This is a genomic window from Cognataquiflexum aquatile (assembly GCF_003316845.1).
Classification (GTDB): Bacteria; Bacteroidota; Bacteroidia; order Cytophagales; family Cyclobacteriaceae; genus Cognataquiflexum; species Cognataquiflexum aquatile.
On sequence record NZ_QMIK01000001.1, the window covers coordinates 980,412 to 1,095,754 of the forward strand.

Below are 115,343 nucleotides of genomic sequence, written 5' to 3' on the forward strand. Positions count from 1 at the left end.
CAAAGACTTCACGGCACATCTAACTCCAGTGGGGGCTAAAGAACTTGTAAATTATTACTCAATCAACTTTGTATTGAGAATAAACTTCCATTCTCTTTTTAAGGATATCTTGAATTTCTTCTTTAGGTGTGGCAGAATCCATTAACTTAATTTCTTCCAATAAATATTCCTTGGTATGAGTTAAAGGACATAATGAAATATTCAAATTGTTATTTAATAAATTATAAATAAAAAAAATTTGACTATCCTCGTTCTTTACTTCAATTTCATTATTAGATAGCCATTTTAGTGAATTTGCTAGACTTTTATAATTTGATTCAAAAATTGACAAATTAAAAAGGTTAACATTTTTAGAATTTATTTTGTCTTTAATTATTATCGATATATGATTTTCTTTTTCGTTCATTTCAAGAAGCAATTTTGCCCTCATTTTTTTATTTGGAGAAGTCTTTTCTTTCGAAATTATTTTTGTTTTTTTAAATTTTGACGCAATAATTCTGGCTTTTGTTTCTATAAATTCTTCTATTGACCAATTAGAATATTTAGCTGCAAATAGAAGTGCCTCAGTTAATGAATTAAGTAAAAAAGTATATTTTTCCAATTTTGAGTTTTGAGATTGGTATTCCGATGAATTTATTTTCCAAGACAAATGAAAAACCTTAACAATTCGATTTGGAACAACATGAATTGAACTTGCAATATCATCAACCAATTCAATTGAAATCCGGTTTAAGTTTAGAATATTCAAACCCTCAAAATATTCGGTAAATAACCTTGATATGAATGCGGCTTCAAGGTTAGCATCTTCAATTAAATTGATTGGAATTTTAGATTTGGTTAGGTTAAATGATAGGGAAAAGTGTAGTTTTTTCATTTAGGATTTTTATTAAGTGGTAATGATTCGGGACCATATGCCATTCTATGAGATCTTACTAAACCTTTCTCTAAATCTAAGGCCTGTTGTCTATTCTCTGTTTTGTATAGAATCTTATATCCATAGATTTTTGTACCATTTCCAACTGAAAATTCAGTTGCATTTAAAACTACTACTTGGTATTCAGGTCTTGGATTTCCGCTTTTAGTGACAAAATCTTTCCTACTTGACACACCATATTTTTGAGTTTCAAATTCTCCTGAAATTACATCAAATGAATAGATTTCATAAACGATATTTGGCTTATCGCTTTCCTTATTGTTTGGATGAAGAAAAATTGCAGCCGCTCCTGTAATTATCCCAAGCTCAACCAAAGACTCTGCAACAATAGGAGCTAATCGAAGAAGACCTATTCCTATGTTTGCTTCGTATTTTAAATTTTCATTTGAGTTTTTAATATTGGAATCTGACTTTCCATTTTTTCCTCTATCGATTTGGGATTCACTTTTTTTCTTAGGATCAGTACCCTGAGTTGTACCTGAATAATTTCCATTTCCATCATCCCCAACATATCCACCGAATGTCACCTGTCCATCCAAGGGTATAGCCTCCATCCCATCAGGGTCTATGACATTTAGAGGACTATTTAGTGCGTAGTTGTAAGGAGAAAGGCCTACGAACTTCTCCGCCTTCGGATCCACCACAAACCACCTTCCTATACTCGCATCGTACATCCTTGCCCCATAGTCGGAGAGGTTGATACCGAGGTGGTCATTGAATTCCTTGCCGTTATACAGGTACTTATTGGCCTTGATCCCTGCCTGCTGATACCCCAAACCCTGCAGCTCTACTCCCCAAGGGTCATAGTGCGTCTCCTGAAGGATGACCGGAGTGGTAGTCAGGATACTGAACTGATCGAACCAGACGTTTTCTGATGTTTCGTTTACAAGGAAGGTCCTCATAAACCCGTCCTGTGGTACGAAGATACGGGTTTTCAGTTCTTCATGCTCGTTTCGGGCTTTTTTGCTGAGGATAATCTTTCCTTTCTCATAAAGATTGGAATCAGCATCGTATAAGGCATAGCCCATAAATGCCTCCGGCGCCCTTTTCTCCTCCAGGTCGGACAGCAGCAGGGCGATGACATTGGCCACCATCAGTTTACTGCCTGCCGCAGCCTTTGCCTGCTGACCGAGTTCGGCAAGCTGTTGTGCCACATTGTTGATATCTTTTGTAGGCAAGAGGGAAGCAGGCAGCAGCCTTACCTTATTGGCATCTACGTATTTACCAAATACTTGTATTTCCACACTGTCGCCTTTGGCTACTTCCTGTGTACTTGCAGGACCCAAGATCCTGCCCCGGTCCGCATTCAGCCAGGCGGTGGCATAGCCTCCCGGAGTAAGATTGTGCTCACCGGCACCCTGTCGTGATTCGTCAATATTTTCGAAATATTTCTTCTCCTCCTCGGCATTCTCCGGCTCCATGGTAGCAATCCTAAAAGCTCCCGTAGTGGACTGCGGACCTTGGAGTACCTGACGGATATTGCCTAGGTGGTCTTTGACAAAAAACTCGTACCGGTAATTTCCCGCTTCATGGGCTACCCTGCCTTCCTCATGGATCAGGTAGTCAAGGGTATTGTTGGCAAAGACAAACTCACCTATGTAATCTCTGGTTGTAACAGAACCGCCGTCATAAAGTGTCTCTCTGACTTTGGTACCTTCTGCATCGTAGCTGTATTCTATCCTCCTGTTGGTTCCCGATAGGGTAATGACAGCAGGAAGATTGAGGTGGTTATAGGTAATAGAGGTGATTTCTTTATCAGCATTGGTGATCAGGTTGCCGTTGACATCATAGGTATAATTGGTGATGCTACGTTCCTTGAAGTCTTTGGAGGTATTAGTTATTGACCCTATCCTATCACCTACTTGAAGGAGAGTGTTGGACCGGGTTTGATATGTATACCTGAGGCTATCTACTATTCCATAGGTTGTGGGTGTAATTTGATTTCTTCTATTCATCTCAGTGATATTACCATTAAGGTCATATTTAATACCCGTGAGATTGTAGCGCCCATTTTCTGCAGAAGCCGTGGGAACCGTATAGGCAGCAGCTGTTATCCTGTTGGCGAGATCATAGGAATATCGGTATTCCCGCTTTACCTCATCTTGACCTCTCCAGTCTGCCCTAGAAATATTTCCGTTCCAGTTGTTGATAGTTCCACCGGTTTCATAAAATAATTCCTGGGCAAAAAGCTTTGTACCGGCTACAGCGGCTGTCGGGTCATTTATTTTTTTGAGCCAGCCCCGGATATTATAATTGTATGTAAAAGTTGCGTTGGAAGCAGCCGAAAAAACCTTTGAATTGAGTTGGCCGAGATCGTTATAGGAATGGGTAGCAAGGGTGACCGCATTACCTGAACCAATTTTGTGGGAGGTACTGGTTAGCTGGCCGGCATTGTTATAAGCATAAGTCCTGGTTATAGTATGGTTACTTGGGGAGGAGTATTGGGTAAAAGTTTCAATAGGTTTGTTTTCGAAATCATACTTTGTCGAAACCCTTACTGTTCCGCCTAGATGGTGGTCAGATACAGTCTGGATAACCCTTCCCTGGCTGTCATAGTAGTTGGCAGTTTCGTACCTGGTCCCTGTCACAAGATTCCGAACGAGTTTTCCTGTTACCAAGCCATGGGTTTTGGTACTGCTGTCATGGTATCCTGTGGGTTTGACATAGGTGAGTGAAGCGCTGGCAAAGGCATAATTATCATAGTAAATGACGGTCAAAACTTCACCTTCTCCACCATGGGTAGCCGTCGGGAATCCCAAAGCATTGAGAGTTCCGGCTTTTCCACTAGTGGCATTAATGATAGCAACATTATTGCCTAAACTGTTGACAGTCGATTGTAAAGTTGACCTTGTACTTGAATTGGTTACCAATCCTGTCATTACTACCCTATTAAGAGCATCATATTTGGTATACTGCCACTTTCCTTGTGCTTTCAAATTTCCGTCTTGATAGGCAACTAGCCGATCATTGAGATCATATACCATTTCTTCCAATGCTTTTCCAGGCAATTGTTTAGCAATCATACGGCCCCGTGAATCGTAGGTGTACCTGAAATATTGGGCATTTGCTAAAGTAGAGGAGGTCGAAGCAGCCTGGACCCAAAACTGGGATTTAATGTAATCCACAGCCCTTGGTTGTATTACAACTCTTAGCCTACCAAAGTCATCGTAAACTTGGTAAGTACACAGCCAACCGTCATGGTGAGTGCTGGGACTTGATATTACCTGTACTTTTTTAAGGATTAGCCTGTTGAGTTTATCAAAATATTCTACCACTTTTTGGTTATTTTCATCCTCTGATTCTTTTCTCCAAAGAGCCCCACCTGGGTATTTTCCTGCTGAAATAGGCCGGCCACTGGAATTTACATTCCATACCTGAACAGAATCTTCAAGGTGGTTTGTTTTCTCATTGAAATCAAGTTCCCTTAGCGAACCCATTCTCCAGGCATTTCCGGGATTGGATTGTTTGATGACTCTGTTTAATGGAGACGGTTCATATTGGGTCTCAGAATAGCCATAGCTATCTCCAAATTGAGATGTATAGAAACTGCTGTGCCTGGTGGTTACATTTTGACGATACCGCCCTAAATATTCTCCTCCATCAGCAAATGGAAGAAATTCTTGAAACTGCCTTCCCAAAATATCATAAACAATCGGCGTTACATGATCGAGCCCACTATTAGTAGCGAGGTGTTGTACCATCTGTTCGGGTCTACCAAGACCATCATAATAAGTTGTTTCTTTAAATGCTACTTTTTGTGCGCCTCCCCTTACATTTTGCTCCAAAGTAACTGAGTCCCTGACAGCATATTTTCGGGTCCAGTTAAGGTTCTCAGGATAGACGTTAACCCTGATTGGAACTTTGGCAGTAAAACAGCCAGTTGCAGTGTGTCGGTAAGCCAAATAATAGGTTTTACTTGAAGAAAGTATAGGAGTAGTAAAACTTTGGTTACTTGAAATCCATGATGTCTGGTTCGAATCATACCATTCAAAGGTAAACCCTGTCGGGGCGGGATTTGCTGTTAAGGTAGCTGTCGCACTTGAATACAAAGTTACCTCTGGAGCTGAGGGGTTTACAGGAAAACATGCATTGACTGTACTGTTTACATTGATGTTCCTTGAAGCATTAAAAGTGCCCATGAAATCATTCAATACATAATTAATAGTATAAGTTCCAGGAGCAGGAAAAGTAACGGAAAGCTGGGAAATATCCGATGCTCCCGCATTACCTAGATGATCCCAATAGTATGTAGCACCGAAGGGCGGAGCAACTGAGCTTCCTTCGCTAAAAAATTGAATAGTGAATTGAGCTGACTGCCCTTGGTTGACCGAGCTTGGTCCCGACATCTGGATACTGGTGACTTGGGCACCGGCAAAGCTCGTACATACAAGCCATACGATTACAAAAAGCCATTTTTTCATTAGTCGATTTGGATTAGATAAATAGTTTCAACAACGCTTTCTGATGCCCAGGTTGGATGGAGAGCAAACCCCTTTTTTAAAAACTCCACCCTGTATTGTAAAGGCTTGACTGACTTAATATCCAATGTCAGGATTTCCTTACCATCAAACTCCCATAGCCCCTGTATTCTTGAAGGCCCCCCTTCAGATGCCCAGCTGGATTCGAAGCTACCATCTTTGTCAAAAAAATAGATTCTCGAGGCTAATGTCATCAAGAGACTTTCTTTTTGATTTTCTTCAAGTATTTGATATCTATTATTCGTATCTATCGAAAGACTTTCCTTTTGCTTTTCCATATCAATGCGCCAAAGTCCATTGATGAGTGCTTCTGAATCCCTTTCTTGACCATAAGCGGTATTGAAAAGTCCAAAAGCGATTATTAGTAAACCCATTAAATTTTTCATATATCCTCTTACTTTTTATAACTGTATTCATAATGCTCAACAACATGCCCGTTTTCATTCTTGATAGTCTCCAGCCTTCCGAAAGGATCATAGAAATAATAAGTACCATGATTTTTGGCATCCATTTGTGTCGCAATACCCAACATTGGAAAAAATGTTGTTGTGGTCATTTGTGAATTTATGGGATGAATCCTGAGTTCATCAATCAGGATATTACTCCCACTTAAAGAAACATTTGGGCTGGTAACTTCCCGCTCTACAAGCTTCCACGAAGTGGTTAGCGACTCAGGTAATCCGCCTACAGTCCAGGACTGTGACCCTATTTCAGTCTTTGCCCAAAAACTCAACTTGTATTTGTTTGTAGTAGAGGCATCAGTTGTCCTTGAGACGGCACCTGAAGTGAGATTATAGACAAATCTACCTGTCTTGGCAGCTCCAGCTGCAACTAAAAATCCTGTTCCTGAATATACCCATCCCCCTTTTTCTGTTGATTCAAAAGAAGTATAAGCAAGCTGAGATGGAGTGGCATTTTTTGCCTGAGCTACCGGGTAGACTCCTCCATATCCCCAAATGTAGGATTCAGGACTGTCGTTAGCTTTGGTTACCTGCAATAGATTGCCCCCTGCATCGTAGCTGTTAAAACTAAGTCTAAGTTTATACCTCGAATCCATAGTTGTGGCAGAAGTTCCACTCAAAGCGTATAAAGAATATAAAGTTGTCGCCAAAGGCGAGGAGGTTTCAAGAAAATAGGCTTCTGATGGCTTAATTTTAGATGTATTTCCGGGCAATGTGGAAAATTGGATTATTTGGCCGGAAAGAATTTTCTGATTTGATCCATCCACATTTTGAGTCAGGTTATATTGTTCGATAGGTTGAGAAACCTGGTTATTCACCAAAAGCTGCTTTAATATTTGAGGCTGATTTGTATAGGTAGTAGTAGTATTTACCAGATCAAAAGGATACCTATACCTTGTGACCACAGATTCAGGATTGGTACTGACCCGGTTTTCTTCCTGAGTCAATTGTAAAAAAGAAGGATTGTAGGTTTTTAGAGATGTGGTGACATGATTTGAGAGACCTGTACTGAATAATGTTTCGGTTCGACTGGATTCTTTGTATAAACCTGTTGTTTTTTGAAAATTCCAGGCATGCCATTTAAACCCATCGTAGAAGTCAGGCCCTATCGAACATGCCATCATTATAAATGCTGAACAATTATAACAATCTCCGACTATGTATTCGATAATCCCTTGGCTGACATGATCATTTTGAGATTTTAGGAGGGTGTATCCAATATCAGTTTGAGAAACAATTTGGTTTGAACTATTAAAAATACTTTTTTTGGTCAGTTTTCCCCTGGCCCAAGACATGGAGTTCCAAAATGTTTTATTGGAATATGGAACTGAAAAAGTTCCATCACCGATATGGAAATTGTTATCAAATTCATAGACTGTCTTTCCATTCGCAGCAGAACCATTTTGATATTCTGCAACAAGGGTATACACTACAGGGGAATCTTGAAAAAATTGGCCTATTGCTGAACTTGAAAAGAACATCCTAGATCTAAACTGCTTAAAAGCAAAATATTGGTTAAGGGGTGGTCCTACAATATTTTCCTGCCTAAAAATATTATCATTAACAAATGCGAATGATCTAATATCAAAATTTTTCCAACCATTTCCCGACTCATTTGTCCCATACTTGTATTCCTTAAAATTAGTTTGAGTACCTGTTACAGATTTTATTCTTTTCACCCTTAGACCACCACCATATTTAGTTGTTCCGCTTTCTTGATACTGGTGAGGTTCAAAATCAAATTCTGTGTATCCCCCAGTTGGAAAAGTAATTCTCCTCAAAACAGCTTCTTTCAAATAAGTGGTATCAGGTTCCCTTCCTGCCCCACCTACAGTTAAATACTCTATTGGTCCTGTTGGTACAGGTCTGTAAGGAATTGTTGTTCTGGGAATCAAATTTACATTATGAACTAGCTGATTTATGTCATTTGTGTATTTGCCGTTATTATAAAAACCAAACCAATCCCTTCTGTAACTTGAATTAGGGAGATCCCATGAAAAAGTGTTTGTGTGGTATGAGAATTGATACTTGTTTATAAAAGTACCCGATCCATCATAAACCTCCATGGCGTTTAACTTTAGCCGGGAACCTCCCCCTCCAAAATAATCGTTATTGACCATTTTGAATGTTTTTACCAGAACAAATGACACTCCTTCCTTTCTGTAAATTTCCACCCTATCTAATGAAAAAGTATTTGCCAAATCTGTCCTCAGGGGGCCTTTCACAAACTTAACTTTGCCAGTTTCAAATGTGATTTCATTGATTCCCATCTGTGTTGTAGAAGACGAAGTGTTTGCCTGTGTAATCATTAAATTCAACGTGGGGCATGGCTGATATTGAGGATCTTCAGTGAAACAATCATCAACCACGGTCAAATTATGTGCTATATCGGAAGTGACAGCCGTTCCGATTGGTTGATAGGAGATAGAAATTAAATCATCGGAGTCAGGGGAATGGATTTCCATTAGGTGCCATGCTGTGGTATGGTTAAATGATGAAGAGGTATAATCCAATGCGTCTTGGTTTTGGGTGTTTTTCCCAAATCTATACCTTACTCCATCCTCATCAGTAATATCAAAAAACTGAAGAGCGGTTTGATATGTTATTTTTATGGCCGCTTCAGGAAAAATGTAAGGACTTTGGCCTCCTTGCCTAAGGTAGAAGCTTCCGGATTTACCAGGAATAGAATAGCTAAATAAATCCGCCTCTCTATCGATATTACTTATATAAGAATCTTTTTTATACAAAACATCTGAACATTGCGGAGTAATCTGAATATTATAATTGTTAGTTTGAGACAAAAAATTACCATTTCCTTCATCAGGTTTGCCTTCCATAGTTCTTGAAATTTGGCCACCAGCAATCAAGGACCAACCCATTCCTACCCAACTAGCCTGATCCGTGTATTTAAAACCACCAGCATGGTATGACAATGTTATAGGGATTTTTAGATTTCCGCTTTGTACTTCAAAAATGGGAATAGAAATGGAAGGAAGTCCGTTGTAAAGGTTTACGTCATAATTTCCATATTTTTCTATTCCGGCTACATTAGGCGCCTTGTGAACAGGCTTTGGCATCATTTTATTGATCTGGTCAGCCACAGCTGTAGGATGCTGGCCAAAGCCCTTTACTGAAAAGGAAAAAAGCAAAAGAATAAACAGAATCTTCGTTTTCATTTTATTAAATTGTTTTTGATACATACCGTTAATGAAGCTCAATCCCAATCTTCAGCCCAAACATGTGGCTATGGAGACGGGCAGTTTTGTTTTTGTTATAAAGGGGATCAACATACCCAAGAAAAACTGTCTTAAGTGATTTTAAAACAGTAACCTGCCGTCCACCGGACAGAATCGGATACACCGTCCAGCCGTCAAACTCTTCGGTTCCTACAGCTCCCTTAAATCTGTTGTGAGAATTAGTTGCCTCCATTCCTACCTGACCAAACCAGTTTCCAGAATTGATCCTAACACCTCCCTGATAACCATACCCTTGTCGGGTATAGTCAGTATCGGGTTTCCATGGCTTCTTGAAAATCATGCCTGCATATGGCATAACATATTGGCTGACTCTCCATCCTATATGCCCTTGTATATGGGTTCCTTGCGAAAAACTCTGGAGTGCATCATAATACAGCCCATAATTCATTCTTGAAAAAAACGGTTGGCCTTTATAGGGATTGGGCTTTCCAAATAATTTCAATCCTTTACCCTTCTCTTTAATCTTGTTTAAAGAAGCTACTCCCCCATTGGGTATCTTTCCTTCCAATTCGTTTGTCAGTTTTTCTTTTCCTGATTCAATTATTTTCCATTGGACTTCTTCTTTGTTCAGGTCTTTTACGCCTGCTGCACCTGATTTGAATTTTGATAAATATTCATCGATCCCTAGATTATAAAAACTTTGTACATTTTTTACCTTTTCTTTGATATCCACAGAAGACAGATATTCCTCCAAAGGATCTGAGGACAATTTGACCAGGTGTTCGTCCACCAAAGCCTTCATGTTTTCTTCACTTTGATTCATAAAACCTTCAATCTGCTCCATGCTGACTTTTCCGGTGAGGGATTTCGTGGAAGTCTCAAGATTAGATTGCACATAGGAGATAGAATTTTTTAAACCTTCATCATCAACCATAGAGGACACTTCAGTAAGCATTTCTGATTGGGCACTTGATTTCTCCAATACCTTTGATTTCAATATCTGTACAAGGGAATCATATTGGATGGAATCGGCTTTGAACTCTTTGATTCGCTCTTTCTCCTTCTTCAATTCCTCCAAATCCTCTTTATAAGACTGGATTTTGGAAAAAACTTCCTTTACTTCTTTCACAGAAGACATGGCCCCTTCAGTTTGCTCCAAAGAAGGAATCATACCGACATTGGCCTTTGGTAATGAGGGCATTTGTTTGATTTGGGAATACAGATTATGAACCTGGAAAAAAAATGAAACAAAAAACAATAAAAACAACCTGTTCAAGGTTATTATTCTTCCCGGCCTTATGACAACAAATACCCTCATATTGTGGGTGAAGTTTGAGTGATAAAACAAGAAAAAAACATTTTCATAGAAAAACAGTTAAATAAATTAAAATCATATTGATATTGAAAATTTCACAATAACCAAATATCATTTTTCATAATGAGGTATTTGGCAAATATTTGAAAAATAGTGGAACTAAAAAATACCCAGTATTGGGTATTTTTAGTACAAAATGAGATGCTTATATTGATAGGTTATTGTCACCAGAAATGACCGGAGTCTTCATATTTTTTCGTATATCTGATTTTGTATTTCAAAACACCCTGGGATCATTTTGATTTTTCAGTACAAACCGATTCGCTGTACCTTAAAAAAATTGCCAAATTAAATTATGTGAACATCTCGAAAAAAAATTAATAATTCTGTGAAGTTTTTAGGAGGTAAAAATATTTTCAGATCAATTTGGAAAAAATGCACCTTGATCATAAACCTTCCCAAGAGAACCAAATCCTCTAACTCAGGAAATTTTCTCCAACTAGATGAAAAAACTGTCATTTTTTACCTTAAACAACATCACTTTATAGGAGGGAGATATGTCCACATCAATCAAACCTCAATCATGCTCCATTTTTCCTTTCCTTTATATCCTCCCTATCATTGATTGCATCAATCAGATCGTTAAGGACCACCAAGCCACTTCTGCTTTCTGGATCCTTCATTTTGACCCTAACAAAGTCCTCAAGTTCTTTTACAAAACAATTCACAAATCCAAGACTGCATTCACCAAGGAAACCGGGAATAAACATGGATGCAGACAATTTATAATTGTATAATTCATAAGTAGACTCATCTCCGTACTCAAAATAAAAATTCAAAAATACCTCCGATGCAGATTGGTAATTTTCTTTGTCCACCAAATTTATGCCCATCTCAAATAACTCGACCAAAAGTGAATTGATCATGATTGGTTCTTCTAATAATTCATTTTTGGCGCCAAATCTTGAATTGATATACCGACTCAGAATTTCATCAGGCATATGCCTAAATGCATCACTGTTACCCAATATGATGGAAGCCATCTCCAAGCCCTCCTCTGAAGCTTCAATTAGCCTCTCATAGAATTTAATCTTCAGCCGATCTTTGCTGTCCTCCTGCATACCAAACCAAAGACTTCTAAATCCAAATTCAATCGAATCGGTGAATATGGTGGGAGATTTTTCTTCTATATATTCCAAAAACAACTTTTCAGCTGTTTTCTCCTTCTCCTCCTCTGTTAATTTTTTTACAAAGGAATTCAGAAAAGAGGTAAGGTCATCTGGTTCTGAATTTCTTACCATAAAGAAATACCTTTCCGCTACATCCCATTTTTCTAGTCTCGGAGTAACCAGAAATATATGTACTCCGGTAATCAGACCTTTGATTCTTTTCATTTGTTTTTTGGTTGGCTTGATGTGGATTTTATCGTCCAGTCTTGCCACCTCATCAAGGACGTGATAAAGACATCTTTCCTGGGTTGGAGAGATTGCCCCCATATTCAAGGCTATGACGATCAGTTCCATATCGTCACCGAGATTTTCAAGCTCACTTTCCGAACGGAAGTTATGGCCGGCTCCATTTTCAGCATTGAACACGTCCAGTCCCAAGTGCAAGATCCTTGACCGCAGTTCCTTCATCATCATCTCCACTAAATGTTCAAGAAACCCCAAATAGTCCCCGCAGCTTAAACTTATCAAAAGAGCAACCTTACTTTCCTTATATTTTTCAATACAAGGAAACAGCATATTTAAATTATCAATTAAACCGATTTTGAAGCCCGTTTCATCCTGATGAGGCACCAGTTCTAAAATTTCGTCGATTTGCATATAGATTGGGTTATGTCTATTGCTATTTTATTAAACTTGATTAAGGTGTATACAATATACCTATTTTATTAAATCTATTAAATATTAAAGTGTAATTTTCTTGTTTTACAACCAGATAAAAAACCAGTTGGGTGGTGGGATCTAAAAAACACCAAATTCTTTTCTTTTAATCATTTCGATATTAGTAGGTCTTCAATTACTTTAATTTTTGTCCATCCTCCTCTATTCTAATTTCCTCTTTCGATAATACTCTCATCTCGGCATTTATGTTGTCGTTGAGCCCGCTTTCAATTCACAAAAAATAAAAGGGGAATTTCAAATCCACAGCTGATGCAGTTGAGTTTTTGGACAAATGAGACCATGCCGACAATTCCAAAGATTTGGGAGAGAATCAGGTGCGGAAAGCGATCAGCGAATGGATACATGAATTTTTTTAGCACTTTCAAGAAAAATATTTAATAGGTTGAATTTGGTCAGGCGCACAACCTCCTTCTGAACAGCAGCGTTACACCTCCTTGAAAACTAACTTTAAACAACACATGTCACCACAAAAATTTTTGTCGAAATGGAGAAACAAAATCGGTTCGCCTGTACGAAAGACCATCTTAGTACTTACCTTAAGTTTGGGCACTCTAGCTATGACAGAGGGGAATACGCTGCCTACATCTGACTCCATCGCCATTCCAGCTGAAGAAGTTCCCTTGGGGAAAGGCCTTGATTTTAAAGACCTACCCGAGTTGCCTTCTTTGACCTTAGTAGATAAAAATTTGAATACAATAGCAAAATTCTATGGCGATTCTAAGGATATAAAGATAAGATTTGAGACGACCTTTAAAGAGGCGGTGTTTTTGATGGAGTACAACGGTCGCAAAATTTATGTAATTCCGTCGAGTTAATGACCTTAGCTTACCAGTATTTGAAGCGCAAGATGATTTCTTGCGCTTTTTTTTTGTGGATACGACATTTGGGTGAAGTTTAGGACCTGATGCTGCGACTGGGTGGGATTTGCCTACCCTGCACCTTGCCTAAGGTTAATTCCGATATCGGAACCAAAGGGTTCATTTCCAAACGCCTTATCCTACCCTTTTATCCTTAACATCCACGATATATCGGGATGCTATTGGAAATAACTAGACAATTCGAACCTTTAAGATAATTCTCGGTGATTCGAATTACATCCCGACAGCTGTAAGGGAACAATATGATAATAAAGCGTAGTTACAAACGCTTAGCGGATACGACATTCTACTTCCAATGAGGAGGGAGATAATCGCGAATTGGTTCTGTTTTTTTGGGAGTGGGGCGGATTTCAAATCCCAAAATATAAAAGGGTGGAATTACAAATCCCACCCAGCGGGGGCAATCTATTTTGGTTCTAGAACTTTCAGGAATTCAAAGTATATTTAACTTTAAATTGGTAGAAAATGAAGAATATTTATCTTTTGTTAGGAACTATTTGTATTCTATTCTCAATTTATTTTTTTTATGAATCAAGGGATATTTTTAGTGATTTGGCAATTCGGGGATTTGCAAAAACAAACATGTCCGACCTTATAAAACCCATTTTGATTTTGCTGCTAGGGTTTTTTTTTCTATTTATATATCTAAACCCTTTCAAATCCAAAAACCATGAAAGCTAAATTATTGATTTTTATTCCGGTATTTATTTTCTTATTCCTGCCCAAAGTACAAGCAGAAAATGATGATTTCACTGAGAGTGTAACTAAGCTATTGTCTTGGTTTTCAGATATCGACAAGGTTTTAACCAATATCTCAGACAAAGAAAAAATGAAAAGGATATACAGACAAATTGGATATGTATCAGAAGACATCGACAACATTGCCTTAGAAAAGGGACAGTTTGTAAATACAATATCTCGTCTAGATTCTCCTGTTAGTGATAAATCAATCCTAGAGTTAAGAAAATTGTCTACTGATATTACATCAGATTTAAATGCACTTTCAGGAAGATTATCTTATATAAAGGCTGATCTTTCACAAACGGATCAGTCCCAAATTGATGAAGTCATACAACTAATCCGGAAAAATCTTTCAGATCAAAAGGCCCAAATAATGATTAATATCGATTCAATGATCAATTCTGGAAATTGGAATATTACAGAATTAAAAAATGAAGCTGAAAAAGCCACCAAACTTTCCGAAAGCATCTCCAAGGAGGTTTTAATGGTCAAGACCAAAATTAAAGCAAAACTTGATTCAATGTAGCTCATTTAAAACTTCCCTCAATCCTCCCTCACTCCCACCACCCTAAACTCACCAAAAATCCTCGGATAGGTACACCAACAGCCCCGAAGCGGGCTGAATACTATTAACCCCGTGCAAGGTGTTTCTCCAATTCTCATACTTATACTAATTTCCATGCACCGCCGCTCGGGGATAAAATGGTGGGATCCAAGATATTTCGGTCACGAATCCCCTAAGAATGATAATCCTCAACACCGAAATGGTTGGAAAGTCCTCTTATGTTCCACCCAATGATAAAGACCATTTTGGTGAAGAACGATTTGACTTGGATAAGGCAATATTTTTTTCTCAACCTCTATTTATTCAATGCCGCTAAAATCGTCCTAAAACTCTCCAATCCCGCCTCAAGATTTTCAATGATGTCATTTGCCAAAACATCAGGATCGGGAAGGTTGTCAAGGTCTGCCAATGATTTGTCTTTGAGCCAAGTGATATCCAAACTGGTTTTATCCCTTGCTATGATCTCTTCATAAGTAAATTTCCTCCATCGACCTTCAGGATTGGATGCTACATCAAATGTCTCTTTTCTCTTGTTTCTGTTTTCTGGCTTATAGCAATCAATAAAATCCCTTAAAACCTCAATGTTCAATGGATTTTTCTTTAAAGTATGGTGGATATTGGTCCTATAGTCATATACCCAGATTTCCCTTGTCCATGGATCTTTACTAGCAGGTTTGTTATCAAAAAACACCACATTTGCCTTAACGCCCTGTGCATAAAATATCCCTGTCGGTAACCTGAGAATGGTATGCAAATCAGTAGTCTCCAACAGTTTTTTACGGACTGTCTCTCCGGCACCACCTTCAAATAACACATTATCGGGAAGCACCACCGCGGCCATTCCGGTCGTTTTGAGCATGGACCGGATGTGCTGTACAAAATTCAGTTGCTTGTTACTTGTGGTGGCCCAAAAGTCCTGACGGTTATAGGTCAGATCGTCCTTCTCTTGTTCTCCCGCATCATTGGTGAAAGTCTGTGAACTCTTCTTGCCAAAAGGCGGATTAGCCAAGACATAATCATAAGTCATCGGTGATGCCGCAATCAATGCATCTGCGGGAGAAATAAAATTATCGCTTTCGATATCCCCGATATTATGTAAAAACAAATTCATCAAAGCCAACCTCCTCGTGCCGGCTACAATTTCATTCCCATAAAAGGTCTGCAACTTCAGAAACTTGTTTTGCTCTTTGTCAAGTTTGTTGTGTTCGACGATATAATCATAGGCTGCCAAGAAGAACCCACCTGTACCGCAACTTGGGTCAGCGATTGTCTTCATCGGCTTGGGCTGCACACATTCTACCATTGCCCGGATTAACGGCCTTGGGGTAAAATATTGCCCGGCGCCGCTTTTGACATCCTGCGCATTTTGTTCCAGGAGTTTTTCATAAATATCTCCCTTGACATCAGCACCCATGACAAGCCATTGTTCACTGTCAATCATATCGATGATTTTAGCCAACATGGCAGGGTCTTGGATTTTGTTTTGGCTTTTGGTAAATATCTGACCCAAAATCCCTTTGGCTGTGCTCAACTCCCGAAGCAGGGTGGCATAGTGGACTTCAAGTTCTGCCCCTTTTTTATTCGTTAGACTTTCCCAATTGTAGTCAGATGGGATAGGCAATACCCTATTATGCGGCGGCTTGGCATATTCATCAGCCATTTTCAAGAAAAGCAAATAAGTCAGCTGTTCTAGATAATCCCCATATCCAACGCCCACATCCCGTAGTGGATTACAGAAACTCCAAACTTTACTGACTATTGAAGATGTATTGTTGCTCATTTTGCTAGGCTGAATGCGTTTAAATATTTTGAAATGTATGTTTCTTTATTTTTCGATTTATACTGCATTATATATCTTGGATGTTCCAATCCTATTATTTTTTTAAAGAATCCGAATTGATTGTTTATATCTATTAAAAACTTTTCATTTTTTCCAGTTCCCAAGCAATAGCATATCTCTGTATTTATCCCAAATGCAATTTGATTTTTAATGCTCTCCAGAATAAAGGTGAAAACCGAATCGGTTAGTTCTTTACTGTCATAATAATTATAATTAACCTCCTTACCTTTTTTTCCAGATGTAAATCCTAAAGGGCAAACAGAGTTGATATAAAATTTTCTATAAAATTCTTCTTCACCACCGAACTCATTTATGACTTCATACACATAAACCGAAGAAGGTTCATGGGCTAAATTGCCAACATAATCAATTCCGCAATTGGATATTAATCTTTTGGGGTCGGTAAATGGAATTCCTGTTAACCCTGCACCAAATCTTCCGGGATTTATCCCTAGGATCATATGTCTTGTATAATTATCATTATAGTACTTCTTGTAAAATGCAGAAGAAGTTGACATAATTGATGGATTTTCCCTGAACGGGTTCATTATCCCAATATCTTTGGGTAAGTCACCATTGAATTCAAGTAAATAATTAAAAGATATAATCTTATCAGCAAATGTTTCCATTTCAAAAGATGAATTTAGGGGGGGGGGGTAGAAATGGGTGAGCTTCGAATTTAAAATTGAAACGCTGATAAATATTCTGTTATGTTGTCCATATTTTTAAAGCAATTTCGGTTAACTGCTGGCCTCTTTTGTCAATGTGGGTAAATTTAAAGTCACTTTGATTTCCCAATTCTGAGGTTATGAGAAGATTTGACTTTTTATAGCTTGCTTTCTTTTTTGCAAATGGGTTATTATAGGCCTGAATATTCAGAGCTTCGCCGAGAAGTGTCATATTTCCAATATAGTTAACGTATTTTTTATGTTTAATAACACTTTTATCTCCTAGATAGGTAACCCAATCACCAAACTCTTCCTTTGATTTTTTAGTATCGATTGTTTGGGGGATTATGTGTTCGAGGTGAACTTCATGAGCAGATGCAACAACAAGTTCTTCGGTATTTCCCCTTTTGAAATATTCGATTGTCTCCAAAACATATTTTGCACGATCAGTAAGCTTTCCTTTGAATTGATGCTTTGAAAAGCTTTCCTCAAATTCACTGTCACTGGGCATATATTCTTGTTCGATAATATGGCTTTTGACTTTATCCAAAATGTTTTCATCCCCGATCAAAGGAACTAATTTTGAAAAAATGTCATCGTTTTCACTTGTTCTCCTTTCACAAATATGCCTCCTGAGCATCAATGTTTCTAGGAATTTTAAAACTTCAAGCTTGGTCTTTTCTGTATAATCATCATTCTTTAAAAAATGCATCAGGAAAATATAGGTTGGTTTTGATAATATCTTATTAAGGTTTCCTATTCTTCTATTTAGTTTTACCCTAGGAAATTCCTCAAAAGTAATTTTCCTGTAAGAAAGGGCTAAGGTTCTAATTATTTGAAGGAGTTCGATTATAGAAATTCGGGTTCTTATATTAGAATCTTCTTCGGTGCTTTCCCTCTCATTTAATTCTACTTCATCTAAATCATCTTCAATTCCAGAATCGTCACTGAAGTAATCGAATTCTCCTAATAACTCAGCTTTTTCAATATTCTTTAAATAAAACTTTTTGAATTCCGGAACTAGCATTGTCATGGTTACTTTTCGATGAAGCAGGGAGCAAATTAATTGCCTCAAAAAATCGTCAGTATCAATTTCATCCAAATCCATGATAATGTTCGACCATAGTTCTTTAACTTTTTCAAGTGTTTGATCTTGGTTTATTTTTGCAGCATGACCAAGAAGGAAATTTTTGATGATGTCAGTAGGCGAAAGCTTTAACCCCCGATTATTAATAGTTTCAAAAAGCTTGTAGGCATCCTGAGCCATTCCAACATCTAACCTGATTACCACAGCCACATTTGTCAGCTTATAAAAAAATCTATTGAGTTGGTCTAATTCTAAGTCGCTTAACCACCTAAAATAACTTTCATAAGCGGCTATAATTTTCTTGTTTGAAGCAGTGTCAATTTGGTTGGCTAGAATGAGGTTGGAAATATCTTTATTGTCTAAATCTCCCAAAATAAGCTTTGGTCTTTCAACTTCATCCAAACCTCGGCAAATACACATTTTTTTTATTTCGTCTGCCTTTTGACTTTTTTCTTTTAACCGATAAACATTTTCAAAGGCTTTTAAAAGAATGACAAGAGTCGTCATTCGCTGCTGACCATCAACCAGTTCAGGTTTGTTGATTCCCCCTGTATGCAATAAAGTATGCAGAATAATTGTTCCAAAAAGATGACCATCACCATCTTTAAGCATATCAAGATCCTCGTATAAGGCTGTATACTGATTATATCCCCATGCATAGCGGCGTTGATAGGATGGTACTATAAACTGCTCATTAGGTGTAGCAAATAGCTGAGCAATGGTAAGTTTGTTGGGTGTTATGTTCATTTTTGTAACTTTTAAAAATATTGGCAATAATTATAAAGTACTATGCGGAATCATTTTAAGAGGTAAACTGTACTTACTTTTGTGGACGCTATTTTAACAATGTCCTGAATGAAAAACGTGAGATCAGATCGATGTTTCTTTTAAAAGTCTTCATTGTCATGGACTCAATATCAAAAGCTATTGATTCGATTATCGTTTTTATACCAGCATCAATATTACTTTCCGTGATAATAACTTTAAAGGATTTGGATTCATGGGCATTAGAAATCTTAGCAATAAACTCCTCAGCAAAAGTGGTATGACCTATAACTATACCTAAAATAAACATAATTGGCATAAATTCATCTTTAGAGAAACTGTTTTCTACCTTTAAGTTTCCATGAGCTTTTATGATCCTATAAATGTTGACATACCTATTGATAGTTCTTGGACTATGCCCAAATAGAGGTGAAATTTTCTGCATGTAAGCCAATTCCTCATCAGTAAAGACTAACCTTTCCTTTATCTTCTTTTCAATTATCTCTTTTTCTTTAATGGCATCTGCTTGTAAAATATCTTGTTTTTCTATTTCCTGTTTTGATTTTGGTAAAATTTCTCCTCCAGTCTTTTTTCTTACATTAGTTAAACTTAGATCTTTTGGGACTTTTGACACTTCATTTACCATTTCATCTTTAAGCAGGTATTTTATAAGCTTTTCTCTGCCGGGTTTATTAATAGGCTTAAGTGCAAATGGTATCTGGAAAATCTTCTCTAAATAATCATATGAAGTAGCTGCCTTACTAAAAAGCGAATCCGCTTCCATGGATACTGAAGAATAGTTGAATTCATTGTTTTCAACTTGCTTATTACCTCCAAATAATGTTTTATATTTTTCTGTCAGTGCATTATTCAACCAACGGGGATCTACCCCTACGACAACTACAAAAAGGGGAAAAGCAAGAAGTAGGTGAATAGCCTCTAGCACTTTTACTACCACATCCTCATTGCACCTGTCCAAGTCATCTATATACAATACAATTCGATCAATTTGAACCTGATTTACAATACCCGTTTCTTTCTGTCGAACTACTCTTTGCTTTTCAAACAACTCATTTAGGGTGGAAAAATCTTTACGAATCCATGAAATTATTCCGAGTTGTTTAATATAGGCATCATCTGCAGATTTACCTTCCAAAAAATTAGCAAGTAACTTCCCACTTCCTATTTCTTCAATTTCTTTTTTAAGCTTTTCCTTCTTCTTTCCTATTTCTGTCTGTTCAATTTCAATAGAACTTTTTTCAAGTTCTAACCTTGAAATATCTGCCTGCAATAGTTCTATTTCATCATGTTCCTTTAGTCTTACTATTTCCTTTTCTTTTTCAACAGTTTCCTTTAGGCTTTTGAGTCTTTTGTAAAACTGGTTGATTTTATTAAAATAGGGGGACAATTTTACCACCAAGGTAGTAACCCAAAGTAAAGTCGTAGACGAAATAAATAAAGAATAATTTCTAATCTGCTCTAAATACACTTTGAAAGGTTCAAGGTTAAGTGTAAGAAATAGCAAAGTGATGATTCCAAAAACTCCAAATAGTATCCAAATTATCCACCATTTTCCTTTTCTACTGGTTTTTAAAAGGGAATAAACTTTTACTATCTTGTCGAAGTACGAATCAACTTCAGCCAGTTTCTTTTCAATCTCAGATATGTTATTGATAAGATTTTCTTCCTGAAATTGAGCCTTAATATTTTCAAAGTCCTTTTGGATAAAAGGATCAGAGAAAACTAACTTAACAAAGTCTCTTCCTTTCCATAAATCAAGTTCTTCTTTTTTCTTGTCAATTAATTCTTCCTTATCTAGAACCTGTTGTCTTAAAGCTTTTTCCCTAACCGCATTTACAGCAAGTTTTTTCTCAGTTTCTTCTATTTGCTGAGCCGTAATATTCAAATCTTTGTAAATAGCATTAATGGCATCAGCACCAAATTCCTTTTTTCGGGCATAGTCATTTAAGCTTTCGAATATATGGGTGGTAAGGCTTGCCCAAAGGTTGGTGTCAGAATAATGCCAAGAATTGAATTTTACAGGAACTATATGTTCTAAATAGTTATCGTCTTTTGAAGCAGATAGCTCTTCAATTTTATTTTGAAGTTTCTCCATAAAGAAACTTTTTCCCGAACCCCAATTCCCAAACAAGCCAATAGCAAGGGGTGGATTTACACGCTTTAGGGCAATTACTGAGGCAAAGGAGTTGTAGTCATTTTCAAAATCAAGTTGATCACTTGTCTCAGTGTGATTTCCTTCAGTAAGAAAATAAGGTTGAAAATTATGTGTGAACTCTGCTTCTAATTCATATTTAAGGATTTCATAATATGTAGTTTCAGATAGGGAGAAAAACAATTCTGGAGGACGTCCACTTTCAAGTAGGCGGTCTCTAAATTCAGAAATTACACTTGTGAACGAACTAAAAGGAATTGATGGTTTAACTATCCTTTTTACATCCATTAAAAAACTTTCTCCTTGCTCGTTGTTAGGTCCAACAGGTTCAACAACTTCCATTTCGCAAACTATGCCTTGATAATCACCGGAAGCATATCCAAGCACGAAATCCCCTTTTTTTATTGATCTAAATATTTCATATTCAGGTCTTTTTTGACCTAAATAGTAAGTATTAAAAAAAGTTCTATCACCCACATTTAATTCTTCAATATTCCATGTTTGGGGATTTATTTTTAATATCCAGAAATTCCTATCAAGACTTTCAATAGGTTTTATGGTTTCTTTTTCACTTTCAACAATAATAACTTTTTCCTCCAAGTTTGATTTTCCCCTTGCTTTTCTTCTATTTCCAATGTTTTGTGATATGTCTGCTTCTGCTGAAAATGGCATTTCCATCATAGGACCTTTTTCGTTACTATATTTAGAATCGCGCTTATCCACAAAATTAAAAACCGCATTGACAAGAGATTCAATTGATTCATCAAAATTATTGCGTAGATAAATAGCTTGAATATCACTGATAATATTGGGTAATTTTGCATTATCATAAACTACAGGAATCAACAGCTTACTTCCATTGGAATTCATAACATTTGCTTTGGCCATCCCTATTTCACCCATATGGTACTCAGACGAAAATGAATTTGGAGTTATAAGAGCAAGGACACAGTCAGCATTTTCTAACCCAATAGTTAAAGCTCTTCTCCAATCTTCTCCGGCCTCGGTAAGAACGTCATCATATAATACATCAATACCAGCATCTGCCAATTTAGAAGCTAAACGATATGCTAATTCTTTATCCTTGTTGCTATAGGATATGTAAAGAGAGGGAGCTTTTTGCATGGCCAAATAATTTAAATAATGATTTTTATTAATTACTAAAGTCTACTAACCTCCCCTCAAAAGCCTTCTTCAATATACTCTGTCTCAACGTTTCTGCCTGAAGCAGACTTTGGCTGATCGTTTCTTCTATTTTATCGCAAATCGTGAGTTTGCTTTCTAATTCGGAGACGATAAGTTGTTGTTCTTCTAAAGAGGGAATAGGAATTTCAATTTTCAAAAATTTAGATTGAGTTAAATTCAAACCACTGTCACTTATTCCTGATTTCATTTTTTCAATTTCCCTTTGATAAAATGGAGTGTTTAGGATTAACTCAAAATACTCAGGCATAATGATTTTAGTATTTACTTTAATGCGATAAACTTTATCACAATTAATCAATCTATGTCTAGTCTTTCTCACCAAACAACAAACGCCAACCCTTATTCTTGGTCCTGCTCGCGTAATCAAAATATCACCTGCCTTTAATTCATGTTGTACTCTAGGTTTTAAATCTTTTGGTAGAATCTTATTTTCATAGGCGACAAAATGACCGTGTTGCACTGCACTTGTTTTAATTACTGCCCATTCGTTTTCGTCTTTAGAGTATTCATTCAAACATTTTGGACTCCATCCTTGGTCAAGTTTTTCAATAACAAAATCAATCGTTTTCAGATTCTTACCATTCGCAAGTAAGTTCAACAAACTTTGCCTATAGACTTTCAATTGCTGTTGGGCGGTGAGCAGCTGGTGTTTGCCATTGTCTAATTCGCTGAGCAGCTCTTCAATTTTGGCTACTATAGCTAGTTGTTCGGGGAATGGGGGAAGAATTATATCAATTTTTTGTAGGTCAGATTTTGCAAGACTTGGTATAGTGGTACTCTTGTCCAGTTTATGGAAATTGAAACTTTGGCAAAAGAAAAATAAAAATTTATTGTCGAGGAATTCTTTCTTTGGAGAAAATCCAAATGCTGTATCCACATTCCAAAACTTTGTATTTACATAAATAGGTCTATTAATTGTCCCCTTTCTTCCAATTACTGTGGTTCCTTCTTCGCAAAGGTATTCATCAGCAAAACCCATAATACCAGCACTTCCATATATTGGATATTTACCATTTGGGTTGGTCACCATTTTTTGGTTTTTGCCGTTTTTTATTTCACATACTTCCCCCAACTTTTTGATTTGCCAATTCTTTGGTATGTTATTATTCTCTGTCATTTATTTTGGTTCAGTAAATTAGCAGTCAAATAAGTAATCAATTGATACACATTCAATTTCAAGTGTTTTTTGAATTTCATTTTGTGCAATCAAATAAACCTGATAAGACAAATCGTGGATAAATTGTTAAATCAGTCAAATACCCATCAAACAAACAAATCATTGATATTCAATATAATATGTTTTTTGATTTGATTCTAGAGTTTTTCCTGTCAAACAAAATTCCTGAATTGGGCTCCAGAAAGTTTTGATAATATCCCACATGTTGAATTTGAACAAACCTCTAAAAAAGTATCATTCAAACTTTGCAAACTTTGTTTTGGCAGTGCACCGAAAAGCAAAAGGAGTTTTTTCTTTTCTTAAAATCACCTTTACATCTTCCCACTCATTCACTACTTTTTTTACCATTTCCCAATAAGAAAACCCACTTTTACTAGGTGGATTTATAAACAAAATTCCGACACCGTGCTGCCTGTATAGTTCTCGTTGATGTTTTTGAGTCTGAATTCTGTAATCTTGAGTGATAACGATGCCGCCCTCTTTTCCTACCTCAGGAATCCAATCTTCATCTTTTGCACCCTTTCCAAATTTCTCCGTGATGGAAACAACCTCAATGGTAAAATCATCTTTTTTATTTTGAGGTTCTTGAAGGATGTTAAGCCCTTTTGCAAGTTGTACAGGAAGGTTCTCATCAATGTAAATCCGAAATGACCTCATTATGCAGCGATTGGATTATGGAAATTGATTGCTTCCTGAACTTCTTCTTCAGTTAAATCATATAATCCCGCAATAAAATCTACAGGCTCATTGGACTTAAATAATCTATACAGAACTTCAGTTTGAATGTTTGTCCCTACAATAGTTGGTTGTCCGAATTTATGATGGGGATCACAAACTATAGGCTTTTCTTTTCCTACAGGCCAAAGCTTTGAGGCTAAAAGTTCGTCGTCGAATTCTAACTTTTTGAAAAATAATTTAATAAAATCCAGATTTAGCTGTTTGCTGCCGTCTAGAGTAATACTTTGACCATCATACTCAAAAAAAATTTTCTTGCCGTCAGTTTTAATATTTTCAATAATCTCCCTCTTAGCAAAGGGATAAATGGTATTGAAATTTTTGCCAAGCTCTATATGTGCTCTTAATACCGCATTTGGTTTTACACCAGCTTCCGCAAACTGTACCATTACATAAAATTCTACTAAAGTATGGAAACCAACGGCTCTGGTACTTTCTACTCTCCAAGAATATTGACCTTGAAATTCTTTTCCTAAACGGTCATCCCAATATTTGTTAAGCCACCGGTTTACTTTTGAATAAGGTAATCGCAGTATTTTAGCCATGTCAGGGACAGTATAAATACCATCACCTACTGTAAGTTTATTTTCAAAAATAGCCTCCATTTTTATATTGTTGTAAAGTTAAAAATTTAAGCAGCTAGCGCTTCGTTTAATTCATTAATTATTTCATCTGTATTGTCCCCAAACAGCTGCCACATCTTACCCAATCCGCCTTGGGCATTAAACGGATTTAAATCAAAATCATCCCTGTCGATATGGAAACTGCTGATGACATGCTCCTTGATCATCCGTAACCATTGCATTTGTTCCTCACTGAAGGCATTGTGCTGACCGGCATTTTTCTTAAAGATCCACTCCTGAAAGTTCCGATCCACAGTCTTGTCGTACGCGGTCAAAGTGGAATCCACTCCACTGACTTTTCGGATAAGGGAAACGATCGCTGTCAATTCATTTCTTGGAGAGCCATTGCACTGTCTCAGGGCCTCATAAGCCCTCCAGACCACCAACGGGGCTAGGGTAGGTTTATCGCTTTGAAGTTTTTCCAAAACGTCTTTGATCATGCTATAAGTGAGTTCTCGCCTGCGATAAGGTTGGTTGTAAAAAATCTGCAAAGCCATCAATTCATCTTTGTTTGCAAGCATCCATTCCGAAAAGTTGACAATGATTTCATTTGCTTTTTTGAGGTTGTCCTTGTTCCATCCCACACCTGTCACTTCATCAGGATTGGCCAAATCAATTTTTTGTTCATGGGCTTTACGGACATTTTCGATATACTCGTTCAGTTCCCCTGTAAAAACCTTTGCAGCTTCATTTTGAATTTTTTCCAATTCAGTTTTTATAGCCTCTTCAATTTCCATGGGTGGAGCCCCCAACTTTTCATTTTGAATTCTAGCTTCTACGCTTTCTATCACATCAGGGTTAAAAGCATTCAGCAGTTCCTTCACCACTTGTGAAACACTTTTGCCATCGGCTTTTTCGGCAAAAATCTTTTTCTCTTTTTCGGTAATCTGTTTGTCTAATCGGGTCAGGCGATTGGCTAAAGAAGTGAACAGTTCTTCATCTCTTGCACCAACCCCAACTGCTTGAAGCAAATCTTTGAGAGGAATCCCAGGCTTTTTTTCCAAGGGCCTGCTTTCTGTCTTCAGACCTTTAGTCACCCCGATGGCATCTACGATTACAAAATGGTCCTTTGCAAACTTTGCTGTAGGGGTTACCATTTTCAGTTTCTCGATATCAATGGTTCGTGTGCCACGGCCTTTCATCTGCTCAAAGTAGTTTTTACTTTTTACATCCCGCATAAAAAGAAGGCATTCCAAGGGTTTAATATCTGTGCCGGTGGCCACCATATCCACGGTCACAGCAATTCGGGGGTGGTAATCATTTCGGAACTGTGATAAAACCGTTTTCGGGTCTTCGCTTGCTTTGTAAGTGATCTTTTTGCAGAATTTATTTTCTTCGGCAAATTCGGCCCTGACAATGTCGATGATATCATTGGCATGGCTATCAGTCTTTGCAAAAATCAAGGTCTTGGGAACTTCAAAAGCCCCTTTGGCATCATAACGGTCTCTAAAGATATGGGGCAGGTTTTCTTTGAACGATCTGATGATGGTGCGGATTTGATTGGGATTGACCACATCTTTATCCAATTGCTGTTTGGAATAGACCTCGTCCTCATCCTGTAGTTCCATCCGCTTCTTTCGGCTTAAGCGCTCCCGGTGTTCTACGTATTCACCTTTCCATATGGTCCCGCCTTGCTGCGTTATCTTGGTGTCAATGATAAACACTTCATATCCCACATTCACCCCATCAGCCACGGCCATTTCATGGGAATATTCACTGACCAAGTTCTGATCAAAATAGCCAATGGTTCTTTTATCGGGAGTTGCTGTCAGGCCAATTTCGAAGGCATCATAATATTCTAAAACCTGTTTCCATAGGTTATAGATACTCCGATGGCATTCGTCAATGACAATAAAGTCAAAAAACTCAATCGGCATTTTGGGATCGTACTCGATAGGAGGAATCACTTTTGGAAGCCATTTGGATTCGTTGGGGTTTTGTTCTTCCTCAGTTTCGTCCAGTTCCGTGCCTTTCAATATCGAATATAACCGCTGAATGGTACTGATGCAGACTTGACTGTCTGAAGCGATATAACTTGATTTAAGACGTTGTACGCTATACAATTCAGTAAATTTCCTGTTATCATCGTTGGGTACAAAAGACATAAATTCCTGCTCGGCCTGCTCACCAAGGTTTTTGGTATCTACCAGAAACAGCACCCGCTTGGCTTTGACATATTTCAACAAACGGTAAATGGCAGTAATGGCAGTAAAGGTTTTGCCTGACCCGGTGGCCATCTGAATCAAAGAACGCGGACGGTTTTCTTTGAATGATGCTTCTAATTTGGTAATCGCATTGATTTGACAATCTCTCAGACCATTGGGCTGCAAACCCGGTAAATCGAAAAACCTCGACCTCAGTGATTTGGGACTTTTCAACCACTCCTTTAATGTTGCAGGTCTGTGGAAGCTGAATATCTCTCTGGCTCTAGGCTTTGGGTCCGAAAAATCAGTGAACCTGGTGATTTCACCTGTACTGATATAGACAAAAGGTAAAGGTTCATTGTTCAGGTGCTTTAATTTGGCTTTGGCATATCCTTCAGATTGTTCCTCGTGGACCTGCATCCTATGGGCTTCTTCCTCTCTTTTTGCTTCAATGATGCCGCAGGGTTTCCCTTCTACAAACAATACATAGTCAGCCGGCCCCACATCAGTCAAATACTCCTTTAAGGCAATACCGACACCAGCTCTCAGGTTCATTTCCTTCATACCCTGAACAATCCAACCGCAAGCTTTCAATTGCCTGTCGATATTGTCTCGGGAGATTTGCTCTGGATTTTGGTTGGTCATTTCAATAAAAGGGCTTCATAAAAAAGGATTCTGCTAATTTAGTTGATTAATCCCATTTATTACTATCCCGTGATCAGGGTATTTTTACTAAAATATATCCCTATAAGCTTTGGGAAATAGGGGAGCAGATCAGATTTCAAAATCAATTTTTTCTCTATCTCTCAATTTTTGCAGGACAATTTCCCTCAACTCGGTATTTGAAATTCTAAAGGGACGAAGAAGAAGGGCGGCTTTTCGGATGCATGCCTCAAATTCTTTCTTGGCCTTTGGGATTTTGGTAGCCACATTGTTAAACTGAAGTTCGTCCAGGGTGTACCCTTGGTATTCCAGCTTCCAATAATCAATGGACTCAGGATTGGCCGGGAGCGGAATGCTTCTTAGAATCCTGTCTGTTTCAAAAAAAGTGGTCTGCACCGGAACAGTCACCGTCCTCACCATGGCTTCTCCATCTGTGACCACGACTTTGAAGATTTTGTCTTGGGTCATATCTACCAAGTCAAACCAATAAAGTGCGCTGACCACCATCTTGCACGAACCGGTAGTCAAAGCATCCATTTCCTTGACAAATCCTTGCCCTACCAATTGGATTTTCCCATCCAGGACAGTGATTTCAATCGAAGAAGTCAATTTCCATGTTTTGGAGACACGCATCAGATTTTTTATTTCCAAAAAAACCTTCTTGGCCTGTTTGCTGTCGATTTCAAAAATTACCATATCCTCAATTTTTCATCAAATTAGGAAATTCCTATTTAAGAGATATATTTTCTGAGGGCCTCCGACATATATTGTCCCACAATCAGGATTTCAAAAAAAGATGCAAGATTCAAGACAAAAATAGACTCAAGATATTAGATACAAGATCCAAGACTTGATTCAAAAAAGACACAAGACTTGATTTCCCAACAACAATTAAAACCACTAGAACAATTACAACAACTAGAACAATTACAACAATTGCAACCTTCCCAACCCGACAACCTGACAACGCGCAGCAGACAACAAAAAAAGACACAAGATGCAAGACTTGATTCCCCATCAACATTGAGAACTCGACAACGCGAAGCAGACAACAATTACAACTTTTTCAACTCAATAAAACCCAGCATACTCAAAATATGGAAATTTTTCCTGCCTGTAGGCAGTTTTTTAGGTATACGTGTTAATTTTTCGTAAATAAACTTGCAGTTATCATAAAGATCTGATTAAATTAACTATCATAATAAGAGTACTAACTCCATGAAAATGGAAAATGGGACAGAAACAACCTTCAGATAACCCAATAGGCAGATTTCTGTAAAAATCTTGGACGTTTCATTCTTGCAACGGTCCAATGTAATCAGCGGTAAAGTAATTTTTTAACACAACTTTATGGAATCACAGAAAATGGGGAAAGGGACCATCATCTCGCAGGCACCCATTCCGATCGAAGAGTACATGGAGCTATTGCCTTATTTCAATGTCAAAAGCTACCGCAAAAATGAAATTTTAAAAGGATACCATGAGGTCGAAATCCATAGAAGATACCTCATCTCAGGTACCTTGGCCATGTTCGAGAAGCAACAGGAAACAAGGATTTGCAGGAGAATATACAGCAAATCTTGTTTGGTTTGCGATTTCGAATCTTATGCAAATGAGCGTCTGACAGACTTTTCCATAATGGCTTATACAGACTGTTTGGTCTGCGAAATCCCCAAAGAACTTGATGCAGCAATTTTGGAATCACCACCCACAATCATCAAATTGATTTTGAGATTAAGCCATCAGGTGGTAGTGCAGAATTTGGAATGGACAAGCATACTGTGGTTGTCCCCCAAAGCAAGGTACAGGAGATTACACCAAATCTGTCCCGACTTTGCATTGATCAAAATCAAAGATATCTGCGGCATCCTTAACCTACCCGAAAGAACCCTTCATCGCCTAAGAGGAAAAAGCTAACTCCCCCAACCTTCTTCATTAAAATCCAATTTCCCTTTCCATCTCCAAATGGCCCGATACCCCCATGCCTTTTTAAAAAATTCCCACTAACCAAATACTTGTACTGAGCGAAGTCGAAGTACCCGTTCTGAGCGCAGTCGAAGTACCCGTACTGAGCGCAGTCGAAGTACCCGTACTGAGCGAAGTCGAAGTAACCATTAACCCAATAACGAAATAACCATTACCCTTTTACCTCTAACCTTTTACCTCTAACCATTAACCCATTAACCAAATACTCGTACTGAGCGAAGTCGAAGTAACCAAAAACCACCATGTTAAAAAAACGATGTGTCATATACCCAAAAGATGTCCAACTCATCACCGGCAAAAGTGAACGTTATGGGCAGGAGCTTTTGACCAAAATCAGGGAACATTATAACAAACAGCCCCATCAGTTCATTACCATCGAGGAGTTCTGTGCCTTCTCCGGTATCCCTCTCCGGGATATCGAGAATTACCTTTGAATTTAAAAAGTCTTTATACCCAAGACCTGACTCCACGACAACTTTGAGAACTTGAAAACGCGTAGCAGACAACCAAAAAAGACTCAAGATGCAAGACAAAAGATCCAAGACTTGATTCGAAAAAGACACAAGATTCAAGACGCAAGACATAAAACTTGATTCCCAAACAACAATTACAACCAAACTTAACAACCTTCCCCCTCTATGTTTTCTATGTTTCTATATGGTAAAAAATCTGTGAAAATCTTGTTCATCTGTGGTTAAATTCTCCAACCCTGTTTTGGCGGAAACCTATCATCCCAATCACCCATTAAATTAGCCAAAACCAAACCAAACTCATTTCACATTTTTCTATAAACATGCCACCCCTTCGGGGTTATTCAACCCGACAACAATTACAACAAAAAAAGAGAGATCCTTCACCTCCGCAGGCTACGGTTCAGGATGACGGTCTCCAACCTGACAACCTGACAACGCGCAGCAGACAACCAGACAACCATTACAACCACTACAACAATTGCAACTTTCTCCTCCTCCCTCCTCCCTCCCATCCAAATTCTATAAAAAATTCAACACCCGCTACCTTAGAATAAATCTATTTTTTTAAAAATAATCATATTTATTTTCTAAAAAACCCCTATTTACCCCTACTTTCCCCTATACTTCCCCTAACCCTCTCCTGGGGACCCGTTATACCCTCCCCCACCATTCGTTAACTTTTGACCAATTTCCAAGAAACCATATAATTATTCCAATATTTTTTAGACTTGTACTTTTCCAAGAACAAAATATTGGCTCATGATGATTAAAAATCCCCAATCTTAATTGATTTAACACACATCACTATGACTGTCTTATGATCTCTGATCACTGAAAGTATAAACTTCTACAGTTTACTGCGCCTGTTTACTGAAAACTATTCACTGCCTGCTGAAAACTGCCCACTGTTTACTGCGACAGCCCACTGCTACTGCCTACTGCTAAAGACTAATTCAATACATACACGGAAACCGCTGTGGACTATCGACCATGGACTGTGGACTTTTTGACCAAAAACCAGGGACTGTGGACATATTTATACAAAACCCGCAGAATCCGCAGAATCCGCAGAATCCGCAGAAACGGTACTTTTCCGCAATATCCGCAATATCCGCAGGATCCGCAGATTGTTTTTTATTCCACCACCGGCCTCCCCACATTTGACCATGTTTCACTTAAACCGCATGAAAAATGGCAAAGCAGACAAGTATCATCACACTCAACGGTAACGTAGGCGGATTGTCCTTCTACAAAACCAAGGACGGCCACATGGCCAGAGAAAAAGGAGGCGTCTCCAAAGACAGGATCATGAACGATCCCAAATACGCACGGACCAGGGAAAACCTGAAGGAATTCACAGAGAATATCAGGACTGTCAAATTGGTCCAGGATACCATCAGACCGGCCATCATCAGGATTGCAGATCCCCAACTTTACCAAAGGTTGGTCAGGCAGATGATGAAAGTGCTCAGAACCGACCCGGTCAATGGAAGAGGTTTAAGGATTGTCGCAGAAGGGGATTGGAACCTGCTCAAAGGTTTTGAACTCAATGGGAATGCAATTTTGTCCGGCACCTTGAGGACTGAATTCACGGTAACAGATACACCCACCGATTGGACCTGTTCTGTTCCGTCCTTTCTTCCGGCTGACTACCTCGTGATCCCATAGGGTGCGACCCATTTCAGGCTGATGGCTGCCGGGGCATCTTTCGACCTGACCACAGGGACTAAGAACTTTATCCTTGAAGCCGGTACGGACAATCCGATCGAACAGGTAACCGCTCCAATTACATTCACAATCCCTAAAGCAGGATTGCCGGAGGCAAACAAGCTGTTCATCTTCGGGATTGAATTCCTTCAGATCGTCAATGGACAGCAATACGCCATGAACAACGGGGCACACAATGCCGCGGCATTCATCACAGTAGAAAAAGTTTAAGGTCATGAAGCTGCTTTTGAAAAGGGAGTATAGCAAGCACCTTACCAAAGGATCACTGTCCTTAGAAGGAAAGCTGCTTTGCAAAACCCTTGAACCGTCGACGATGTCAATGCCCAATCCATGTGCAGAAGGTCTGTACAGATTGGCTTACGATTACGACGATGACAGAGGTTGGTACCTATATCTTGAAGCGGATGGAAGACGCATTGAGATCAGGGCTAAATCGGTAACAGATACCACGGACATTATTATCCCGGTCACCTGTTTCAAAAAAGGCATACCCATGTTCACCCAACTTGCATGTAGAAAGCTGAAAGACAAGCTGCTGCAATGCATGCAAGAAGGGGACGAGGTATGGCTGGATATCTACAGTGAGTTCAAACCCTCAAACAAAAGACGATGGAAATTGAATCCGCAGAATACCTTGCAGGGGCAGGAGGCGTAATTTCATTGATGCTTTCGATCATCGCCTACCTGTTGAAGTTCCTCCTGCAGGACTTCAGGGCACTGCAGCAAAACCTCCATGAGGTGCAGACCAGGTACCAGTTGATGGAAGTGGCCATGCAGGCCATGTCCAAAGAACTGAGTGCCCTCAGGCTGCAGCTGCAGAAGAAAGCTCCTCCGGTCTAGGAAAGGCCTAAGTAACCCTTTGGCCAATCATCCCTGTCTTGTTGAGATGGGGATGATTTTTTCTCCCAATTCCATTTTTACACCAAAACGGCCTTCAACATTTAAAAGAAATTAGCTTTTCACCAAAGTGTGTGTTTTATTGAGGGCAGAGATCCTTAATACTCTCTTAGTTTGACCTACATTATCATCCAATCATAAGCCGATAATTTTTATTTTGAAATACCCATCATTTCTGTTTTTAAAATCAATTTAATGATTACTTTTGAGCCTTCGAACCAAAAGCAGGTTCGGAATCCAAAGTCATAAGTGATTAAGGGAATATTTTGAAAATACAAAGCTCTATGATTCAATGTGTTAGATTTTGAAAATCATTTCTTAATCAGACAATTGAAACAAAGGCAGAAATTAGATCGGGGTGTAGCGTAGCCCGGTATCGCGCCACATTTGGGATGTGGAGGTCGTAGGTTCGAATCCTGCCACCCCGACTTATTAGTATTGATGCGCACGTGGCGAAATTGGTAGACGCACTGCTTTCAGGTGGCAGCGCCCTTGGGTGTGGAAGTTCGAGTCTTCTCGTGCGCACAAAAGCAAAAAAGAGGCCCTCAAGCCTCTTTTTTGCTTTTTATCTTTCTTAAGAAAATCTTCCAAAAATTTTCATTTTTTTCATTCACCGGAAATTTATCCCCCAACAGATAGCCATATGGCGCCAAAGAAGGAATCCTGTCGAAAGTGATTTTTAAAACTCCCATCAAAGGAATAAACAAAATCATCCCGGAGACCCCCCATAAACTCCCCCCGATCAAAATGGCCAAAATCACTACCATGGTGTTGACATTGACTTTGGACCCCACTATCAAGGGCGTGATCAGATTGTTTTCAGTCAGCTGGATAATCCAAAGTATAAACATGGTGAAAAACGGATAAAAGAGGCTGTCTGTCGTCAACAACACATAAACCACGACCAAGAAAGAACTGATAATCACCCCGACATAAGGAATCAGGTTCATCACTGCGATCAATACAGCAAACAGCACATAGTATTTGATCCCGATAAAGTAAAAAAACACACCTGACATCACTGATACAATTCCGGTCACAATCGTCATCCCTACCAGATAGGACTGTATGACTTTTCCCGAATCATCAATCCAGACCAAAATGGAATTGTTGTCGTCCCCAGAGATTTTATTGAGAAACTCCCTAAAAAAATCAGTGTAATACAGCATCAAAAAAATGAATAAAGGAACAATTCCTGCCAAAGTCAGCGATTTTCCGGCTCCCAAAAGCGTGGCATTCAGGTTTTCGGGAGTAATAAAACTACTGATTTCCGGCATTGCGGTACCATCCAAACCAACCATTCCACCCAAGTCTATAAAATAGGCGGAGATTTTTTTATGGAAAGATTCGCTGATTTGAGGAATATCCAAAATCAGACTCAGCACCTGATTGATCAATGTGTAAAAAACAAAGAGCGCAATGGCTGATAACAGAATGAGGGTCAGGGCAATAGCAAGTCCACGGGGCAGTCTTTTCTTTTCAAACCAATTTGAGATAGGATAAAGGGAAAAAGCAAAGAAAATGCCCCATACGATCGGGACGATGATAAATGATCCTACTTTCATTATCCAAAACACAATCACAATGATGATCAGGATATAAGCTGTTTTCTGGATTCGGGCCAATGAAGCTGCCATTTTTGGGGATTTTGATTCAAGTTAAAAATTTTACAACTCAATAATATCAACTGCCATCAAATAATAAACAGACCTCCGTCTTCCAGGACTTCCTGGTATTTATCCTGATTAAACTTATATAGATAAGGTGATTTATGGGCCGTTCCTTTCTTCACCTCATTGAGTTTGATGACAATCCCCGAATGGAGGATTTTCTTCTGAAAATTTCGGGGATCAATTTTTCTTCCCAAAATGGCCTCATACATCCTCATCATGGCCGGCATGGTGAATTTCTCGGGGAGCAGGTTATAGCCCACAGGCTGGTAGCTGAGCTCCAACCTCAAAGAATGCAATGCCTTTTTCAAAATCTCATTGTGGTCAAACAACAATTCGGGAACAACTTCCAAATCCCACCATTTGCATTCTTCTGTAAACTCATCGGGATTGGGAAAAACCGCGGCATAATCCACCAAAGCATAATACCCAATGGAAATGGCCCTTTCATACCATGATTTTGGATCAATAACATGGGAAAGCCGGTCAGAAACCTTTTGGCTATCGTACCGTTCGGTTTTCCCAAAGGTGTAAAACTGCCTCAAAAAAATGTGGTCCAAACCCGTCCTTTCCTGCAAAATCCGAATGGCAGCATCATCGATATCCTCACTTTGCCGAATCAATCCCCCCGGAAGACTCCAATATTCGGTCCCTTTCCACTTCAATAAAAGCACCTTCAAAGTTCCATCATGAAATCCAAAAATGACACAATCCAAAGACAGTTGGGGAAAAACTTCCATGTTTTCAAAGTCCCGGTTGCTTGCTCTTAATTTTGCCATACCATTATTTTATTCATCATGTACAATTTACACATTGATTTGATTTATTTTTCTATATTTGAAAACCAAGTATTACATTTGAGATCAAATGAATTTCCGATCTGAATTTTAACTTGGACTACATCGAAAAATTCATTCCTTAGTATAAGACAAACGCCATTACGACTATAGATTTTAAGATAATTAAGCCAAATTGAACTTAAACCTAGTAAAATCCTCCCGATGATTCGTTGGGAGGATTTTTGTTTTTTTACCTTTTCCTGTTTCCGGCAGGTACTGCCATATTCCAAGCTCCCTACTTCCCAACCTCCATACCTCCCTACTTCCCTACTTCCCTACTTCCCAGCAATAAAACCAATTTTCAACCTTTCAACATTTATAAGCAATTTCAATTTGGGGTTTGGATATATTTGCGGACAGGTGATTTCCAAAAAATTAATTCTATGAAAAAACATTATTTACTGACATTTATTTTTGTTGGGCTGATGGCTTTGCAGCTTCAGTCCCAAACAATAGATGGGTTCTCAAAAAATTCAGGCTCGAAACAAATGGACTTTGAAAAACAATTCAAAGAAACCGTTGATTTCAGCCGGTTCAGGATCCATTTGGAAGCCATTACTTCCGAACCTCACGTGGCAGGTACCGCCGCCAATGAAAAAGTAAAAGACTACATGGCGGAATCCATGAAAAAATCAGGATGGGAAGTAAACGTCTACCCCTACGATCTGTACCTTTCCAAAGGCCCCGGAGAATCCCTTATAGAAATCGTCACCCCCATCAGGCAACCACTCAACCAACAGGAAAACATCCTGACCGAAGATCCTTATTCTTCCAATCCCAATCTTTGGAAAGGTTGGAATGCATTTTCAGGTAATGGCGATGTCACCGCCGAAGTCGTTTATGCCAACTACGGTACCAAAGCAGATTTCGAAAAATTAAAGGAATTGGGTGTTGATGTCAAAGGCAAAATTGTCTTGGCAAGATATGGAGGTAATTTCCGTGGCTACAAAGCGAAATTTGCAGAACAATATGGTGCAGCCGGCTTGATTATTTTCACCGATCCTGCAGATGCAGGGTATATGAAAGGTCCAGTCTATCCTGAAGGTACTTATTATGATGAAAGCTCTATCCAAAGAGGATCTTTGCTCACAGTCGATTGGACAGGAGATCCCTTGACTCCTTTTGAACCTGCACTTCCCCTTGATGGGAAAACCAAAATCAAAAGATTGGATCCTGCTGAGGTAGAAGGATTACATACCATACCGGTTACTCCAATTGGTTATGGTGCTGCCAAAGAGATCATCGGTAAAATGAAAGGAAAAGCCGTTCCTGCAGGTTGGCAGGGAGGCTTGCCTTTTACCTACAGATTGGAAGGCGGCAAAGAGTTGACCGTCAGGCTCAAAGTGCAGCAGGAAAAAGGCATGACCAGAGCAAACAATGTGGTCGGTACATTGAAAGGTGAATTGTATCCTGACGAATGGATCATTCTTGGCTGTCACTATGATGCATGGGGATTTGGCTCCACCGATCCAAATTCAGGAACTGCGATGTTGCTAAGCATGGCCGAGACTATGGGCAAATTGGTGAAAGAAGGCAAAAGACCGGCCCGATCAATTTTGATAGCGCATTGGGATGCAGAGGAACACGGCGTAATCGGTTCTACGGAGTGGGTTGAGCAGTTCCGTGATGAGTTGGGGGCAAAAGCCGTCGCCTATATCAATTTGGATGCTGCGGTTTCCGGAAAGTATTTTGGATCAGCTTCCTCTCCTACTCTGAAAAAAGTAATCATGGAGTCAGCCAAACAAGTGGCTTATCCCGATTCCGCCAAAACGGTTTACGACGTTTGGGCAGCGGGCAAACCGGAACCAAGCATCGGTAATCTCGGCGGTGGTTCTGACCATATCGCATTTTACATGCACGTAGGCGTCCCTTCTATCAGTGGCGGTTCGGGTGGTCCTTCCCTGTACCACACCAATTACGATGACCTTCATTTCTACAAAAAGTTTGCTGACCCAACTTTCAAAATGGGCGGAACTGTAGAGCAGGTGATCGGAATTATGGCATTGAGATTGGCAAATGCTGAGATCATTCCTTATGAGGCATCGAGGTATTCTAAAGACCTGGCTACCCATTTTGAGAATGCAGAGAAAAGCGTCAAAGCCTATGACAAAAATTTCAAAGGGTTTGAAAAATCAAAAGAGGCCGTCACAGCTATGAAATCAAGTGCTGAAGCTTTGGATAGCAAAATTGCCTCCGTTTTGGCAGGCAGTCAACTTGATTCCAAAAAGATCAAGGCCATCAACAAAGACCTGATCGCATTGGAAAAAAGCTTCATTGATCCTAAAGGAATGTATTTTGGGAATTGGTACAGGTCCCTATTTGCTTCATCGGATCCCTTCAGCGGTTATGCTTCTTGGATGCTTCCTGGAATCCAATATGAAACTGAAATGAAATCCTCCGCAAGGTTGACAGAATGGGATGACCGATACAGCAAAGCCATCCTAGACCTCAAATCAAAGATGGATTCACTTCTGAAAAGCCTATAAACAATCCAACAAAAAAACCGGCGGACGCCGGTTTTTTTGTTTTTATACATTTTTGCACCTCACCAGACATATCTATTTAAAATATGGCCTGATGCCGGGAAACACCCACTGTGGACCGTGGTCTGTGGACTGATAACTAATCAACCTTCTCCCTCGTTCCCCTATACAATTCAAATTTCAATAACCGGCAATCAATCGTCCCGTTATAGAATTCGATTTTGCGGGCAGCGCGAAGTCCTACTTTTTTACCCAAGGAAACATTGCCTGTAAAGATAAATCCTGTATAGCCCGGACATCTTTGCTTCATAAAGTCACCCATTCTTTTATAAGTGATAGCCAAATCCTCCTCTTCTCCCAACCTTTCTCCATATTCGGGATTGAAAAACACCACTCCCGAATCAGATTCTGGTACTGTCGTTTCTTCAAAATCACATACTTCAAATTCGACCAAGTCCTCAACACCTGCCATGCTTGCGTTTTCTCTGCTAAATAAAATCGCCTGCTCACTGATATCGCTTGCTATGATTCGCAGACCGGGTCGTTCAATTATTTCTGCCTTGAGTTTTTCCTTTTCTTCCTGGTAAAAATCCTCGTCATAACCTTTGATATGCATAAATGCATAATGGTCTCTCAAAAGCCCGGGGAATCGGTTGGTAGCCATCATCGCGGCTTCGATTGCCAAAGTCCCCGATCCGCACATGGGATTGACAAAAGGGCTCTGCCTATCCCAATCGGTGGCAATGATTGTCGCCGAAGCCAAGGCTTCCAACATGGGTGCCTTTCCGGGAATCTTTCGATATCCGTGTTTGGCCAAAGTATCTCCGGTAGTATTGATATACAGATTGGCCTGGGTTTCTTTCCAAAAAAGCTGAAAAACAGCTCCTTCTAATGCCGATCCTGAGTCAGGCCTGATCCCGGATTTTTCCCTGAACCTGTCTACGATAGCATCCTTGATCCTGACATTGACAAAAAGCGGATTGTCCACGCTCTCATTGTCCACATGCGAAATGACTGAAAAATAAGAAGATTCAGAAATATAATCTTCCCAAGGCAATGCTTTGATCCTTCTATAAATATCATCCGCATGGTGGAGATAAAAAGACCTGATCTCAAACAAGACATGGCTGGCAGTCCGCAGATGAAGGTTCAAAAAAATACAATCTGAAAGAGAAGCCTCCAATTCAATGGAAGTCCTTTCGGTTTTTACAGGCCTATAACCCAATTCTATAAGTTCTTTTTCAAGGTAAGATGAAAACCTGTCCTTGCAGGTGACGACTACCTTTCCTTTCAATCCAAAATCTACCATAGGCACAAAGGTAAAAATATTATCCTTAAAGAACCGAAAAGCAAAAAATCAGGGATTTTCTTCCGGGACCTGCACCGTCTCACTGAGTAATGGACTGGTCATAAAATAGCCTAAAACCATTCCCTGACCGCTTCTCAGCCTGATGTTGGATTGGGGATTTTGCGGTGGTGGCGAAAAAAGCCCCCCGTCATTGAACAGCAGACTGACAAGCTGATTCAAATAATCAAAAGCGCCCTGATTCAACCGGAACAGTTCCAGCCGGATTTTGTCATTTGCCTTGAAAGGAAAACCCGAAAGTTCAAATCCATTATCCAAAATGGAAGTCCCAAAGGAATCATCGAACAACAAATAATCGAACCTGCTGTTCTTCAAGGTATCATTTTCAATGATTCTGATCCTGTAATTGTTGTCTTCGGTAAATGGAATTTTTCCATAAACAGTCAGGTAATACCCTTCTTCTCTAAAAAGCCTCTCCTCTTGAAATTGCACCACCACACTATCCAATACCGGAGGTTCCAAGATTGTCCCTTGGGAAACAAATTCCTTATCTCCCATTTTAACATTCAACTCATATTGTTGGCCCACTTTACCGGTTATGCCATTTTGGGCAAGGTATTTTTTAGTAGCGGGGGAATAAAAGAAATTTACCTTGGCACCTGTACCCAAATTGATGATACTCACCTGGGCATCTACTACCACTTCATTGTCACCTTCTTGGTAATAATCTTTTGAAAGGGTGATTTTCACTTGGTTGATGGCATTGTTGTCGGTCCAGATAGCTTCGATGACCGGAATGGGTTCGAGTGTCCCCAAGTCCAACACCACTTCTTCCTGACAGGAAGCAAATAAAATCAGGAATAAAATATAGGTCAGGTTTCTCATCAGAATTTGAAATTATAAGTCAAGGCAGGCAAAAAAGTAAACAAATAAGTCATGATCACCCCCGGTCTTTGGGATACTACTTCTCCCCCATCCTCAGGATCAAAAGTGATGTCATCATTGTAAATGTCTGTAAACTGGAAGGTAAAAGGATTCTTTCTACCATAAAGGTTATATACACTGAAGTTCCAGCTTCCCCTCCATTTCCTCCCTTTGTCCTGATTTTTCCAGGTGATGGAGGCATCTACACGATGGTAATCAGGAAAGCGGTCAGCATTTCTTTGGTCACCATATACTGGTACGCGTTGGGTATCGACGACGTAAGTCCCGACAGGAAAGGTAACTGCCTGACCGGAAGTATACACAAATGTAAGCCCTGCACTCCACCTGTCCGAAAACTCATGGTTCAATACAAGACTTACATCATGCGGTCTGTCAAACCTGGGATTGTACCAAGTATCACTGCTGATGCCTTCAATTTTTCTCCATGTTCTGGAATAAGTATATCCAAGCCAACCTGTTGTTTTTCCAACATTTTTTCGGATCAAAAACTCTGTTCCGTAAGCATATCCCACTCCGGAAAGCAATTCGGTTTCCACATTGTCTGTAAAAAGCACACTTGCCCCCTGACGGAGGTCGATCACATTTCTAAAATCTTTGTAATAAGTCTCCACCGAAACTTCCCAAGTTCCTCCTGCAAAATTTTTAAATAATCCCACCGAAACCTGATCTCCTCTCAATGGCTCGATGTAAGTTCCGGAAGGCACCCAACGGTCTATTGGAAGCCCTGCCGAACTGTTGGAAGCCACCTGCACATATTGGTGGTTACGGTTAAAGGCTGCTTTGAAAGAAAGGTCTTCTGCAATCAGGTACCTGAGTGAAATCCTCGGCTCCAACCTTTGAAAAGCTTTCATTCTTTCCAGTCTTCCAAAAGTCAATGTATCTGTCACCTCAGCATCAGGACTGGGTATGCCTCCTTCATATTCGTAAAGAACACCTTTACCTACTTCCTGATAATGGCTCAACCTCAATCCTGCCTCTACAAGTAATTTACTTCCCAACTCGGTGGTACCCGAAACGTAGAGGTTGTTGAGCAATCCGTTTTTTTGGTTGGTATTGATGTCAGTCAGGTTGGACTCGGGAGCCAACTCCAGATTGATCGGAGCAAAATGGTACAATTGCCCATGATAGCCGGCTTTGATCACCGAGTTATTTCCAAGCAGCCAGGTCCACCCAAGATTTACTCCGGATTCTGAAAGGGAATTGGTCCAATTAAACCCATCCTGTGGATCGTCGAAAAGAACCTGATATTGATACCTGCTATGGTAGGCACTCAAGTCAAAGAATTTGGTGGAACTGATATTTCTGTTCCAATTGAATGAGGTAATGAAATTGTTCCAGCCTAATCCAAACTGTCCGGAAAGTCCCAGGAAGTCCGAACCATAGTAGGAGGAAAATGAAATTTTATCCTTTTCACCGAGCTTGAAAGTAAATTTTGCACTCAGGTCATAAAAATAGAGCTGATTATTTTTGATATTCTCATTGTTTGAAAGCCTCAGAAACAGGTCGGCATAAGTCCTCCTCCCTGATACAACAAAAGATGATTTGTCAGAAAACAGCGGTCCATCTAACGTCAGCCTTGAACTGATGGTACCAATTCCTCCTTCACCCCGGATTTTCTGAAAATTCCCTTCCCTCATCGAAACATCTATGACAGAGGATACCCTACCGCCCAATTCAGCAGGAATATTTCCTTTATAAAACTCAATGTCTGACAAAGCATCCGGGTTGAATACCGAGAAAAACCCAAAAAAGTGTGAAGGATTATAGACCGGTGCACCGTCAAGGTTGATCAGGTTTTGGTCAGCCGAACCTCCCCGCACAAACAGACCAGTAGTTCCTTCGCCTGCAGATTTAACCCCAGGCAAAAGCTGCAAACTCCTTAAAATATCCACTTCACCAAACAATGCCGGAATGTTTTTGATAGTCTCAATCGGTACCACCGATTTCCCCATTTCAATTCCTTTGACATTTTGTTCAGGGTTGGTTTCCCTGATGATGATTTCCTCCAGGGAAAGTTCTTCAGGTTTGAGGAAAAACTTCAGTGGTTTATCCAAATCCCTGACAGTCAATACCCTGATGGAGGGAGAATATCCTATAAAAGAAATGACCAGTTTGGCAGGGAGAGGAACAGAAGCCAAAGTGAATTCACCGTTGATATCCGAAACGACACCTTTCTGAGGTTCTGATTCCCAATAAATGTTGGCACCGGGCAAGGGAGTATTTCCTTCTACCTCAAGGACAGTTCCTGAGATGAATGTGGGCTGTTGAGAATAAAGTAGGGTTGATCCCAAAAATAGAAAAACAAAGACTGTTAAGGGCAAAAACTTCATGAAGAAAATTTGGTTTGAAAGGATAACGGAATTTGGCCTTTGGGTGTTGAAATTTATGTCAATAATTTCTTTTCCTTTTGTTTTCATCAATATTTTATAATTTCAGGGCATGATTTGGGCATACCCTGACGCGAGATTGATTTATATATTGGCCATTGTTTTTGGCTTTCTGTATTTGGTATACCTATACCGTTTTTATATCATCAACAAAAAACTTGTGGTTCAAAAACACAGGTTGTTTCTAAAACTTTTGCTCAGGCTTTCCTATTTCTTACTTTTTTTGGTTGCAATGGCAGGACCTTCCATCGGTACTTCGATGAAGGAAATCAAAGAAGAAGGCAAAGACATCTTCATTGCCATTGACCTTTCCCAATCCATGAATGCCACCGATATCGGGCCAAGCAGGATTCAAAGGATCAAATATGAACTCAAAAACCTTGTCAAAAATTTTACCGGAGACAGGATCGGCCTGATCATATTCAGTTCGGAGGCCTTTATCCAATGCCCTTTGACTTTTGACCAAAATGTCCTACAGCTGCACCTTGATGGTTTGAATACCGCATTGGTACCCAATCAGGGGACAGATATCAGTGCTCCGTTGAATATGGCGCTGAATAAATTTGACCTTGAAGAATCAGCCGAAGCCAATTCCAAATCCATCGTCCTGATTTCGGATGGGGAGGATTTTGGAGAAGATTTTCAGGACATCACCTCTCAATTGAGCGACAAAGGAATCAAGGTATTTTCACTCGGAGTGGGAACAAGTCAGGGAAGCAATATCCCCAAAGGAAGCGGGAAAATCATCGATCCGGACACCAACTTGCCGGTAATCAGCAGACTCGAATCAGGCAATCTCAAGCTGATAGCCTCCCAGACAAATGGGTCTTATTTTGAATTGAGTGATGAATTGCAGGAAATCCCTGACCTCATCGCTGCCTTGGAAAGACAGGAAGCCACCGTCACCGGATCAAGAATGGTCGAGGCTTCTGCCAACAAGTACTTTTATTTTCTGTTAATTGCATTGGGTTTGGCATTGTTGGACCTGATGCTGCCATTCAAAACCATCAAATTGTAATAACGTGTAACCACCATGGTGACTTCAGTAAGGGTTTTCTTTCTAACGATTTTGATGATTACTTCCTCATGGAACGAGGTAGGTAAAAGAAATGCTGCTATCAAAGCCGCCACAAAAAGCTATGAAGAAACTGACTATGAAGCTTCGATCACCAACCACATGCGGTTGGTCAGTGAATTCAATCTAAGTTCACCCAATGTCAGCTATGACCTCGCCCTAAGCCAACATTATGGAGGTCAATTAGAACAGGCGGGTCTCACTTATCAAAGTCTCTACCAATCTCCTGACAAAAACATTGCTTCTTTTGCATATAACCAAAACGGAATCCTCCTCGGTGAGCAAAAGAAATATGAGGAAGCGCTTGAAGCATTCAAAATGGCTTTGATCAATAATCCCCTCAATGAATCCGCCAGATACAATTATGAACTGCTGAGCAGGTGGATGAAACAAAATCCTGAACAGCAGGAACAACAAAAACAGGAGCAGCAGGACAAGGAAGAACAGGAAAAACAAGAGGAGCAGGAAAAGCAAGAACAGGACAAAAAATCTGAGGAAAAAAAGGACGGCGAAGGGGAAGAAAAATCTGAAGAAGATGAAGCCACCGAATCACAGAAAAAGGACGACAAAGAAGGTGAAAAATCTCAGGAAGAAAAAGATTCCGAAGAAGCCAGTGACATAGAAAGTGACCTAAGCGACAGAGAAAAAGCGCTCGAAAAAGTGAAGGAGAAACTCCAGGAAATGAACCTTTCTCCCGAACAAGCTGCCCAAATCCTCGAGGCCATGAATGCTGCCGAGCTCCGATATATCCAGCAGAACAAGAAAAAACCAACCAAAAAACAAAAGAGAGGTTTGCCTGAGTGGTAGTTGGAGGTTGGGAAGGTGGGAAGTTTGGAAGTGGGAAGTAACAAGTAAGAGGTAAGAAGTAAAAGGTAAGAAGTAAAAGGTGAAAATCGCGAAACTAATTCTAGAACCTTCCCCTTTCCATTCTGAATAGTAATCCTCGGTTTTCTGAACAAAGTTAAAGGTCTTGTGTCTTTTGTCTCACGTCTAAAGTCTCCAGTCTCACATCTCATATCTCACGTCTCATATCTAAAAATATAAACCCAAATGAAAGAAGTCTTTATCGTATCCGCAGTGAGAACTCCTTTGGGGAGTTTTGGAGGAAAGCTATCCAGTTTGACCGCTGTTGAACTCGGAAGCATAGCCATCAAAGGTGCGCTTCAAAAAGCAGGCGTTGACCCAAGTGAAGTTGAGGAAGTGATGATGGGAAATGTCATCTCCGCCAATCTCGGTCAGGCACCAGCCCGCCAGGCAGCCATCGGAGCAGGATTGGGGTACAATGTGCCTTGCACCACCATAAATAAAGTCTGTGCTTCCGGTATGAAAGCGGTGATGTTGGCAGCCCAATCCATCATGACAGGACAAAATGACCTGGTAGTAGCAGGCGGTACGGAAAGCATGTCCAATGTTCCCTACTATATTCCAAAAGGAAGGTTTGGCTACAAATATGGCAATGCCGAACTCGTTGACGGATTGGTAAAAGATGGCTTGTTTGAGGCTTATTATAAATTCCCGATGGGCAACTGTGCAGACAATACGGCCAGAGAAATGAAAATCACCCGGGAAGAACAGGACACTTATGCCATCCAATCATACACTCGCTCCGCTGAAGCATGGAAATCCGGTGCATTCAAAGACGAAATCATCCCTGTAGAAATCGCCGGTAGAAAAGGAGAAACCATCATCATAGAGGAAGATGAGGAATTCAAAAATGTCATGTTCGACAAAATCCCTTCACTCAGACCTGTTTTCGAAAAAGACGGAACAGTGACCGCCGCCAATGCCTCCACCATGAATGACGGTGCATCGGCTTTGGTTTTGGCAAGCAAAGAAAAAGTCGAAGAGTTGGGACTCAAACCCATCGCCAAGATCCGGGGCTTTGCAGATGCAGCACAAGATCCGCTTTGGTTTACCACCGCGCCAGCTATTGCCATTCCAAAAGCAATCAAAAACGCAGGGTTGAAAGCTGATGATATTGATTTCTATGAAATCAATGAAGCCTTTGCCGCAGTAGCCATCGCAAACCAACGTGAACTTCACCTAGACAACGATAAACTGAATGTCTTTGGCGGAGCGGTTTCCTTGGGACACCCACTAGGCGCATCCGGTGCCAGGATCATTACGACGCTTTGTTCAGTGTTGGACCAAAAGAAAGGCAAAGTCGGTGTGGCAGGAATCTGTAATGGCGGCGGCGGAGCTTCGGCAATCGTCATCGAAAAACTATAAATCATGATTGGGGATGAAGGATCAAAAACTTCATCCCTTATTCTATTTCAATTTTTTCATAAATCACCTAGCCTTAAATTTCTGATGAATTCACCCTTCCCTTTCTCAAAAAACGTTCAAAACCCTTCAACCTTGGTAAAAATTGCCATTTTCCTAACCTTCTTTCTGGGGATTTTCGGGTATGGGTTTTCACAGGAACAGGTAAAAGTCTACTATGATGAAGAAAAAAAGCTGCTGAAAGAGGAATACTTTACCGTCAACGGGGTACCACAAGGGGAATTCAAACTCTATCTCGCCAGCGGTGAACTGGCGCAGACGGGCCAACTTAAAGATGGGAAGAAAGAGGGATTGTTTATTGATTGGTATCCCGAAACCGGAGATACGCTGCGCAAAGTGAATTATATCAACAATCAAAAACAGGGGAAATCCATCAATTACTTTCCTTCAGGAAAAGTTTCGCAGGAATTGTCCTATGTTGACAATAAAATCGAGGGCGAAATCATTTCCTATTTTGAATCAGGCGGAGTAAAACAAAAATCTTTTTTCAAAAATGACAAGCCCAACGATTGGACTTTGGTGTACAGTGAAGAAATGGCCAATTCCATTATAGAAAAGATCTTTTTCAATGATGGGGTGATAGAGGTCCGGGAGAATTTTTTTGAAGATCAAATCACCAACAGGTCTGCTTATAAAGACGGGAAATTAAACGGTCCCCAATTCACCTATTATCCAGGAGAGAAAATTTCCTCCCAGATAAATTATAAAGATGGTGTTCAGGAAGGTGAGGCAACTTTTTACTTTGAAAACGGTCAGATTGCCAAACAAGGAAGCTACAAAAAAGGGATTCCTGTCGGTACATTCAAAAGTTTTTATGAAAGTGGAAAAACAGAAAAAACAGTCAGCTATAAAAACGGAAACATCAACGGAAAAGCCATCAGTTACTTTGAAAATGGGGAAACTTCCGAGATTACCAACTTCAATTCCTATGGACAAATTGTCCAAATTCTAGGATTCTATGAAAACGGCCAAAAGGAACGGATCATCAATTTCAGAAATGGACTGGAAGAAGGAGAAGTACTCATTTACCATTCCAATGGAAAGCTAAAAGAATCCATTTTCTACAGGTTAGGCAAACCACACGGGATACAAAAGGTATTTGATGAAAACGGAAATCTGATTTCAGAGCGGGTTTTCAAAGAAGGCAAGCCTGTGGAACCCACCGAAAAATAAAAAGGGGAAAAGATGATAATTAATCAGGGGCAAATCCCCATTAAACCCATCTTTTTCTAATTTTGCAGAATAGACAAAAAAAATGGAAGCAGGTATTAAAGAAACCCATTTCAATTTCCCCGAACAAGTGGGATTCTACAAGGGAAAAGTTAGAGATGTATATATTTTTGAAGACCAATTGGCGGTGGTGGCCACTGACAGGATTTCTGCTTTTGATGTCGTTTTGCCAAAACCCATCCCTTTCAAAGGGCAGGTTTTGAATCAGATTGCAGCCCGTTTTCTGAAAGCTACGGCAGATTTGGTTCCCAATTGGGTGACTTCCACGCCACATCCTTATGTGACGATCGGAAAAAAATGCGAGCCTTTCAAAGTGGAAATGGTCATAAGAGGATATCTCGCCGGACATGCAGCAAGGGAATATAAAGCCGGTAAAAGAAGTATCTGTGGCGTCTCCCTTCCTGAAGGTTTGAAAGAAAACGACAAACTTCCCTCTCCTATCATCACCCCTACCACCAAAGCATCAGAAGGTCATGATGAGGATATTTCCAAAGAAGCAATCCTTGCACAGGGGATTGTAAGCCGTGAAGATTACGAAGTGTTGGAAAAATACACCCATGCCCTCTATGCAAAAGGAAGTGAAATGGCTAAGGAAATGGGATTGATCTTGGTGGATACCAAGTATGAGTTTGGAAAATACGGAGACCAGATCCTTCTGATAGATGAAATCCATACTCCCGATTCTTCAAGGTATTTCTATGCGGACAAGTATGACGAATACCAAAAAGCAGGCTTGGCCCAAAAACAATTATCCAAGGAATTTGTAAGGCAGTGGCTGATAGCCAATGGTTTTCAGGGCAAAGAAGGTCAATCGGTACCGGAAATGAAGGATGAATTCATCTCGGAAATTTCAAATAGGTACATCGAACTCTATGAAAATATTATCGGCGAGCCATTTGTAAAATCTGCATATACAGATTTGGAAGGAAGTATAGAAAAAGCCATATTGGAAAATATTTAATATGATTATCCGCTACTGTTGCCATTAGCTAAAATTAATGTAAAAGTTGCGGATAATTCAGTCCACAGACCACGGTCGATAGTCCATAGCCAGTGCAATTGCCCTCCAATCTGATTTTCATATAGTTAGTGACAATAAAGAGTTAATACACAATAATTTATTTAAAAGACCGCCCTTTTTTGAGGGGCAATATTCAAAAACAATTGCTATGAAGTATTCAGTAGATAAAAAAGAACAGTATGTAATTTTCACCCCTTTGGAAGAGAAGCTTGATTCAGCCCTTTCTCCAAAACTCAAGTCAGAACTTCTGACCGTACAGGCGGAAGGCTATAACAATTTGGTTATTGATATGAGTAGTGTGAAATATGCTGATTCAAGCGGATTAAGTGCGCTTTTGGTAGGCAACAGGGAGTTTGGCCGCAACGGTGGGATTTTCATCATCGCTTCACCTCAAGACCATGTCATGAAATTGATTAAACTTTCCATGCTCGATAAGGTTTTTATCATTGTGGACACTATCGAAGAAGCTGCTGAAGCTATCTTTATCCATGAAATAGAAGGTAAAGAACAAGAAGAAGAGGAAGATTAATTTTGGAATTTGAAGTCACCATCCTAGGATCCAACTCCGCCATTCCTGCCCACGGAAGAAACCAGACATCCCAACTGGTATCCGTGGGCAATTCTTTTTTATTGATCGATTGTGGGGAAGGAACTCAGATTCAGCTCCGCAAATTCAAGCTAAAATTTGGAAGAATAGATTTTATCCTTATTTCCCACCTCCACGGAGACCATTTTTATGGCCTGATGGGATTGATCTCAAGCTTCCATTTGGTAAAAAGGGAGCGCCTTTTGACCATCTTTGGACCAAGTGGACTCGATGAAATCATCACCACGCAACTCAAATACACCAATACCAAACTGAGCTTTCCCTTACGTTTTGTGCCTACACAAGCGGAAGGAAAAAACCTGATTTTGGAAGAACCCATGTTCAGGGTATTTACTTTTCCTTTGCAACATAGAATTCCGTGTACCGGTTTTTTGATAGAAGAAAAGCCCGGCTTGCGAAACATGGTCAAAGAAAAATTGGTGAAAACAAAAATGCCTGTTGAGGCCATTGTCTCACTGCGTGAAGGAAAAGATGTGGTCGACCCCGATGGCAAAGTCCTATACCGCGTTGAAGAATATACTTATCCCCCAAAACAATCAAAAAAATACGGTTATTGTTCCGATACTGTCTTTGACCCGACTTTAGTCAACTTTATCAATGGGGTCGATTTGCTGTACCACGAGGCCACTTTCGGAGACGATGAAACTGAAAGGGCTGGTACTACTTTTCATAGTACTTCCAGACAGGCTGGAATTATCGCCATGAAAGCCAATGTGGGTAAATTACTCCTTGGACATTACTCCTCCCGGTACAAAGACCTCACCCCGATCTTAGACCAAGCCAAGGAAGTCTTTGAAAACACTTACCTCAGCGAAGAAGGGGTCACTTACTCGATTTAATCATTTCAGCTCCATAAATTCACCACAACACTATGGGAACCGCAATTGAACAGAAAACTTTTCAATCAAAAAAAACCAACCTGTTCATCATCCTGAGCGGTTTATTTCTTACCAATGCCATTTTAGCCGAAATCATAGGCGTCAAAATTTTCTCCGGAGAAATGACCTTGGGAATCGAGCCGGCGGGATGGAAAATCTTCGGAGACTATATCCTTGACTTCAACCTGACAGCAGGAGCGGTCATCTGGCCTGTGGTTTTCATCACGACCGATATCATCAATGAATATTTTGGCAAAAAAGGAGTCAGGAAAATCAGCTTCATTACCGCATTTTTTATAGCCTATATTTTCTTGGTGATATCCGTAGTCACGGTTCTTCCTCCTGCAGCATTTTGGCTGGAAGTCAACACTCCCGATGCGGAAGGCAATCCCTTCAATATCAACAATGCCTTCAATATGATCTTCAGACAAGGTTTGGGAATTATCATTGGATCCTTGACAGCTTTTCTATTGGGTCAGTTGATAGATGTGTACGTTTTCCAAAAGCTGCGAAAAATAACTGGCTCTAAAATGATTTGGCTGAGGGCGACAGGTTCTACCTTGGTATCGCAACTGATTGATTCCTTTGTGGTTTTGGGAATCGCTTTTTATGTTTTCGGTAACTGGAGCTGGGCACAGGTAGCCTCAGTGGCCATCATCAATTATGTTTATAAATTCAGCGTGGCCATCCTGCTTACTCCCCTACTCTATTTGGGCCATTATTTGATCGACCGGTATCTGGGAAAAGATGTTGCTGAAAAAATGACCCAAGAAGCTTCTTCAGATACTTCGTTTTTGTAATTCTTTCAAAATTTACCGAACCCATTCCCCTGTTTTTCCCCTTAGAAAAAGATTCTTTGGATAAATTTTCAGGTGATTTCAATGGCGTTGATTTATTTTTTGCATTTGATTGATTATATTCCGCAAAAGTATGTATACGTAGTACATTTTTATTTATTGCTGGATAAATGATTTCCTTTAAAAAGCTCTTCGCCCTCGTTTATCTAGCCTTGTTTTTTCTGGTCAGTGGCGTAAGTGCGATGCTGGTACTTTCGGGTGGATTGGATTTTATCTACCCAAAAAGCACGGCCTCCAAAAGTTCTTTTGCGGAGCCTGTGGCAGATTTTACTTTTGTTCAAAACGATCTCTGCGCTTCTTCCCCTGTTCAATTTACCAACCTTTCCACAGGTTCTTCATTGACTTACCTCTGGAAATTTGGTGATGGTCAAAGCTCTACATTGGAATCCCCCGAACATCTTTTTGAGAAAGCGGTGGGAAATGGAACCCAATCATTCGTGGTTGAACTCACAGTGACCGATTCTTTGGGTGTCACCGACACAAAAACCGAAACCATTACATTCAATCAGGTTCCCTCAACCAACGTTGTCAGCGACCGGTTTGATTCTGATTTTGACAGCTTGCCGTTTTTTATTGTTTGTGACAATGAACAATCCTCCTTTACTTTTTTCAACAATTCTTCGACCAAGGCAACAAATGTATCCTATACCATCGAATGGGGGGATGGAACAGCTCCATTTGAGGCAGAAGAATGGGACGAAGTGTCACATGATTATCCGATAGGCGTATTCTACCTAGACTACACAGTTGTGGGCAACAACGGATGCTCCGTCACCAAAAGAATCGGGGTTTTTATTGGATCCAACCCTGCCGTTGGTTTTGGAAATCCCGGCAATACCAACATCTGTTCGGGAGAGGCATTGACTTTCCCTATCACCGGCACGGAAAACAATCCGGAAGGTACTGTATATACAGTAACCTTTTCCGATGGATCTCCTTCACAGATCTTCAACCATCCTCCTCCTCCATCCGTCAGCCATATTTTTACGGAAACATCCTGTGGGAAATCAGGAGGTCAGGGTTTCCCGAATTCTTTTTCTGCTACCATTTTGGCAGAAAATCCCTGCTCAAAATCGTCCGCCCAAGTGGTCCCCATCTATGTGACAGAAAAACCCGAACCCATTATTGGTATCACGGATTCGGTGTTTTGTGAAAACACTTTCTTTAAAATTGAAAACCTGACCCTCTATGGAAATGAAGCGAGCAATAGCGGGCAATGTACCAACATCGGCAAATTTGTTTGGGAAATAAGCCCTTCTACCGGTTGGGAACTAAGCCCGGGAAATACCTTGGGCACCTTGACCAATCCCAATGTTCCAAATTCCTGGTTAAATGGATCGATGGTGTTGACGCCAAAGTTTACCGAACCGGGAATCTATACCATCAAGTTGATTTCCGGCAACCGCTGCGGGATAGAAGAAACCACAAGGACGATTTGTATCATTCCGGAACCCGTTCCTTCCTTTGAGTTAGATAAATTGGAAGGATGTGGTCCGATTCAGGTACAAACCACCAACACATCGAATATTCTTGGTTCATGTGTGGCACCTGAAAATTACTTGAATTGGTCTGTAGCCTTTCAGGGAGGTGAATGCAATAACGTCGGAGCATGGGGGTTTGCAGAGGGAAGTACAGCAAATTCCATCAATCCAGTATTCAATTTTTCAGGCCCAGGCAATTACCTGATCACCCAGACACTGACGACCAATTGCGGGGTATTTACCGCTTCAGAAGTGATTTCAGTCGCTGCCCCTCCTGTCGTATCTATCGCCAATGTCCCTGATGCCTGCGGTGAACTGATCCTTAACCCTATTGCAGATGTCAAATTTTGTGGCTCAGAAGCTACAGTTTTCAATTGGACATTTGAAGGAGGTATTCCTGCCACTGCCAATACTTTGGATCCGGGAACAATAACTTATGATACACCGGGAGTAAAAATCATCACCTTAGAAGTCACCAATTCCTGCGGAACGGTTCAGCAATCGATCCAATTTGACCTTAATCCTTTACCGACTGTGGATGCCGGAGAGGATAGGGAAATCTGTAAAGGGGAAAGCATACCATTGAATGTTGAGGCCGGTCCGGAGGGAACCTATTCGTATACATGGACGGCAGATCCTGTAGGACCTATCCAAAATGCAAATACAAAAAACCCCATCATCAAACCTGACCAAACTACAAATTATACGGTTACAGTCAGAAATACAGAAACAGGTTGTGTAGAATCGGATGAAATTCTCGTTACCGTCATCCCGGCACCGGTGATTGGATTTTCCATTCCCGACCAGGAAATCTGTTCAGGAGAAACCTCCCTTCCGGTAACGGTCTTTTCTGATCCTTTGGGCTTTGACGTCGAATGGACCGCTGGGTCCAATGGCGTCGGAGGTGTCATAGCAAGCGGGCTAAACGAGATTCCCTCCCAGACTCTAACCAATACCACAAACGCCCCGATTGAGGTGGTTTTCCTTTCAAAAATCGTCGCGGAAGACCTCGGCGCTTGTGAAGAAGTGATCCTTGCCTACAAAATCAAAGTCAATCCTGAGCCCGTTTACCAAGATGAATCTAAAGAAACGTGTAGTGGATCGGTTTTAAATTTTACCCCCAAAGGATTGATACCGGGGTCAACTTTTACCTGGACAGTAAATCAGGTTCCCGGAATAAACGGTGCAGCTGATTCATCTCAACCAAGTCCCTCCATCCTGAATACCCTTACCAACACCACCAACGGACCACTCGATCTGGTCTACCAAATCACACCTTTCCTCGGGGAATGCCCCGGAGATCCATTCTCATTGAAAGTTACAGTACTTCCCTCGGCAGGAATCTCTTTTTCAATTCCTGATCAGGTGCTCTGTACAGGAACATCGAGTGAAGAAATTTTGATTTCCAGTGATGTGGCAGCGGCGACTTTCTCGTGGACCGCAATTGCAAATGGCGTACAAGGAGTGACGCTTTCAGGCAGTGGAAACAAAATTCCGGTCCAAAATCTGACCAATCCGACAGCGAACCCGATAACTGTCGAGTACAGGGTTACCGCATTTACCGGTTCCCAGAATTCATGCTCCGGAATCCCTCAGATTTATAAGATCACCGTCAATCCTTCCATCAGCTTGATAGAGGAAGTATCGGATTTTTCTGGATTTGGGATCAGTTGTTTTGGAGCCAATGACGGAAGGATTTCTATCATTCCGAGAGGAGGAAACGGTAATTTCACTTTCACTTGGACAGGTCCCGGAGGTTTTACCGCAGATACGCAGACGATCGAAAATCTGATTCCAGGCACCTATGAATTATTGATCGAGGATGAATTTGGATGTAGTATTTTCAGTGAGTATACCCTCACAGAACCGGAAGTATTGCAGGTATCACTGGTAGAAAAAACAGATGTCTTCTGTACAGGAGACAATACCGGACGGATCGAAACGGCTTTCTCCGGAGGTGTAGAATCCGAAGCATATCAATTCAAATGGACCAAAGACGGGCAACCATTCCCTGCCAATCAACCAATTCTCGAGAACATTCTTGCCGGAACCTATGAACTCACTTTGGTAGACAACAACAATTGCGCGGTATCTACCGGTCCCATCATTATCTCTGAACCTGATGTCAGGCTTCAGTTACAAATCACTAAGGAAGACATCTCCTGCTATGAAGCAAACGATGGGTCTATCAACCTGAACGTAATTGGAGGCGTGGCCCCTTACAAGATAGATTGGGATTTTGGATCCAATAGCACTTCCTTCGAAAATGTCGGGCCGGGGATTTATATCGTCACTGTGGCGGATCAAGCGGGATGTATCCTAACCGAATCAGTCACCATAGAAGATGCCCCTGTTTTCAAAATCAATGCAGAAGTCAAACAAATCACTTGCTTCGCAAAAAATGATGGAGCCATCACTTTAAATATCGAAGGTGGAAATGAAGGCCTCAATATCAAATGGGACAACGGACAGGAATTGCCAAGCCTATTTAACCTGAGTCCGGGTACCTACGGGGTTACATTGACCAAATTTGGTATATGTCCCATCAGAAGGGAGTTTACGATTATCCAACCTGATCCTTTGGTATTGGAACCTACCGTGACGGATGCACTCCTCTGTGAGAACCCTCAGAGCGGAAGCATTCAGGTCAATGTCGCCGGCGGAACACCGCCATTTACTTTCAGATGGAGCAATGGAAGTACCCAACAGAATTTGACAAACCTTTCTTCGGGTCCCTATTCTTTGGAAGTCCGGGATGCAAATGGCTGTGTGACGCAAGGCAGTTATATTATCAAAAGGCCTGAGCCGATAGAAGTAGTGACTGTAAGAAATACCAGTACAGTCTGTGAACCAAGGGCAATCAAAGATGAATTCAATTTATCTGTTACCGGTGGTGTGCCTCCATATACAATCCAATGGTCCGGCGGTGAAGTATCCAACAATGGATTAAAAATGATTACCCAACAACCGGGACTTTACATCCTCACCATCAGAGACGGTGCCGGTTGCGAATACAGAGAATCCTATGAAGTAGACAATACCAATGTGGTGATAGATGCCACTATCCAATCTTCAGGAATTGACCAAAACGGCTCATTCCTCGTCGGTATTCCAATTACTTTCCAAAACAGATCCGTAGGCAATATCATCTCCTACTTCTGGGATTTTGGTGACGGCAACAGCTCTTCAGAAATCAGCCCCACCCACACCTATCTTAAACCCGGGAAATATACCATCAAGCTACAAGCCATTGATGAATATGGCTGTATTCAGGAAATAGAAAAGACTATCGAAATCACGGATTACTTCTTGGTGGTACCAAATGTATTTTCACCCAATGGAGACGGCATCAACGATTATTTCTTTCCAAAATTTGTCAATGTCACCAAACTTGAATTCTGGATACTCAACAAATGGGGCGAAACCATCTTCTACACAGAAGACATCAACTCCCAAGGTTGGGACGGGAAAGTATCCGGGGATTTTGCGATGCCAGGCAATTATGTATACAGGCTGAAATATGAAACTGTCGATGGACGTATTGAAACCAAAACGGAGGTCTTCCTCTTGCTGAAATGATGGGAAAAAGATTCCTTACCGGACTTTGCTTGTTCTTTGCCTTCCTTCAGGGGTCGGCACAGGATTTCCATTTTTCACAGTTTTATGCCTCCCCGCTCAACCTCAACCCTGCTCTGACAGGTTCTACCGAACTGAGCCGTGTCGGTGTCAATTACAGGAAACAATGGCCGGGGCTGAATTATGATTTCAATGCCTATTCGGCCTATTTTGACCATTATAGCTACGACCTGAACAGTGGCTTTGGCATCATGGTCAACAGCTTTCAGGAATCCAACATGCAGATCAATACCTCCGATGTCTCTCTGCTGTACAGCTATAACCTGCAGGTGGCAGATACATGGAACTTCCGTTTTGGAGGTCAGGGCGCTTGGGTCAGACGGAGCGCCCGACTCGACAACCTGGTTTTTGGAGATCAGGTAGACCTCTTCAACCGAACCGTAAACCAAAATACGATCGACCAGATTCCTGAGTTTGAACCAAACGGGTACTTGGACCTTTCTTTCGGAGCATTGGTCAACAATGAATACTTTTGGCTTGGTGGCTCCGCACACCATGTCAACAGACCTTCCCTGAGCTTCTTCCCTGACAATGAAGCCGGCTTCCTCCCCATCAAATGGAGCTTCCATGGAGGGGTCAACTTCCCTTTAGGCACAAGCAATTATTTTGGATCCAAGTTTGACAACCAAATCTCTATCCTCGCCAATTACAAAAACCAAAACCCGTTTCAGCAATTGGACCTCGGCGTGCAGATGCTCTACGGCAATGTAATTGGGGGACTGAGTTTCAGGGGAATTCCCGGTGTACGTGACCTTCCAAACCAGGATTCGATCATTCTGTTGTTTGGCATCAACCTTGACAACGGCATGGTAATCGGGTATAGCTATGATTTTATGATCTCCAAAATCGGCTTCCAAACCCAAGGAGCCCATGAAGTATCCTTCCGCTACCAATTCCTGATGGGCGATCCCAAATCCCGTAACCAACGCAGTAGGGTCTTGAAATGCTTTAATTTTATGATGTGAGCATTTGCGATGTGAAAGGTTTCTTTTTTAAGATTTTGATAAAGGAATATTCGAAAGTAGGGAAGTGACACAGTCAAATAAAACAGAAACTTTAAGCCTAAATTCTTTGGTTAGAAACAAATCAGCTAATCAATAAATTATTTTTTAATATTCAGTTGAATTATTAAGACTTTATTAGGATATTGTTATTGTTTTTTAAGGTAAAAATATGCGTAGGTTTTCAATCTTATACCTCTTTTTATTTTTGCTTTTTCACCTTGCGTGCAAAAGTACCCAACCTACCAATAGCAATGAATCTCAAAGTGAAGTCATGGAGGACCCCAATACCAATCCTGAAATCCTGTTGATGGTGTTTTATATCAACCAGAAAGATTCCGTGGCGATATCAGAATCCTATTCCAATGTTGGTGTGTACAAAGGCAGCGAGGAACGGTCCACTACGGCTTATGACAGGGACTTGAAGCTGACTTTTTTGGATCAGGATGGGTCTATCTGTCAGGAAATTATTGTCGCCAACCCATTGCTAAAAAAAGTGGAATACGTGAGCGATGATGACTCGGGAAAAATGACTGCAGAAGCAGTGGATTTGGAGGAAGCTGATTTTTTTGTCAGGCTTCAATGGAATAAGTGCCTTCAACAAATCAAGGTAGAAAGGTTGGAGGATGAAAAATGGAAATTGTTGAAACTTTTTTACTACACCAAACCATCAATCCAATGATGAACATCTTTAAACTGACCGCGACTTTTTTTACCCTTATCCTCATTGGACAAGGAGTTTTTGCCCAAAACTTTGGGATGGAAACCATCCGCTACAATGGTTCTCCTGACCAAATGGTCAATTTGGTCGTTATGGGAGATGGGTATACCTTGTCGCAGCAGGAAAAATTCATCGAAGATGTCAAAAAAAATATCGCAGGCATGCTTCTCCAAAGTCCTTGGAGAAACTACACTACCAAAATCAATGTCTATGCCATCAAAGTCGTCTCCAATGTTTCAGGTGCGGCCAACACTCCAAGCGCACCCATAGACAATTACTTTGGAAGTTCATTCAATACCAACAACATCGAAAGGTTGCTGTATCCAACGAAACTGAATCGTATTTATGGAGTTCTGAACAGCAATGCCCCCTTCTTTGATATCGGATTAATCATCGTCAATGATGACCGATATGGCGGAGGTGGAGGTACTTTTGCTACTTTTTCTACACATCCATCCTCTGTCGAAATCATGATCCATGAACTCGGGCATTCCTTTACGAGGTTGGCAGATGAATATTGGGCTGGAAGTCAATTTGCAAGGGAAACATCAAATATGACCAAAGACAGTAATCCAGTATCCAATAGATGGAAAAATTTCTTGAATCAAAATGGTATCGGAATATACCCCCATGAAGAATCCCCTACTTGGTTTAGACCACATCAAAATTGTAAAATGAGGTTTCTGGGAAGGAATTTTTGCACCGTTTGTACCAATGAACTCAACAATAAAATAGAAAGCCTGACAGCTTCCGCACCTTTGCAAAGGCCTGTTGCATTTTTTGGGGCAGATAAACTTGAAATAATGGATGGTCAGCAGGTGAGGTTTTTTGACTTCAGCAACGAATCTCCGACCGAATGGGCTTGGACATTTGAAGGAGGAAATCCCCAAACCAGCAACCTTCAAAATCCCACCATCACATTTCCCACCAGAGGCCTTTATCAGGTTTCCCTGACCGTCACCAATGCTGTAGGAACTTCCACTACCATCAGAACCGAATATATTAAGGTAAACAGCAGTGATACCGAACCTCCTGTAATTAGGGTAAAAAACCTGACTGTGAATCTAGATGAGTCAGGTTTAGCTAAAATCTCTGTGGAAGATGTAAACACCGGGACGACTGACAATAAGGGTATCGGCGAATTGAGTTTGTCAAAATCTGAATTTAACTGTAACGACGTAGGCGCAAATCAAATCACCTTCAAAGCAATTGACATCAATGGTAACGAATCCACTGAAAAAGTCACCATTACCGTAAGGGAAAAGATTTTACCCACAGTCAAAACCAAAAACTTTATCCTCATGCTCGACGAAGAGGGTAACGGGACGCTCAAACCGGAAGACATTGATGATGGTTCTTTTGACAATTGCAAAATCGAAAGCATGAGTCTTTCAAAGTCCACTTTTGGCAGAGAAGACAATGGCGATAATGAAGTCACACTGACTGTGATAGATATGCATGGAAACGAATGCACCGGAACGGCAACGGTCCGGGTGGACATCATTTTATCTAGCCCAGAAAATAAGGAAGCCATTACCATCTACCCCAACCCAAGCCAAGGGATAATCCATATTGCCTTTCCTAAAATGATTGATCCTGAGCTTAAGTATATAGAGATTTTGGACTCAAAGGGAACCGTCCTTCGGACTCTGAATGATATTCCAACCAGCGGAAACATGATTTCTATAGATGTCAATGAGTTTGCCAACGGGGTTTACCTCGTGAGATTGACTTCTCTCCATGGAATCCAGAACCTGAAGTTTATGGTTAAAAAATAAGGGGCGACTTAATTCAGCTATGTCCCCTTATAAACCCATTCCCATACCTCCCCGTCCTCCGGGTCTGTGATGGCTCCGGAGAAAACAAATCCATTCTTGCCCAGGATTTTGGTGGAAAAATTACTTTCAGGAAGTGTCCTCGCAGTGATTTTGACATTTGGATCTGTCGTTTGGGCCATCTTCACCAAAAGCCTGCAAATCCCTGTACCCTTACCCTGATTTCTAAAAATCTCCTCGGTGGCATAGGCAATCTCTATGGTGCCATCTTTTGGTGGACCTTTAAATCCGGCAAAGCCCACCAAATTGCCTTCTTCCTCCACCAGATATCCAATCCAAGGCGGTTCATAGCCCACAGATTTATAAAATTCTATGGTCATTTCCACCGCTCCTTTGGCTGAGGGGTTATCTAAAAAGGAGTCATTTTCCTCAGGATTTTCACTAATGGCAATGAGTTTCATGGCATTTCTGATTTTGGCTTCATCATTTTTTCATTTAAATCCCTCTCCTTTCCTAAAATTCCTGATCACCAAAAATACGGTCACAAAAAACGGCAGAGTGGAAAACAGGATCTTCCAATGCAAATCCCAAATACCTATAAAAAACATCAATCCCAATAACAAACCAAGACAAGCTATTCCGATATACGTCAGGATTTTGTTTGGCTTGGTCTGAAATAGGGTCGATACAAGTATCACCTGACCAAGTATCGGCAATAATACAAAAGGATGAATGACGGAACCTGGATTGGTAAAGAATTGGCTGAATACCTCTCCTTCGGCTTGAAACAGGAAAGTATGGTTATCCTTTCCCCATTCCAAATAGCCGAAAAGGGAAGTGATCACCAAAAGCAAATTCAAAATTTTACTTTTCATTTTCTATGAAATGGATTACTGCACTTCCTTCGAAGTGGTCCTCAATTTTCAAATCCAACCACCTCCCATATTTCCATCTTACCGCAACTTCATCAACAAATAAGAAAACATCAATGCTGTGGATTTTGCCCGCTGTTCATTGGTGGAAGAACCTGCATGACCGCCTTCCATATTTTCATAATACAAAACCGGATAGCCCATGTCCATCATTTTTGCAGCCATCTTTCGGGCATGTCCAGGATGGACACGGTCATCCTTGGTGGAAGTGAAAAAGTAAACTTCAGGATAGGCGACACCTTCCTTCAGGTTATGATAAGGGGAGTATTTTTTGATAAATGCCCATTCTTCGGGCTTGTCAGGGTCTCCATATTCTCCCATCCAACTTGCTCCTGCCAGCAATTGGTTGTAACGCTGCATGTCCAACAAAGGGACCGCACAGACGACGGCTTGATACAAGTCCGGGCGCTGCGTAAAGGCAACCCCGACAAGCAAGCCGCCATTGCTCCCACCAAATATTCCCAGGTTTTTATTGGAGGTGATTTTCCTTGAAATAAGGTCTTCAGCTACAGCGTGAAAGTCATCATAAACATTTTGTCTTTTTTCCTTTAATCCTGCCTGATGCCATTTTGGACCAAATTCCCCTCCTCCACGGATGTTGGCAAGGACATACACGCCCCCATTTTCCAACCACGCTGTTCCAGTGGTAGCTGAATAATTGGGAACTTCAGACACCTCAAATCCCCCGTAAGCATAAAGCAAAGTCGGGTTTTTGCCATCAAGCTTGGTTGATTTTGATGATACCACAAAATAAGGGACCATAGTTCCATCTTTTGACTTTGCTTGGAATTGTTGCACTTGGTATTTACTTCCGTCAAAATAGGCAGGCAAAGATTTAAAGGCCTCAAAGGTATTGTCTCCGGCATTGGCGATAAACAAGGTGGTAGGCGTGAGGAAATTGGTAAAGGTAAAATAGTACTCATCCGAAAGTTCGTCAGTGGCGGCAAGGCCAATCGTCCCAAAATCAGGAGCATCGACTTTTTCACTTGCCCATTTCCCGTTGTCAAAAGAATAGATGTACAATTCGCTCTTGACGTTGGTCAGTAGATTCACCAACAGTTTGGATTTCGTTGAACTCACCTCCTGCACACTTGTAAGCGCATCCGGTTGCAGAATCACTTGAATCTCTTTTTGCCCTTTGATCAATTCTTTGAAATCCAGACTGACCAAAGTCCCCTGAGGGTAATTCATGCCATTGACTTTCCAATCTGATTTCAGATTCAACACCAGTTGGTTGTTTAACAAACCTGAAACTGCAGCATCCACAGGGATATCCAACTTGACAAGACGGTCATTTATCCAAATATTGGTATGGGATGTAAAAATCGTAATGTATTTTGTGATCAGGGTATAACTCTCCGCACCGTCCCTCAGCTGCCCGCCCCAAGAACCCATGTCTGTTTTTTCGGCCTCATAGACCAATTTGGCCGCCTGAACCGGAGTTCCTCTTTTCCAAATCCTAGCCTGTCTCGGATACCCGGAAGTCGTCATGGTGTTGTCTCCAAAATCTGTAGACACAATCACCGTATTTCTATCAAGAAAACTGGCACCACCCTTGGACTCTTCGATTAAAAACCCGCCTTCGACAAAGGCCTTTCTGTTAACATCAAATTCTCTAATCTCAACCGCGTCTCCGCCTCCTTTTGACAGATTGACGAGGAACAAATCATAGGTTGGGTGCAGGCCTGATGCTCCTTTAAAAACCCATTGGGCATTATCCTTTTTGGACATTTCATCCAAATCCAACAGAACCTCCCAATCGGGGCTGCCTGATTCATAGTTTTGCTTGGAGGCCCTTCTCCAAATCCCCCTTACATGCTCTTTGTCCTGCCAGAAGTTATAGATAAAATCCCCGTTGACGGTGGGATAGGCTATTTTATCAGGGGAATTATAGATCTCGAGACTTTTGGCATAAATTTCCTGATACGCTTTTTGGTTGGCAAGCCTGCCTTCCGTGATCATGTTTTGCTTTTTTACAAATTCAAGAGCCCGGTCACCCTCCACCTCCTCCAACCACTTGTAGGGATCTTCTTGGGCATTGGAACCAAAACATATTGCGGAAATTAACATCGAAAGCATAAAAAACTTTTTCATAAAGGGGAGTTTGTTGGAGGTAAAATTTGAAGAAATCAATTGGCATTGGTTGAAAAAATGAGGTGACAGAATTCTACTGAGTATCCGGTCCTCACTCGTTCTTGCATTTAGGGTTTGACGCACAGGACTTCAAAAACTTTGTCGCCCAGCACGCAATTTTCACAAATACCAAAATACTCAATTTTCACGATTCTGCACACCGGAAGGCCAAATTACTGAAACCGAGGCCATCCATTAAATACAAAAGTTGCTTTGATCTTTTGACCAGGTCCTGAAGGTCAATTTCTTCATTTATCGTTTGGCAGCTACAAGAAGTTGGCGATTTCGAAGCTCTAAACTTTCTGCCAACACTGAACTTGATTCGAAGCACAAAGCTTCAGATAAGCACTGAACTCGCTTTTTTGCCAAACTCCTGTTATAGCCAGAAATTTTTCTATGTAGAGTAGTCTTCAAGTTTAATTAATTTCCAATTTCCGTTTATTCTTTCAAATGTATATTTCAACCAAATTCCGTTTTCAACTCCTTGAAAAAATATGTTTCTATATTTGTTGTCTTTTTGAATGTCTGTTAATAGCAAAAGTTGATTTATGTAGTTTGTTAATTTCCAATGTTTCCAGTCTTCTAGTTTAATTGTTTTTGTTGCTGTTTCATAGTCGTTGTCTGAGTCAGCAAATAATACTGTTATTGGGAAAGAAATGCTGTTAATTTGAAAAATTGAATCTTTAGAAAATTTCGTCAAGAAATTAATAAAGTCAAGGTCTGGCAAATTTGCAAAAGTCGTTTTCATAGAATTTTTCAAATACCAATTCTTATTTACTTTTTCAAATGCAAATGATTCTGCAATTTCCTTTTTGAAATCTACTATAAACATTTTTGTATATTCAAGTTTTACTTCTTTGTCAAAAATGCTGAGCGTGTCTGAAGTCAAAGTTGGAATAAATTCATTTTGAGTATAGAATGTTAAATGTCTCCATTCTTCAGAAGTCTTAATATCATTGTCTTTTAGTTGAATTGGAAAAATAACTCTGGATTGTTAAAATTCTTTGTCCCACATAAATTTTTCAAAAAAGTCCAAGAATGAAGTGTCGCTTTTGATTTCTGCGGTTTTCATTTCAACATTGCCTATTTCCTTGTCTGTCGTCTCATTTTTTTGAGTTCTTTCTGAATTGCAGGACAAAAGCAAAACTGTCGATAAAAAAAGGATTATTTGTTTCATTGTCGGTTCTCAATTATTGGCTATATAGTTTTGCAGCTTTGCGAAGGTGGTGTTTTTCAGCTCTAAACTTTATTAGACGAGACAAATCCGCTTTTTTTTCAAACGCCTGTTAGTGGCCAGCATTTTCTGTTGATCACTAAGCATATTTAGGTGATTGGCTTGTTAAATTTGAAAGTGTAAATAGTCCGCCTACTGTCAATATTGCTCCAGCAACAAAAGGAAACCCTGCTCCAACTAAGTCCGAAATGTTTGAGGAAAAAAGAAATGGTAAGCAAAACAGCATTCCAGATATTCCCGCAAAAATTGAAGTCAATGCTCCATATTTAGTAATTGTTTTCATTGTAAATTTTTTATGTTTTTCAATTCTCGTTTCAATTACTTGTCTTCTTAAAGTTTGTGTTTGAAAGTCAGCATATTTTTCAATTGTCCAACTTGAAATAGGTTTGGATTTTTGTCCCCTTTTAAAATCATTGTAAAATGTCGACCACTCGTCTGGCAACAGGATTGCTCCAAACGTCAGAATAGCGAAACAAGGAATTGTATAATTTCCATTTCCTAACATAAACGCTTGCATTCTAATTTCGTCGACAGGTGTCATTTTATAGTCGAGCAAAACGTGTTTTAGGTCGTGACTTTCATATTGAGGAACAAGTCCAAGTTTATTGTCGTCAAGGCATTTAGCAATGTCGTGTCCTAATGTACCTATCGGATATTTTCTTAAATTTTCTACTTGGTCGGCATAATAATTTTTGTCGTGAAATTGTTCGATTGTCCAAACTGAAAAATTGAATGATTTCTTAATTATTTGTCTTACTAATTTCTGTAAAATATTCATTTGCGTTTTGTTTGCAGGGTCGTTAATATGCTTGGCACTAACCTGATTCAGCTTCGAGACTGCGAGCATTCAGACACGTATTCTTCAAGCCTATTCCTAACTTCTTAAAAATATACTAATTTTCATAATTATTCGGAACTGCCCAATGGATTCAAAGTGATCTTAGGGCTTTGTACATTCTTTTTTTGTATCAAAGAAGTTTGCGTTTCTCTAAAACTTCCTTTGCTTCTATGTATGCTTTATGTAATTTTTTTTCTAATTCATTTTTAGAGGGCAATTCAGTTAAATATTCGGCAACCATAATTCCATCTTTATGCATTTCCAGAAGTTCCACCTGTTCTTTACTTGTCTCTGCACAGAGAATTAATCCGACTGGAGAATTTTCACCTTCCTGTCTTTCATTTTTATTTAACCATTTCAGGTACAATTCCATCTGTCCTTTATGCTTAGCTTGAAATTTCCCGATTTTTAACTCAATAGCTACCAATCTTTTCAACTTTCGATGATAAAACAGAAGATCCAAATAATAATCTTCCCCATCAACTATCATTCTTTTTTGTCGCTCTATAAATGCAAATCCTTTCCCAATCTCTAGAATGAATTTTTCAAGTTCTTTCAATATGGCAGTTTCTAGGTCATTTTCTAGATAACCATAAGGTAGATTTAAAAAGTCAAGTAGATAAGGATCTTTAAACTTATCAGAAAGATGGTGCCCCTTATCTGGCAGTTGTATATTAGCTATTTCTTTTCTTTCGTATGTTTTTTGTTCAATTTGCTTTCAAAGACCTCTAACCCCCAATTGTTCTTCTATTGCCCGATGGGAATAAAAGTTTATTTTTTCATTTGATTTTAATGGTATTAAAACTAAAAAATGCGACCAGCTTAAATGTCGTGACAGCGTAACGACTATTTCAGGGTCTGGAAAAACATCTGAAAATTAAAGCATTCTCCGTAAATTCTTTTCTTCAAAATTCCGACCGAAACGCTCTTCTAATTGTCGTGACAGTGTAACGACAATTATCCTTCCATATTCGGCACGTTTATGCTCCAAAATGAAATCATTAATCCGCTTTCCTACTTGCCAATAAAGTAAGGTCATTGCACTGTTTACTTGAGATATTGCCCTGGAATGGCTTTGCTCAATAAGATTACTTATTTCATTAAACAAAGCTGATTCTGGCTTTGAATTACTTTTTTCAATCATTTGCTTGTTTACCTTTTTCTGAATTTAGCTACCTCTAGAAAAGTCTCCTTGTTTTTTTGCGTATTCCCTAACGGTTTGCTTTACGCTACTGGGGCGCCTATTTTCTCATTATCTAAACATAAAACTAATTCCCTAAATATCCAATTTGACCAAATTACTTTTCGGTTCTTCCCTAAATTCTTTTCCCATAATGGCCACCATACGAACCTATTTGAAGAGCTTAACTGTTGATGTCAGCAGAAGTCAATCGCTTAGATAAGGGTTGATTTTTAAGTAATATCAATGAATATCTAGTATCTATTAATATCTAATTGGCTAGAAAATTCATCCAAGTCAAGAATAACGCTTAATTACCGAATCGAATCATGTCCAATAAAAATATATCCTACTCCATCTTAGAACTTGCCATTGTGCCGCAGGGTGGTACCATAAAACAAACCCTCCACAACTCCCTAGCTTTAGCCCAAGCCGCAGAATCTTTGGGTTACAAGCGGTATTGGTTTGCCGAGCACCATAATTCCGAGCATATCGGCAGCAGCGCTACTTCCCTCCTGATCGGTTACGTGGCCGAAAACACCAAGACCATCAGGGTTGGTTCGGGAGGCATCATGCTGCCCAATCACTCTCCCTTGATTATCGCAGAGCAGTTTGGAACCCTCGCCCATCTCTATCCTAACCGCATCGACTTGGGTCTTGGCAGGGCTCCCGGTACGGATTCTCTGACGGCACAAGCCATCCGGTCGGATTTCATGCAGGCTGCACAGTCCTTTCCAAATGAAGTAGAAAAGATCCAGAATTACTTTTCGGCCCAAAACAAAAGCGCCAAAGTAAGGGCGACCATAGCGGAAGGTACTGATGTGCCGCTGTATATCTTGGGATCGAGTACAGACAGTGCCCATTTGTCAGCAAAAAAAGGATTGCCCTATGCCTTTGCCAGCCACTTCGCATCCACCTATCTGTTGCAGGCTTTGGGTATCTACCATCAGGAATTTCAACCTTCGGAGTTTTTATCCCAACCATACACCTTGGCGGGTGTCAATGTATTTGTGGCTGATACGGACGAAGAGGCTGAAAGATTATATACTACCCTGATCAGGATGTTTTTCAGTATTTTGACCGGATCGAGAGACGGCTTACAGGCACCGACAGCAATGACAAGGGATTTGAAAGAAATGGTGCAGCATCCTTCACTGCAACAGATGCTGAAATATTCCTTTGTAGGCAGTAAGGAAACCGTAAAGAAACAGGCAAAGGAATTTTTGGCGCAAACCCAAGTCGATGAAATCATCGCCACCTCGACCATGTATGCCATTGAAGACAGGATAAAGTCTGCGACGCTATTTGCGGAAGTGATGGAGGAGATAAATGAGAAGATGTAAGGCCGTTACCTGTTTCACAGAAAGAGTTTCCCTATTTTAACTAAAAATATGGTCTTCCCACTTTGCCCCTTCAATTACTCTCATTTGAATTCAATTGCAATAAAACACACTTCAGTGTCAAGCCAATTTGGAATTAGGGAAAATCACCTTGTCAGGGTTTTTCTTTAATTCTTCAATTACAACCTCAAAAAGTTCCCTTTTCACACGGCCGGAATTTTTTGGTTCGACCAGGTACCGCACTGTCACCTCTATCCAGGTATTGACATGTGCCTTCAAAATCACCGTAGGGTATTCATTGACATCCAATTCATCTACGGGAGTTTCTGACAAAATCTTTTTGAAGCGCTTCACCCTCCTGACCATTGCTTCGCCAATCTTAACTTCAACCACACGCTTGATGGTTTCGCTGGTAAATTTAAAATCGCTGTCATAAGATATGAAGAAGCTCATTTCATTCCAGATAAAAGGAAACAAAGGCCATGAATAGTTGTAGACATATTCAACGAATACTTTGGAGTTGGCAAATCTGATAATACGTCCGCTTGGATGGTCTGCTGACAAATAATCACCATGAAATTCCCAAAGAGTAGTGTCCAGATAGCCGACATTGATAACATCGCCAAAGACATTGCCAATCCTAATTCGGTCACCGACTTCAAACGGTTTTCGGATCAGAATATAAAGCCATCCAAAAAAACTTGTGATCAAATTTTGTAAGGCAAAACCCAGAATCAAGGATATAATTCCAAATGAAACCGCCGCCGCATACCAATTTGCAAAAAGAAGGGAAAGAATAATGACAAGAATGAGGAGAGCTGCAAACAAGTCTGCAATCCGGTTGAAATTAAATTCCTTGGATTTATCTTTTATTTTGCGGTTAACAATATTTTTCAAAAGCCTAATCGCAAACAATACCAAAGAAACCAACATTACAGCAAACAAAAATTTTTGCAAAAGCGGAATATAAGAGCCTAAAATAGGCAGCCGTTTCCATCCTAAAAGAAAATAAAGGGCCCCACAGGACAAAAAAACAATGGCTGTGATTCCTAGAAAGGGCACTTCTTTTTGTACCACATCAGGGCCTTCTTTTTGTGCAACAACGGGGGTTTCGCTCAGGGCCCTTTGCACTTTCTCATCTTTTTTGATGGCTTCAAGTTCTTTGTCTTCTTTCTGTCCTGTCGTTCCCATGCATCAAGTTAACTCAAGTAGGCGTAATCTTAACCAACTTTCTGTTTTTCCTTGATTGCCTTCCCTCCAATAAAATTTCTGACAAGGTAGATGTGAATGACATGTCAAAAATGAAGGGTCCAATAACCCTATTCTGCGAATTATGTAAAACACAACTGATATTGTATTGCTCTTTCGCCCAAAATGATCCCGACCTTTGCCTTTAGATCTTCTGTTTCGATTGGCTTCCCAAAATAGGCCAAGCTTAAAAGGGCGGAAAAAATTCCATGCCATTTTTTTAATGCTAAAGACATGTAATTGACAAACCTATGAATCTATCCTTCTCCAAATTATTCTTCATCCTGGCCTTTATTTTCGGTCTCTTTGCCGTAATGATAATCGGCAGGTCCGTCTTGATTCCGCTCAGTATGGCCTTGCTTGTTTCCTTTATTTTATTTCCGGTAGTTCAAAAATTAGAAGCTTGGGGCGTCAATAGGCTGTTTGCTGCTTTTCTTTCCTTACTGATGTTGTTTCTGATTTTGGGAGGGTTTTTAACTTTATTTTCGACCCAGGTCATGAATTTCTCGGATCAGATAGCAGGATTCACAGAAAAAATAATGGACACCTTATCCGAGGTAATTGTCTATGTAAATGGAAATGTCAATTTTATCGAGGATTTGAACAGGGAAGAATTGATTGAGGAGGGCAAAAGTTGGCTTCAATCATCATCCGGTACATTATTACAAAGTACTTTCAGTACTACGGCCACATTATTTACAGGCATATTTACCACCGTCATCTTTACTTTTTTGATTCTGATTTATCGGGATGGTTTAACCAAGGCATTTGTCTCTTTTGGGGAGGAAGAAAATCAGGATAGAATCTTTAGGATGCTCCAAAAAATACAACGCGTGGGAAAACAATACCTTTCCGGCATGTTTATCTTGATTTTGATTTTGGGTTTTGCCAACAGTATCGGGTTGCTTCTCATAGGGATTGATAACCCCTTTCTATTTGGATTTTTAGCAGCATTGTTATCCATAGTACCTTTTGTCGGCACCACCATTGGCGCAGTTATCCCGGCACTTTACGCTTTTATGTCTTCGGATTCTCTTTGGGTTCCCGTGGCGGTGGTCATTTGGTTTTGGGCAATCCAGGTGATTGAAAGCAACTTTCTCAATCCAAAGATTGTCGGCAGTAGCCTCAATGTCAACGCTTTAGTTGCCATTATGAGTTTGTTGGTCGGAGCTGCGGTATGGGGAGTGGCAGGCATGATTCTATTTATGCCATTTGCTTCCATCCTCAAAGTAATCTGCGAGGAGTTTGAACAGCTGAAACCCATCGCCATGCTGATCAGCAACGATATTTCAGGGGATGAAAAAAAAGCTGCAAAAACCTCCATGTGGATAGAAAAAGTAAAAGGCTGGTTTAAGTAAATGTGGAATTGGAACTCCTCACCCAACCCGCAAAATCTTTTCCATCTTTTTCCCATTGGCCAATTCATCGACCAACTTATCCATATACCTGACCTGTCGGGTGACGGGATTTTCAATTTCTTCAATCCGGTAACCGCAGATTACGCCGGTGATAAGTGCTGCATTGGGGTTCAAAGTGGCCTTCTCAAAGAACGTTTCAAAGCTTACTTTCTCGGTAATCAGTTTCTGGAGTTGACCTTCATCAAAACCCGTCAGCCACTCGATAACCTGAAACAGTTCTTCCATTGTCCTGCCTTTGCGCTCCACTTTTGTGATATAGTGAGGAAATACCGAAGCAAAGGTCATCTTTGCCACTCGCTCATCGTGTTCGGGAGTTGTTTTCATTGGATTTCAGTTTATTGATTTTCTATTTCCTTCACCATCTTACCCCATTTACCTATATACTCTTTTCTTTTTGTGAGCTAATCTTGCAGCCCACCACTTCGGCCTGGATTTCCGGTTCTTTTGGTTTTACCTGCAATTTCTCCCAAGACTCAAAAGTCATTTCGAATTTGATTTCATCATTCCCGTGAATTCCAACCTCTGACCACCCTGATTTTCGATAAAAAGTTTCTGCCCTTGTTTTGGGTGAAGTCCCCAACCATACTTTATGTTTGGTTTGGGTAAAGTACCAGTCAAGCATAATGTCATGTAATTGTTTTCCAATTCCCCTCTTTTCAAAATCAGGATGTAAAAACAAAGCCCAAATATTGTTTTCCTTTAAATCTACGATTGAAAAAACCCACAATCTGATGGCCAATTACAGAAACCCAACCCTTCCCTCTTTCCTGCAAATACTCCGCACAGTCTTTATCTGTCACTTTTGAAGGGGGTGATAGCTTATTTTCATTGACAGAATTTCTGACTATCTGGATTTGTTTGATGTCTTCAATTTTAGCTTCCCCGATTACCATGAAGTTCAGTTAAAAATGGTGAATATTCTCTGACAAAGGAAGGATTCCTCTAAACCCTTACCTGATTTCATCCATTACAAATTTCTTGATACTTGGCTCTTGACACTTAATACTTTTCACCTATCACCCTCTGCCACTTACCATTTACCTCATACTATTTTCTCCCTAAAAACACCTGCAGTACCGCCGCAAATCCCATCACAAAAAAGCAGCCTATCGCATTGTACCAAAGAAATCCGATGTCGATCGGGATACCAAAAAGCGAGTCACCGTTTTTCCAGTGGATCAAGAGGATCAAGGCCTGTGAAATAAAAGCAGCAATAAATACCGCGTGACCCTTGACCCATTTCATATAAAAACCGACAAGGAAGATCCCCAAAATCGTCCCGTAAAAGAGCGAACCGAGCAGGTTGACGGCTTGAATCAGGTTTTCAAACAGGGAAGCATAAATCGCAAATAGGATCGCAAACCCGCCCCAAATCGCCGTAAACCACTTGGAAGAAACCATATAATGGTATTGACTCGCATTCTTCACAATAGAGCGCTTGTACATGTCGATGGTCGTGGTGGTACCTAGGGAGTTGAACTCCGAAGCAGACGAGGACATCGCCGCACTGAAGATCACCGCAAAAAGCAACCCGATAATGCCCTTAGGCAGGTAATCCATCACAAACCGCATAAAGATATAATCGGTGTCCCGCGTTACAGCAGCCGCGTCGTTCCTGACAATCAGGTCTTTTACTTCATTTCGGATGGTTTCCTGGTATTGGCTTTTCTTTTGGATGCCGTCCTTCGCCATGGCGATACCGGCTTCGTCTTCTGCCTCCACGGCTTTCAGAAGGTCTTGGATGTCCTTATTTTTCTCCTGAAAAACCTCCGTAAACTCATCCTGCAAAAACCTGTAATCTTCCTTCAGGGCACTGTTTTCCAATTGCTCTGTCTGCTGTTTGTTAAACACAACGGGAGGTTGGAAGAATTGGTAAAACACAAACACCATTACGCCGATAAAGAGGATGATAAACTGCATCGGTACTTTCAGCAGGCCATTCATCATCAGGCCCATCCTGCTTTGCGTCAGCGAACTGCCAGAAAGGTAGCGCTGCACCTGAGATTGGTCTGTCCCAAAGTAGGAGAGAAAGAGAAACAGCGCCGCAGTCATCCCTGACCAGAAGTTATAGCGGTCAGCCCAGTCAAACTCAAAATTGACCACATTGAGTTTTTCCATTTTGCCTGCCACATGAAGGGCGTCGGTAAACTTCACCGGAAGCATGTAGATCACCAGGATTCCTGCCAATAGCATCCCTCCCATCATCACCGCCATTTGTTGTTTTTGGGTAATCGCCACAGCCTTGGTACCGCCTGATACGGTATAGACAATTACAATCAGCCCGATAAAAATATTTGTAAAAGTAAGGTTCCAATTCAATAATGTGGAAAGGATAATCGCCGGGGCATAGATCGTAATCCCTGCCGCCAAACCTCTTTGAACCAAGAAAAGAAAAGCTGCCAAGGTCCTTGTCTTCAGGTCAAACCTTGTCTCCAAAAACTCATAGGCGGTATAAACTTTCAGTTTGTAATAAATCGGAAGGAAAGTGACCGAAAGGATGATCATCGCCAATGGCAATCCGAAGTAAAACTGGATAAACCGCATCCCGTCCTCATAGGCCTGTCCGGGTGTGCTGAGAAAAGTAATCGCAGAAGCCTGCGTCGCCATGATGGAAAGACCGATGGTCCACCAGTTCATGTCACCGCTGCCACGGATATAGCCATCCATGTCATTGACCTTGTAGGTTTTGTACACGCCATAAGCGGCGATGGTAATAAGGGTACCGAATAGTACAATCCAGTCTAAAGCACTCATGCGAAGTGATGGGTTAGCCAGTAAAAAAACAGGATCAATCCGCCCAATGTCAGCATCAGACCCAAGTACCAATTATTCCAGTTGATATTATCTTTCATTTGCCCTGCTCGATCAAGTTGACGAATAGTTTGACTGCACCGGGCACGCCTGCCGGAAGCTGACGGAACCAGGAAATCCCTGAATAGGTGTAAGTCCCCGCCCCGTATTTGGTGTGGATCAGGGAACCATGGAAGAACTCCTCTCCCGGATCCTGAAAAGCAATCGGCGCACTGTAATTTGGATCCCAATTGGCGGTGAAGTAGAGTCCTCTTTCCTGCACCCATCCTTCAAAATCCTTAGCGGTGATTTTATTAGGCCCTGCCAAAATCGGATGGGAATAATCTACCTGAATCGGTGAATTTTCCACCGTGACCCTTTCTCTCGATATCGCAAAAGGATAGGGACCAAGGTCTTTGGTCAGCAAAGGAGAACCGGTATTGTATTGGACGATTACATTTCCTCCTTCTTTCACATATTCCATCAACTGATCGACATTGGAAGCGAGTGCCTGATTGACGTTGAATGCCCTGATGCCAACGATAACTGTGGAAAATGCCTTTAGCCTGTCTTTTTGAATATCAGAATCCTCCAAAATGCTCACCTGATAGCCAAGATTTTTCAGTACTTCAGCCACATCATCACCGGCACCGTTGATATAACCGATCTTTTGACCGGATACTTTTATATCGGTTTTGACAAGCCCAAAGGAAGTACTTGTAAAATACGTGAGGTTAGGAATATGTTTGTAGGAGATCCGCTTGGTGTCCAAGTTGAATTCCCTGCCGTCTTTGCTTCGGAAGGTGACCAAAACCTGCTTTTTCTCTTGGTCAGAATCTATGATATCAATCGTATAGAGTGTCCTTTTTCTCCTATCATCCTTGTCTGCACTGACGATACGGTATTGGTTTGATGCCAAGCCCTTCAGCATCAGGTCACCATCCAGTATTTTATTCCTAAAACTTACTTCCACATGGAGATTGTGTTCTGCGCCATCCACCAAAAAGAGATTGGCTTTGTCCAGATGAACATTGACCTCAGGTACCAAAGTAAATGGTTGCTTGATCTCGCCGTCTACCTGATCATTGTATTTGTATTGGAGAGGAAGCTCCATCTTGATTTTTTGTGATCCGATTTCCAGTGTTACTACCCCATGGATACCGGGGCTGTTGTTGGGTTTTCCGATCTTCTCAGGTTCTGTGATGTTAAACAACGCCCCATCTAAAGGTTTTTCTAACCAAAATGGCTGTGAAACAGGGTAGTCTTGTGGGATCTGGATTTCAACAGGAAGGGTTAGCGGAATATTGCCGTTTAGCTCTTTGCCGATTTGGGTTTTGAAAAGTGCACCGTCAAAGGATTGTACTTTCACGACACTTTGGGCTGGGTTGTTGAAGACAAATTCAGCATTTATCTTTTCTCCGGGATAGCCGATTTCTTTCTTGATGTTGAATTCCGCCTTGATTCCAAGCACTTCCAAAATCAACCCGTCAAGCTGTCCTTTTTTTTCTGTTAGCCAAAGGGCCGAGGAATTTTGGGTATCTAGCAAAGCCTTGATTTTCAGCAAGCCTTCCAGGTTATTTTCAGGTTGGATAAAGTCAAAGGAAGAAAGCACGGCTTCAATGGACTTTGTGATTTCTGCCCCGTTTGGAAGTTCTTTCCATCGGCTTTCTATTCCTTCAAAAGGGTGGGATTTAAATGGGAAACCTTTGATTAACTCAATAAAGTCATTGCCTTGTCCAATCTGGGAGGTAGAACCGAAGCCTTGGGATTTGTGCATCGTCCTACTGTCAGCGGCAATTTTGGAATAGGTTGTCCCCAACAAAGGATTGTATTCTCCCACCAAAAACTTATGGTAGGTCTTTCCTTCTTCCGGTTCGTATTGTCCTCCCCAATTGTATGCATTCCAAAAGACACTTTTGGGCTGCCACACAGAGACGTATTTGAGTTGCTCGGGAAATGCATTCTTGTCTGCAGCCAGTTCAAATGCCTCCACAGAAAGCATGGCTGAACTGGTATGGTGACCGTGCGTGGTACCGGGAATGGTGTTGAACCTATTGAGAATTACATCAGGCTGGTACTTCCGGATAATCCAAACCACATCTGAAAGGAGTTTCTTTTTGTCCCAATTGTTGAAAGTCTCGTCGGGGTTTTTACTGAATCCAAAGTCCAAAGCTCTGGTAAAAAATTGTCTGCCACCGTCAGTTTCCCTTGCTCTCAGAAGTTCCTGAGTCCGGATCAAGCCAAGTTCTATACCCAATTCGCTTCCTATCAGATTTTGCCCGCCATCTCCCCTTGTCAGGGAAAGGTAAGCGACTTCAGCATGCTCGGCATTGGCCAGGTAAGCAATCAATCTCGTATTCTCATCATCGGGATGGGCTGCGACAAACAATATGCGCTTGGTCTCCTGAAATCTGAGCAGTTTATGGTAAAGTTTAGAAGAAGGATTTGACTGTGCAAAAATCGGAACTATGAAAAGGTAACATAAGCAAAATAGCCACCACTTTTGATTCTTCATGTTTTTCAAAATTTGGGTAAAATGTAAGGTAAGCAATTAGCAAAAAAAACTGTTTTTTATATCAGTGGGTTTTGGTGATTGTTAAAGTATCTTAATAATTATTTTGGTTACCTGCTTCTTTGCTAGTAACCTAATTTTCTACACCAATCGAGACGGAAGACGGAAGTCAGAAGTCGGAAGTCTCTCGGAGGGACGGGATGGGTCGTATATTTCGGTTTCTTGATATGATTTGAAGTGAGAAATCACTTACTGGGAATGAAGGCGGACATACATAATATTTATTAACTATTTCACTTGTTGTCTAAGAATTTTGATTAAGATTCATTTTCTGTTGAGGGTGTTGACTATGGACTATCGACCGAGCGCTATAAACTCAATACGAATTCTTATCCTTGAAAATAGCATACCCTACGGTCCATTCAAAGAAGTCTGCCTTAAAGCCGTGTGCTTTGAGGGTGATTCCGGTAAACATTTGCCTGGAAAATCTGTACCTGATCCCCACCCTTTCATAATAGGCACTTGGTTCGTCGTTGAAATAATTCCGGTGCATGTAAACCCCAATTCCCAACGGAATGGAGAAATTCTTTTTCAGTACCCATTCTCCGGACGCGACAATGGCAAAAGAGGCTTTGTCCATAAACCCGCTCTTTTCCCAATTGCCGGGCAAAGTTCCATTGGCGGCATAAAACATATCCATACCGAGTCCATACCTGAGTTTATATCCCCTCTGCTTGAGGTAATTGACGCTGAAGCCCCACTTCATGTAGACATCACCACCGATTTCATAATTTTTGGCTCCTGCAGAAACCCATAGATTCACATGGCTGTTTGGAATGAATTTTGGAATATCAGACAGACTGGATTGATCAAAATATGCACGGTTGAGGGTTGACCTGAGTCCGATGGAAAATGGAATGAAATTAAGTCCGGAATTGGGCTTTTTGATTGACCCGTTGGAAAAATGTTTCAGTCCAAAAGCTGTTTCCAAATCCAGCCAAGGAGAAAGGGCATACCGCATAGTAAAACCTACGTGGACATAACCGTTTCTATAAGAACCGATAAATTGGTTAATCGGATTAGAATCAGGGTCATAGGGTTTGAAGTTAAATGCCAACCCGAAAGCTGCAAAATAACTGTAGCTCAACCTGCCTTTCAGGAAGGTTTTGGTAAACGGAAGATCCGCATAGGCATAAACAGCGTTCGGTTTGCCGATATAGTCATTTTTGAACGTGGCGGTATAAAGTCCAAAACCATAAGTCGGATACTTGTAAATCCGATTATAAAGATTCTTTCTGGTATTCTTAAAGCCAAGACGGAGATCCAGAGCGGTATAGTTCAACCCGTTGTTGATGAATTCCCCCCAATCGGTGTTTTTGGGAATCATCGGACCTGTCTCAAACAACAGGCTAAGATTTTTCTGGAATTTTGGATTACGGGCAGTAGAATCTAAAGATGACGATGCATTGGCAAACCAGACAGGAAAAATCATCAGGAAAATCAATCCGCTGACCAATCGATTTGAAGGCATTTTTAGAAAGAAGTTTTTGTTTGGGTGTTCAAAAATGACTATTTAATCGGAGTAAACAAAATGGATTGGCACCAACAAAAAAAACCGCCATTTCTGGCGGTTTCCTTTCTTATTTTTAGAGGGGGAAAATTACTTTTCCATCCAATCGGCACCTAATTTGGCAACCAGCATTTTGTTGTATTTTTCAACCTCTGCGGTGTTTTTCAATCTCACATGGACATTGTACAAAATTTCCATGATCTCCACATTGTCAGGCTTCAGAGACAATCCTTTTTCGAAATAAGGAACTGCTTCGGCATAAAGACCTTCCGCTTGTTTGGTCATCGTAGGAGCATTTTTCTCCCATTCCGCATCAGACAAATCATTGATTTTAGACAAAATTGCTTTGGCCTGTTCCAAGTAGATTGCACCTGTATAGTAATTGCCTTCAAAGAAGTTTGGATCAGCGACTACAGATTTTTTGTATTCTACCAAAGCACCGTCCATATCTCCTGATTGCTCCAAGAGGTAACCGTATCTCAACAACAAACCAGGATTGTTTGGATCAGCAGCCAAAGCTGTTTTTACAGAAGCCATTGCCTCATCCATTTTGTTCATTTGAAGCAACAACTGTACTTCAAACTCAGAAAGGGTTTTGTCATCCGGATAATCAGCCCTGGCGCGGGTTACATATTTGTAAGCCTCTTCAGGATTCTTGTCTTCTGAACTGATAATTTGGATCAATAGATAATAGGAGCTTAGCTTGTTATATTCTTTGATCTCAATCAGTTTTTTGAATTGCTTCTTTGCATCTTCATATTTACCAAGGTCGTTGGCAATATAGCCTGCATTGAATGAAGAGGTCGTATCTGTCGGATCAATGTCAGACATCAGGTTGAAGAACTCATAAGCCATTTCCATGTCCTCATTTTCGTAAGTCGTAAGGGCTTTCTCAAATGCGGCATTTTTTAAGGTTCTGATAGAGTAAGGCTTAAAGTTCTCAGGAAGATCAGGAATTTCTTCCTTGTATACTTCCTTGCCAATTTTACTTTCTTTATCGTTTCCTGACATTTCCATGGCCTTGGTAAACTGTGCAAGTGCCGCCCTACCTGTCTCTACAGTAGAGGCTACATTGGAAGAATCCTGACCGAATTTTTTTGTCAAAATTCTGGCTTTGAGTAGTGGAGTTTCCGGGTTATCCTTGGTTTCCGGATTTTCTAGCGCTGCATCAATCTCCGTTAGGGCGACTTCAAGATCTCCTTTTTTGAAGTTCTTTTCGGCTGAGCTGACGACTTTCTTCTGGGCAAAAGCACCTGACGCAATTGCGACCAATGCCAATGATAAGATTACCTTTTTCATTTGTTTTCTTTTTTGCTAATTATTTGGTTCTGTATTGGTTCAATTATAAGTTTTGGATTATGATTCTGGTGCAATTTCAACCTCCTCGTCTTCTTCCCTAGTGATTTTTTCGACTGACGAAATCTCATCACTTTCGCTTAATTTGATCAACCTCACCCCTTGTGTAGCCCTTCCCATCACTCTCAATTCCGACACAGGAGTCCTGATTGTAATTCCTGATTTATTGATGATCATCAGGTCATCACTGTCTACCACTTCCTTGATAGCGACAAGATATCCCGTTTTGTCTGTGATGTTCATGGCTTTTACACCCTTTCCTCCACGGTTGGTAATCCTGTATTCTTCTATCAGGGACCGCTTTCCATAGCCTTTTTGTGAAACTACCAAAAGCGTCGCATCTTCCCTCGCAGCACATACCATGCCAACCACTTCGTCGTTAACATCCGTTAACGTTATTGCCTTAACCCCGGTAGCCGTCCTACCCATAGGCCGTACTGTAGACTCATGGAAATGGACCGCCCTGCCTGATTTGGCCGCAATGATGATATGGGAATCGCCTGTGGTCATTTCTACCCTGAGCAACTGGTCTTCATCCCTGATATTCAGGGCGATAATTCCATTTGTCCTTGGGCGTGAATACTGTTCCAAAGTCGTTTTTTTGATAATCCCATTCTTGGTGACCATCACAAGGTAGTTGTTGGTGATATAATCTATATCGTTCAAATCCCCTACCTGAATGATTGACCTTATTTTATCTTCTGGTGTTATATTGATCAAATTCTGTATCGGTCTTCCCTTGGTTGCTTTGGCACCTTCAGGAATCGCATAGGTTTTAAGCCAGAATAATTTACCTAGATCGGTAAAAATCAACAGGTAATTATGGGTGGAAGCTGTAAACAGGTATTCTGTCCAATCGTCTTCCTTGGTAATGGCACCCCTTGAACCAACTCCTCCTCTACCCTGTGACCTGTATTCCGTCAATGCTGTCCTTTTGATATAACCCTGGTGGGAAACGGTAATGATTACCTCCTCATTTGGAATCATGTCTTCATAGCTGAAATCTTCGGCGTTGTGCTCGATGGTCGTCCTCCTGGCATCATTGTACCGGTCTTTGATTTCATTGAGTTCGTCCTTAATGATCTGCATCCTACGCTCTTCACTTCCCAAAATGTCTTTAAGGTCAATAATCAAAGTCATGATCTCATTGTACTCATCCTGGATTTTCTCTCTTTCCATGCCGGTAAGACGCTGCAAACGCATGTCCAAAATGGCGCGTGCCTGAATCTCGCTCAGGCTGAATCTTTCCATCAAGCCATTCCTGGCTGTTTCAGGGTCCCTTGAACTCCTGATCAGAGAAATCACTTCATCCAAGTGGTCCAATGCAATCAGATAACCTTCCAAGATGTGGGCTCTCTTTTCTGCTTCCCTCAGTTCGTATTCTGTCCTTCTGATGACCACTTCATGCCTGTGATTGACATAGTGGAAAATCATATCCTTCAGGTTCAGGGTCTGTGGACGTCCTTTGACAAGGGCCACGTTGTTGACCGAAAAAGAAGTCATCAACTGCGTCTGCTTGTAGAGGTTGTTCAATACCACACTTGATATCGCGTCTCTCTTCAACTCATACACAATCCTCATTCCCTGACGGTCAGATTCGTCCCTGATGGCTGAGATGCCGTCTATTTTCTTTTCATTGATCAAAGCGGCAGTCTTCTCGATCATATTGGCCTTATTGACCAAATAGGGGATCTCAGAGATGATGATGGCTTCCCTGCCGTTGTCTTTGGTTTCGATTTCTGCTTTGCCTCTTACGACTACACGGCCACGTCCTGTTTCAAAAGCTGCTTTTACCCCGTTATAACCATAAATTATGCCTCCTGTAGGAAAATCAGGGGCAATGATAAATTCCATGAGTTCAGCAATGGTGATGTCCCTGTTGTCGATAAAAGCGATGATACCGCTGACAACTTCACCTAAGTTATGGGGGGCCATATTGGTGGCCATACCCACTGCAATCCCGGATGTACCGTTCAATAGAAGTGCCGGGATTTTAGCAGGCAATACAACCGGTTCCTTCAAGGAATCATCAAAATTGAACTGAAAATCAACCGTTTCCTTATTGATATCAATCAGCAACTCTTCCGCAATTCTTTTGAGCCTGGCTTCGGTATATCGCATCGCAGCAGGATTATCTCCATCGACGGAACCGAAGTTGCCCTGGCCGTCCACCAAAGGGTATCTGAGGGACCAAGGCTGGGCCATTCTGACCATGGTCTCGTATACAGCAGAGTCACCATGCGGGTGGTACTTACCCAATACTTCTCCAACTATTCTTGCAGATTTTTTGTAGGGTTTGTTATGCATCACACCCAATTCCTGCATACCAAAAAGTATCCTTCTGTGAACAGGCTTAAGGCCATCTCTTACATCAGGTAAAGCTCTTGAAACAATGACTGACATCGAATAATCGATGTACGCTCCTCTCATTTCATCCTCAATATTAATGGGGATTATATTCTCGTTTTCTCCTTGCGCCATATTTTAAAAGGTGATCAATAAGCCTGCAAGTTAATAAAAAGAATACGGTTTTAAAAAGGTAAACCAATCTTGGGGAAGCTTTTGATTTGGCCTCAATACCACTGTCCTACCCTACGGTTTTGTTGGTGGAAAATCGAGCTTCCCCTATACTCCACTCCGCCGTGTAAGTGCTTCATTACTACCCCGCAACCGGGTACTTTGCACCTCTTTGTACTTGGCAGGCTGATCGAAAGTCCAAACTGTGCAAAAAAAAGATTTTGACCGATGGTTTGAAATTCTTCCGGAATTTCTGTCTGATAATTGTAGTTTCGGAATTCGGCACCGGTTTTAACAAAAAACTTGGTGTATTCCGAAAATTCTTTTTCCACCCTTAACGCAATATTGAAAAAAGACTGGTTGTCTGTATTAATCAAAGGATCAAAGTTTTTTCTCATGTAGACATTTCCAAATTCACTTTCAGCGATAAACCTCCAAGGATAAATCTGCCGGATCCTCTGGTTTTTTTCCGACTGCATCATGATATTGTTCGAATCAAATGCCCTGTATTTCCATTGCAAAAACTTAGCCCTCTTGTTGGCATCGTATAACACCAATCCTATGGACCCAAAAGCCCGGTCCAACGTATAACTTTGCTGCTGAAACTGAAACTCAAAATCTCCGGACCGGAGGTTATCCATCTGCCCAAATTCCCTTCCATAACCCGCACCGAGGGTCAGGGTATTGAAAAGGTTGATTTTTACAGCTGCATTGATCGGTACGGCAAAGTTATTTCTCGAAAAAGTAAGGGTATCATCGGCTGTGACTTGCTGGGGAACTTCAATGTTCTGAAATTGGGAGATGGGGTACAGGGATGGTGACAGGGAGGTAAAAACCATTTCATTCATATGGAAAGCCCCTCCGGTAAAAATTTCAAAACTGAAATTTCCCATGGCATTTCTGACGACATTCCCAATATTGCTTTGGCTCTTTCTTGTTTTGGATTTGGCTTTGGAATCTATACCAAAAATATCTTCATCCTGTGCCTGGGCAAATTGGAAGCCCAACAACAATATTCCAAACAGCGCAATTAATTTCTTCATACGGATAATAACGAAACCGAAATTAAAAACAATACCTTGATTAAAACAAAAAAGGCCTCCAATATTGGAAGCCTTTCGGTTTTGCTGACTCTAAATATTACACTTTCCCTACTCCTGATGCCCGTTTTTCTTTGAGTTCGGTAATCAGGGCATTGATTTTTTCATTCAAACTTGGATCTGCGCTCTTTGCTTTCATGATTTTGTTATAGGTCGCTGCCCCCAATTTCTCGGGATCTTTGATGAATTCGACTTTGTAATTTTTCACAGACTCCCCCAAGGAATCCATAAAATCCTGGATTTTCTGAAAAGCAGCTTTCTCCTCTTCTGTAATCTTTACCTCTGCCAATTTTTCTTCATTACCCCAAGCAGCCTTGATCTCATTGTACCTTCCTGCTCCGCCGAGGGTCGAATCGCTTTTAATCATCTCCACCAATTCTTTCTGCTTTTCAGCCAAAAAGTTGGATACAGATTCTTCCATCGTAGCAAATTTCAAAATTTCCTCTTCAGTCACCTCTTCTGTCGCCTCTTGTGCGAAGGAATTAAAATTTATCAATCCGGTAATCAGGAATGCCAATACGAATAATCTTTTCATCTTTAAATGGTTTTGGTTAGTATTTATTGTGAATGATATTCCAATAAACGTGCTAACCACCTTGATTACAACAATAACAGTCCTAAAAATGCTATAAAAAATGTTAAGTGGAATATATCTTTTATAAAAGGAAATTGGACATTTGCCTCATTCAAAGACTTTTGAGTTCATGAATGGTCTGAATCGGATCCGTCGCCGAAAACACAAAATTTCCTGCAACCAACACATCCGCTCCTTCTGCGATCAGCAATGGGGCGTTTTTCAGGTTTACTCCCCCGTCGATTTCTATCAGGGTGGAAGTTCCTCTTTTATAGATCAATGATTTCAGCTGTGACACCTTTTGGTAGGTATGTTCGATAAATTTTTGGGCCCCAAAACCCGGATTGACTGACATCACACAGACAAGGTCTATGTCCTGAATGATTTCCTCCAACATGCTGACAGGAGTATGTGGATTGATCGCGACACCTGCCTTGCAACCGAGGGCTTTGATGGCCTGTAAAGTCCGATGAAGGTGGTTGCAGGCCTCCAAATGCACCGAAATGATGTGTGCTCCGGCTTTTTGGAAAGCTTCCAGATACCTATCAGGATCCACTATCATCAGATGCACATCCAAAGGTTTTGTGGCATGCTTATGAATCGCTTCGGTAACAGGAATTCCAAACGAAATATTGGGTACAAAAACACCGTCCATGATGTCCACATGGATATAGTCTGCCTTAGAGGCATTGAGCATTTCTACTTCTTTCTGGAGATTGGCAAAATCAGCCGCAAGTACGGAAGGTGCAATTTGGACAGGCATGGATGGATTTGGTTTTGGAATCGCCTGCAAAGGAAATAAAAAAATAACTTCGCCCCTTACCTTTTCAACAATTTTGTCCTTTTGACTTCTCTGCCGGACTGCATTTGAACCAAAAACATGCCTTTTGGAATCATCGGCAAACTGATCTCAAAGGGTTGATTGAGAGAAGCTCTTTGGATATCAATTCTTTGGATTTCTTTGCCATTGATGTCATAAAGAGAAAATTCTCCCGAGAGGCTTTTTCCAAACTGAACAAAAAGATCTCCTCCATTCAACGGATTGGGATAAACCTTAAAATCACTCTCTTTTTCCAAAGTCAAAATGCTCAAAATCTCACCAAAATAGGCTTTGGAAAAATCAGGAATTCCATATCCCAAAAGGTTATCCGGTTTGTCAAATTGACTGGAACTTCTCAGAATATAATTGATCAGATCTTCTTTGGACCACTCGGGACGCGCCTCCCACAATCCTGCCGCCAAAGCCGCAATCTGGGGAGCAGAAAAGGAAGTACCATTGGACGGCCCCAATGTTCCGTTGGAACGGATCACTTGGGCACTGTTGCCAAACGCAGAAACTTCAGGCTTGATCCTGCCGTCCGCAGTTGGTCCCTGTGAACTGAATCCTGCCCGAGCAAGGTCGGCATTGACTGCACCGACTGATAAAATTCCTTCTGCATCTGCCGGAGCAATAATAGAAGTTACACCCCTTGAACCGTAATTCCCGGCGCTAGTAACGACCAAAATACCTTTCTTAGAAGCGATATCGGCTCCTTTGGTAATGGTAGAGGTTTTGCCATCCAAACTGGCTTTGGTGTAATCCATGCTGGGATCATCAAAATCCCAATAACCCAAAGAGCTGCTGATGATATCCACGCCAAGACTGTCTGCCCAAGCTGCTGCCCTGACCCAATTGTATTCTTCAATCCTGTATTCTGTGGGAACGTCTTCAGTAATTCCAAGGATATATTTGGCATCAGGTGCACCCGAAACCAATAGGTTTTCCTGCTTGGCAGCGATCAAAGAAAGGGCATTTGTACCATGCTGGTTAAAATTATAAACATTTCCGTTTGCTAAATGGACAAAATCCCTGGTAGCGACAATTTGGTTGTTGGTAAACAAATGTGCGAAAGCAGAAATGGTATTGACACCGGGAAAGCCTGCATCAAATACCGCAATGGTAATCCCCTTGCCCTTGTATCCTTCACTGTGCATGGCCGGAATACCGATCAGTTCATTCTGAAAATCATAGGGTGTGGCCGCAGTTTTGGCATTTGTCTTATTGGGAGAACTAGCACCGACTTTTGCATCGAATCCAAAACCGGATCTCCCATTGGAACTTTGGCCAGGAGCTGCCAAGACCACTTTTTCAACGTAGGGAAGTGCGGCGATGGCATTGATGTTTTCGGCAGTAGCCTCCACCACAGTCGCATTCAGCCAATTGATCGGGTAAAGGATTTTGGCTGATTTGGAAGATAATCCGGATACATATTTGGAAGAAACAGGCAAATCAAGGCTGTCAACAGGTATCTGAAACTTTGCCCTTCTCGCAAGAGATGCTGCAGACAAAAACTCAGAAGGGCGGCTGAGGGAAAATGTATCCTGAGGCTTAAACTTAAAATGAACGGCGTACCTGTTTTGCCCATAGGAAATGGAAACAATAAAAAAACAGAAAAGAGAAAAAATGAGGCGGTTAAAGTTTGCCATACGATTTGATTTTTAAATGGGTCAACCTCCCCGAGTCTACGATCTTTTGTCCGAGGCAGTCATTCCTGGAGCAATAGGTAAATACTTCATAATATTGTTCCACCAAGCCAACACCCTTGGCGAAAACCTCATAACGGTTATCCCTGAAGGTGATTTCATCATCATCTTCCTCCTGAAGTACTTTCAGTGATTTGGAAAATGACTGTTGGCCAACTTCGACCTTTCCCAAAAAGGAAATTTCATACTCATCGGGATTACCGGAATTGAAGATTTGGGCATCCCATGTTTTCTCCAATTCTGGAGGAAAAACCAAGTTGACGGTCTTTTTGTTCTCGAAAGTCCTTAATAATGCCAAGTTGCGGTATTGCATCAGATAATTTCCGATGATGGCCCATTCCGTCCCATCGGAAGATTTCTCTCTAGCCAGGACATAGACGAGGTCATTTTCGACATTGAGATAGGTGTAAATGATCCTGTCTCTCAAAAAATAGGTACTGCTTTCTTCGTCACTTTCCCCAAATACGATCGTTTCATTGACCTCGTATTCCCAGAAAAGACCAACTTCCAAAGGCTGATAATCCAATCCAAAATCAGAATCGGGCTCCTCAGTCTCTGTACATGAAAATAAAAAAGCAATTAGGCTAAGAAAGTAAAGTGGGTGAATCTTAAGCATAAGCGAGTTCTAGACGTCTGCAAAAATACAATTTTAACCTGAAATTTCTACCTTAGCATCCAAAAATCATCAAAACACCAACATGGCTCTCCGTTCCTTTGTAAAAATAAGTGCAGTTACCAACCTATCAGATGCCAGGTATTGTGCAGGAATGTATGTCAATCTGATCGGATTTGATCTGGAAGAAAAAAGCAAAAACTTTACTTCTTCCCAAAAATTCAATGAAATCACCGGTTGGCTATCAGGGGTTGATTTTGTAGCTGAATTTGAAAGCACCCATCCTGAGAAAATCCTGACACTTGTCCAGGAATACAATGGGATCAATTTTATAGAAACAAAAGAGGAAATCTATTTGAGGATGTTGGTCAATTCTTCTTTTGGAATCATACTCAAAAAGGAACTATCTACAGAAGAGGACTTGGATGACCTGATTGCCAAAGCACAATTTTTCAAGGATTTTGGTGTGGTCTTGCACCTCGTGTCCAATAGTTTGGATTTGGATAGTTCTATCATTGAAAAACTGAAAACTTTAGCTTCTTCGGTGGATGTATTGCTTGGTTTTGGGATTGAACCTGACACAATTGGGGAAATAATAGAAGATACAGGCATCAAAGGAATTGCCCTTGAAGGTGGGGAAGAAATCAAACCGGGCCTTAAGGATTTTGACCAGTTGGCGGAGATATTGGAAGTTCTTGAGATCGAAGAATAAATAGAATTGGAATAGAAAAATGCTAGAGAAAGAGAAAATCACCAGTGACTTCATGGACATTCAGGACCACATCTGTAAGGAACTGGAAATAGAGGACGGCAAAGGGAAATTCCAGGAAGACAAGTGGACAAGGGCAGAAGGCGGAGGAGGTAGGACTCGTATCTTCCAAAATGGCAATGTCATAGAAAAAGGCGGGGTGGCATTCTCCGCTGTAGAAGGTCCCACACCGGACAAAATCCTTCAAAAGCTCAATCTGGAAAAGGCGGATTTTTATGCCACAGGCGTATCTATTGTCATTCATCCCGAAAGCCCAATGGTGCCGATCATCCATATGAACATCCGGTATTTTGAAATGAGCAATGGCGTGAGATGGTTTGGGGGAGGAATTGACCTTACCCCTCATTATGTGGACATCGAAGACGCAAGGTACTTTCACCAAGAGGTAAAGGCCACCTGCGATCAATCTAATCTAGACTACTACCCAAAATTCAAAAAGTGGGCAGATGATTATTTTTTTATCAAACACAGGAATGAAACAAGAGGAATCGGCGGCATTTTCTTCGACAGACTGACCAGCCATGATGCCAAAGAGATGGATTCAGTGTTTGGGTTTGTGAAATCTGTCGGGTACCTTTTTCCAAAAGTCTACCGCCACTTGATGGCCAAAAACAAATCTTTGCCCTACGGAGAAAATGAGAAAAAATGGCAGGCACTCCGTCGCGGAAGGTATGTTGAATTTAACCTGGTGTGGGATGCAGGCACCAAATTCGGACTCGATACCAATGGGAGAACGGAAAGCATCCTGATGAGTATGCCTCCCATGGCCAATTGGGAATACATGCATCAGCCCTCTACGGGCTCAAAAGAAGCGTTCACCCTCGACCATCTGAAAAAAGAGATTGATTGGGTCAGTATATAAAAATTGGTTAATGGTTATTGGGTTATTGAAACATGCTAGAAAAAATCAGTGAATGGGATCAGGCTCTTTTTTTGTGGTTAAACCAATACCACTCGGATTTTCTGGATCCTGTCATGTACTTTTTGACCCAAACTTATCCTTGGATTCCGCTGTATATTTTCTTGATTTTTTTGGTCGCTAAGGCCCACGGCAAACAGGGTTGGTGGGTAATCTTGGGCGTGTTGCTTGCGGTCATGCTTGCAGACCAAATCACATCAGCATTGATGAAACCTTTTTTCGAAAGACTAAGGCCATGCCATGAAGTTTTGTTGAATGGCATGATCCACAATTATGGCAAATGCGGGGGCATGTACGGCTTTGCTTCCTCCCATGCAGCCAATAGTTTTGCCATAGCGACTGCCATGTATTTTGGGCTTTCCTTTAAATTTCCTGCCATAAAATGGCTATTCCTTTGGGCGGTGTTTTTTTCGTACACAAGGATTTACCTTGGTGTACACTATCCGGGAGATGTAGCTGTCGGAGGCTTGGTGGGGGTTGTCAGTGGCATTACAGGATATCACCTTTTTCAATACATCTACCATTTTGTGAAGACAAAATGGAAAATAGAAAAAATCAAAACTGACTGAATCAGTCTGCGTAACCTCTGATGATTCTTTGGATGTATTTGCCAATTATATCAAACTCAAGGTTTACCTCATCTCCAACTTTCAGTTCATGGAAGTTGGTATGCTCATAGGTATAGGGGATAATGGCCACAGAAAATTTCCCGTTTTTAGAATTGAAGCAGGTCAGGCTAGTACCATTTACCGTAATGGAACCCTTCTCAACTGTTACATTTCCGGTGTGGGGATCAAAAGAGAAATCAAAAATCCACGAACCATCCTGTTCGGCAATCCCACCTACTTTTCCGACCTGATCGACATGACCCTGGACTATATGTCCATCAAACCTGCCGTTGGAAGGCATGCAGCGTTCCAAGTTTATTTTTTTACCAATGGCCCAAGATTTAAGGTTGGTTTTTTTCAGGGTCTCATCTATCGCAGTTACACTGTAGGTATTTCCTTCTACCGCAACCACAGTCAGACAGACGCCATTATGGGAAACAGACTGATCTACTTTGAGTTGAGCGGTAATCGGTGATGAAATATCAAACCTGACATTGGTTCCTTCTTTGGTGAGTCCGGTGACTGTTCCCAATGTCTCAATAATTCCTGTAAACATATTTTAAATTCAAGTGGTCAATATTTCAGACAATAAGCTTCAAAGCAATGAAATCGGTTCAAATTAAGCCAATTTATCCCTTAACTTCGCATCGTTTACAAAAGTTTCCCATTACCATCCACCCATGTTAAAATTAGAGGATAGCTACCGCCATAAAGGTCAGCGAAAAGAATTGGTAAAAATCATCCGACAAAAAGGAATCAAAGACGAGGCTGTTTTGAATGCCATCAACACCCTTCCAAGGCATTTTTTCTTTGATTCAGCATTAGACTCCCACGCCTACGAAGACAAGGCATTCCCTATCGGGGAAGGTCAGACGATATCCCAACCATACACTGTCGCCTTCCAAACCGAATTGCTCAAAATCAAACCGGGTGACAAAGTGTTGGAAATCGGCACAGGGTCAGGGTATCAGGGTGCTATCCTGCATTTGTTGGGAGCGGAGGTGCATACCATAGAATACCAGAAGAAGCTTTTTGACCGGACCAAAAAGTTTATGGCCAAATTGGGAATCCACTTGCATTTTTACTTTGGGGATGGCTCCAAAGGCATTCCTGAACAAGCCCCTTACGACAAAATTCTGGTGACAGCCGGCGCACCTGTTGTCCCAAATTCCTTATTGAAGCAATTGAAAGTGGGTGGGATTTTGGTGATCCCGGTAGGTGACCGCAAGTCACAGAAAATGATGAAACTCACCAAAATCACCGAAACAAAAATCGAACAGGAGGAATTTGACAACTTTGCATTTGTACCTCTCTTGGGAATGGAAGGATGGAAATAACCAAATTTTATACTGAATTCAACCCCTTAATTTTTCATTGAAAGAAAAACGTTTTGTATTTTTACAAAAAAATTAACTTTTATGCCAAAACAGAAACCTGTTAAGCTGTCTGAAGTGATTATGACGGAAATGGTATTGCCAAACGATACCAATACCCTTCACAACCTCATGGGCGGAAAATTGATGCATTGGATGGATATTGTAGCGGCAATTGCTGCGCAAAAGCATTCCAACAGAATCGTAGTTACAGCTTCTGCAGACAGCATTTCTTTTAAGCACCCCATCCCGCTAGGCAATGTAGTGACCCTAAAGTCACGCGTAACGAGGGCTTTCAATTCTTCCATTGAAGTATTCATCGAGGTTTGGGCAGAAGATATTCCTGCCAACAAAAAGATCCTGACGCACAGGGCATTTTTCACCTTTGTGGCAGTAGACCAAAACGGCCGTCCAATAGAAGTGCCTGAAGCCATCCCTGAGACACCCGAGGAAAAAGAATTGTATGAAGGAGCATTGAGAAGAAGGCAGCTGAGGTTGGTACTCGCAAAAAGAATGGACCCAAAAGATGCCGTTGAACTCAAATCGATATTTGGCTTTGAGGAGAATAAAGGCAGTGAGTAGGAATATCTAGGAGTAAGGGCAAGTTGAAAAAGTTGTATTTGCTACAATTGGTTTAACCGTTTTGGTGTCAGAAAGTCTTTTTACGACCATCCTTTCGGTCGTTTTGTTCTCCATATCCGGTCCTAACATCCATTCACTTACTTCTTTCCAGTTATCCCCTTAAATTTCCGCTTTTTACATCCCTATCTTTCAAATTCCGTTTTGCAATCCCCCTTTTTTTAATCAATTTAGGCACATGGAAAATATGACTATCCACGAATTGGGAATGATTTTGGATAATGAAATTTATGTCCTTCCGGAAGAAAAAAACCAACTCCTTACTTTTGTGACACCTCCAAAATTGGAAGAAAACTCCTTGTATCAAGAAGAGGAATTTGGGGAGGAACCTGTGCATTTGGAATATGAAGGAGGCTTCGAAAAAGGGATTTTAGTGATCTATGAAGGCAAATCCCTGGAAAGCAGCCTTTCTGATTATTTGTTCAAGATTTTGGGAGCTGTATCTTGTTCCCTGAAAGACATTGCTTTGGCGAATTCTGAAGATACCGAATTGACCACCATGTCCTCCATCACTGCCCTGAATCCCAATAAGATCATCGTATTTGGAAAAGTCAGACATGAAATCATGATGTCCGTCAAAAAAACGTATGAAGTACACCAAGAGGATGAAATCGAATACCTCTTTGCAGATGATTTAAAGCAGATCTCTGAAAGCCTCGACCTCCGCAAAGCCCTTTGGAAAGAGCTGCAGGTCTTGTTCAACATCACAAAAAAATAGAAATGAAAACGATAGAAGAAAAAGCCAAATGGCTGAAGCGGTTTAGGTTGATCAGTATCCTCGAAGGCTTGTCTTTTCTGATTTTGCTGTTTATTGCCATGCCATTAAAGTATATGATGGACATTCCTTTGGCAGTGACTTATGTCGGTTGGGTGCATGGGTTGCTATTTGTCGTATATATCTATGTTGTATTTCCGACTGCACACAAACTGGAATGGAATTTTGGTAAAACATTTTTCGCACTGGTTGTTTCTATTCTCCCTTTTGGACCCTTCATTTTTGACAAAAACCTAACCAAGGAAGAAAAAGAAATGGTCCAATCTTGACATCCCGCCTTATGGCCCTGATCAGCAAAAAGAAAATCATCTATCCCATTTCTGCCAAATTGAGGGTTTTCCTCCAAACCTACGGGCGGGAGGTGGATTTCCCGATCCAGTACAATGACCTTTTGAGGTATAGCACTTCCATAGCGCTTTATGATTCCAAGGGAAAAGACACCTTGTGGGAAACGGTTTTTTTTGCCGAATCTGACAGGGCAGAAATCCATTACAATGTCAAAAAAATATATTCCATTCTCAAGGCTCAAGGTGACATGTCTGTCATGGAGCACTTGTATGTGGACAGGGTAGACCTTTGCGTTTATGGCAATACCAAGCCTTTTAGGGTTCGGATCGTCAACAGGATCAATGATAACTTCGATTACTTTTATGTAAAAAATGCGGACGCTTCAAGGATTTATGGATTGGAGCTGGAACACCTCCTCTCCCCTAACCGCATCAATTATCTGGTACATCAGAACACCCTGATAGAAGAACATATTGCCGGAATTCCCGGGGAGCAGTTTATGAAACAGTATATCAATGAAAGTATTCAGAATCCAATCCGGTTGGCAAAGGAATTTGTGAAATTCAATGAAAGGTGTTTTGTAAGGCTTCTTGGAGACATGCATTCCTCAAATTTTGTGGTAGATATCACCCCTGATTTTGAGGAAACACATTATAGGATCCGCGCAATTGACTTTGACCAACAATCCTATGAAGGCAAAAAATCAATCTATTTGCCTCAATATTTCAAACAAAACAATAGCCTGATCCAGATGGGAATCAAGCACATCACTCCTGAATCAATGGCGCAATACCAAAGAGAGGAGCGTGCCCTTATTGCAAACAGGCTGAAAAGCTCCCAAAAAGAAATGGAGGATTTGTTGGACACTATGGAGTCAGACACCATTTCGACTCCTGAAAATACCGAGTCACTGAAACAGGAACTGGCAAAACACTATAAAAATCCAAGATTTTTGGAATGTAAAAACATGGGAAACATCCTCCGACTTAGCCTGGATCAGGTAGTGAAAAAATGATTTGAGCGCCTTATCATAATACTTAGTACTTGATACTTTTCACCTCTTACCTCTCACTTCTTACCTTTTTCACTTGATACTTGATACTTTTCACCTCTCACTAATCTCCTCTCAATAGAACTTAACCGCACATTCCGGGTTCAGTTTTTTGAAGGCATCAACTGCCCTTTGGTTGAGACGGGTATTGAAACAGTTCAATTCTTTAAGATTAATCCCTTGTACAGGCTTTAAGGATTTTACATTGGTACCACCGATATCCAATTTTTCCAGATTGGAAAGTGTCTCCAAGCCCCTCAAAACAGTGATATTGGTTCCTGTAAGCACCAGGGTTTTAAGCCCGGTCAGCTGACCCAATGGCCTCAGGTCCTCGATTGCGGTATAAGACAAATCAAGCGATGTGAGGTTTGTCAAAACAGGAAGAACCAATAAATCGGCAACGGGAGCATGAGAGATTTTCAATTCTTCCAATAATTTCAGTTCACTCAAACCTGAGATGTCCGTCATCGGAACATTTGAAATAGACAGTTTTCTTAAATTGACAAAAACGGAAAGTGCCTGCAAACTTGAGATTTGAAAGTTATCTACATTCAATTCGGGTTGTGCGGTCCAGCGATGCAAAGTTTCAGGGGCAGGATCTGAATTGTCTTTTCCATAAGCTTTTTTCAATGCTGACTTCCAGGCATCATCTATAGAATCCCACCATTGCTCAAGAAGGGCAGACCTATAGATAATATTGATTTTAGGATTGGTTGCTAGAAAATCAGGAATTTCGGCAGCGTCTATTTCTGAATTGTCAAGGTTCAGGTAGGTCAGTTTTGGGAGATTTTTCAACATCCCAAAACCCGTCACCGGGCTATCCCTGAGATCAATGCTTGTGAGATTGTCCAATCCGGTCAAAGGCTGAAGGTCTTTTACTTTTGTGTTTTTACCCGAAATGATTTCTAGGGTTTTCACTTCTGCCAAAGGAAGCAAGTCAGTAACCTCATTGTCATCAAAAGCCAAATAATTGATATTCTTAAATTTCAAAACAGGATTCAGCGTGGTGATGCCGGTACCGGACACATTCAAAGAATCATTTCCCAAAGTACTTATAAGGTCTTCTATCGTAGGTGAAGGAATGCCAAGACTAGGGTTTACAGCTATCAAAGCCTCTTTCCATTCCTGCGACAACCCGGACCACCACGACTGCAAGGTTTCGACATGGTGTATCAGCAATACATTCCTGTTGTTTCTGGCAAACTCTTCTGCACTTTCTACCGAGATTTCAGTAAGGTCAGCATAAAGCAATTTCAGGTTGGGCCTATTATCCAAAGGAGCAATGTTCGAAACGGCCGTGCTGTTGATATTGACCATCCTGAGGGAAGGAATACCGGCCAAAGGAGTCAAATCTACAATGTTGGTTTGACTTAAATTGACCACCTCCAAGCCTGAAAGCCCTGCCATCAGGTCAAGATTAGAAAGATTGTTCCCACTCACATTGAGGTATTTCAGGCTTTTAAGTTCCTGAATATCCTCCATACTTGAGAAACTGCTGTTGTTCAGTTCAAGTCTGGTAAGAGCCTGCATCGAATTCAAAACGCTGTAGGAAATAACCGGCGTATTGACAGCCTTCAGGGTATGAAGGTTCTTCAGGTTACCGAGTTCACTGATATCTTCGATAAGCGTATTGGAAATGTCAAGAAATTCCAGTTTGTCAGAGTATTTGATAAACTGGATGTCCTTTGTAGGTGTATTTGAAATATTAAGGTGACTCAGGAAAGTGACATTGCTGATCGGATTCAGCACTTCTACCTTTGTATTGCTGATGTCTATATACTTCAGGTCTCTGAGCGCCTCGATCGGTGAAAGCTCTGTGAGGTATTCATTGCCTGAAAAATCAATGGAGTCAATCGCACTGATTTTGTAAAGTTGGTCAACTGTGATTGAATCCTCATCCGCTATGCCGATTTTACTTCTGAAATAGGATTCCCAAGTGTAGGATAATGTAGCCCACCATTCTTTCAGTTCCTCATCCCGGCTTAATTTGGTGGTGTAGACGCTCGCAATCTTCAATTCATTAGACTTTTTGTCTACATTGACTTCTATAAACCTGGGTTTGGTATTGGTGATTTTTTCTTTGTTGAGGCCTGTTGCAGTCAAGGTTCTGTCCATGGAAACTAAAAATGACAACTCGCCATTTTCTCTCAAAAACGGTTTGGTCTCACGGATCTTAAATTTAAAACTCGCTTCATTGAAAAAAAACTCAATGTCTTTGAGGTAGGCGGTAACATCTTTGTTGGTAATTACTTTCCTGTCAAGCAGTAGGTCATCCTCTACCTGGACTTTGCCGTCCCTGAATATCTTTTTATAACTCTCCCTGATGATTACATCCTTATCACGGGCAGGAGTATCCTTGCTTCCAAGTGTATTCAAAAAAAACTCCAAAAACTGTACCTGATCCTCCACTTTTTGGGTAAGATCTTTTAAATCTGCTTTAGAATAACCTCCCAAATCTTGTGAAAACCCTGAAAGGGAATTTCCCAAAAAAAGCAGAATAAAAAGAATAAGTTGTCTATTTCTGGTCATAAATAAAGTCTAATATAGTCTCTTTGTCGCCGGGTTTCAATTTTACCAAATCTCCTATCAGCCATCCTGTATTGAATCCGGGCCTGTTGAACTGGTCCAATTCAAAATACCAATTGTCAATCTGGAAGAAATGAAACTTTACATCAGAGATGGTTTCAAATTTGATGCTACCTTTTTTTAGTTCATATAAAAACAAGGTAAGGTAATCAGGAACATACTCCTTGGGGGTATATGATTCCGGTGTGTCAGAGTTTTCAAATGCTTTGCGAAGGTTCATAAAACCAAGCTCATGGCTCAAAGGGTGGATAAAACTTTTGTCCGTCCCGCTTGGCTTATTGAAAATATCTTTGAAAGGCTGGAAGGTTACTTTATCTATAACCCATTCATATCCCAATCCTTCAGGCTGGATCTTTAGAAACAGGGTCACATTTTCACTTCTGCCCTTGTATTGGAAAACTGCCAATACTTCCGCAAACCACTCGCCTTCATGAAAACTCAAAAATTGGGGCTGTGATTCTGAAAGTACATCTTTCATAAACTCGGTTTTCATCTGGCCTGAAATCCCCGAGGTTTCATTGTCAAAAAGAATACTGATAAATTTTCCTCTTAATTCCCTGTCTCTGAACAAGGCATCGCCCGAATAATATCTTTTGCTGCCATCTTGGCTTTCTTCGGCGTTGAATCTTCTTAAAAATTGATTGACCTGCTTGGTCGAAGCGGCAAATCTGCCATCATCCTTGGGGGAACCGGGGCTGAACAAGCCCTGCCCCGGTGCCATTCCAAAGGAAGTAATCAATAATGTTATTACAATAATTATTTTTCTCATGCAGCGGTTTCAGTCACGCGGATATCTCCAAGCATCACATCCCAAAACTCGATTGTCCTACCTGCGATCTGTGTTTGCTTTTTCTCAACATAGATCGTGATATCTTTTTTGGTCGTGTCTCTGTAGTTCAGGCCTGTTTCGATAGAAGTACCTTCAAATCTTTGGTAAACAGTGATAACACCTACATAACGTCCATCAGGCTGTCTTTCAAGATCACTGATATAGTGAATATCATACCAGGTGATATTGACACGGTCGTAATTCAAAGCCATCAATCTTTCGAAATAGTTTCTGACTTTGTAGTAGGCGATCTCTTTGCGGTTCAATGAGGATACGCCCATCTCAGCTTCAGGAGCAAATAGCTCTTCAGCCCTGTCCATAACGCGGTTGGCCTCTGAGAATTGTGTTTCCTTGCTGCCAATGATGCTGATATATTTACTAAGATCCTTCACTTTTTCCAAAGCCAGGGAATCTATTGCCTGCTTTCTTGCAGGGCTGATGTTGTCAGTTTGAGCCAACGTAACGGTCGCTGAAGCAAAAAAGAGCATCAGGAAAAGAGGGATATATTTTTTCATTATTGAATGATTTTTCGGTGAATATTATTTTTTACGACGCAATTCCAATTCAGAAACTTTTCCGTTACCATCAAGTCTGATATCAGAAATGAAGTTCAGGTTTTTCTTGGTGTCCTTCAGATAGTTAAGGTATTTTTCTATCGTGGTTGGCTCATCGTAATCTTTGATACCGTTTGCCTCATGGATTACAATCAATACCGGAGTGGAAGGATTGGAAAACATTCCTTTTGCATCTTGGATAGAACTGTTAGCAGCGTCTAGGTTGGAAGAACCTGCAATGCTATTGAAATAATTTTCAAGTTTGCTGACCGCAACTTCTTCTGCTGAAGGACCTGCGGGTGGCGGTGGTGGAGGTGTTGGCTTCACTTCCTCAACCGGAGCCGGTTCAGGCGCAGCGACTACTTTCTTTTTTCCTTTGCAAGCTCCAAGGGCAAGCAAACCAAACAAGGCAATGGTAAGTACCCTGCTTAGCGTTGATTTGGCGGTTCTTTTTTTCATGTTTAGTTAATTGATTAGTTTAATAAATTTAAATGATTTGGGAAATTAGCTTTGCTTTTTCAAACAATCTTGAAAGCAGATTTTTTGATTTTACACGATAAATTTTGTAGTCTTCTTGCAAAAAACGACATTTTTTAACCGCGTACAAATCTAATTGAAAATTCCTTTTTTTATCAAGATAGATAGTATAGTCGGTAAAAAATCTTAAATAAGCCGACTGACCCTCATGTACAATAACTATCCTGCGGAAAAATTACCTGTTTTACTCAAATATTTCTTTCAGTTTGTTTTCCAGACTAGCCCCACGAAGGTCTTTTCCGACAATCTTGCCTTCAGGATCGAGAAGGTATGTTGCGGGGATGGCATTGATCTGATATGTTGCAGCTGCTTCTGAATTGAAATATTTCAAATCTGAGACATGTGTCCACGTCAAATTATCATCTGCAATTGCTTTGACCCAAGCTTCTTTGGTCCTGTCCAAAGACACGCCGAAAACTTCAAATCCCTGTTCTTTGTATTGGTTGTAAAGGCGGACCACATTTGGGTTTTCCTCCCTGCAGGGCCTGCACCAAGCTGCCCAAAAATCTATCAGGACATACTTTCCTTTCAGATCTGAAAGTTTGATCAGCTCTCCATTGGGATTGGGAAGTGAGATCTCGGGAGCAACTTGTCCTATAGACAGCGCCCGCATATCATCAAGCTGATTCAAAAGAGAGGTAATCATCTTGGTGTTGGGGTATTTTTCATCCAAACCTTTCACCAATTCATCAATAAACTGGAAATCATTTTTGATGTTCAGCATGGCTATTCCGGCCATGGAAGCAAAACTATCCTTCATACCCTCTATGACAACTTTCACTTTTTGGCTTTGGGTATCTTCGAGATTCATGGCTGTGGTCTGAATAGACTTGATAGCCTCCTGATCTCTTTTGCTCATGGCTTCAAAGTAAGCTGTATTCAGATCATTGACGGTTTTTTGATAATCAGTGAGTAGCGCTTCTATTTTTTGGAGGTTTTGAGAATCTTCCGACCCTTCTACCTTGAGGCTTGCTTCATCATTGAAATCATAGGATACCTGCACATCCTCAGCGTAAAGCGCGAGCTTGACAATTTTTTGATTCATAAAATGTAATTCAAAAAATCCCGGACCTTCAAGACTGAGGTCATACTCAAAATCGCCCCCCGAACCCATTGGAATTTCGCTAATGATCTCGGTGCTTTGGTCTACAAATTTATATATCTCTATTTTTCCTTCAGGAGCGTTTTTAACTTCTCCTGACACTTTCACGGTACCGTCAAATTCCTGCTTCCCAATTTTGCTGCAGGATACGACTACAAGAACCGTCAACAGGGCAAAGAAATTTATGAATAGCTTCTTCATATTAATTTTCAAGTATTTCAGTCAATAATTTTGTGGCAACTTTTGGATCCGCTTTGCCTTGGGATTTTTTCATCACCTGACCCATAAACATGGCCATCAAGCCTTTTTTCCCGGAACGGTATTCAACTACCTTGGCTGCATTTTCTGACAAAACTGTCTCTATGATCGGCATCAAGGAGCCTTCATCACTTTCTTGGATGAGATTTAGATCCTGCGCGATTTCAATAGGACGTTTGGTTTTGCTAAGCAACATTTCAGGATATACTTTCTGTGAGGCGACTGAAAAACTAATCTTTCCTTCGTCAATGATACCGATGAGTTCAGCAAGACTTTTGGCTGAAATGGGGAAATCAGAAATATGAAGGGTAAGCTCATTCAGGTAGGATTTCACAGGTCCCATTACCCAATTGGCGGCACCTTTATAATTTTTGGTAAATAGGCAAACCTCCTCGTAATAGAGTGCTATTTCTTTGCTGTCAGTCAACACTCCGGCATCATATTCCGAAAGACCGTATTGGTTGATAAACTTATGGTGCAATTCACGGGGGAGTGCCGGCATGGAAGCCTTGACACTTTCAAGCCATTCTTCTGATACGATAACAGGACTAAGGTCAGGCTCAGGAAAATACCGGTAATCATTAAGGTCTTCCTTGGTCCGCATACTGGCAGTCAGGCCTGTCGCCGCATCGAAAGTCCTTGTCTCTGAAATGATTTCAATATTGGCCTCTGCCATTTCCACCTGACGCTCAAACTCGTGCTCAATCGCCCGAACGACATTTCTGAAGGAATTCATGTTTTTGACCTCCACCTTTTTGCCATATTCAGTGGAGCCTTTTAGCATTACAGATACGTTGGCATCGCAGCGCAAAGAACCTTCTTCCATATTCCCATCGCATATATCAAGGTACCTGACGAGCTTTTTGATCTCTACCAGATAGGCATAAGCCTCATCCGAGGAGCGCATATCCGGCTCTGATACGATTTCAATCAACGGAACTCCGGCTCTGTTGAAATCCACCAATGTATCCACTTCACCTGCAAGGTGCATGGACTTTCCGGCATCTTCCTCCATGTGGATTCTGGTAAGAGCAACTGTTTTTTTGCTGCCATCAGGCATAGTGATGGGAACAATTCCTCCAACACAGATGGGGTTTTTATCCTGAGTGATCTGATATCCTTTTGGTAGGTCAGGATAGAAATAATTTTTCCTTGCAAAAATATTATGCCTCGTGATTTCGCAATCACAGGCCAAACCCATCTTGATGGCAAATTCCACAGCCTTTCTGTTCACCTTGGGAAGGGTTCCCGGATGACCAAGGGTAATGACTGAAATATGTGTATTGGGTAGATTTCCATATTCTGTGGAATCAGAAGTGTACATCTTACTCTGTGTCAGCAACTGGGCATGTACTTCCAGTCCAATGACCAATTCATATTTGTTTTTTACTTCTGCAGAAAGCATCTTTTCTTTTTTATTCTGTATTACAATCGCCCTAAAATTGGATTCAAAATAGCCTAAAACCAAATTTGGAGCCTCATATTCTATTATATCTTACCCAGAAGCAACTTGGCTTTGACCAAAACCGACGGCAATCCTGCAAGATTTTTACCACCCGCAGTAGCAAAGAAAAGTTGTCCCCCTCCTCCTCCATCGATTTCTTTTGCCAGTTCCCTCACCAATAATCCTGCATTCAGTGACTTTTCAGTGATGAGATTGTCAGAGATCAAAACAGCTACTTGAGGTTTACCGTCGATTTCAGCCGCCAAAATTGCGATGACATTGTCAACCTCATTTTTAAGCTCAAAAGCCAGTTTCTTCAAAGCATCTGCCGAAGGCATGGATATCTGTGCAATGATCTGATTCGTTCCTCCTACCTGCTCAATTGCTCTGATCAAATCTCCCTTTAGTGCTCCCGCCTGTTGGGTATGAAGTGCTTCCAGTTCTTTTCTCAAGTCATTGCGTTCCTGAATAAGTGCCTCAATGGACTTTTTGACATCCCGGGGATTCTTCAGCAATTCCTGAATTTCCTTTACCAATTGGAACTGATCGTTGACATAAGCCTCCGCAGCTTCAGCAGTAATCGCTTCTATCCTTCTCACACCGGCCGAAATGGACCCTTCTGAAATGATTTTGAACAAACCGATCACACCTGTGGATGATACGTGTGTACCGCCGCAGAGTTCCACAGAAAAATTCCTGTCAAAAGTAATTACCCTTACAAATTCTCCATATTTCTCTCCAAATAAGGCTGTTGCCCCTTGGTTTTTTGCCTCTGCAATAGGCACATTTCTCTGCTCGTTGAGCGCAATATTTTCCCTGATTTTTGTATTCACAATGCTTTCCACTTGGGATATTTCTTCCTCTGTGAGCTTCGCAAAATGGGAAAAGTCGAAACGGAGGATTTCCTCATTGACCAATGATCCTTTTTGCTGCACATGGTCTCCCAAGACTTGCTTGAGGGCTGCATGCAACAAATGGGTGGCAGTGTGGTTGTTCATACTCAATTTCCGCTTTTCTCCATTGACTCTAGAAGAGAAAACCGCCTCAGGTTTGGCAGGAAGCCTGTCCACAAAATGGACGATCAGGTCATTTTCTTTTTTAGTATCAAGGACTTGGATGCTTTCGATGTCAGATTGCAAGAAACCCTGATCTCCTACCTGTCCACCGCTTTCGGCATAGAATGGCGTCCTGTCCAAGACCAGTTGGAACCTGTCTCCTTTTTTATCCTTGATCTGCCTGTATTTGACAATCCTGCTTTGGGATTCCAGATAATCATAACCTATAAATTCCACACCCTCATCTTCTCCAACCATAACCCAATCGCCGGTTTCCTGCTCTGCAGCAGCCCTTGACCTGGTTTTTTGCTTTTCCATCTCGACCGCAAAACCTTTCTCATCTACCGAGAGGCCATTTTCCCGCGCAATCAAAGAAGTTAGGTCAAGCGGAAATCCAAAAGTATCATACAATTCAAAAGCGACTTTTCCGTCAATGGTTTTTTGACCTGAGGCCGCCATTTCTTCTTTGATCTGATCCAGTTTCTTCAATCCATTGTCCAAAGTCCTGAGGAAAGAGTTTTCCTCTTCCATGATGACCTTGGCTATAAAATCCTGCTGTGCGGCTACTTCAGGGAAAATATCCCCAAAAGTCTCTGCTAGCAAAGGAAGTAATTCATATAAAAACGGTTTCTGGAAGCCAAGGAAAGTATACCCATACCTTACTGCCCTTCTCAAAATCCTCCGGATGACATATCCTGCCTTGTTATTCGATGGCAACTGACCATCTGCAATGGTAAACGATATGGCCCGGATATGGTCCACAATCACCCGCATGGCAATGTCGATCTTTTCATCCTTCCCATATTCCTTTCCGGATTTGGTAGCTACCGCCTGAATAAATGGCGTAAAGACGTCCGTATCGTAATTGGAAGATTTATTTTGAATGGCTCTCACAAGTCTTTCAAAACCCATTCCCGTGTCCACATGCTTGGCAGGGAGTTCTTTCAGACTTCCGTCCGAAACCCTGTTGAACTGCATGAAAACCAAGTTCCAGATTTCAATGACCTGAGGATGGTCATTGTTGACAAGTTCGTAACCGTTTACTTTTTGTCTTTCTTCCTCTGACCTGAGGTCAACATGGATTTCAGAACATGGACCACAGGGACCTGTATCCCCCATTTCCCAAAAATTATCTTTCTTGCTGCCAAAAATAATCCTGCTCTCAGGAAGGATTCCACTCCAGATTTGGAAAGCCTCCATGTCTTTTTCGAGTTTGTCTCCGGCATCACCTCCAAAAACCGAAACATAGAGCCTGTCTTTTGGCAATTGATACACTACAGTCAACAATTCCCAGGCCCATTCGATCGCTTCTTTTTTGAAATAGTCACCAAATGACCAGTTGCCCAACATCTCAAACATGGTATGGTGGTAGGTATCCACTCCCACTTCTTCGAGGTCATTGTGCTTACCCGAAACCCGCAGACATTTTTGGCTGTTGGCCACCCTCAAGAATTTGGGATCTTCATTTCCCAAAAAATAATCCTTGAACTGATTCATACCGGCATTGGTAAACATCAGGGTGGGATCGTTTTTGACCACTATCGGCGAGGAAGGGACATACTGGTGTTTTTTGGACTCAAAAAATTCAATAAATAAATTTCTGATTTCTTTGGCTTTCATCTAACCTATTGACTATTTTCGGATTATCTATTTTATTTCATACATTTGTGGTCCCCCTTCCGCAATCACCCATCATCCACAGGGGCACAAAATTAGAATATTTACCTCGCAATCCGTAATGAGTAGAATAAAATATTACTACGACCCTAAAACCTGCAAGTACGAGCGCTACAAGCGAAGCAATTGGGATTTTGCCCTCAATTCCCTGGGTTTCTTCTCCCTTGCCTCGGTTATTGCAGTCATCATGCTGCTTTCATTCAACTATTTTTTTGAAAGCCCAAAAGAGCTGATGCTTAAAAAAGAGAACAAAGAACTCACCCTGTATTACCAACTCCTCGAAGAGGAAGTCACCAAGCTCAACCACATGATGGGAGACCTGCAGCAGCGGGATGACAACCTTTACCGGATCATCTTTGAAACCGAACCTATCCCGGGGGAAATGCGGAATGCCGGGGTCGGAGGCTCTGACAGGTACAAAGAAATCAAAGAAAAAGGCCTGAAACAGGAAGATCTCGTCGTCTCACTTTCCCAAAAAGTGGATGCCCTAAAACGTCAAATGTACGTGCAATCTGTCAGTTACGACGAAGTGACTGACATGGCACAAAAAAAAGAAGAATATTGGGCCTCTGTCCCTGCCATCCAACCTATCCTGAATGAGAGCCTGAATATGCTCGCCTCAGGGTATGGCATGCGGATCCATCCTATCCTGAAAGTGCGGAAAATGCACAAAGGCGTGGATTTTGCCGCACCAAAAGGAACGCCAATTTATGCCACAGGTGATGGTGTAGTGTTATCTGTCAAAACTGTTTTTGGGGGATATGGAAAACATATTGAAATAGATCATGGGTTCGGCTTTGTCACACGATATGCCCACATGAATGAATTCAAAGTCAGAAGAGGTCAGAAAATCAAAAGAGGTGACCTGATCGGGACAGTCGGCAACACAGGTTCCTCCACCGCTCCACATGTTCATTATGAAATATTGAAAGACGGGAAGTTTGTCAATCCTGTGAACTATTTCTTCAAAGACCTTACTCCGGAAGAATTTGATAAAATACTGGAATTGTCAGGTAGAGAAAACCAATCCTTGAGTTAAGCCTAGGTGGTTATCAGATTCTTTGCAAGTAGACCAATATTCTAATTCAGTCGAGACGCCTGCCTGCCGGTAGGCAGGGAAGTCCGAAGACGGATGTGAAAGAAAATTCAACATGCCGATAAGAATTTTATAGAACAACTATTTTGTTGGAATAGCAGCGTAGGTATATGCTTTGGAAAATGGATCCCGGTCAACGTATTTGATCGGGATTTTTTCTTTTATCAAATCAAAAAAAACTCCATGCATTTAGGCAATGATCCAGTAGATTGGATATCTATTTAAAATCCTGTCTCCAAACTGAAATGCCCGTTACTTCGGTCTTCCGACTTCGGTCTTCTGTCACGCTTGAAAAAAAACTGGGTTACTGGCAAGGAAGCTTATATCCATGAAATTCAAATTAAGCCAAAGAAAGCTTGTTGTATTTATTCCTGTATTCCAAAGGAGTAAGTCCGGTGATTTTTTTAAATGTTGACCGGAAAGCCTTGGTATCGGTATATCCTACATCAAACATGACTTCGGTGATATTTTTCCTGCTTCCTTCAAAACTGCGTTTTGCAGCTTCGATCTTTACCCTTTGGATATATTCCAGCACGGAGTTCCGGGTCGCCTGCTTAAACCTCCGCTCAAAACTCCTTCTTCCCAAAGCCACTCTTGCGGCCAAATCATCCACGCTGATCCGTTCTTCGATAAGGGATTCGATATATTCCTGGGCTTTCATGATCAATTCATCCTTGTGTTCCTTTTGCCCTTTAAACATCGAAAATGCGGATTGATTGTCCCTGTCAATGTCAATGGCAAAGTACTTGGCAGCCATGATCGCCGTTTCACGGTTGGTATATTTTTCTACCAGATGCAACAGGAGGTTCCAATAGGAATTGGCACCGCCACTGGAGTAAATCCCACTTTCTTCACTGACAATGCTGCCATCCTGAATGGTTATTGAAGGAAACATTTCATGGAACTCATTGGTAAAACCCCAATGGGTGGAACATTTTTTACCATCCAACAATCCGGTGGATGCCAACAAAAATGCCCCCACACACAGCGATGCTACTTCAGCCCCATTTTTATATTGGGTCTTCACCCAAGGAATCAAAGAACGGTTAGCTTCAATGGCCGTTTTCATATCCCCAAACAACGCCGGAATAATGACCAGATCGGTGCTTTCAACTTCTTCGATCAGGAAGTCAGGATAGATGGCATATTGGCCTTTGTTGAGTTTTATTTCACTTTTTGCCCCAACCAGCCTGACATCAAACAAAGCTTCTTGTCCGGACATGGACAAAAACTGATTGACAGCATTGAAACAATACTGCGGGTCCGCTATGGCCTGCATGACAGAATTTTCGGGTACAAGAATTGAAACTTTGATCATAATATAAAATTATATAAAACCAGTCGCAAATCACCCCCTGATTGTCGTTTTTACACATCAGATTCTGTTTGAATTCCATATAACTTTAACCCAATACAAAAACACCATAAACCAGAAACTATGAATACAACACCAAAAACAGTTATTTCGATAGCCGCTCTTGTTAAAGCCCCAATTGAAAAAGTATGGAAATGCTGGACAGAACCTGATCATATTATCCACTGGAATTTTGCATCAGATGATTGGCAATGCCCGAGCGCCGAAAATGACCTTCGGGTAGGTGGTAAATTTTCTTCGCGTATGGAAGCCAAAGACGGCAGTTTCGGCTTTGACTTTTGGGGAATTCATACCCACCTTACAGAATTTTCAAAGATTTCTTCCGAATTTGGAGATGGGAGGAAAATGACCGTCACTTTCGAATCCACCGACGAGGGAACAATTGTCAAAGAAGACTTTGAAGCCGAAGAAACCAATCCAATAGAACTTCAAAAAGGAGGTTGGCAAGCCATCCTTGACAACTTCAAAAAACATGTGGAGTCTCTAACCCAACCCAATAAGCTTCATTTTCAAGTAGAGATTCATGCACCGGTTTCAAAAGTCTTTCAAACCATGCTTGAAAGCAAAACCTATTCTGAATGGACCTCGGTTTTTAACCCGACATCCCGATTCGTGGGTTCATGGGACAAAGGTTCAAAAATTTTGTTTATCGGAAGCGATCAGGATGGAAATGAAGGCGGCATGGTAAGCAGGATCAAAGAAAACATCCAAAACAAATTTGTCTCTATCGAACATCTCGGAGTCCTGAATAACGGAAAGGAAATCACTTCCGGACCTGAAGTTGAAATCTGGGCAGGAGCTTTGGAAAATTATTCTTATGAGGAAAAAAACGGAAATACATTGCTTTCTGTGGACTTGGATTCCAATGAGGAGTTCAAATCATATTTCGAAGAAACCTACCCGAAGGCTTTAGAAAAACTAAAATCAATCTGCGAATCATAAATCAAACATTCCCTAAACCACAAAAACTATGGCAAGCGTAGGCACTTATCTCAACTTTCCCGACAATACCGAGGAAGCATTCAATTTTTATCAATCCATTTTTGGAGGTGAATTTATAGGGGGAATCTCACGGTTTGGAGATATGCCGCCTATGGAAGGCATGCCTCCGTTACCTGAAGCAGACAAAAACCTGGTCATGCATGTTGCCTTAGAGATTACAGGAGGTCATCTGTTGATGGGAACAGACGCACCTGTCTCGATGGGTTTCAAAGTCAATATGGGCAACAATGTCCATATCAACCTACAACCAGACACAAGGTCAGAGACAGAGAGACTGTTTAAAGCACTTTCGGTAGGAGGTGTGGTCACGATGGAACTTCAAGATGCTTTTTGGGGAGATTATTTTGGCAGTTGCGTGGACAAATTTGGGGTGAATTGGATGTTTGCCTGCACTGAAAAACCATAAGTCATCGCATTAGACTCTCCCATGCTCAAAACCTGTCCAAAAGGCCACCAATTCAATAATACCGGTAATTGCCCCGTATGTCAGGAATGTGAAAACGAAAGGAAACCGCGGATTGGTTGGCAGTCAAGGTTAAGCGCACCTGCAAGAAGGGCTCTTGAAACTCATGGTATCACGGACCTGTCAATTTTAGCCCAATATTCAGAAAGGGATATTCTCAAACTCCATGGAATCGGGCCTACAGCAATTCCTGTTCTTAAGGAATCGCTTTTGGAAGAAGGCTTGAATTTCAGAACCTTAAACAACCAAAATTCAAAGCCTAAACCTTGATTTTCAAATTCTCTTTTTTAATCAAAAATCCGTTTTCCTAAACCAACCCTTTATTTAGCGGGGTTTGTAAAGGAAAAAGTACCTCTTTAAAATTTGATAAAAATTGAAAGAAATAGAAGTATTCAAAACCAACATTCAAACCGAAAAAGAGGCCGCTGATTTGATTGCTATGATCCACATCTCTTTCATGGAAGTGAAGGCAAATTTCGATTTGGATGATTGTGACAGGATCTTGAGAGTGGAAGCCTGTAAGGAAATAATCTTGCAGGTTCCAATTTTATTCATGAAAATGGGGTATCAATGTTCGCCGTTACCGGATTGAAAAACAAGAAAAATGTATCAACCATGAATTCTAACCAATTAACAATAGCTTCAAATTTTTCACTCGGAAAGTTTGCTGAAGTTTATGATGACATGGCAGACAACATCCGATGGGAGATTGTAGGCCAACAAACTCTCGAGGGAAAAGAAAATGTTAAGGCCCATTGCCAAAATATCGCAGCTTATTTCCGATCGGTGACTACGGATTTCAATATTCACCAAACTGTTCAGGCTGATGGGAAAGTGGCAATCATCGGTTTGGGAGAATTTACCCGAGAAGGAATTATAATCTCCAAAATCTCCGCCTGCGATGTCTATCAATTTGATTTCGAAAATAAAATCAGGTCCATTGCCTCTTATTGCATCGAAGTCTCCAAACCCAAAAATCCATGAAAGCTAACCCTGAGAATCTTGTCCGGATTTACTTAGAAAATTTAGATCACCAACTTAAATCTGAAATCCTTAAAATCAGGGATTTGATTTTTAAAACAAATCCAAATCTTACCGAACAGATCAAATGGAATGCGCCTAGTTTTTGTTTGAACGGAGAAGACAAAATCACCTTCAACCTTCCGCCAAAAAAAGACAGCATCCAATTGGTCTTTCACCGAGGAGTCAAGAAAAAAGAATTGCCAGAAGAAAAACTGATCAATGACGATTCCGGATTACTGAAATGGGCTACAAATGACCGTGCTGTGATCAGATTTACCTCCATGCAGGAAATCCTGGAAAACGAAACCAAATTGCGGGAAGTCATCCTAAAATGGTTGGAAGTTGCTTAAAGCGGTATTTTTTTGAAAGAGAATATTTCTTTCAATCATTCCATCCTCCTGTTTTCATTAAATTAATTCTTTTACCATTTCCCTCCTCAAAAGGCGAAATACCTCAGCAATGGATGAGGCCATTGATAAAAAACCAGAATTCTCATCGAAAGCCCTGAAAGGGCAAAATAGCTCAGCGATGGGTGCAGCCCATCCATAGAAAAAGGTGTTTTTGGGTAAGCCCTGAAGGGGCGTGATAATTCAGGGATGGGTTAAAGCCCATCCTATATAATTCAGGTTTTTCCTAAAACCATGAAAAATAAAAATATTTGTGATCATCATAATTTAGAATTAACAGCCCTGAAAGGGCTTGATAACTTAGGGATGGGTGAAGCCCATCCGTAGAAAAACGAACAATCCTGGGAAGCCCTGAAAGGGCGAAATCAAAAAAATTCAATTTCCTGAACTTGGATCGTTACCTTCAAACACAATAAAAAAACGCAGCCTTTCCAGACTGCGTTTTTTCAATCAAAAATCAACGATCATTCATTTAAACAGCAGCGGAGCAAATTGGGTCAGGTAAACCCTCCAGTTTCTCCAGGTATGTCCACCTTCGGATTCGACGTAATCATATTTCATGCCCATCTTATCCAATTTTTCACGGTATTCCACATTGGCTTTATAGAGAAAATCGGTTTTGCCAATGGCAATCCAATACAACTTATATCCGTTTTTCATTTGGGTTGTCAAGGTGTTGTCAAAATCACTATAGACTTTTCCGGTGGCATCTTCACGCGGCATAATGGCCGCAGAAAACAAACCCATGTAATCAAAAGTATTGGGGAAAAACCTCGAAATATGCAAGGTGTGGAATCCTCCCATGGACAAACCTGCAATCGCCCTATTGGATTTGTCAGCTTTGACCCTATAGCTGCTTTCAACAAATTTGATAATATCCATAAATGAACCTTCATAACTGCCGTCCATCGTTCTAGGCGCCATAAACTGAGGTTTATAAAAACCTGCACTTCCTTCACCGGGAGCAGCATCCTGAGACACATTGCCATTTGGCATCACCACAATCATCGGCTTGGCTTTGCCTTGGGCAATCAGATTGTCCAAAATCTGGGCTGTCCTTCCCAAAGCTATCCAGGCTTCCTCGTCTCCTCCGGCACCATGAAGCAGATAAAGAACAGGATACTTCTCAGACGATGTTTCATATCCCGGGGGAGTGTAAATCGTTAGCCTTCTATCCATACCAAGCCCCGGAGAATCGTACCATCTGCGGGCAACCGTACCGTGGGGAACATCCTTCACCCTGTAATAATCCGCCTGACCTGCTCCCACTATTAGGATATTGGTCACTGAAGCTACATCTCGGATTAAGAAAGGATTATTGGGATCGGTGGTAGTAAAGCCATCTATGATAAATGAATATCCGTACAATTCAGGATTAAGGGGAGAAGTTTTATACTCCCAAACCCCATTTTCAACTTTAATAAGGTCGGCTTTCCCCGGCCCGTCCATTTGTCCAAATTGGGTTTCCATTTTTACCGTTGGCAAAAAGTCCCCTGTGATCTGAACAGATTTTGCGTCCGGAGCAAAAAGCCTGAACGTGACGGATTGGTCCTCGTGGATTTCGGGAGAAACGATCTGTTGCGCACGAAAGAGTGCTTCCTGTGCCTGTACCGAAAATGCCAACAGGAACAGAAATAAGAGGTTAATCAGGTTGTGTTTTTTCATAGTTGTTTTTCTATTGTCTCAAAATGTGAAAATAGAAGAAAGGATTATGATTTCCTATTCACAAAATAATCGATGGATATTTTCAAAAGAGGTTTTTTGGAAAAGAATGACTACTAGAGAAAATTTAAAGCCGGTAGTTTTCCTTTTTACTATTCTTCTTTCGCATCAAAAATAGCCCTCCAAAAATAAAAGGCAAACTTAAGAGCTGACCCATATTAAGGACCATCCCTGATTCGAATTCAACCTGATTGATCTTAAAGAACTCCAGGAAAAACCTGGCCGAGAATAAAAGAACAATACAAAGGCCAAACAGGTACCCCTCTTCTTTTTTGACTTTTCGGAAAAAGAAATTCAAAAATAAAAATATGGAAAAGTAAGCCAATGATTCATACAGCTGCCCGGGATGTCTTGGTATGGAATCAATTCTATGGAATACAAAAGCCCATGGAACATTTGAAGGATTGCCGATCATCTCGGAGTTGAATAGGTTTCCTAACCTGATAAAACCGCAGGCCAATGGAATTACAAGCGCCATTTTATCCAATATCCAATAATTGCTAATTTCTTCTTTTCTGCTGTAAATCAAAACAGCGATCAAAATCCCAATAGCGCCACCATGGCTCGCAAGCCCATAAAAACCAGTTAATTCAAATTCCGGATAAAAACGGACGGGTAGGAATATTTCTAATGGATTTTTGGAATAATAGCCAAATTCATAAAAAAGACAATGACCGAGCCTAGCACCGATAACAGTCCCGAGAATAGCAAAAACAAACAATTTATCCAGCTTTTCCTGGGCTAAGGATGCCTCTTTGAATTGCTTTTGCAAGAGGATAAACCCTAAAACGAAACCCAATGCAAAAAGCAAAGAGTAAACCCTTAATTCGTAGAAGCCAAGATCCACAATAATGCCATCATGGTTCCAATTAATGCTGTGGAGCATCAAGCTTATTTTAGATGGAACAACCTCCACTGAGTGTCATTATTAAGAATGAAAAAATCAATGCATTCTGAGCTATCCTTTTGGGAATCTTGAAATAATATTCTTGTTTTTTGGGTTCAATGCAGGAAAGAATGTCGGACTCATCCATTTCATCCATGGCATTGATGACTTTAAATTGTTCCCAGGTTGGTTTTAGCTTATCTAGATTCATTTTGTAAGGTTTTTACAGTTTTTCTAAGTTGGGTTTTTATCCTGTTCAATTTTGTGCTGACATTGGTTTCCGATAGGGAAAGCATCGTTCCAATCTCCTTATTGTCGTATCCTTCCAGATAAAGAATCACCAATGCCTTTTCCAATGGCTTGAGAAATCCAATTGCCTGCTGGAGCACCAAAAGGTCATCATCCGACCCGGAATTCTGAAAATGAAGGGATTCAACGGATTCTGAAAATGGCTCGGTCAATAAAACCCGCTTCTTTTTGCGGTAAATGGAAATCAGCGTATTCAGGGTAACCCTGTACATCCAGGTACTGACTTTTGATTCCTCTTTGTACTGCGGAAATCCTTTCCAAAGTGAAAGCAAAACATCCTGTCTGAAGTCTTTCATTTCTTCATTGGAAGTTGCGTATAGCCTACAAAGGCTGTTTACAATCCCTTGGTTTTGACGGATCAATGCAACAAACAATTTTTTGGGATCAGACTCCATGGTGGATTTGTTGTTTTAAAAGTATTAGACGCAGGAATCAGAAATTTATCACAGTAATATAAAAAATAAAGGAGAAAACCGGGTCTTCTCCTCTATTTGCCAAATTTGTTTTATTTACTACTTGAATATTCAAACCAAAGATTCAGCTTTTCTTTTTTCAATAAGTCGAATTACAATCCAATTCCAATTCTAAATCCAGGGCTGACCTGTTTGAAAAATCCATTGAAATACATTTGTGGTGACAAGGTGATGTGCTTTCCAGCCTGCCAGTTCATTCCCAATCTCATGGTGTTGGATTGAAAAATATCTCCGCTTCTTTTGGTTATTGTTCCTAATTCAATACCAAGCCAATTTGGTTTGTCCCTTTGGTTGGACAAATTTCTCCTATATCCGATATTGGTAAAATTATTGATAACCGCTGAATTATCTTCAGCAAAGGAAAACATCAGGTTATTGGAAACATAGAACTGATTTCTCAAAATGCCTTTTTGGTTAAGTTGCAAACTGAGTTCTCCTGTAAAATCCGTCAAAAATTTGCTTCTATAAACATTCGCACCTACTCCTGCCTGCAAACTCAGCATGTCAAGATATCCGGATGGTCGGTTTTGGATCAATTTGGCTTTGTTACTTTGATTGTCCAGTTGGTATTCGAAATACCTCAAATACCTGTCTTTTTCAGGGAGTTCTGAGATGATTTCTGCCATCAGGGATTTGAAATCAACATTTAACAATGCTTCCAATTCATTGAAAAGAATATTTACCTGATACCTGCTATTGGGGTCAGTGATGATGGCTTCATTTAGGAAGTCTTCAGTAATTCCCTTTTCATTTGAAATAGAAAAATTTGCAATCTTGTTACTCTTGAGGATTTCAATTTTGCTTTGGTATTGGTAATCAATCGTATAGGCAGAACTAGCAGGTATTTTTCCTTGAATTTCCTTTAACCTGTTTTGGAAATCAACCAACATGATCTCGACCTGGTCTTCTCCAGTCAGCTTGTGGTAGTCTGCTGACAGGATATACATGGCAAAGCGGTCTGATCCATTGAAATGGATTGTATCTCGGGGCGCACCTTCATTTTGGCCAAACGCATTTCCAAAACAAAAAACGCCAAGCAATAAGAAGAATGATGTAATCGTAGGTTTCATATTTAAGTTGGTTTAGTTTTTAGAGTTTGATTTTTAAGGCAAGGGAATTGCCGGAATTGAAATTCTGGTTTTTGTTTCCAAACCTTAACCTGAGTTTCTTTTGGGATTTGGGATTTGACTCAACCGGGTTTTCGGCTTCTATTTCTTGGGGAGAAATCAATTTTGCTGCTGATTCAGTAGTTTCCATTTCTGGAAATACAATCTCAGGTTCAGGGTTTTCCACCACCATTTGAGAATGGAGTGAAATTTCAGGTAGAGGTTCCAATGCTTTTTCTACCATAACTTGATTCAAATTTTTGCGATTTTCATCGGCAATCAGTTGTCCTTTTTGGACTTCATTGAATTGTTTACCCATGAACTCGGGAATCTTTTCTTCTTGAAGGTTTTCATCGCGAATGATACTTTCTATTGGCAAATTGGCCATTGCAGGCTGTTGATGTCCAATTTGCTTTAAGGCAAAAAGCTCTTCCTGTTTTGATTGTAATTTGAAAAACAGGAAAGTAGAGATAAGAAAAAAGGACACCGCTGCCGCCATTGCCAGTACAAGTCCCCAATACAAACCGGATTTTTTCTTGGGCTTTTCGATGGATTCCCATATCCTGAGTTTGGCTTCCATTGCAAAATCGTCAGACTTCCTTTCAGAATCCTGCAAACTTCTTTTGATGATTTCATCAATTTCATTTAAGTGCATGGCTTGATTTTTTTAATTTGAGAATGATATAATTTCTTGCTTTGCTGAGTTGGGATTTGGACGTGTTTTCATTGATTTGCAGCATTTCAGCAATTTCTTTGTGGGAATATCCTTCGATGGCAAATAGATTGAAAACAGTCCTGTAACCTTTGGGCATCGATTCCAATACTTGGGATACTTCCTCTGCATCGAGCAAATCGCTGCTATCCGGAAAGCTGAGGTTCAAAGTCAGCAGGTCTTCATCTTCCTGAAAAAGAAGTGCTTTTTTGCTTTTCAAAAACCTGATCGCTTCATTGATGACGATGGTGTTGATCCATTTTTGAAAACTCCCTTCTCCCCTATTTTCAAAATGACTTATATTTTTGAAAATCCTCGTGTAAGAAACCGACAGGACATCTTCAGTATCATGGTAGTTGGCTAGGTATCTCATGGCTACGCGGAAGCTACGCTTATAATGCCTGTCAAATAGGCACCTCTGCGCTTGAGGGTCATTTCTGATGCATCCTGCAATTATTTCCGGTTCTTCCAAAAGATATGTGTGGTTTTCAAAAATGGGAACCTGAAAATTTACCCAGACGTTGCCTAGAGAAAAATTATTAAGTGTGAAAGAATGTTAATACTTAATTGGGATTGGCAAATTGAAAGTCAAAGGCAAGATCCAATTCCAATTTTCTCCTGATTATTGGAGTCCGATTCTCACTGAAATCAAAAGGAACTTTGTAATTTCCCTTTGAAATACTAGTTTTCCATTTATGCAGCTGGATCTTCATTGGGTCAATATTTTAATACTTTTTGGAGCCATCCAAGGAATGGTTTTCACCTGCATTTTGATCTTTCACAGGAAGCATCCAGGGCGGATATTTCTGGCTTTGGTCATGGTGGCTTTTGTTTACAATGCACTTGAGACTTTCAACTGGAGTGCTGGACTAGACAAGTACACCAACTTCTTTGACTTCTTTCCTTTTGTGACCATTTTCCTCATCGGACCCGGGTTCTATTTCTATTTCAAATCTTTACTGCAACCTGGATTTGTCCCAAAAAGAAAAGTAATCCTGCTTTTTTTCTCTCCATTTCTTTTCCAATTGACTTTTGCCGGTACCAATGCCCTAGGGTATTTTGCCTATTTCAGACTTGGTTGGAAGCAATTGGAGATTACATTGACATGGATGTTTAAGATTTTTGATGCCTACAGCGAAGTTTGGAGCCTACTGGTTTTTCTCTTTTTCACAGTCATTTCAGTGATTATGGTAAAGAGAAACAGCGTTGGTCAAAATGCCAACCCGCGCCAAAATAAGAGTTTACTTTGGGTCAAAAGTATCTTGGTGTTCCAGATTATTTTGGCAATTGGATGGGCGCTGACTTTGCTGTCGCCGATGTGGTACGAGGGACAATATGGATCCCGCTACTATCCTATTGAACTTTTCTTGGTGCTTTTTTTATATTGGTCTGCCATGGCAGGCTATTGGAAAGTCAAATCCATCCAAACGGAGGATTCACCCCAATTGAAAGAAACCAATCCTGAAGCTTTTGGGACTCTGGAACTTGTGCAGGCAGCAATGGAAAATGACAACCATTTTCTCAATCCCAACCTCAGCCTCCAGACATTTGCTGACTATTTGGGTATTCCTTCAAAAGATATTTCATATGCCCTCAACCAAGCCGGCAAGACCAATTTCAATGATTTTGTCAACAACAAAAGGGTGGAAGCTTTTTGCCATAGAATGTCCACTGAAACCAAACCAAACTTGACCATGTTTGGGATTGCCCAGGAATGCGGTTTCAATTCTCAGGCTACTTTTCAAAGGGCATTTAAAAAAGCCAAAAACATGAGTCCAAAAGCTTATTTGGCCGGAATGACAGAGCCCAAGACACAAGTAAAAGCTTGAAATTATTGCTCAAATCAGGATTTGAGAAGAAATGGGCTAATTTTTTAAGACCTTAAAAAGCCTGCATTCCGTATTTTTGTAAAAGTCTGTCGAAACTATACCAATGACCCAACTATTGAATTTTCTCCTTAGGTGCAGCCTGATTGCTTTATTTTTTTCTCCCGTTTCCTCCTATTCTCAAAACCTATCCGTACGGGGCAAAATCATTGACAAGACCAGCAAAGAGGCCATTCCTTTTGTCAATGTGGGAAATAGCCAATCCAATACCAGTACCGTAGCAGACCTGAACGGAAATTTTACTCTTTCCATTCCAAAAGGAACCCATGACATCCGTTTTTCATGCATGGGTTATAAGCCTGTATTGGTTACTGTAACCCAGGGAAGTTCAGCTTTGACCATAGAAATGGAACAGGACCTGATCACATTGCAGACTGTAGATGTCAAGCCGCTTGATCCGCAATCATTGATGCGTGAAGCCTTGCAAAGAATCCCTGAAAATTATGGCATTGATACCACCGCCCTGAGCGGATATTATAAAAATTACACTTTGTTGGGGGACAAAAACCTACGGTATACAGAAGCTTTTATCGATATCTACAAACCTCCCTTTGTTTTCCACGACAACAAAAAAAACATAACAGGAGATTCGATTATCGTCAGAGAAGTCAGGACCAAACCATCAGAGATTGATGATTGGAAAATCATGATGCTGACGCCATGGGAAGTGGGTATCCATTTGCTGCAAGGCAGGGATGTGGCAAGAGATTTTACTTCTACGGTCATGTCTGAAGATTGGCTGAAGAGTTACCGTTTTGAATTGGAAGATCTGGTAAACTTTGAAGGAAGACCAACCTACAAAATCAAGCTCCACCCCAAAAATTTCAAGAAATACGGGATCTGGCAAGGATACATTTACCTTGACGAAGAGACAAAAGCTTTTGCAAAATGGGATATCTGGTCTGACGAAAAAGTATTCAGAAGGCTCACTTCTAATGCGGGCTATATCATGGTGACCAATTTGTACAAATTCCACTACAAGGAAGGTGAATGGCGGGAAATGATCCAACACAAAATGCAAGATGGCAGATGGTACCTGGATGAAGTCAATTCGGAAAAAAACTTCATCGTCAACAGCAAAAAACGGGATATGGATATGCTCCCATTGGTACAAAAACTCCATTATAAAACCTCTGCTTTTTCCAAAAATCCGGTCATGCCGGATTCAGGATTTCTTTCCCATGACCAAGGCAGAGCCTGGAAACTGTTTGAAGCCAATTACCGCCCTGAATTTTGGAGGGAGTTTGACAAGTCCAAAGGGATAGAAACAGATGACAGAAATTATGGAATGAAGAATAATTTTCCCGAATACAAGCCTTATCAATTTTCGAGATTGGATACCCTGAAAGGAACCCTGACTCCCTTGAGAACGGCTTTTGATGTGGGCTTTTACCATTTGGATGTGGAAGTATTTCCAGCATTGGAAGAGATCAAAGGAAGTAGCCTGATCAGATTCCAAGTAATGGAACCGACCGATAAAATCCAGATCGACCTATACTCAGGGATGAAGATTGACAGCATTGTGTACCGGTCCAAGCCATTGGATTTTGAAAGGGAATACGATGCGGTATATGTTTCCTTTGGAGAGAAATTACAAAAAGGTGATATCGAAGAAATCAAGGTGTTTTTTGGGGGAAGGCCCTTGGATTTTGATCCTTTGACTCCCATGTTTGCCTCCTTCCTATGGTTTACAGATGACAAT

96 protein-coding genes, 2 tRNA genes and 1 pseudogene (1 of these 99 only partly in view) are annotated in these 115,343 nt (G+C 40.8%); 42 read left to right on the plus strand and 57 right to left on the minus strand.

The features are described from left to right. Positions 1 to 58 precede the first annotated feature (58 nt). From DQW11_RS04005 to DQW11_RS04030, 6 genes are all read right to left on the minus strand, one after another. Positions 59 to 874: a hypothetical protein gene (locus DQW11_RS04005; RefSeq protein ID WP_113922694.1), complete on the minus strand. Its 816-nt coding sequence runs from the start codon at positions 872 to 874 to the stop codon at positions 59 to 61. Next, positions 871 to 5,355 (minus strand): DUF6443 domain-containing protein, encoded by a 4,485-nt coding sequence (locus DQW11_RS04010; protein ID WP_198669838.1) that lies wholly within the window; start codon positions 5,353 to 5,355, stop codon positions 871 to 873. The genes DQW11_RS04005 and DQW11_RS04010 overlap by 4 nt, the downstream gene beginning before the upstream one ends. After that, entirely contained in the window at positions 5,355 to 5,798 is a 444-nt protein-coding gene (locus DQW11_RS04015; protein ID WP_113922695.1) for a hypothetical protein, read from the minus strand. The genes DQW11_RS04010 and DQW11_RS04015 overlap by 1 nt, the downstream gene beginning before the upstream one ends. A gap of 8 nt (positions 5,799 to 5,806) precedes the next feature. Then, complete coding sequence (locus DQW11_RS04020; protein WP_157966026.1) at positions 5,807 to 9,049, minus strand: hypothetical protein; 3,243 nt, start codon at positions 9,047 to 9,049, stop codon at positions 5,807 to 5,809. 28 nt (positions 9,050 to 9,077) lie between these two features. Continuing rightward, a complete protein-coding gene (locus DQW11_RS04025; RefSeq protein ID WP_157966027.1) occupies positions 9,078 to 10,271 on the minus strand; it encodes a hypothetical protein in 1,194 nt (397 codons plus the stop codon). A 695-nt stretch (positions 10,272 to 10,966) separates the two neighbouring features. Further along, positions 10,967 to 12,211, minus strand: a complete 1,245-nt coding sequence (locus DQW11_RS04030) for a hypothetical protein (RefSeq protein ID WP_113922698.1) — start codon at positions 12,209 to 12,211, stop codon at positions 10,967 to 10,969. A 539-nt stretch (positions 12,212 to 12,750) separates the two neighbouring features. On the opposite strand from DQW11_RS04030, the gene DQW11_RS04035 reads away from it, so the two are divergent. Both DQW11_RS04035 and DQW11_RS04045 read left to right on the plus strand, forming a co-directional pair. After that, positions 12,751 to 13,107, plus strand: a complete 357-nt coding sequence (locus DQW11_RS04035; protein ID WP_113922699.1) for a hypothetical protein — start codon at positions 12,751 to 12,753, stop codon at positions 13,105 to 13,107. Positions 13,108 to 13,840: 733 nt separating this feature from the next. Next, the gene (locus DQW11_RS04045) at positions 13,841 to 14,437 is read left to right on the plus strand and encodes a hypothetical protein (protein WP_113922701.1); all 597 of its coding nucleotides are present in this window, start codon (positions 13,841 to 13,843) and stop codon (positions 14,435 to 14,437) included. A gap of 334 nt (positions 14,438 to 14,771) precedes the next feature. Here the strand turns inward: DQW11_RS04045 and DQW11_RS04050 are convergent, their stop codons facing one another. The 9 genes from DQW11_RS04050 to DQW11_RS04090 form a co-directional block, all read right to left on the minus strand. Further along, a complete protein-coding gene (locus DQW11_RS04050; protein ID WP_113922702.1) occupies positions 14,772 to 16,256 on the minus strand; it encodes a class I SAM-dependent DNA methyltransferase in 1,485 nt (494 codons plus the stop codon). Then, positions 16,253 to 16,945, minus strand: a complete 693-nt coding sequence (locus tag DQW11_RS04055; RefSeq protein WP_113922703.1) for a uracil-DNA glycosylase family protein — start codon at positions 16,943 to 16,945, stop codon at positions 16,253 to 16,255. Before DQW11_RS04055 ends, DQW11_RS04050 begins: the two co-directional genes overlap by 4 nt. A gap of 79 nt (positions 16,946 to 17,024) precedes the next feature. After that, positions 17,025 to 18,818, minus strand: a complete 1,794-nt coding sequence (locus tag DQW11_RS04060) for a DUF262 domain-containing protein (protein WP_113922704.1) — start codon at positions 18,816 to 18,818, stop codon at positions 17,025 to 17,027. A gap of 88 nt (positions 18,819 to 18,906) precedes the next feature. Continuing rightward, positions 18,907 to 22,134 (minus strand): P-loop NTPase fold protein, encoded by a 3,228-nt coding sequence (locus DQW11_RS04065; RefSeq protein WP_113922705.1) that lies wholly within the window; start codon positions 22,132 to 22,134, stop codon positions 18,907 to 18,909. Positions 22,135 to 22,162: 28 nt separating this feature from the next. Next, positions 22,163 to 23,332 (minus strand): restriction endonuclease subunit S, encoded by a 1,170-nt coding sequence (locus DQW11_RS04070; protein WP_113922706.1) that lies wholly within the window; start codon positions 23,330 to 23,332, stop codon positions 22,163 to 22,165. 294 nt (positions 23,333 to 23,626) lie between these two features. After that, positions 23,627 to 24,049 carry a PIN-like domain-containing protein gene (locus DQW11_RS04075; protein WP_113922707.1) on the minus strand — a complete coding sequence of 141 codons (423 nt, stop codon included), beginning with the start codon at positions 24,047 to 24,049 and terminating at the stop codon, positions 23,627 to 23,629. Beyond that, positions 24,049 to 24,732, minus strand: a complete 684-nt coding sequence (locus DQW11_RS04080; RefSeq protein ID WP_113922708.1) for a DUF433 domain-containing protein — start codon at positions 24,730 to 24,732, stop codon at positions 24,049 to 24,051. The genes DQW11_RS04075 and DQW11_RS04080 overlap by 1 nt, the downstream gene beginning before the upstream one ends. Positions 24,733 to 24,758: 26 nt before the next feature. Next, complete coding sequence (locus tag DQW11_RS04085; RefSeq protein WP_113922709.1) at positions 24,759 to 27,539, minus strand: type I restriction endonuclease subunit R; 2,781 nt, start codon at positions 27,537 to 27,539, stop codon at positions 24,759 to 24,761. Positions 27,540 to 27,668: 129 nt separating this feature from the next. Then, entirely contained in the window at positions 27,669 to 28,253 is a 585-nt protein-coding gene (locus tag DQW11_RS04090) for a hypothetical protein (protein ID WP_113922710.1), read from the minus strand. 654 nt (positions 28,254 to 28,907) lie between these two features. Here DQW11_RS04090 and DQW11_RS04095 point away from each other — a divergent pair. The 8 genes from DQW11_RS04095 (at position 28,908) to DQW11_RS04120 (ending at position 33,166) form a co-directional block, all read left to right on the plus strand. After that, complete coding sequence (locus tag DQW11_RS04095; protein ID WP_113922711.1) at positions 28,908 to 29,474, plus strand: cyclic nucleotide-binding domain-containing protein; 567 nt, start codon at positions 28,908 to 28,910, stop codon at positions 29,472 to 29,474. A gap of 311 nt (positions 29,475 to 29,785) precedes the next feature. Continuing rightward, complete coding sequence (locus DQW11_RS04100; RefSeq protein WP_113922712.1) at positions 29,786 to 29,977, plus strand: hypothetical protein; 192 nt, start codon at positions 29,786 to 29,788, stop codon at positions 29,975 to 29,977. Positions 29,978 to 31,207: 1,230 nt separating this feature from the next. Beyond that, on the plus strand, positions 31,208 to 31,684 hold the full coding sequence (locus DQW11_RS22450; RefSeq protein WP_232826668.1) for a hypothetical protein: 477 nt from the start codon (positions 31,208 to 31,210) through the stop codon (positions 31,682 to 31,684). Between the two features lie 21 nt (positions 31,685 to 31,705). Then, positions 31,706 to 31,954, plus strand: a complete 249-nt coding sequence (locus DQW11_RS22455; RefSeq protein WP_232826669.1) for a hypothetical protein — start codon at positions 31,706 to 31,708, stop codon at positions 31,952 to 31,954. 4 nt (positions 31,955 to 31,958) lie between these two features. After that, entirely contained in the window at positions 31,959 to 32,399 is a 441-nt protein-coding gene (locus DQW11_RS04110) for a DUF5675 family protein (protein WP_113922713.1), read from the plus strand. Then, entirely contained in the window at positions 32,354 to 32,584 is a 231-nt protein-coding gene (locus DQW11_RS22205) for a hypothetical protein (protein ID WP_157966028.1), read from the plus strand. Before DQW11_RS04110 ends, DQW11_RS22205 begins: the two co-directional genes overlap by 46 nt. Positions 32,585 to 32,995: 411 nt before the next feature. Then, positions 32,996 to 33,069: transfer RNA gene (locus DQW11_RS04115), tRNA-Pro, on the plus strand. Positions 33,070 to 33,084: 15 nt separating this feature from the next. Further along, a tRNA-Leu gene (locus DQW11_RS04120) sits at positions 33,085 to 33,166 on the plus strand. 20 nt (positions 33,167 to 33,186) lie between these two features. On the opposite strand, the gene DQW11_RS04125 is transcribed toward DQW11_RS04120, so the two are convergent. Then, on the minus strand, positions 33,187 to 34,278 hold the full coding sequence (locus DQW11_RS04125; RefSeq protein WP_113922714.1) for an AI-2E family transporter: 1,092 nt from the start codon (positions 34,276 to 34,278) through the stop codon (positions 33,187 to 33,189). A 56-nt stretch (positions 34,279 to 34,334) separates the two neighbouring features. Then, positions 34,335 to 35,090, minus strand: a complete 756-nt coding sequence (locus DQW11_RS04130; protein WP_113922715.1) for an NUDIX hydrolase — start codon at positions 35,088 to 35,090, stop codon at positions 34,335 to 34,337. Between the two features lie 443 nt (positions 35,091 to 35,533). On the opposite strand from DQW11_RS04130, the gene DQW11_RS04135 reads away from it, so the two are divergent. Next, on the plus strand, positions 35,534 to 37,636 hold the full coding sequence (locus DQW11_RS04135) for a M28 family peptidase (RefSeq protein WP_113923203.1): 2,103 nt from the start codon (positions 35,534 to 35,536) through the stop codon (positions 37,634 to 37,636). A gap of 136 nt (positions 37,637 to 37,772) precedes the next feature. Here the strand turns inward: DQW11_RS04135 and DQW11_RS04140 are convergent, their stop codons facing one another. Genes DQW11_RS04140 through DQW11_RS04150 form a run of 3 tightly spaced genes read right to left on the minus strand, consistent with a single transcriptional unit; the run spans position 37,773 to position 42,214 of the window. After that, positions 37,773 to 38,942 carry a THUMP domain-containing class I SAM-dependent RNA methyltransferase gene (locus tag DQW11_RS04140; protein WP_113922716.1) on the minus strand — a complete coding sequence of 390 codons (1,170 nt, stop codon included), beginning with the start codon at positions 38,940 to 38,942 and terminating at the stop codon, positions 37,773 to 37,775. Between the two features lie 48 nt (positions 38,943 to 38,990). After that, positions 38,991 to 39,824 (minus strand): DUF4249 family protein, encoded by an 834-nt coding sequence (locus tag DQW11_RS04145; protein WP_113922717.1) that lies wholly within the window; start codon positions 39,822 to 39,824, stop codon positions 38,991 to 38,993. Beyond that, positions 39,824 to 42,214 carry a TonB-dependent receptor gene (locus DQW11_RS04150; RefSeq protein WP_113923204.1) on the minus strand — a complete coding sequence of 797 codons (2,391 nt, stop codon included), beginning with the start codon at positions 42,212 to 42,214 and terminating at the stop codon, positions 39,824 to 39,826. Before DQW11_RS04150 ends, DQW11_RS04145 begins: the two co-directional genes overlap by 1 nt. A 109-nt stretch (positions 42,215 to 42,323) precedes the next feature. On the opposite strand from DQW11_RS04150, the gene DQW11_RS04155 reads away from it, so the two are divergent. From DQW11_RS04155 to DQW11_RS04210, 12 genes are all read left to right on the plus strand, one after another. Continuing rightward, entirely contained in the window at positions 42,324 to 43,289 is a 966-nt protein-coding gene (locus DQW11_RS04155; protein ID WP_113922718.1) for a vWA domain-containing protein, read from the plus strand. Positions 43,290 to 43,304: 15 nt separating this feature from the next. Then, positions 43,305 to 44,153, plus strand: coding sequence for a tetratricopeptide repeat protein (locus DQW11_RS04160; RefSeq protein ID WP_113922719.1), 849 nt, complete (start codon positions 43,305 to 43,307; stop codon positions 44,151 to 44,153). 243 nt (positions 44,154 to 44,396) lie between these two features. Further along, positions 44,397 to 45,575 (plus strand): acetyl-CoA C-acyltransferase, encoded by a 1,179-nt coding sequence (locus DQW11_RS04165; RefSeq protein WP_113922720.1) that lies wholly within the window; start codon positions 44,397 to 44,399, stop codon positions 45,573 to 45,575. A 132-nt stretch (positions 45,576 to 45,707) separates the two neighbouring features. Next, positions 45,708 to 46,805 (plus strand): toxin-antitoxin system YwqK family antitoxin, encoded by a 1,098-nt coding sequence (locus DQW11_RS04170; RefSeq protein WP_198669839.1) that lies wholly within the window; start codon positions 45,708 to 45,710, stop codon positions 46,803 to 46,805. Positions 46,806 to 46,887: 82 nt separating this feature from the next. After that, entirely contained in the window at positions 46,888 to 47,823 is a 936-nt protein-coding gene (locus DQW11_RS04175; protein ID WP_113922722.1) for a phosphoribosylaminoimidazolesuccinocarboxamide synthase, read from the plus strand. Between the two features lie 208 nt (positions 47,824 to 48,031). Continuing rightward, entirely contained in the window at positions 48,032 to 48,412 is a 381-nt protein-coding gene (locus tag DQW11_RS04180) for an STAS domain-containing protein (RefSeq protein WP_113922723.1), read from the plus strand. 2 nt (positions 48,413 to 48,414) lie between these two features. Continuing rightward, on the plus strand, positions 48,415 to 49,329 hold the full coding sequence (locus tag DQW11_RS04185; RefSeq protein WP_113922724.1) for a ribonuclease Z: 915 nt from the start codon (positions 48,415 to 48,417) through the stop codon (positions 49,327 to 49,329). 32 nt (positions 49,330 to 49,361) lie between these two features. Continuing rightward, on the plus strand, positions 49,362 to 50,168 hold the full coding sequence (locus DQW11_RS04190; RefSeq protein WP_113922725.1) for a queuosine precursor transporter: 807 nt from the start codon (positions 49,362 to 49,364) through the stop codon (positions 50,166 to 50,168). A 167-nt stretch (positions 50,169 to 50,335) separates the two neighbouring features. After that, positions 50,336 to 55,285 (plus strand): PKD domain-containing protein, encoded by a 4,950-nt coding sequence (locus DQW11_RS04195; RefSeq protein ID WP_113922726.1) that lies wholly within the window; start codon positions 50,336 to 50,338, stop codon positions 55,283 to 55,285. Continuing rightward, positions 55,285 to 56,307 (plus strand): PorP/SprF family type IX secretion system membrane protein, encoded by a 1,023-nt coding sequence (locus DQW11_RS04200; RefSeq protein WP_113923205.1) that lies wholly within the window; start codon positions 55,285 to 55,287, stop codon positions 56,305 to 56,307. Before DQW11_RS04195 ends, DQW11_RS04200 begins: the two co-directional genes overlap by 1 nt. A 208-nt stretch (positions 56,308 to 56,515) precedes the next feature. After that, on the plus strand, positions 56,516 to 57,025 hold the full coding sequence (locus DQW11_RS04205) for a hypothetical protein (protein ID WP_113922727.1): 510 nt from the start codon (positions 56,516 to 56,518) through the stop codon (positions 57,023 to 57,025). Beyond that, a complete protein-coding gene (locus DQW11_RS04210) occupies positions 57,022 to 58,842 on the plus strand; it encodes a M64 family metallopeptidase (protein WP_198669840.1) in 1,821 nt (606 codons plus the stop codon). Before DQW11_RS04205 ends, DQW11_RS04210 begins: the two co-directional genes overlap by 4 nt. Before the next feature lie 17 nt (positions 58,843 to 58,859). Here DQW11_RS04210 and DQW11_RS04215 read toward each other — a convergent pair whose 3' ends face one another. The 8 genes and pseudogenes from DQW11_RS04215 to DQW11_RS22460 form a co-directional block, all read right to left on the minus strand. After that, the gene (locus DQW11_RS04215; protein WP_113922729.1) at positions 58,860 to 59,300 is read right to left on the minus strand and encodes a GNAT family N-acetyltransferase; all 441 of its coding nucleotides are present in this window, start codon (positions 59,298 to 59,300) and stop codon (positions 58,860 to 58,862) included. A 30-nt stretch (positions 59,301 to 59,330) separates the two neighbouring features. Further along, on the minus strand, positions 59,331 to 59,714 hold the full coding sequence (locus tag DQW11_RS04220; protein ID WP_113922730.1) for a hypothetical protein: 384 nt from the start codon (positions 59,712 to 59,714) through the stop codon (positions 59,331 to 59,333). 78 nt (positions 59,715 to 59,792) lie between these two features. Beyond that, on the minus strand, positions 59,793 to 61,865 hold the full coding sequence (locus DQW11_RS04225) for a prolyl oligopeptidase family serine peptidase (RefSeq protein ID WP_113922731.1): 2,073 nt from the start codon (positions 61,863 to 61,865) through the stop codon (positions 59,793 to 59,795). A gap of 433 nt (positions 61,866 to 62,298) precedes the next feature. Beyond that, entirely contained in the window at positions 62,299 to 62,886 is a 588-nt protein-coding gene (locus tag DQW11_RS04230; RefSeq protein WP_113922732.1) for a DUF4348 domain-containing protein, read from the minus strand. A 12-nt stretch (positions 62,887 to 62,898) separates the two neighbouring features. Further along, positions 62,899 to 63,081 carry a hypothetical protein gene (locus DQW11_RS04235; RefSeq protein WP_113922733.1) on the minus strand — a complete coding sequence of 61 codons (183 nt, stop codon included), beginning with the start codon at positions 63,079 to 63,081 and terminating at the stop codon, positions 62,899 to 62,901. A gap of 136 nt (positions 63,082 to 63,217) precedes the next feature. Further along, positions 63,218 to 63,916 (minus strand): hypothetical protein, encoded by a 699-nt coding sequence (locus DQW11_RS04240; protein WP_157966029.1) that lies wholly within the window; start codon positions 63,914 to 63,916, stop codon positions 63,218 to 63,220. Between the two features lie 190 nt (positions 63,917 to 64,106). Beyond that, complete coding sequence (locus DQW11_RS22345; protein WP_198669854.1) at positions 64,107 to 64,688, minus strand: PDDEXK nuclease domain-containing protein; 582 nt, start codon at positions 64,686 to 64,688, stop codon at positions 64,107 to 64,109. A gap of 6 nt (positions 64,689 to 64,694) precedes the next feature. Then, positions 64,695 to 65,120, minus strand: a pseudogene (locus DQW11_RS22460) (DUF1016 N-terminal domain-containing protein). Between the two features lie 365 nt (positions 65,121 to 65,485). Here DQW11_RS22460 and DQW11_RS04250 point away from each other — a divergent pair. Next, positions 65,486 to 66,499: an LLM class flavin-dependent oxidoreductase gene (locus tag DQW11_RS04250; protein WP_113922735.1), complete on the plus strand. Its 1,014-nt coding sequence runs from the start codon at positions 65,486 to 65,488 to the stop codon at positions 66,497 to 66,499. Positions 66,500 to 66,616: 117 nt separating this feature from the next. Here the strand turns inward: DQW11_RS04250 and DQW11_RS04255 are convergent, their stop codons facing one another. Further along, entirely contained in the window at positions 66,617 to 67,687 is a 1,071-nt protein-coding gene (locus DQW11_RS04255) for a mechanosensitive ion channel family protein (RefSeq protein WP_113922736.1), read from the minus strand. Positions 67,688 to 67,995: 308 nt separating this feature from the next. On the opposite strand from DQW11_RS04255, the gene DQW11_RS04260 reads away from it, so the two are divergent. Further along, complete coding sequence (locus tag DQW11_RS04260) at positions 67,996 to 69,102, plus strand: AI-2E family transporter (protein ID WP_113922737.1); 1,107 nt, start codon at positions 67,996 to 67,998, stop codon at positions 69,100 to 69,102. A gap of 18 nt (positions 69,103 to 69,120) precedes the next feature. Here DQW11_RS04260 and DQW11_RS04265 read toward each other — a convergent pair whose 3' ends face one another. The 12 genes from DQW11_RS04265 to DQW11_RS04320 all read right to left on the minus strand — a co-directional run bounded on the left by DQW11_RS04265 (position 69,121) and on the right by DQW11_RS04320 (position 84,720). Further along, on the minus strand, positions 69,121 to 69,486 hold the full coding sequence (locus DQW11_RS04265) for a DUF2200 domain-containing protein (protein ID WP_113922738.1): 366 nt from the start codon (positions 69,484 to 69,486) through the stop codon (positions 69,121 to 69,123). A gap of 52 nt (positions 69,487 to 69,538) precedes the next feature. After that, on the minus strand, positions 69,539 to 69,901 hold the full coding sequence (locus tag DQW11_RS22465; protein ID WP_317047865.1) for a GNAT family N-acetyltransferase: 363 nt from the start codon (positions 69,899 to 69,901) through the stop codon (positions 69,539 to 69,541). A gap of 308 nt (positions 69,902 to 70,209) precedes the next feature. After that, on the minus strand, positions 70,210 to 71,916 hold the full coding sequence (locus DQW11_RS04275) for a sodium:solute symporter family transporter (RefSeq protein ID WP_113922739.1): 1,707 nt from the start codon (positions 71,914 to 71,916) through the stop codon (positions 70,210 to 70,212). A gap of 94 nt (positions 71,917 to 72,010) precedes the next feature. Then, positions 72,011 to 74,467, minus strand: a complete 2,457-nt coding sequence (locus DQW11_RS04280) for a PIG-L family deacetylase (RefSeq protein ID WP_113922740.1) — start codon at positions 74,465 to 74,467, stop codon at positions 72,011 to 72,013. A gap of 373 nt (positions 74,468 to 74,840) precedes the next feature. Further along, complete coding sequence (locus tag DQW11_RS04285) at positions 74,841 to 75,995, minus strand: acyloxyacyl hydrolase (RefSeq protein ID WP_113922741.1); 1,155 nt, start codon at positions 75,993 to 75,995, stop codon at positions 74,841 to 74,843. A gap of 129 nt (positions 75,996 to 76,124) precedes the next feature. Further along, entirely contained in the window at positions 76,125 to 77,333 is a 1,209-nt protein-coding gene (locus DQW11_RS04290) for a tetratricopeptide repeat protein (RefSeq protein ID WP_113922742.1), read from the minus strand. 57 nt (positions 77,334 to 77,390) lie between these two features. Next, positions 77,391 to 79,871 carry a DNA gyrase subunit A gene (gene gyrA / locus DQW11_RS04295; RefSeq protein ID WP_113922743.1) on the minus strand — a complete coding sequence of 827 codons (2,481 nt, stop codon included), beginning with the start codon at positions 79,869 to 79,871 and terminating at the stop codon, positions 77,391 to 77,393. A 92-nt stretch (positions 79,872 to 79,963) separates the two neighbouring features. Further along, a complete protein-coding gene (locus DQW11_RS04300; protein WP_113922744.1) occupies positions 79,964 to 80,950 on the minus strand; it encodes a hypothetical protein in 987 nt (328 codons plus the stop codon). Positions 80,951 to 81,047: 97 nt separating this feature from the next. After that, a complete protein-coding gene (locus DQW11_RS04305; RefSeq protein WP_113922745.1) occupies positions 81,048 to 81,542 on the minus strand; it encodes a hypothetical protein in 495 nt (164 codons plus the stop codon). Positions 81,543 to 81,693: 151 nt separating this feature from the next. Further along, positions 81,694 to 82,344 (minus strand): ribulose-phosphate 3-epimerase, encoded by a 651-nt coding sequence (rpe, locus tag DQW11_RS04310; RefSeq protein WP_113922746.1) that lies wholly within the window; start codon positions 82,342 to 82,344, stop codon positions 81,694 to 81,696. Positions 82,345 to 82,400: 56 nt separating this feature from the next. Next, on the minus strand, positions 82,401 to 84,047 hold the full coding sequence (locus tag DQW11_RS04315; RefSeq protein ID WP_113922747.1) for a S8 family serine peptidase: 1,647 nt from the start codon (positions 84,045 to 84,047) through the stop codon (positions 82,401 to 82,403). Further along, a complete protein-coding gene (locus DQW11_RS04320; RefSeq protein ID WP_113922748.1) occupies positions 84,034 to 84,720 on the minus strand; it encodes a hypothetical protein in 687 nt (228 codons plus the stop codon). Before DQW11_RS04320 ends, DQW11_RS04315 begins: the two co-directional genes overlap by 14 nt. Before the next feature lie 82 nt (positions 84,721 to 84,802). On the opposite strand from DQW11_RS04320, the gene trpF reads away from it, so the two are divergent. From trpF to DQW11_RS04335, 3 genes are read left to right on the plus strand one after another with little or no spacing between them, the layout of a single operon-like run. Beyond that, complete coding sequence (gene trpF / locus DQW11_RS04325; RefSeq protein WP_113922749.1) at positions 84,803 to 85,429, plus strand: phosphoribosylanthranilate isomerase; 627 nt, start codon at positions 84,803 to 84,805, stop codon at positions 85,427 to 85,429. A 19-nt stretch (positions 85,430 to 85,448) separates the two neighbouring features. Beyond that, the gene (hemF, locus tag DQW11_RS04330) at positions 85,449 to 86,348 is read left to right on the plus strand and encodes an oxygen-dependent coproporphyrinogen oxidase (RefSeq protein ID WP_113922750.1); all 900 of its coding nucleotides are present in this window, start codon (positions 85,449 to 85,451) and stop codon (positions 86,346 to 86,348) included. Positions 86,349 to 86,380: 32 nt separating this feature from the next. Then, positions 86,381 to 86,974, plus strand: a complete 594-nt coding sequence (locus tag DQW11_RS04335; RefSeq protein ID WP_113922751.1) for a phosphatase PAP2 family protein — start codon at positions 86,381 to 86,383, stop codon at positions 86,972 to 86,974. 1 nt (position 86,975) lies between these two features. Here the strand turns inward: DQW11_RS04335 and DQW11_RS04340 are convergent, their stop codons facing one another. Then, the gene (locus DQW11_RS04340; protein ID WP_113922752.1) at positions 86,976 to 87,569 is read right to left on the minus strand and encodes a riboflavin synthase; all 594 of its coding nucleotides are present in this window, start codon (positions 87,567 to 87,569) and stop codon (positions 86,976 to 86,978) included. 124 nt (positions 87,570 to 87,693) lie between these two features. On the opposite strand from DQW11_RS04340, the gene DQW11_RS04345 reads away from it, so the two are divergent. From DQW11_RS04345 to DQW11_RS04365, 5 genes are all read left to right on the plus strand, one after another. Beyond that, the gene (locus tag DQW11_RS04345; RefSeq protein ID WP_113922753.1) at positions 87,694 to 88,350 is read left to right on the plus strand and encodes a protein-L-isoaspartate(D-aspartate) O-methyltransferase; all 657 of its coding nucleotides are present in this window, start codon (positions 87,694 to 87,696) and stop codon (positions 88,348 to 88,350) included. A gap of 81 nt (positions 88,351 to 88,431) precedes the next feature. Beyond that, a complete protein-coding gene (locus tag DQW11_RS04350; protein ID WP_113922754.1) occupies positions 88,432 to 88,968 on the plus strand; it encodes an acyl-CoA thioesterase in 537 nt (178 codons plus the stop codon). 235 nt (positions 88,969 to 89,203) lie between these two features. Then, complete coding sequence (locus tag DQW11_RS04355; protein ID WP_113922755.1) at positions 89,204 to 89,743, plus strand: hypothetical protein; 540 nt, start codon at positions 89,204 to 89,206, stop codon at positions 89,741 to 89,743. Between the two features lie 2 nt (positions 89,744 to 89,745). Beyond that, the gene (locus DQW11_RS04360; RefSeq protein ID WP_113922756.1) at positions 89,746 to 90,069 is read left to right on the plus strand and encodes a DUF3817 domain-containing protein; all 324 of its coding nucleotides are present in this window, start codon (positions 89,746 to 89,748) and stop codon (positions 90,067 to 90,069) included. An 11-nt stretch (positions 90,070 to 90,080) separates the two neighbouring features. Continuing rightward, the gene (locus DQW11_RS04365; RefSeq protein ID WP_113922757.1) at positions 90,081 to 91,103 is read left to right on the plus strand and encodes a hypothetical protein; all 1,023 of its coding nucleotides are present in this window, start codon (positions 90,081 to 90,083) and stop codon (positions 91,101 to 91,103) included. Positions 91,104 to 91,214: 111 nt separating this feature from the next. Here DQW11_RS04365 and DQW11_RS04370 read toward each other — a convergent pair whose 3' ends face one another. The 7 genes from DQW11_RS04370 to alaS form a co-directional block, all read right to left on the minus strand. After that, complete coding sequence (locus DQW11_RS04370; RefSeq protein ID WP_113922758.1) at positions 91,215 to 93,668, minus strand: leucine-rich repeat domain-containing protein; 2,454 nt, start codon at positions 93,666 to 93,668, stop codon at positions 91,215 to 91,217. Then, positions 93,655 to 94,494, minus strand: coding sequence for a hypothetical protein (locus DQW11_RS04375; RefSeq protein WP_113922759.1), 840 nt, complete (start codon positions 94,492 to 94,494; stop codon positions 93,655 to 93,657). Before DQW11_RS04375 ends, DQW11_RS04370 begins: the two co-directional genes overlap by 14 nt. Next, entirely contained in the window at positions 94,491 to 95,069 is a 579-nt protein-coding gene (locus DQW11_RS04380) for a hypothetical protein (protein WP_113922760.1), read from the minus strand. The genes DQW11_RS04375 and DQW11_RS04380 overlap by 4 nt, the downstream gene beginning before the upstream one ends. Before the next feature lie 24 nt (positions 95,070 to 95,093). Further along, positions 95,094 to 95,567 carry a nucleoid-structuring protein H-NS gene (locus DQW11_RS04385; protein ID WP_113922761.1) on the minus strand — a complete coding sequence of 158 codons (474 nt, stop codon included), beginning with the start codon at positions 95,565 to 95,567 and terminating at the stop codon, positions 95,094 to 95,096. Positions 95,568 to 95,829: 262 nt separating this feature from the next. Beyond that, positions 95,830 to 96,948, minus strand: a complete 1,119-nt coding sequence (locus DQW11_RS04390) for a peroxiredoxin family protein (protein WP_113922762.1) — start codon at positions 96,946 to 96,948, stop codon at positions 95,830 to 95,832. A 1-nt stretch (position 96,949) separates the two neighbouring features. Next, positions 96,950 to 98,410, minus strand: a complete 1,461-nt coding sequence (gene gatB / locus DQW11_RS04395) for an Asp-tRNA(Asn)/Glu-tRNA(Gln) amidotransferase subunit GatB (RefSeq protein ID WP_113922763.1) — start codon at positions 98,408 to 98,410, stop codon at positions 96,950 to 96,952. Positions 98,411 to 98,493: 83 nt separating this feature from the next. Continuing rightward, positions 98,494 to 101,124 (minus strand): alanine--tRNA ligase, encoded by a 2,631-nt coding sequence (gene alaS / locus DQW11_RS04400; protein ID WP_113922764.1) that lies wholly within the window; start codon positions 101,122 to 101,124, stop codon positions 98,494 to 98,496. Positions 101,125 to 101,242: 118 nt separating this feature from the next. On the opposite strand from alaS, the gene DQW11_RS04405 reads away from it, so the two are divergent. Beyond that, the gene (locus DQW11_RS04405) at positions 101,243 to 102,220 is read left to right on the plus strand and encodes a M23 family metallopeptidase (RefSeq protein ID WP_113922765.1); all 978 of its coding nucleotides are present in this window, start codon (positions 101,243 to 101,245) and stop codon (positions 102,218 to 102,220) included. A 397-nt stretch (positions 102,221 to 102,617) separates the two neighbouring features. On the opposite strand, the gene DQW11_RS04410 is transcribed toward DQW11_RS04405, so the two are convergent. Then, complete coding sequence (locus DQW11_RS04410) at positions 102,618 to 103,595, minus strand: GlxA family transcriptional regulator (RefSeq protein ID WP_113922766.1); 978 nt, start codon at positions 103,593 to 103,595, stop codon at positions 102,618 to 102,620. Positions 103,596 to 103,715: 120 nt separating this feature from the next. Here DQW11_RS04410 and DQW11_RS04415 point away from each other — a divergent pair, with 120 nt between their 5' ends. The 6 genes from DQW11_RS04415 (at position 103,716) to DQW11_RS04440 (ending at position 106,490) form a co-directional block, all read left to right on the plus strand. Next, entirely contained in the window at positions 103,716 to 104,594 is an 879-nt protein-coding gene (locus DQW11_RS04415; RefSeq protein WP_113922767.1) for an SRPBCC domain-containing protein, read from the plus strand. Between the two features lie 28 nt (positions 104,595 to 104,622). Beyond that, entirely contained in the window at positions 104,623 to 105,060 is a 438-nt protein-coding gene (locus DQW11_RS04420) for a VOC family protein (protein ID WP_113922768.1), read from the plus strand. Between the two features lie 21 nt (positions 105,061 to 105,081). Next, positions 105,082 to 105,387 carry a helix-hairpin-helix domain-containing protein gene (locus DQW11_RS04425; RefSeq protein WP_113922769.1) on the plus strand — a complete coding sequence of 102 codons (306 nt, stop codon included), beginning with the start codon at positions 105,082 to 105,084 and terminating at the stop codon, positions 105,385 to 105,387. A gap of 103 nt (positions 105,388 to 105,490) precedes the next feature. Beyond that, positions 105,491 to 105,709: a hypothetical protein gene (locus DQW11_RS04430; RefSeq protein WP_113922770.1), complete on the plus strand. Its 219-nt coding sequence runs from the start codon at positions 105,491 to 105,493 to the stop codon at positions 105,707 to 105,709. A 23-nt stretch (positions 105,710 to 105,732) separates the two neighbouring features. Continuing rightward, positions 105,733 to 106,101: a nuclear transport factor 2 family protein gene (locus DQW11_RS04435; RefSeq protein WP_157966030.1), complete on the plus strand. Its 369-nt coding sequence runs from the start codon at positions 105,733 to 105,735 to the stop codon at positions 106,099 to 106,101. Further along, the gene (locus DQW11_RS04440; RefSeq protein WP_113922772.1) at positions 106,098 to 106,490 is read left to right on the plus strand and encodes a DUF1801 domain-containing protein; all 393 of its coding nucleotides are present in this window, start codon (positions 106,098 to 106,100) and stop codon (positions 106,488 to 106,490) included. The genes DQW11_RS04435 and DQW11_RS04440 overlap by 4 nt, the downstream gene beginning before the upstream one ends. A gap of 525 nt (positions 106,491 to 107,015) precedes the next feature. Here the strand turns inward: DQW11_RS04440 and DQW11_RS04445 are convergent. The 7 genes from DQW11_RS04445 to DQW11_RS04475 form a co-directional block, all read right to left on the minus strand. Further along, positions 107,016 to 108,212 carry an esterase gene (locus DQW11_RS04445; RefSeq protein ID WP_113922773.1) on the minus strand — a complete coding sequence of 399 codons (1,197 nt, stop codon included), beginning with the start codon at positions 108,210 to 108,212 and terminating at the stop codon, positions 107,016 to 107,018. Between the two features lie 124 nt (positions 108,213 to 108,336). Continuing rightward, positions 108,337 to 109,155, minus strand: coding sequence for a prolipoprotein diacylglyceryl transferase (gene lgt, locus DQW11_RS04450; protein WP_113922774.1), 819 nt, complete (start codon positions 109,153 to 109,155; stop codon positions 108,337 to 108,339). 10 nt (positions 109,156 to 109,165) lie between these two features. Then, the gene (locus DQW11_RS04455; protein ID WP_113922775.1) at positions 109,166 to 109,366 is read right to left on the minus strand and encodes a hypothetical protein; all 201 of its coding nucleotides are present in this window, start codon (positions 109,364 to 109,366) and stop codon (positions 109,166 to 109,168) included. Then, the gene (locus DQW11_RS04460) at positions 109,353 to 109,859 is read right to left on the minus strand and encodes an RNA polymerase sigma factor (protein ID WP_113922776.1); all 507 of its coding nucleotides are present in this window, start codon (positions 109,857 to 109,859) and stop codon (positions 109,353 to 109,355) included. The genes DQW11_RS04455 and DQW11_RS04460 overlap by 14 nt, the downstream gene beginning before the upstream one ends. A gap of 170 nt (positions 109,860 to 110,029) precedes the next feature. After that, on the minus strand, positions 110,030 to 111,007 hold the full coding sequence (locus tag DQW11_RS04465) for a hypothetical protein (protein ID WP_113922777.1): 978 nt from the start codon (positions 111,005 to 111,007) through the stop codon (positions 110,030 to 110,032). Positions 111,008 to 111,026: 19 nt separating this feature from the next. Then, positions 111,027 to 111,698 carry a hypothetical protein gene (locus DQW11_RS04470; protein ID WP_113922778.1) on the minus strand — a complete coding sequence of 224 codons (672 nt, stop codon included), beginning with the start codon at positions 111,696 to 111,698 and terminating at the stop codon, positions 111,027 to 111,029. Continuing rightward, complete coding sequence (locus DQW11_RS04475) at positions 111,685 to 112,227, minus strand: RNA polymerase sigma factor (RefSeq protein ID WP_157966031.1); 543 nt, start codon at positions 112,225 to 112,227, stop codon at positions 111,685 to 111,687. Before DQW11_RS04475 ends, DQW11_RS04470 begins: the two co-directional genes overlap by 14 nt. A 223-nt stretch (positions 112,228 to 112,450) precedes the next feature. Between DQW11_RS04475 and DQW11_RS04480 the strand changes: the two genes are divergently transcribed. Continuing rightward, positions 112,451 to 113,584, plus strand: coding sequence for a helix-turn-helix domain-containing protein (locus DQW11_RS04480; RefSeq protein ID WP_113922780.1), 1,134 nt, complete (start codon positions 112,451 to 112,453; stop codon positions 113,582 to 113,584). Positions 113,585 to 113,687: 103 nt separating this feature from the next. Beyond that, on the plus strand, positions 113,688 to 115,343 hold the 5' portion of the coding sequence (locus DQW11_RS04485; RefSeq protein ID WP_113922781.1) for a carboxypeptidase-like regulatory domain-containing protein. The gene runs 1,218 nt beyond the window's last position; 1,656 of the gene's 2,874 nt are visible here — the first part of the coding sequence; the start codon lies at positions 113,688 to 113,690; its stop codon lies off the right edge, out of view.

Bases quoted from the DNA above. Each gene is read 5' to 3' on its own strand.
- DQW11_RS04355 (WP_113922755.1), top strand. From the start codon at position 89,204: ATGGAAAATATGACTATCCACGAATTGGGAATGATTTTGGATAATGAA.
- DQW11_RS04130 (WP_113922715.1), bottom strand. From the start codon at position 35,090: ATGGCAAAATTAAGAGCAAGCAACCGGGACTTTGAAAACATGGAAGTT.
- DQW11_RS04190 (WP_113922725.1), top strand. From the start codon at position 49,362: ATGGGAACCGCAATTGAACAGAAAACTTTTCAATCAAAAAAAACCAAC.
- gyrA (WP_113922743.1), bottom strand. From the start codon at position 79,871: ATGGCGCAAGGAGAAAACGAGAATATAATCCCCATTAATATTGAGGAT.
- DQW11_RS04150 (WP_113923204.1), bottom strand. From the start codon at position 42,214: ATGAAGTTTTTGCCCTTAACAGTCTTTGTTTTTCTATTTTTGGGATCA.
- DQW11_RS22455 (WP_232826669.1), top strand. From the start codon at position 31,706: ATGGCTGCCGGGGCATCTTTCGACCTGACCACAGGGACTAAGAACTTT.
- DQW11_RS04125 (WP_113922714.1), bottom strand. From the start codon at position 34,278: ATGGCAGCTTCATTGGCCCGAATCCAGAAAACAGCTTATATCCTGATC.
- DQW11_RS04365 (WP_113922757.1), top strand. From the start codon at position 90,081: ATGGCCCTGATCAGCAAAAAGAAAATCATCTATCCCATTTCTGCCAAA.
- DQW11_RS04445 (WP_113922773.1), bottom strand. From the start codon at position 108,212: ATGAAAAAACACAACCTGATTAACCTCTTATTTCTGTTCCTGTTGGCA.
- DQW11_RS04340 (WP_113922752.1), bottom strand. From the start codon at position 87,569: ATGTTTACAGGAATTATTGAGACATTGGGAACAGTCACCGGACTCACC.
- DQW11_RS04275 (WP_113922739.1), bottom strand. From the start codon at position 71,916: ATGAGTGCTTTAGACTGGATTGTACTATTCGGTACCCTTATTACCATC.
- DQW11_RS04250 (WP_113922735.1), top strand. From the start codon at position 65,486: ATGTCCAATAAAAATATATCCTACTCCATCTTAGAACTTGCCATTGTG.
- DQW11_RS04045 (WP_113922701.1), top strand. From the start codon at position 13,841: ATGAAAGCTAAATTATTGATTTTTATTCCGGTATTTATTTTCTTATTC.
- DQW11_RS04345 (WP_113922753.1), top strand. From the start codon at position 87,694: ATGTTAAAATTAGAGGATAGCTACCGCCATAAAGGTCAGCGAAAAGAA.
- DQW11_RS04175 (WP_113922722.1), top strand. From the start codon at position 46,888: ATGGAAGCAGGTATTAAAGAAACCCATTTCAATTTCCCCGAACAAGTG.
- DQW11_RS04110 (WP_113922713.1), top strand. From the start codon at position 31,959: ATGAAGCTGCTTTTGAAAAGGGAGTATAGCAAGCACCTTACCAAAGGA.
- DQW11_RS04160 (WP_113922719.1), top strand. From the start codon at position 43,305: ATGGTGACTTCAGTAAGGGTTTTCTTTCTAACGATTTTGATGATTACT.
- lgt (WP_113922774.1), bottom strand. From the start codon at position 109,155: ATGCTCCACAGCATTAATTGGAACCATGATGGCATTATTGTGGATCTT.
- hemF (WP_113922750.1), top strand. From the start codon at position 85,449: ATGCTAGAGAAAGAGAAAATCACCAGTGACTTCATGGACATTCAGGAC.
- DQW11_RS04085 (WP_113922709.1), bottom strand. From the start codon at position 27,539: ATGACCAACCAAAATCCAGAGCAAATCTCCCGAGACAATATCGACAGG.
- DQW11_RS04415 (WP_113922767.1), top strand. From the start codon at position 103,716: ATGAATACAACACCAAAAACAGTTATTTCGATAGCCGCTCTTGTTAAA.
- DQW11_RS04005 (WP_113922694.1), bottom strand. From the start codon at position 874: ATGAAAAAACTACACTTTTCCCTATCATTTAACCTAACCAAATCTAAA.
- DQW11_RS04030 (WP_113922698.1), bottom strand. From the start codon at position 12,211: ATGCAAATCGACGAAATTTTAGAACTGGTGCCTCATCAGGATGAAACG.
- DQW11_RS22205 (WP_157966028.1), top strand. From the start codon at position 32,354: ATGGAAATTGAATCCGCAGAATACCTTGCAGGGGCAGGAGGCGTAATT.
- DQW11_RS04215 (WP_113922729.1), bottom strand. From the start codon at position 59,300: ATGAAACTCATTGCCATTAGTGAAAATCCTGAGGAAAATGACTCCTTT.
- DQW11_RS04370 (WP_113922758.1), bottom strand. From the start codon at position 93,668: ATGACCAGAAATAGACAACTTATTCTTTTTATTCTGCTTTTTTTGGGA.
- DQW11_RS04300 (WP_113922744.1), bottom strand. From the start codon at position 80,950: ATGAAGAAATTAATTGCGCTGTTTGGAATATTGTTGTTGGGCTTCCAA.
- DQW11_RS04470 (WP_113922778.1), bottom strand. From the start codon at position 111,698: ATGCACTTAAATGAAATTGATGAAATCATCAAAAGAAGTTTGCAGGAT.
- DQW11_RS04180 (WP_113922723.1), top strand. From the start codon at position 48,032: ATGAAGTATTCAGTAGATAAAAAAGAACAGTATGTAATTTTCACCCCT.
- DQW11_RS04385 (WP_113922761.1), bottom strand. From the start codon at position 95,567: ATGAAAAAAAGAACCGCCAAATCAACGCTAAGCAGGGTACTTACCATT.
- DQW11_RS04360 (WP_113922756.1), top strand. From the start codon at position 89,746: ATGAAAACGATAGAAGAAAAAGCCAAATGGCTGAAGCGGTTTAGGTTG.
- DQW11_RS04320 (WP_113922748.1), bottom strand. From the start codon at position 84,720: ATGCTTAAGATTCACCCACTTTACTTTCTTAGCCTAATTGCTTTTTTA.
- DQW11_RS04200 (WP_113923205.1), top strand. From the start codon at position 55,285: ATGGGAAAAAGATTCCTTACCGGACTTTGCTTGTTCTTTGCCTTCCTT.
- DQW11_RS04235 (WP_113922733.1), bottom strand. From the start codon at position 63,081: ATGAAACAAATAATCCTTTTTTTATCGACAGTTTTGCTTTTGTCCTGC.
- DQW11_RS04405 (WP_113922765.1), top strand. From the start codon at position 101,243: ATGAGTAGAATAAAATATTACTACGACCCTAAAACCTGCAAGTACGAG.
- rpe (WP_113922746.1), bottom strand. From the start codon at position 82,344: ATGCCTGTCCAAATTGCACCTTCCGTACTTGCGGCTGATTTTGCCAAT.
- DQW11_RS04145 (WP_113922717.1), bottom strand. From the start codon at position 39,824: ATGAGAAACCTGACCTATATTTTATTCCTGATTTTATTTGCTTCCTGT.
- DQW11_RS04140 (WP_113922716.1), bottom strand. From the start codon at position 38,942: ATGGTAGATTTTGGATTGAAAGGAAAGGTAGTCGTCACCTGCAAGGAC.
- DQW11_RS04440 (WP_113922772.1), top strand. From the start codon at position 106,098: ATGAAAGCTAACCCTGAGAATCTTGTCCGGATTTACTTAGAAAATTTA.
- DQW11_RS04205 (WP_113922727.1), top strand. From the start codon at position 56,516: ATGCGTAGGTTTTCAATCTTATACCTCTTTTTATTTTTGCTTTTTCAC.
- DQW11_RS04225 (WP_113922731.1), bottom strand. From the start codon at position 61,865: ATGAAAAAGTTTTTTATGCTTTCGATGTTAATTTCCGCAATATGTTTT.
- DQW11_RS04135 (WP_113923203.1), top strand. From the start codon at position 35,534: ATGAAAAAACATTATTTACTGACATTTATTTTTGTTGGGCTGATGGCT.
- DQW11_RS04420 (WP_113922768.1), top strand. From the start codon at position 104,623: ATGGCAAGCGTAGGCACTTATCTCAACTTTCCCGACAATACCGAGGAA.
- DQW11_RS04465 (WP_113922777.1), bottom strand. From the start codon at position 111,007: ATGAAACCTACGATTACATCATTCTTCTTATTGCTTGGCGTTTTTTGT.
- DQW11_RS22450 (WP_232826668.1), top strand. From the start codon at position 31,208: ATGGCAAAGCAGACAAGTATCATCACACTCAACGGTAACGTAGGCGGA.
- DQW11_RS04335 (WP_113922751.1), top strand. From the start codon at position 86,381: ATGCTAGAAAAAATCAGTGAATGGGATCAGGCTCTTTTTTTGTGGTTA.
- DQW11_RS04020 (WP_157966026.1), bottom strand. From the start codon at position 9,049: ATGAAAACGAAGATTCTGTTTATTCTTTTGCTTTTTTCCTTTTCAGTA.
- DQW11_RS04100 (WP_113922712.1), top strand. From the start codon at position 29,786: ATGTTAAAAAAACGATGTGTCATATACCCAAAAGATGTCCAACTCATC.
- DQW11_RS04265 (WP_113922738.1), bottom strand. From the start codon at position 69,486: ATGAAAACAACTCCCGAACACGATGAGCGAGTGGCAAAGATGACCTTT.
- DQW11_RS04025 (WP_157966027.1), bottom strand. From the start codon at position 10,271: ATGCCCTCATTACCAAAGGCCAATGTCGGTATGATTCCTTCTTTGGAG.
- DQW11_RS04195 (WP_113922726.1), top strand. From the start codon at position 50,336: ATGATTTCCTTTAAAAAGCTCTTCGCCCTCGTTTATCTAGCCTTGTTT.
- DQW11_RS04095 (WP_113922711.1), top strand. From the start codon at position 28,908: ATGGAATCACAGAAAATGGGGAAAGGGACCATCATCTCGCAGGCACCC.
- gatB (WP_113922763.1), bottom strand. From the start codon at position 98,410: ATGCTTTCTGCAGAAGTAAAAAACAAATATGAATTGGTCATTGGACTG.
- DQW11_RS04080 (WP_113922708.1), bottom strand. From the start codon at position 24,732: ATGGAGGCTATTTTTGAAAATAAACTTACAGTAGGTGATGGTATTTAT.
- DQW11_RS04260 (WP_113922737.1), top strand. From the start codon at position 67,996: ATGAATCTATCCTTCTCCAAATTATTCTTCATCCTGGCCTTTATTTTC.
- DQW11_RS04210 (WP_198669840.1), top strand. From the start codon at position 57,022: ATGATGAACATCTTTAAACTGACCGCGACTTTTTTTACCCTTATCCTC.
- alaS (WP_113922764.1), bottom strand. From the start codon at position 101,124: ATGAAAGCCAAAGAAATCAGAAATTTATTTATTGAATTTTTTGAGTCC.
- DQW11_RS04410 (WP_113922766.1), bottom strand. From the start codon at position 103,595: ATGATCAAAGTTTCAATTCTTGTACCCGAAAATTCTGTCATGCAGGCC.
- DQW11_RS04090 (WP_113922710.1), bottom strand. From the start codon at position 28,253: ATGGTAATTTTTGAAATCGACAGCAAACAGGCCAAGAAGGTTTTTTTG.
- DQW11_RS04165 (WP_113922720.1), top strand. From the start codon at position 44,397: ATGAAAGAAGTCTTTATCGTATCCGCAGTGAGAACTCCTTTGGGGAGT.
- DQW11_RS04065 (WP_113922705.1), bottom strand. From the start codon at position 22,134: ATGCAAAAAGCTCCCTCTCTTTACATATCCTATAGCAACAAGGATAAA.
- DQW11_RS04305 (WP_113922745.1), bottom strand. From the start codon at position 81,542: ATGAAAAGATTATTCGTATTGGCATTCCTGATTACCGGATTGATAAAT.
- DQW11_RS04055 (WP_113922703.1), bottom strand. From the start codon at position 16,945: ATGGAAACATTTGCTGATAAGATTATATCTTTTAATTATTTACTTGAA.
- DQW11_RS04285 (WP_113922741.1), bottom strand. From the start codon at position 75,995: ATGCCTTCAAATCGATTGGTCAGCGGATTGATTTTCCTGATGATTTTT.
- DQW11_RS04155 (WP_113922718.1), top strand. From the start codon at position 42,324: ATGATTTGGGCATACCCTGACGCGAGATTGATTTATATATTGGCCATT.
- DQW11_RS04070 (WP_113922706.1), bottom strand. From the start codon at position 23,332: ATGACAGAGAATAATAACATACCAAAGAATTGGCAAATCAAAAAGTTG.
- DQW11_RS04435 (WP_157966030.1), top strand. From the start codon at position 105,733: ATGAATTCTAACCAATTAACAATAGCTTCAAATTTTTCACTCGGAAAG.
- DQW11_RS04480 (WP_113922780.1), top strand. From the start codon at position 112,451: ATGCAGCTGGATCTTCATTGGGTCAATATTTTAATACTTTTTGGAGCC.
- DQW11_RS04240 (WP_157966029.1), bottom strand. From the start codon at position 63,916: ATGAATATTTTACAGAAATTAGTAAGACAAATAATTAAGAAATCATTC.
- DQW11_RS04350 (WP_113922754.1), top strand. From the start codon at position 88,432: ATGCCAAAACAGAAACCTGTTAAGCTGTCTGAAGTGATTATGACGGAA.
- DQW11_RS04255 (WP_113922736.1), bottom strand. From the start codon at position 67,687: ATGGGAACGACAGGACAGAAAGAAGACAAAGAACTTGAAGCCATCAAA.
- DQW11_RS04315 (WP_113922747.1), bottom strand. From the start codon at position 84,047: ATGGCAAACTTTAACCGCCTCATTTTTTCTCTTTTCTGTTTTTTTATT.
- DQW11_RS04390 (WP_113922762.1), bottom strand. From the start codon at position 96,948: ATGAAGAAGCTATTCATAAATTTCTTTGCCCTGTTGACGGTTCTTGTA.
- DQW11_RS04455 (WP_113922775.1), bottom strand. From the start codon at position 109,366: ATGAATCTAGATAAGCTAAAACCAACCTGGGAACAATTTAAAGTCATC.
- DQW11_RS04380 (WP_113922760.1), bottom strand. From the start codon at position 95,069: ATGAAAAAATATATCCCTCTTTTCCTGATGCTCTTTTTTGCTTCAGCG.
- DQW11_RS04375 (WP_113922759.1), bottom strand. From the start codon at position 94,494: ATGAGAAAAATAATTATTGTAATAACATTATTGATTACTTCCTTTGGA.
- DQW11_RS04050 (WP_113922702.1), bottom strand. From the start codon at position 16,256: ATGAGCAACAATACATCTTCAATAGTCAGTAAAGTTTGGAGTTTCTGT.
- DQW11_RS04075 (WP_113922707.1), bottom strand. From the start codon at position 24,049: ATGAGGTCATTTCGGATTTACATTGATGAGAACCTTCCTGTACAACTT.
- DQW11_RS04425 (WP_113922769.1), top strand. From the start codon at position 105,082: ATGCTCAAAACCTGTCCAAAAGGCCACCAATTCAATAATACCGGTAAT.
- DQW11_RS04220 (WP_113922730.1), bottom strand. From the start codon at position 59,714: ATGAAAAGTAAAATTTTGAATTTGCTTTTGGTGATCACTTCCCTTTTC.
- DQW11_RS04460 (WP_113922776.1), bottom strand. From the start codon at position 109,859: ATGGAGTCTGATCCCAAAAAATTGTTTGTTGCATTGATCCGTCAAAAC.
- DQW11_RS04060 (WP_113922704.1), bottom strand. From the start codon at position 18,818: ATGAACATAACACCCAACAAACTTACCATTGCTCAGCTATTTGCTACA.
- DQW11_RS04035 (WP_113922699.1), top strand. From the start codon at position 12,751: ATGTCACCACAAAAATTTTTGTCGAAATGGAGAAACAAAATCGGTTCG.
- DQW11_RS04010 (WP_198669838.1), bottom strand. From the start codon at position 5,355: ATGAAAAAATGGCTTTTTGTAATCGTATGGCTTGTATGTACGAGCTTT.
- DQW11_RS04290 (WP_113922742.1), bottom strand. From the start codon at position 77,333: ATGAAAAAGGTAATCTTATCATTGGCATTGGTCGCAATTGCGTCAGGT.
- DQW11_RS04015 (WP_113922695.1), bottom strand. From the start codon at position 5,798: ATGAAAAATTTAATGGGTTTACTAATAATCGCTTTTGGACTTTTCAAT.
- trpF (WP_113922749.1), top strand. From the start codon at position 84,803: ATGGCTCTCCGTTCCTTTGTAAAAATAAGTGCAGTTACCAACCTATCA.
- DQW11_RS04280 (WP_113922740.1), bottom strand. From the start codon at position 74,467: ATGAAGAATCAAAAGTGGTGGCTATTTTGCTTATGTTACCTTTTCATA.